Below are 86,129 nucleotides of genomic sequence, written 5' to 3' on the forward strand. Positions count from 1 at the left end.
ACCGTCTGGGTCGAGGCGGGCCGCCCCTGCACCGCCGAGGTCCGCTGCGCGGACGGCGCGGGCGGCTCGGCCCGTACGTTCCAGATCGAGGGCCATCACTACGCGCTGGTCACGGTCGGGGGCCTGACCCCCGGCACCCGCACCGCCTACGAGGTCCTGCTCGACGGCGCACGGGTGTGGCCCGCGGCCGATCCGGCCCTCGCCGCGTTCCCGCCCTCCACGATCACCACCCCGGGGGCCCCGGGTTCCGGTACGGATGCCGGGGCCGGCACGGGCACGGGCGCGGGGGCCGGCGCTGAGGAGGTTCCGGGCGCGGGGGTCGGTAGGGACGCCGGCGACGGTACGGACGCGGAGACGGGTACCGTCCGGGTGGCGTTCGGCTCCTGCCGCTGGGCGGCGCCGCCCGACGGGGAGAAGGACCCGGTCGGCCCGGACGCCCTGGACACTCTGGCCGCCCGGCTCGCCGCCGACCCGGACGGGCCCCGCCCCGACGTGCTGCTCCTGCTCGGTGACCAGGTGTACGCGGACGAGACCTCCCCCGCGACCCGCCGCTGGCTCGCCGCCCGCCGCGATCTGACCGAGCCGCCGGGCGAGCAGGTCGCGGACTACGAGGAGTACACCCGGCTGTACTACGAGTCCTGGCTCGACCCGGAGGTCCGCTGGCTGCTCTCGACCGTACCGAGCCTGATGATCTTCGACGACCATGACGTCATCGACGACTGGAACACCAGCGAGTCCTGGCTCGCCGAGATGCGGGCCACCCCCTGGTGGAACGAGCGCATCCTCAGCGGCCTCATGTCGTACTGGGTCCATCAGCACCTGGGCAATCTGGCCCCGGCCGAACTCGCCGCGGACCCGTTGTACGCCCAGGTGCGCGAGGCCTCCGACGGCAGCGACGCGCTGCGGGCCTTCGCCGCCCGCGCCGACGCCGACCCGGCCGCCGTCCGCTGGAGCTACCGCCGGGACTTCGGCCGGACGCGGCTGCTGATGATCGACACCCGCGCGGCCCGGGTGCTGGACGAGCAGAACCGGGCGATGGTCGACCCGGACGAGGCCGACTGGCTGCGCGCCCAGGCCCTCGACACCCCCGGCTCGTACGACCATCTGCTGATCGGCACCTCGCTGCCGTGGCTGCTGCCGCCGCTGGTGCATGACGCGGAGGAGTGGGACGCCTCGCTGTGCCGGGGCACCCGGGGGGCGCGCTGGGCACGGTTCGGCGAGTGGCTGCGCCGCCGCGCCGACCTGGAGCACTGGGCGGCCTTCCCGAACTCGTTCGCCTGGCTGACGGACCTGATCGCGGAGGCGGGCTCGGGCCCGTCGGCGCCCGCCTCGGTGTACGTCCTGTCGGGCGACGTCCACCACGCGTACCTCGCGGAACCCACCCACTGGCCCGCGGATTCCGCGCCCGCCGCCCGCGTCCTGCAACTGACCTGTTCCCCGGTGCACAACTCCGTTCCCGCGTCGATCACCTGGGGATTCCGCTTCGGCTGGAGCAGACCGGCCCAGGCCCTCGGCCGGGCCTTCGCGGGCCACGCCCGGTCCGGCACCCGGGGCCTCAGGTGGCGCAAGCGGGGCGGCCCGTGGTTCGGCAACCAGCTGATGACACTCACCCTGCGGGGCCGCACCTCGGTCCTGAGACTGGACCAGGCACGCGAACACGCGCGGGGCGGGGCCCGGCTGGAGACGGTACGGGAGACGGAACTCACCTCGTAGCGGCCTCGGTACGGGCGGGTGCGGGTACGGGTGAGCGCGGGCGCGGGAGGGCGCGCGTACGGGGGAGGTGACGGGAGAGGTACGCGTACGGGGAGCGCTCGGGGGCATCGGGAGTACTGGGGACGCCCGGCGTGCCGGGCGCCCTGGGGGTGCCTGGTGCACCTGGGGATGATCGCGCGGGCAGCAGCACCCACCCCTCACTCCGCGTGATCGGACGGCCACCGGGGCGGACCGTCGGAGGAAGTGCGCACCGCGCGTGCGGCGGCCGACGGAAGGGCTGTCCAACGCGCGGAAACCCGTACGAGAAGGCCGATCTATGGCCGAATGTTGAACTTGCAAGCACTCTTCCGGCACTCCTAGCGTATGACTCCGTTCGGTTACGTCCCCCACCACACCGAAGGAGTCCCCCCACATGACTGGTCGTCTCGATCGCGCCCAGCCCTACGCCATCGGAATGTTCCGGATCGTCGTCGGTCTGCTCTTCGCCTGCCACGGCGCCGCCTCCCTGTTCGGCGTTCTCGGCGGCGCCCACGGCGGCGGAACCATCCCCGCCGGAACCTGGCCCGGCTGGTACGCCGCTGTCATCCAGCTCGTCGGCGGCGGCCTGGTGATGATCGGCCTCGGCACCCGCGCCGCGGCGTTCGTCTCCTCGGGCTCGATGGCGTACGCGTACTTCAAGGTCCACCAGCCGGAGGCCCTGTGGCCGCTCCAGAACAGCGGGGAGGCGTCGGCGATGTTCTGCTGGGCGTTCCTGCTGCTGGTGTTCACCGGCTCCGGCGCCCTCGGGCTGGACCGGCTCCTGGCCTCACGCTCGCGTGACACGGGGACCCGGCAGCGGACCCGGAAGACCGCGACGGCCTCGGCCTGATCTGACCGCCCCTGGTCCGGACCATCCCGGCCGGCGGTACGACCCCCAGGGCGACACCGGCTCGCCGCCCCCAGACGGCGAGCTCCCCACACGGCGTCGCGCCTGTCACCACCACGAGGCCCGTCGGCACCCGCCGACGGGCCTCGCCCGTTGGCCCGGTACGAACGACGGTCCGCCAGGTCGCCCCGCCGCCCGCAGCGCCCGCGGAGGGGCGGTGCGAAGGCGCGGCCCAGGACGCCCGCGCGGGACCGGCCCCGCCCGAAGACGTACCGGCACGGCGTTCCGGTCCGACCGGTCCGTACGTCCGGCCGCCGTCCGTGTACAGCTCGACCCCCTGCTGCGCAACGGCGAGTTCCAGCCATACGCACGGCTACGAGGTGAACACGGTGTGGAGAACACTTGAGCCCCCGATGGATCACGCACGTCACCTGCCGCGTACGCTGTATGGCTGTCACCAAGCGCCGACACTGCCGCACCTCGCGGACACTGCGGCATCGCGATGCCGACCGGGGGAGTATCGGTGCTGGAGAGTGTGGGGCCGCTGACCGGCAGCCCATGGATCTACGCCCTGGTAGGGGTGTCGGTCCTCTTCGACGTGTTCCTCCCGGTGCTGCCCAGCGGGGTGCTCGTGATCACCGCCGCCACGGCCGCGGCGGCGGGTACCGGCGCGGCGACCGGACAGGTCCCGCACGACGTCCCCGACATCCTGGTCCTGATCCTGTGCGCCGCCACCGCCTCGGTGCTCGGCGACCTCTGCGCGTTCCGGCTGGCGCGACGCGGCGGCCCCCGTTTCGACCGGGCCATCGCCCGCTCCCGGCGGCTGACCTCCGCCCAGGCGCGGCTCGGCTCGGCACTGGCCCGGGGCGGCGGCGCGCTCGTGGTGATCGCACGGTTCGCCCCGGCGGGCCGTTCGATCGTCTCGCTCGGCGCGGGGGCGGCCCAGCGCAGGATCCGCGAGTTCCTGCCGTGGTCGGCACTCGCGGGTGTCGCGTGGGCCGCGTACAGCGTGGGCCTCGGCTACATGGGCGCGCAGTGGCTCGGCGCGACCTGGCTCGGAGCCGGGTTCTCCCTGCTGGCGCTGTTCGCGGCGGGCGCGGGCGCCGCCTACGTCGTACGCCGCCCCGCCCCGGCGGCAAGCACCCCGGCGGCGAGCTGACCCACCGGGCGCGGCTGATCACTTACGCGCGACCGCCCCGCACCCATGGCCGCCCCGCACGCACGGGTGACCCGGACGCACGGGTGACCCGCACGGGGCCGGGTGACGCCGGAGGCGAAGAACTCACACCCGCGAGGAAGCGCGCGGAGCGATCCCGCTCCCCCGGACCTCCAGCCCGGCGAGCAGATCGGCGGTGGCCGCCGCCACCGCGTCCACAGCCGCGTCGAACACCTCACGGTTATGGGCGGCCGGGGCCCGGAAGCCGGAGACCTTCCGCACATACTGCAAGGCGGCAGCCCGGACCTCGTCCTCGGTGGCCTCTTCGGGGATGGCGGGCGGACGGAGAGTCTTGATGCTGCGGCACATACGTCCAGTGTCCCTCTCCAACCCATCTCCTGTCCCGCCCCTCACTCCCCCCGCACCCGGCAACCACCGGCGGCCCGCCGGCCCACCGCCCCAGCGACCCGCCACCCCACCCCCGGCCCACCGATCGCGGAAGTCGCCCCACCAAATCGAACAGGCGTACCATTACCGCGTGGCTGCGACCTACGACTTCCCGAGCGATCTCCTCGCAGGTCAGGAGGAGCTGCATCAGGTGCGCGCGGAACTCCTCGACCTGCTGAAGCGCCTGCCCTGGTCGGTGGAGCCCCTCGACGGCTTCAGCGACGACACCAGCTGGCGCAGGATCGAACGCCCCGCGTCCCCCGGCTGGTCACCCGACGAGCAGGCCGAGGTCGAGAAGCTCCGCGCCCGTGAACGCGAGCTCGCCGTCTTCGTCACGTGTCATCGCTTCTGGACCGAGGTCACCGCCCCCCAGAAGGTCGACGCCCGCATGACCCTCAAACAGAGCGCTGCTCCCCCGCCCCAGCCGCCCCCGTGACACCGGCCCGGCGACACGGCACGCGAAAAGCCCCGGCACCCTGCTGAACAGGGAGTACCGGGGCTTTCGTACTGCTACATCCGGTGGGCGCGGACGGTTTCGAACCGCCGACATCTGCCTTGTAAGGGCAGCGCTCTACCACTGAGCTACGCGCCCGGAATGAGTCGACAGCCTACCTTGCCGCCGCCCCTGCCCCGCAAACACCTTTCCCGGGGACCGTCCTGACGTCCCCGCCCCCGTCCCCGCCCGATCCGCTGCCGGGCCCGCGCCTGTGTCCGGGGACGGGATGCCGGGGAGGGCGGGATGGCGGGGGACAGCGCGCCGGGGTCCCGAGGCCGGGGGTTCGGGGGCCGGGGGTCCGGGGGCCGGGAGCCGAGGTCCCGGGAGTCCGAGTCCCGGGGTCCCGAGGGCGGGGGTTATCCCCACCCCCGTTCCGGTAGCGGCCCGGATGCCCCTGCGGCGCCCCGCTCCCTACGGTCGGAGTACCCCGGTGGCGGCGGTGTCCGACGACCGTGACCGGCCAGGCACCGGGGTACCGCCGCAGCCATGTCCCAGGGGGGATTCCCATGACCGTTCGTACCAGCCACCCACGCCGGAGCCGCGCGTCACTGCTCGCCGTCGCCGCCGGAACCATGGCGTTCGGCCTGGTCGCCATGGGCTGCACCTCCGATCCCGAGGACGACACCTCGCCCGAGCACCGCTCGTTCGCGCTGGCCGGCCGGACCCTGACCGTCGACTCCGACGACTCCGAACTCGAACTCGTCCCCGCCGACATCGACAAGGTGGAGGTCACCCGCTGGTTCAAAGGCAAGGTCGCGGTCGGCTCCGAACCGTCGGTCAGCTGGTCCATGCGGGACGACCGGCTCAAGCTCCGTCTCGACTGCTCCGGCATCGTCGCCGACTGCGCGCTGAAGCACCGCATCGAGATCCCCCGGGACGTGACCGTCAAGGTCAAGAACGACGACGGGTCCGTCCGCGCCTCCGGCTTCCGCACCCCGCTCAGCATCGACACGGACGACGGCTCCGTCCGCGTCGCGGACACCACCGGGCCGCTCACCCTGCACAGCGGCGACGGCAGCATCCACACCGACGGACTGCGTTCCCGGCAGGTCAAGGCCGACACCAACGACGGCTCCGTGCGGCTCCGGCTCGCCGTCGTCCCGGACCGGGTGACCGCCGACAGCAACGACGGCTCCGTCGAGGTCACCCTCCCGCGCCCCGGCGGCGACGGCGGCGGAACCGCCTACGCGGTTTCCGCCAAGAGCGACGACGGCAGCGTCAAGGTCTCCGTCCCCCGCGACGGGCGCAGCGCCCATGTCGTGTCCGCCCGGAGCAACGACGGAAGTGTCACGGTACGGAACGCGGACTGAACGCCCCGTGTGTTCGCGCCGGTCCGGTGGGACAATGACACCGGGCACGGCGGACCACAGCACGGGAGAGGGAAGTGACGGCGACACCATCGCAGCCGTACACACCGACAGCACGGCAGATGCTGCACACCCCCCACTTCGTTGATCCCCCACGCCCACCGACCCCCACGGACCCGCACGCCGGGCCCGACTCCCCGGCACCCGGCCCGGTGCCGCCCGCCGGACCCTCCGACCCCGGCGCGTCGCATACCCCGGCGCCGGTTCCCCGGACCGCCCGCCCCGCCACACCCGGCGACACAAGCAGCGCCCGTCCGCACCCCACCGCACCCGTGAAGAGCCACGCGTCCGGTCACGGGTCCGGGACGGGCGGTTCCGCCGTCCGTCGGTTCCTGTCACTGGCCCTGCTGCCCCTTCCCCTGCTCGCGCTCGCCGCCGTGACCCTCCCGGCGGCCTTCTCGGGCGGCGGGAACCGCCGCTGGTTCGGCGGGCGCGGCGAGGGCCAGCGCGCCGAGGCCCAGGCGGCCAAGGACGCCGCCGCCGCCGCGTTCTACGAACTGGACTCCGCGCAACGCGATCTGCGGATCTCCATAGAGACCATCACCGCCGTCGACGACTCGCCCCCGGCCCGCGGCGCCGTCTCCGGTTTCACGGATCTGAGCGCCCGTATCGACGAGGTCAGCCACCAGTACATCGCCGCCGTCGACGCGCATGACCTCGACCGGGACGATCTGGAGGCGTCCACCGCCTCCCGTGCCCGCGCCGAGCTCACGCAGGCCCGGGACGCCCTGAACAAGGTCAAGGACGACCTCGACCGCTTCACCCAGGGTCTCGGCCCGCTCCTCGACAAGGCCGAGACCCAGCTCGCCCGGCTCGCACCCGCCGTGGAGCGCGCCCGGCAGTCCCTGCTCGCCGCGAGCAACGCCCTCGACGCCACCCGGGCCGCCGGACTGCGGGCCGACGACCTCGCCGCCCGCCTCGCCGCACTGGCCCCCGAGCTGACCAGGCTGAACCAGGGGGCCGGCCGCCACGGCGTCCCCGAGACCCTCCAGCGTGCCGAGCACGTCGCCCGCGACGCCGAGGCGGTACGGGCCGAGGCCGAGCGGCTCCCGGAGCGCGCCGCCGAGACCGACCGCCGCCTGGTGTCGCTGCGCACCCGCGCCCAGGCCCTCACCACCCGCGCCGAGCAGGTGGAACCGATCCTCAGCGAGCTGCGCCGCCGCTTCACCATCGCCTGCTGGCAGGACCTCCAGCAGGTGCCGGAACAGGCCGCCGCCACCGTCCGGCAGGCCGAGGCCAAGCTCGCCGAGGCCCAGGCCGCCCGCGACGCCCAGCGCTGGCCGGACGCCACCTCCCTCCTCTCCACCGTCCGTGCCCTCCTCAACTCCACCGACGAGGCCGTCTCCGCCGCCGGGAACCGCCTTCAGCGGCTCAACGCCGTCGCCAAGGACCCCCAGGACGAGATCGACCGCACCCGCTTCGCCATCCGGGACGCCCAGCGCCTCGCCATGGCCGACCGGCACACACCCGACCCCCGGCACGCCCGCCCCCTGGACGAGTCGGTACGGCGGCTGGAGCTCGCCATCGCCACCCTGGAAGGCCGCCACCCGGACTACTGGCACTTCCTGTCCGAGTTGGAGGCCGTCCGGCAGGCGGTGGCCACCGTGGTGTCCCGTATCCGCGAGGAACGCGGCACCACCGCCTGAACCGGCCCCTACCGCGCCCGCACCGCCCCGGATGGCCCGAAGCACCCGCGCGGCACCGGCCGTCCGCCCGCTAGCCTGTCCCCATGCCCCGCTACGAGTACCGCTGCCGCACCTGCGGCGACACCTTCGAACTCAGCCGTCCCATGGCCGAGTCCGCCGCCCCCGCCGCCTGTCCGGTGGGTCACGACGACACCGTGAAGCTCCTGTCGACCGTGGCCGTCGGCGGCTCGTCCGCCGCCGCTCCCGCGCCCGGTCCCGCCTCGGGCGGCGGCGGAGGATGCTGCGGGGGCGGCTGCTGCGGCTGAACCCCACGGCGGGGGGCGTGCCGGGTCCTCATGTCCCCAAATAGCGGAGGACCGCGAGCACCCGGCGCGAGTAGCCGGACTCCCCCGACAGCTCCAGCTTGTCGAAGATCGCGTTGATGTGTTTCTCGACCGCGCTCTGCGAGATGTGCAGCCGCCCGGCGATCGCCGCGTTCGTGTGCCCCTGCGCCATCTCCGCCAGTACCTCCTTCTCCCGCGCGGTCAGCCGGCCCAGCAGATCGGCGTGCGGGCTGCCGCCGAGGAGCTGGCGGACCACCTCCGGGTCGAAGGCCGCCCGGCCCTTGGCCAGCAGCGCCACCGCGTCGCCCACGGCCGCCAGCACCTCGTGGCCCTCCTCCGCGAGCAGCCGCACCAGACCCTCCCGCAGCAGCGTCGAGTCCTCGGCGAGGATCAGCCGCACGGCAGCTTCACGGTGATCACGGTCGGTCCGCCGACCGGGCTGTCGACGTCGAAGGTCCCGTCCAGCGCGGCGGCTCTGCGGGCCAGACCCGTGAGCAGCACGAATATCAGCTCGGCGACCGCGGTGCAGGCGCCGAGCACGAGTCCGGTGGCGAGTCTGAGCCCGCCGCGTACGGCTGTGTCCACGTCGATCACGGTAGCCAGCCGGCGGGTCCCGGCACATTGTGGAAAACCGCAGTTCTTCCCTGTGGCGCGTACCACCGTAACGATGTGGTCCGCTTCAGTGTGCCTTCAGCTCAGATTTCCTACCGTGGAGACATGATCGAAAGCAGCGCTCCACAATGGATCAACGGCTTGATGGACCAGCTCGGCGCCCCAGGTGCCGGACTGGCCATCGCGCTGGAGAACCTCTTCCCTCCCCTGCCCAGTGAAGTGATCCTGCCGCTGGCCGGATTCGCCGCGAGTACCGGCCAGATGAATCTGGTGGCGGCCTTGTTGTGGACCACGGCCGGTTCGGTCGTGGGTGCGCTGGCCCTCTACGGCGTGGGGGCGATGCTCGGCCGCGAGCGCATGATCGCGATAGCGTCCAAGCTGCCGCTGGTGAAGGTCGCGGACATCGAGAAGACCGAGGCGTGGTTCACCCGCCATGGCACGAAGGCCGTGTTCTTCGGGCGGATGATCCCGATCTTCCGGAGCCTGATCTCCATACCCGCGGGTATCGAGCGGATGTCGATCCCGGTGTTCCTGGGGCTGACGACGCTCGGGAGCGCGATCTGGAACACCATCTTCGTCATGGCCGGGTATCTGCTCGGCGAGAACTGGACGGAGGTGACGGGCTATGTCTCGGCGTACTCGAAGGTCGTCCTGGTGCTGGCGGTCCTCGCGGTGATCCTCTTCGTGGTGGTGCGGATGTTCAAGCCCGGTCCGGGGCAGCGGCGCGGGTCAGGCTCCTCAGGATCGTCTCGCCGGCAGCGACGCCCCTCTCAGGAAGAGCTGTGAGGTTCGGCGCCTGCCAGCCTTCGTCCGCGAGTTCGCCGTGGCCCGGTCGCCAGGACCGGTCCGCGGCGAGCAGCAGATCGGCGTCGAGGAGGGAGTCCCCGGCGGCGAGGACGCGGGTGGCTCCGGTGCGCCGGGTGACCTCGCGCAGCGCGGCGCTCTTGGTGAGGGGCTTCGGGACGGCGTAGATCTTGCGGCCCTGGAGGGAGACGGTCCAGCCCCGGGGCCCCGCCCATGCGCTGAGATCCTTGACCCAGGTCCCGGGGAGCAGGGCGCGGTCGACGACGAGGTAGGCGAAGAGGTTCTCGGCCACGCGGTCCTTGAGCAGCCACGCCGGGTCGGCGGTGTGTCGCAGATGCGCGCGGACCTCTTCGAGGGGGGCGCATTCGTCCGCGATGCGTCCCGTGACCTGCCGCCGCCATTCCTCGTCGGGCTCCCCGTTTACGAGGATCTGGCCGCCGTTGGAGCAGATCGCGTGCCGGGCGGCGGGCCCGGGGAGATGGATGCGGCGGTACTGCTCGACGGTGCGGGTGGTGGTGGGGACGAAGTGCGTGGTGCGGGCGAGTCCGTCCAGGAGCGCGGCGGCGGTCTCGGTGAGGTAGGACAGGGGCTTGCCCTGGTAGACCTCGACGCAGAGCAGCCGGGGTGCCTCGGCGTCGGGGACGTCCAGGGCGAGTGCGGCGGCGGAGTAGATGAGGGTGCGGTCGAGGTCGCTGGCGACGAGGACGGAGCGGGGGTCGCTGTCCTGTGTGCGGTGGGGTGCGGTGTTCATCGCGCGGCCACCGACTTGCCGTCGGAGCCGGTGGCGCCGCGGGTGAAGCGGGGGTGGATGAGGCCGACGCAGGTGTACGGCAGACCGGGGACCTCTTCGACGGGGACGCCGCGTTGCTCGGCGAGGAGCCGTACGTGGTCGAGATCCCTCCCGGCGTCGGCGCGGGCCAGGATCTTCCAGGGGACGCGCCGCAGCAGGACACGGGTGGTCTCGCCGACGCCGGGCTTGACGAGGTTGACGTCGTGGATGCCGTACTCCTCGCTGATGCGTTCGACGGCGGCCCAGCCCTCCCAGGTGGGTGACCGGTCGGCCGCGAGCAGTTCCTTGACCCGCCCGGCGACGGCCTCGGCGACCTCGTCGAAGCGGGCGGCGATCCGGTCGATGAAGTCGGTGGAGACATCGGCGCCGGTGAGTTCGCGGTAGTACTTCGCGCCGTGGTAGTCGTCCGGTCCGACGAGGTCGGCGCGCAGGACGGTGCGGGATATCAGCCCGGAGACGGTGGAGTTGAGGCAGGCGGAGGGGATCAGGTAGTCGTCACGGGTGCCGTAGGTGCGTACACATGATCCGGGGTCCGCGAGGACGGCGATCCCGGGGTCGAAGCCGCGGATGCCGGTGCTCTCCTGGAAGTCTTCGAGGGCCTGGGCGAGTTCGCGGGTGATGGCGCCCTTGCCGGTCCAGCCGTCGACGAAGACGATGTCGGCGGGGTCGTGGTGGGCGGCGAGCCAGCGCAGCGCGTTGGTGTCGATGCCCCGGCCCCGGACGATGGACACGGAGTAGTGCGGCAGGTCGAGTCCGTGGTGGTGCCGGGCCCAGCGCCGCATCAGTACGCCGACGGGCGTTCCGGCGCGGGCGAGGGAGACCAGGACGGGCCGGGGTGAGCGCTCCGCGAGGACGATGTCGGTGACGGTGCCGACGGCCCCGGCGATCCGCTGGGCCGCGTCGGTGAGGGCGCTGTGGAACAGCTCCTGGTACTGGGGGCTCGGCTGGTACTCGACGGGCAGCGACTCGGCGTAGTGGGCGCCGCCCGCCTGGATCGCCTCCTCGCGTTCCTCGGTGGGGGCCTCCAGCCGCACCGAGGAGAGGTCCTGGAGCAGCCAGCCCACGTCCTCGGAGGCGTAGGAGGAGAAGTCGGGGCCGCGGAGGGGCTCGGGGAGCATGGAGGGCCTTTCGGGGGCGCGCGTCGCGGCGGGCGGTATGTACGAGGGGACGACGGCCAGCACGACACGGGAGGTGTGCCGGGCGAGCTGGGCGAGGAGCCCGTCGGGGGCGTGCAGGGCGGGGGTGTCCGCGGTGGAGTCGACGACGGCGACGACGGTGTCGAAGCCCGCACCGGCCACGTTGTAGGCGTAGCGGGTGCCGGGTCCGTCGCCCGGGTCGTCATGGGCGGGGAAGACCAGTCGGCTGCGGATGGCGTAGCCGGGGTCGTCCACGGCGAGGACGGGTGAGCGGGTGGTGGTGGAGAAGAAGAGGTCCGCGTCGAGCAGGTTCTCCAGCGCGGTGGCGAGCCGGAGCGGGGCGTACATGAGTTCCTCGAAGCCGAGGACGAGGACCCGCGGGCGGGTCGTGCCGGGCGCGGGGCGGAGGTGGGGGGCGAGCTGTGCGGCCATCGCCGGGAGCGCGGATTCGAGCCGGGCCTGGTGCTCGGGGGTGAACCCGTGCCGTCCGCCGTCGGGGATCCCGACGGGCCAGTCGAGGGCGGCGCGGACGACGGGCGCGGTCGTGGGGCGCCCGGGCGTGGGATGGGTGGCCGCGTTCCGCCCGCTCGCGGGGACTGCCCCTGGCGTCGTCGGCGTCGGCATCGGCATCGGCATCGGCGTCGGCGTCGGCGTCGGTACGGCTTCGTCGGGTGCCGGGGGCACGGTCTCGTACCGGGCGACCAGGGCTTGGCCCTTCGCCAGGACGTCGTCGGGCAGCCGCACCGTGCCCGCCGCGGTGGCCACGAGATCCACCCGCGCGCCGATCTCCCGGGCGAACGCGTCGAGCCGTCCGCGGTCCTCGGCCGACCGCATGTCGATCAGCGCGACGATGACGTACCGCTCACGGGGATGACGGGCGTGCAGGGCGCGGATCGTGTTGAGGACGGTGTTGCCCGTGGAGAACTCGTCGTCCACCAGCACCAGGGGTCCGTCCCCGGCGAGCAGCGCGGGGTCCTCGGGGAGCAGCAGATGGCTGCTGGCGTGGGAGTGGGCCTCCTCGAACCCGGCGGCGGTGGCGACGCCGGGCACGGGGCGCCGGGTGGAGTGGAGGTAGGGGGCGAGGCCGATCCCGTCGGCGACACAGTGACCGAGACCCGTCGCGGTCTCCGCGTACCCGAGGACCACGGCCCGGCGGGCCTCCTCGGGGCCGAGGAGGGCGAGCACCCGGCGGCCGAGCTCATGGCCGTGTCCGTGGACGACGGCGGGTGACCGGGGGACGTGCTTGCCGAGCACGTTCGACACGAGCAGGTGGGCGCGCTTGGGATTGCGGCGCAGCGCGAGCCCGAGAAGCTGCCTCAGCTCGTGACCGTCCGAAAGCCCCTGACCGTCCGAAAGCCCCTGACCGGCAGAGAGCCCCTGACCGGCAGAGAGGTCGTGGCCGCCGGACAGCTCGTCATCACCCGGGAGCTCATGGCCGCCGGAGAGCTCCTGACCGCCCGGGGGCTCGTGGGCTGCTGAAGGCTCACGGTCTCCTGAGGTCCCTTGACCACCGGTAGGGCCCGATCCGCCGCCGGTAGGGCCTGATCCGCGATCGCCAGGCCCCGATCCGTCGCTGACAGGCCCCGATCCGTCGCTGACAGGCCCCGATCGGCCGCTGGTAGGCCCCGATCCACCGTCCGAGGGGCCCGATCCGCCTCCGGCGGGGCCAGGCCGGCCACCCGGGCGCCCAGGGGTGCCCGCGTCGGCGCCCGCCTCGGCACCCACCAGTTCGATCCCGAGCCGCCGCGCGACCCACGTCCCCGTCCACACCACGTCGTCCATCGTCCCTTGTGTTCAGCCGGAGAGCCCGGCGGCGAGAAGTTCCACGAAGCCGACGTCCTCGCGTGCGACGCCGAACACCTCGGCGCGCAGCAGGATGCGCTCGGCCCACGCGCGGTGGGGTTTCACCTCGTTCATCTTGTTCGTGTAGGCGGAACGCATCACGCCGCCGCCGTCCCGCTCCGGTCGCAGGATGTCCCGCGCGTCGCCGTACTCCTCGTGACTGACCACGGACAGCGCGTGCACGGGCTGGACGTGCGACGGATGGATACAGGTCTTGCCGAGCAGACCGTTGGCGCGGTCGAGCTCGATCTCGCGGAGCAGTCCGTCGAGGTCGTGCTCGATGAGCGTCTGGCGCAGCTCGTCCGCGCGGCCCTCCAGGAAGGGGCTGCGGCGCAGCTGGGGCTTGAACATGCGCTCCTGGAGCCGGAAGTACTCCCAGACCGGCCCCGTGACGGTGTAGCCGGTGCCGTCGGCGCGGCCGAGGAGGTTCACCACGTCACCGATGACGGAGGCGACGACCTGGACGTCGTAGGCGGTCAGGTCGGGCGGCCTGCGCAGCCCGTACACCGAGCAGAAGTCGGTCACGCCCAGTCGCAGGGCGAGAACGCGGTCGCGGTACTTGTCGACGGTACGGGCGATCCCGGTGAGGGTCTCGCGGCGGGTCTCCAGGTACAGCAGCTCCGGGGACTCCAGCACCGGCATCGCGAACAGTCTGCGGCCGTGGAGGGACTCGGCGGCGGTGAGGGCCTCCAGGAAGGGGATGCCCCGCTCCTCGGTGAACTTGGGCAGTACGAATCCGGACAGCAGCGCGCCGGCCGCGCCCAGGCGCCGCACCAGGTCGGGGATCTGCCCCGGCGTACGGACCCGGATGAAGAGAAGCGGCAGGTCACCGCCGGGGTGCGCGGCGAGGTCGGTGAGCTGGCGGACGATGTTCCGCTCGGCGTCGGGGACCTCGGTGTCCTCGATGGAGTCCTCCAGGCACAGCACCATGGACATCACGCCACGAGCGGCCTGTTTGCGGACGGCGTCGGCCAGCGCCGGCCTGGTGGCGGGGGTGTAGAGGGTCGCTCCCAGGGCGACCGCGAGCACCCGGGCGGGAGAGTCGGCGGTGAAGTCGCACGGCTCCCGGTGGAAGAGGCGCTGACGCACCTCAGGGGCGATGTGCCCGAAATGACGCATGACTCTCCCCGTGAAGCCGGAATGTTCCGACGCAATGTGGCCGGTAATAGTACGTAGGAACGTATGTCAGGGGTTCCCATGGGGCGTGAATTTCTGGTAATCAGCTGCGGTCCGTGTCGGCCCGCGGGGCCCGTTTTCCTTGTCGCGGCACGTCCCCCGCGTTGTCCTGGCGACCGCCGGGAAGGCAGGATGGCCGTATGACGCACGCGATGCTGAAGGGGTCGAACGTCCCGCTCGAAGCGACGGCGGTACGCGCGGTGCTGCGCTGGTCCCCGGGGCAGGACGTCCCGGACGTCGATGTCTCGGCGCTGCTCCTCGGGTCCGGGGGGCGGGTGCGGTCCGACGAGGACTTCGTCTTCTACAACCAGCCGCGGCATCCGTCGGGCAAGGTGTGGCGGCTGGGCAAGAAGCGCGGGTCCCAGGGGCTCACCGACACCATTCAGGCGGATCTCGCGGGGCTGCCCGCCGAGGTCGACCGGGTGCTGTTGGTGGCGTCGGCCGACGATGTGCCGTTCGAGCGGGTGCACACGCTGTGCATCCAGCTGCATGACGCGGACGCGGCGGACGACGAGCCGCTGGCCTATTTCGACATCAGGCCGGAGACGGGCGCGGAGACGGCGCTGATCTGCGGTGAGATGTACCGGCGTGGCGACGGCTGGAAGTTCCGCGCGGTGGGTGACGGGTACTCGAACGGCCTGGTCGGTCTCGCGACGGACTTCGGGATCTCGGTGGACGAGTCCGAGCAGGACCCGGAGCCGGACGCCGCGGAGCAGGTGCGGGACGCCGCGGTCCCGCCGCCCGCGCAGCCGTCCGCGGCGGCCCCGTCCGGCCCGGCGCACACCGTGCCCCGGCAGACCGCGCCCCATCCGGCGTATCCGCCCGCCCCGCGGGAACCGGCCGCCGGGCCCGCGTACGGCTATCCCCCGGCCGCGACGACGGCCGGCCCGTCGCCGCAGCCCACGTACGGCTACCCTCAGCCGCCGTCCGGGCAGCCGGGGGCCCCGCAGCCTTCGTACGGCTATCCGCAGCCGGTCGCCGCGGTCGTTCCCGACCCGGACTTCCGGCTGCCGCCGCAGGGCCCGCAGTTCCAGCCCCGCTGAGGTTCCCGGCCGGCCGGCCGTCGCCCGGTGGCCGGTTCGGGTGCCCCGGAGGCGAGGGTTCAGCGGTCGGCCTTGGACTTGTAGCCCCGGCCCCACTGGAGGCCCCACCCGTACAGGCGGTCCAGCTCGGCCTGGAAGCCGTAGACGAACTTCACCTCGCGGCGGACGATCAGCTCGTCCTTGACGTTCTCCAGTGAGAACACCGCGCAGGAACGGGCCTGCGGGGCGCGCTCGTCCAGCCCGATCTCGATCCGGGGACCGCTGCTGGGGTAGAGGGTGACGATGGCGTGGGTGCGGTCGAAGGCGGGGGTCTGGTCGTAGATGTAGACGAAGATCAGCAGGCGCTTGATCTCCTCCCGCTGGTCGAGGTTGACGAAGAGCGTCTCGCCGGTGCCCGAGCCGAAGCGGTCGTCCCCGCTGAGCTTGACGTAGGGCGCGCCGTTCAGGTCCCCGAAGAAGCCGCCGAGGGGCTGGACGACGCCCTTCGTCCCGTCCGTCAGCTCGTAGAGGCAGCCCAGGTCGAGGTCGACATTGACCATGCTCATGGTGTGGGCCTGGACGACATCGGGTTTGAACATCTTGAGCGGGCTGCTGAACAGTCCGCCGCGGTCCGGGCCGCCGATGTCCGAGTTGCGCATCCGCCAGGAGAGGTTGACGCGCAGATTCCCGGTGGCGGCGCCCTGCTTGGTCAGCGAGACCATGGGGCGCCGCTTGGTCAGTTCGATGGCGTTGCTCGCCGAGGCCCCTGACTCGAAGTCCGCCGAGCGCCCCGGCCACAATCCGTCCCAGAAGGACATACCGCCCCCCAATGCCCTGGTGTCCCGATGCCCGGCCGTCGGCCGGGTTTCTCCTGATCGTTGCAGCGGGGCGGCCGTGAGGACCATGCCTCACGACCGCCCCGTTGAGAGCGTTCCTCGTGGCGGGCGCCGTCACACTCCGGAACCGGCCACGGTCGGGCGATGCTCAGGCCCCGGACGTCACCTTCGACGCGTCGTCCGAGCCGTCGCCCTTGTGGCCACTCGCCACCAGGGCGCGGTTGCGCCGCACGGACGACCAGAACGACCAGCCGATCAGGACCACGCCGACGAGTCCGGTGACGAACTCGTTGACCTCGAAGCGGATGGTGATCAGCAGGATCGCGGCGAGCGCGCCGATCGCGTAGTGCGCCCCGTGCTCCAGATAGACGTAGTCCTCCAGGGTGCCCTGGCGGACCAGATAGACGGTGATGGACCGGACGTACATCGCGCCGATACCCAGGCCGAGGGCCATGAGAACGATGTCGTTGGTGATCGCGAAGGCGCCGATGACCCCGTCGAACGAGAACGACGCGTCCAGGACCTCCAGGTAGAGGAACATGAAGAAGGCCGCTTTGCCCGCGAGGAGGATCACGGGCTTCCCGCTGCGCTTGGCTGCTTCCTCCGCCTCGTGCTCGCGTTCCTCCTCCTCGTCGAGCTTGCCCTCGAAGAAGCCGGACAGACCGCCGACGACCAGATAGGTGATGAGACCGGCGATCCCGGACAGCAGCACCGTCTCCGTCTTGTCGGCGTGGGTACCGCCGTGCTGGTGCGCTTGCGGCGCCAGATAGAGGGCGCTGATCATGAGCACGATCAGGGCGATGCACACGGAGAGCATCTCGACCTTGCCGAGCCTGGCCAGCGGGCGCTCGATCCAGCGCAGCCACTTGATGTCACGGTCCTCGAAGATGAAGTCGAGGAAGATCATGAGGAGGAACATGCCTCCGAAGGAGGCGATCGACGCGTGGGCGTCGGTGACCAGTTCCTGATAACGGTCCTTGTCGTTGAGCGCGAGATCGACCGCTTCGATCGGACCGAGTCCGGCGCTGACCGCGACGATGACCACGGGGAAGACCAGCCGCATACCGAAGACGGCGATCAGGATGCCGATGGTGAGGAAGATCTTCTGCCAGAAGGCATTCATCTTCTTCAGAATCCCGGCGTTGACCACCGCGTTGTCGAACGACAGCGAGATCTCCAGGACGGACAGGATCGCCACGATCCCGAACCCGACCCACCCCCCGTAGAGCAAGGCTGCGACGAGGCCGAGCGCGGTGACCGCGAACGACCAGCCGAAGGTTCTCAGAATCACTGGCTACCCATTCCTGTCACGGGGATTTCCCCGGTAGGAGTCCGGCAGGGGTCACCCCGCACCGGGCCCAGCTTTACGAAACATTGACTCCGAAGTCTAGGGCGATGCCACGCAAGCCCGACGCGTACCCCTGGCCCACTGCACGGAACTTCCATTCATTTCCGTAACGGTAGACCTCACCGAAGATCATCGCAGTCTCGGTGGACGCGTCCTCCGAGAGGTCGTAGCGCGCGAGTTCCTGGCCGTCCGCCTGGTTGACGACCCGGATGAAAGCGTTGCTGACCTGGCCGAAGCTCTGACCGCGGTTGTCCGCGTCATGGATGGAGACCGGGAAGACGATCTTGTCGCAGCCGAGCGGGACCTTGGACAGATCGATCAGGACCGACTCGTCGTCCCCGTCGCCCTCACCGGTGAGATTGTCACCCGTGTGCTCGACGGAGCCGTCGGGGCTCTTGAGGTTGTTGTAGAACACGAACCATTCGTCACCGAGAACCCGGCCCGCGGTGCACAGCAGAGCGCTGGCGTCGAGGTCGAAGGGGGCTCCCGTGGTGGAGCGTGCGTCCCAGCCGAGGCCGACCAGTACCTGTGTGAGATTCGGCGCGGCCTTGGACAGGGAGACATTGCCTCCCTTGGCAAGCGTGACACCCATGATCGTCTTCCTCCCCGAGGTGATACTGCGTCTTCCCGGGGACCGCCAGACCCACGGACTGCGCCGTGGCCCCCCGGGCCCCCTGGCCGGGGGCGTTCGTACGACCGCCGACCGCCTGGCGCGGCGCGCGGATCGGGCGCCGCGCCGGGCGGTGGTGCGGTGTGCGGTACCGCGGTGATGCGGCGGGCAGTACCGCGATGGTGCGGTGTGCGGTGTGCGGTGTGCGGCGGCTCAGACGTTGACGCCGAAGTCCTGCGCGATACCGCGCAGACCCGAGGCGTAGCCCTGGCCGATGGCACGGAACTTCCACTCGGCGCCGTTGCGGTACAGCTCGCCGAAGACCATCGCGGTCTCGGTGGAGGCGTCCTCGGAGAGGTCGTAGCGCGCGATCTCCTGGTTGTTCGCCTGGTTGACCACGCGGATGAACGCGTTCCGCACCTGGCCGAAGGACTGCTGGCGGTTCTCGGCGTCGTAGATGGAGACCGGGAAGACGACCCGGGTGACGTCCGCCGGGACCCCGACCAGGCTCACCTTGATCTGCTCGTCGTCACCCTCGCCCTCACCGGTGAGGTTGTCACCGGTGTGCTCGACGGAGCCTTCCGGGCTCTTGAGGTTGTTGAAGAAGACGAAGTTCTGGTCGTTGGTGACCTTGCCCTCCGCGTTGGTCAGGATGGCACTGGCGTCGAGGTCGAAGTCCGTACCCGTGGTGGTCCGGACGTCCCAGCCGAGACCGATCACGACCGCGGTCAGGCCGGGGGCCTCCTTGGTCAGCGATACATTGCCGCCCTTGCTGAGGCTGACTCCCACAAATCCTCCCGATGTTGTCCAGGGGCGCGGAGCCCCCGTCGTGCTGTGGTATCGGATCAACGTTTCGATCCTAGTGACGGGTTCCCGCACTCCGCAGTGCTTGGTCCCGAAGAATCACAGGATGTCGAGGGCCTTGATGTAGTCGCCGAGATCCCGGGCGTCCGGCAGGCCGTTCACGACGGTCCAGCGCACGACGCCCTCCTTGTCGATGATGAAGGTGCCCCGGACCGCGCAGCCCTTGTCCTCGTCGAAGACGCCGTAGGCACGCGAGGCCTCGCCGTGCGGCCAGAAGTCGGACAGCAGCGGGTACTCCAGGCCCTCCTGCTCGGCGAAGACCCGCAGGGTGAACGGGGAGTCGTTGGAGACGGCCAGGAGCTGCACATCGTCGTTGACGAACTTCGGCAGTTCGTCACGCAGTGCGCACAGCTCGCCGGTGCACACCCCGGTGAACGCGAACGGGTAGAAGAGCAGCACGACGTTCTTCTCACCGCGGAAGTCGGACAGACGCACGGTCTCGCCGTGCTGGTTCTTGAGCTCGAAATCCGGGGCCTTGGTACCGATCTCGATCGCCATGGTGACGGTGTTCCTTCCACGCGGCTGTTCAGGTGACGACCAGCCTACGCAGCGGCCCCGCAAGCCCGACGGGGGGCTGCGGGCCCCCGTCCACGGCCCTGGACGGGGTGCTGGGGCCGACGCGGGGGCGCGGGGGGCAGGAGGGGCTGCTGGGGGCGGAGGGGGCAGCAGGGCGCCGTGACGGGCCTCGGCGGACCGGGCGGGGGCCTGGGCGGGGGCCCGGACGGCGGGCGGCCTCGGCGGACCAGGCGGCGCGGTCGGCGGCTCGCGGCGGGCGGCACGGCCGGCTCGCGGCGGGCGGCACGGGCCGACTCGCGGCGGGCGGCACGGGCCGACTCGCGGCTCGCGGCTCGCGGCTCGCGGCTCGCGGCTCGCGGCTCGCGGCTCGCGGCTCGCGGCAAGGAAAACGCCGCCCGTGGGGGTGCCACAGGCGGCGGGTGTATTCGTCGGCAGAGCCCCGCCGACGCCGGTCGGCGGGGGCCCGCACGGAGATCACGGACGCGGGAGCCGTTGGGGATGTCCCGCGCGAGGAGGTGGTGTCAGCGCTTCTTGGCGGCCGCCTTCGGGGTGACCAGACGGCTGCCGGTCCAGTCCTTGCCCGCGCTGATGCTCTTGGTCTGGGACAGACCCGCGGTCTGTGCGGACTCGTTGATATCGCTGGGTTCGACATAGCCGTCACGCCCGGTCTTGGGCGTCAGCAGCCAGACCGGGGAACCGTCGTCGATCAGCCCGAGGGCGTCGACCAGCGCGTCCGTCAGATCGCCGTCGTCCTCACGGAACCACAGCACTACGGCATCGGCTACGTCGTCGAAATCCTCATCGACGATGTCGCTGCCGATGATCTCCTCAATGGCCTCGCGGAGTTCCTGATCGGCGTCGTCGTCGTAGCCGATCTCCTGGACCACCTGCCCGGGCTGGAACCCCAGCCTGGCGGCAGGGTTCGTCCGCTCCTCCGCGTGGTCCGCGGTCGCGCTCACCGTTTGCCTCCTGATCATGTTCGGATGTTGTCTTGCGGGCCTCGCGCCTGCGCGAGGTATTGGCCGTAGTCCACACGGGCGGGACGGATCGCGCAAGTACCCGGCCGTCGAGACCGCCGAAACGGTGACGTTCCCGGCCGTCTCGACGCAACTCCAGGCACGAAATCACGGCAATCAGTGACACACACCACGACAGTCTGCCCTATTCGCCCGTTTCGCGAACCGAAGTAGGGGCAGCGGAAAAACCGGTACGCATCCGAGACGGACACGGGGGCAAAAGATCGACGAGGCGCCGGGCGAGGTGAACACAAGGGGACATTCCGGCGCGCGGGGGACACATGGAGCGGGTGGCGGCGATCACCCGGCCGCCCGTTCGGCCGGTACGGGATGGGCGTATCGTTGCGATTTGGCCGAACCGCCCCACCCTGCCGGACCGAGGTCCCGGTTACCTCCCGGTACAGATGACGTTTCCTGTCCTGCGGTACACGATGGGGAACGCCGCACCCACCAGCAGTGGCATGTCCCACGGCCGTGCCACCGGACAGTGAAGGAACAGCGTGGCTTCCGGATTCGATCGCAACCCGATCATCATTGGCGGCCTTCCGAGCCAGGTCCCCGATTTCGATCCCGAGGAGACCCAGGAATGGCTCGACTCGCTCGACGCCGCCATCGACGAGCGTGGCCGTGAGCGGGCCCGCTATCTGATGCTCCGACTGATCGAGCGCGCCCGCGAGAAGCGTGTGGCCGTGCCCGAGATGCGCAGCACGGACTACGTCAACACCATCGCCACCCGGGACGAGCCGTTCTTCCCCGGGAACGAGGAGATCGAGCGCAGGGTCCTCAACGCGACCCGGTGGAACGCCGCCGTGATGGTCTCGCGTGCGCAGCGTCCCGGGATCGGGGTCGGTGGCCACATCGCGACGTTCGCCTCGTCCGCGTCGCTGTACGACGTGGGTTTCAACCACTTCTTCCGCGGCAAGGACGAGGGCCACGGCGGTGACCAGATCTTCTTCCAGGGGCATGCCTCCCCGGGGATCTACGCCCGCGCCTTCCTGCTGGACCGCCTCGACGAGCGGCAGCTGGACGCCTTCCGGCAGGAGAAGTCGAAGGCTCCGGACGGACTCTCCAGCTACCCGCATCCCCGGCTGATGCCGGACTTCTGGGAGTTCCCCACCGTCTCGATGGGCCTCGGCCCGCTGGGGGCGATCTTCCAGGCGCGGATGAACCGCTATATGCAGGCGCGGGACATCGCGGACACCTCTCAGTCGCATGTGTGGGCCTTCCTCGGTGACGGGGAGATGGACGAGCCCGAGTCGCTCGGCCAGCTGTCCATCGCCGCCCGTGAGGGGCTGGACAATCTCACCTTCGTCGTCAACTGCAACCTGCAGCGGCTCGACGGACCGGTACGGGGCAACGGCAAGATCGTCCAGGAGCTGGAATCCCAGTTCCGGGGCGCCGGCTGGAATGTGATCAAGCTGGTGTGGGACCGCTCCTGGGACCCGCTGCTCGCCCGGGACCGGGACGGCATCCTGGTGAACCGGCTGAACACGACGCCGGACGGGCAGTTCCAGACGTATGCCACGGAGACCGGCGCGTACATCCGGGACCACTTCTTCGGTGACGACCAGCGGCTGCGCGCGATGGTCGAGAACATGACGGACGACCAGATCCTGCATCTGGGGCGCGGCGGGCACGACCACAAGAAGATCTTCGCCGCGTTCGCGGCGGCCAAGGCGCACAAGGGTCAGCCGACGGTGATCCTCGCGCAGACGGTCAAGGGCTGGACGCTCGGCCCCAACTTCGAGGGCCGTAACGCGACCCATCAGATGAAGAAGCTGACCGTCGACGATCTGAAGGGCTTCCGTGACCGGCTGCATCTGCCGATCACCGACCAGCAGCTCGAAAGCGGTCTGCCGCCGTACTACCACCCGGGCCGGGACTCGGAGGAGATCCAGTACATGCACGACCGCCGCAAGGCGCTCGGCGGATACGTCCCGACACGTGTCGTGCGGGCGAAGCCTCTGGAACTGCCCGGCGACAAGGCCTACGCGGCCGTCAGGAAGGGCTCGGGACAGCAGTCGATCGCCACGACGATGGCGTTCGTACGGCTGCTGAAGGACCTGATGCGGGACAAGGAGATCGGCAAGCGTTTCGTGCTGATCGCGCCGGACGAGTACCGCACGTTCGGCATGGACTCGTTCTTCCCGAGCGCCAAGATCTACAACCCGCTGGGCCAGCAGTACGAATCGGTGGACCGGGACCTCCTCCTCGCGTACAAGGAGTCCCCGACGGGGCAGATGCTGCATGACGGTATCTCCGAGGCTGGTTGTACGGCGTCGCTGATCGCGGCGGGCTCGGCGTACGCCACTCACGGCGAACCGCTGATCCCGGTGTACGTCTTCTATTCGATGTTCGGCTTCCAGCGCACCGGTGATCAGTTCTGGCAGATGGCGGACCAGCTGGCGCGTGGCTTCGTGCTGGGGGCGACCGCCGGGCGGACGACGCTGACCGGTGAGGGCCTTCAGCACGCCGACGGTCATTCGCAGTTGCTCGCCTCGACCAACCCGGGCTGTGTCGCGTACGACCCGGCCTACGGTTACGAGATCGCCCATATCGTCCGGGACGGGCTGCGCCGGATGTACGGCGAGACCGCCGACGGCGCGCCGGGTGAGGACGTCTTCTACTACCTGACCGTGTACAACGAGCCGATGCAGCATCCCGCCGAGCCGGAGGACGTGGATGTCGAGGGCATCCTCAAGGGTGTCCACCGGCTGAAGGCGGGCGAGCGGGGTGAGTTCGGGGCGCAGATCCTGGCGTCGGGTGTCGCGGTGCCGTGGGCACTGGAGGCGCAGCGTCTCCTGGCCGAGGAGTGGAACGTCCGGGCGGATGTGTGGTCGGCGACCTCCTGGAACGAGCTGCGCCGGGAGGCCGTGGAGGTGGAGCGGCACAACCTGCTGCACCCCGAGGAGGAGCAGCGGGTGCCGTATGTGACGCGGAAGCTGTCGGGGGCCGAGGGTCCTTTCGTGGCGGTGTCGGACTGGATGCGTTCGGTGCCCGACCAGATCGCGCGCTGGGTGCCGGGGGCGTACCAGTCGCTGGGTGCGGACGGGTTCGGTTTCGCGGACACCCGGGGTGCCGCTCGGCGTTACTTCCATATCGACGCGCAGTCCATCGTGCTGGGTGTGCTCACCGAGCTGGCGAAGGAGGGCAAGGTAGACCGCGCGGCGCTGAAGCAGGCGATCGACCGGTATCAGCTGCTGGATGTGGCGGCGGCCGATCCGGGGCCGGCGGGCGGCGACGCGTAGTCGCCGGGGCTGTTCCTCGGGGGTGGTGGGGCTTCGGTCCCGCCGCCCCCGTCGGCGTTTCGCGGCCGGTCAGTTCTCCCAGACCTTGAACGCCCTGATCCGGTGGGGTGATTGCGGGGTCCAGGTGCCGTCGCCGGGGTAGGTGTCGAACTCCCCGGTCTCGTCGCAGGTGCCGGACTGGTAGGTGGTGACGGGGCGTCCGAGTCGGTTGGCGAGGGATTGCGCGCTGGTCCCCTGCGGGAGGGGTACGCAGCTCTCGATGTCGATCTCGGACAGGTCATGGGCGGTCCGGGTGCCCTTGAAGTCCGGCTTGGACCACAGACACAGTTCCCCGGGCCCGCAGGCGCCGAGCGTGGTGCGGGTCATGGCGGCCGGGGTGGTGGCGTTGCGGGCGGCGGGTGCGCCGGCGGTCCGGTGCGGGGTCGTGGTGCCGCGGGAGTGCGGTGCGTCGGCGGGCCGGGCCGAGGGCGAGGCGGCGACTCCCGTGTGGACGGGACCGGCGAGGGCCAGGGCCGTGGCGGTCGCGGCGGTGGCGAGGAGCAGGTTGGTGCGCATGTGGTCGAACCCCCGTGTCGTACTGATCACTTGGTGCCACTGTCGCCTGCGGGGCGGAGCGGAAGGAAGGGTTCCGAGGCGGTGCCACCCGGACAGGCGAAAACCCCACCGGTCGGGAACTGGTGGGGTTTCGCGAGCGTTGGCGGCCGTCCGCGGTGTTGCCGTGGCGGTCGGGCCGGTGCTGGTCGGCGACGTGGCGCCGACCAGCTAGATGTGGGCCGCCGAGGCGCCCGCCTGGGCGTTGTCGCCCCGCTTGGTGAGCAGGGCGACGAAGATCGCCACGAAGCCGACGGCGGCGGCGACGAGGCAGGCGAGGCTCATCCCGGAGATGAACGTGTCGTGGGTGACACCGGTGATCGTCGCGGCGATGTCGGCCGGGGTGCCCGGGGCTATGGGTGGGGCGCCGACCTGGACGGCCTCGGCCGCCTGGTCGAGCTGGTCGGGGGTGAGCGGCGGCAGGTCGGCGTCCGTCCAGTTGCCGGGGAGGTCGCTGTGGACCTTGGAGGCCATGACGGCGCCGAGCACGGCGGTGCCGAGGCTGCCGCCGATCTGCATGGCGGCCTGCTGGAGTCCGCCCGCGACCCCGGACAGTTCCATGGGCGCGTTGCCGACGATGACCTCGGTGGCGCCGACCATGACCGGTGCGAGACCGAGGCCGAGCAGGGCGAACCAGATGGACATGGTGAAGCTGCCGGTCCCGGCGTCGAGGGTCGACATGCCGTACATGGCGAGCGAGGTGACGGCCATGCCGCCCGCCAGCGGGATACGCGGGCCGACCTTGGTGATCATCAATCCGGCGAGCGGGGAGCCGACGATCATCATGCCCGTCAGCGGCAGCAGATGGACGCCCGACTGCACCGGGCTCATCCCGTGCACCCGCTGGAGGTAGAAGGTGACGAAGAACAGTCCGCCCATGAAGGCGATGGCCATGAGAACCATCAGGACCACACCGGCCGACAGCGGCACGGAGCGGAAGAGCCCGAGCGGGACGAGCGGCTCCTCGACCTTCGTCTCCCAGAAGGCGAACAGGATGAAGGAGGCCACCGCGATACTCATGAAGGTCCAGGTCAGTCCATCGCCCCAGCCCCACTCGGGGGCCTTGATGATGGCCCAGACCAGGCAGAACATGGCCGCGGACAGCAGCACGATGCCGATGATGTCGAAGGAGCGCGGCGCGTTCTTGGCACGGTGGTCCGTGAGGATCAGCACACCCAGGACGAGGGCGACGACGCCGACCGGCACGTTGATGAAGAACACGGACTGCCAGCTCACGTGCTCGACGAGCAGACCGCCCACGATCGGGCCGCCCGCGGTGGAGGCGCCGATCACCATGCCCCAGATGCCGATGGCCATGTTGAGCTTCTCGGCGGGGAAGGTGGCGCGCAGCAGGCCGAGCGCCGCCGGCATGAGCAGCGCGCCGAACAGACCCTGGAGGACCCGGAAGAAGATCACGTAGGCGATGCCGTCGGACAGGCCGATGGCGGCCGAGGCGAGGGCGAAGCCGACGATGCCGATGAGGAACGTCTGGCGGTGTCCGAACCGGTCACCGAGCTTGCCCGCGGTGATGAGGGAGACGGCGAGCGCGAGGAAGTACCCGTTGGTGATCCATTGGACGTCCGCGAAGGTCGCGCCGAGGTCCCGCTGGATCTCGGGGTTGGCGATCGCCACGATGGTGCCGTCGAGGGCCACCATCATCACGCCGATCGCGACGGCGAAGAGCGTCAGCCAAGGGTGGCCGCGCAGCCCTTGGGCCTTGGTGGGGCCCGGGACGAGCGGGGTCGGCACCTCGTCCGCCGGACCGGTCTTGTCGACGGTGGTCTGACTAGTCATACGGCGGACAGTAATGTCAGCCTCTGACAGTTGACAAACAAATTCACTAGCCGGTAGCTGTCACCTTACTCACAGATAGAGTGACCTGCGGAAACAGAGGAAATGGGGCGCGGCGTGACATCACCCCGACCGGGACTGCGTGAGCGGAAGAAGGCGCGCACACGGGACGCACTGCTGCGGGCGGCGCTCGAACTGTTCACCACCCAGGGGTTCGAGGAAACCACCGTCGACGAGATCACCGAGGCCGTCGACGTCTCCCAGCGCACGTTCTTCCGCTACTTCCGCAACAAGGAAGAAGTCGTCTTCGCGGTCCAGGACATGATCGAGTCCCACTTCGTGGCGGCGCTGCGCGAGCGCCCCCGGACCGAGGGGCCGCTGGAGGCGCTGCGCAACGCGGTGCTCCAGACCTGGGACACGGTCGACGACACCATCGACACGACCGTGCCCATGCCGCTGCACATGCGCACCTATCAGATGATCGAATCCACCCCCTCCCTGCTCGCCAGCCATGTCCGCCGCTCCTCGGAGGTCGAGGAGCAGATGGCGCGGCTCGTCGCGGAACGCGAGGGCCTGGACGTCGACGAGGACCCCCGGCCACGCGTCGCGGTGGCGGTGTTCACCGGCGTGATGCGGGTCACGGGCCGCCTGTGGGGCGCGGGCGAGGACACCAGCATCGAGTCCATCCGCGACCTCACCGCGCGCTATCTGGACCATCTGGGCCCCGCCCTGGCCGGGGACTGGCGCACCGGCCCGTCGCGATCGCCCCGATAACGCCCCGCGCGGGCACCGATCAGGCGCGCCGCCGACCCGACCCGACCCGACCCGACCGGAGCGCACCGCCGACCGCACGCCGGACGGCGCACTCCCGCGCGCGAGACACACACAGCGGCTACGGAACGTGACAATCCCCCTGCCTTCGCGCCCCCTTTGACACACTTGCACCGGTGAAATCGTGATGCGTGTCACCCAGCGCACGCAGTCGTGCGGGCTTCTCCTAGGGTGTGCCGCAGTGACTTCCTTCGACTCATCCCCTCAACTCGGCGCCTGGCGGGCAGTGCTCGCCCTGGTCGTCGTCCTCGTGATGCTGGCGACCACCGGCTGGACGACCCTGCACGGCCGCGGCGAGCGCGGTTCCGCCCTGAGGGCAGCGCTCTCCGCGTGGGAGCGCGGTCACCTCGACGGCCGCCCCCTCCCGGACCCCCAGGTCCCTCCGGCGCGGCTGTCGCAGTTCTTCGCCTCGCTCACGGCCCAGCAGCAACGCCTGCTCGTCCACCGCCATCCCCTGGCCGTCGGCAACATGAACGGCGCTCCCGTCTCCCTGCGTTATCTCGCCAACCGCACGGCACTCGGCATCGCCCGCGAGCAGGAGTCGCAGCGCGCGCGGGACAGCAGACTCTCCGCGGCGGGCCAACGGGACGCCGAACGCCGTATGCAGCGCTACGACGCCCTCAGCCGGCCGGGCCGCCAGGTCCTCGCCTTCGACCCGACCGGACCCGGACGGGTGGCAGAGGTCCTCGGCGACCTGGAACGCGCCCAACGGGTCTCCGTCGTCGTACCCGGCGTCGACACGACCCTGATCACCTTCCAGCGGGACGACCGCGCGTACTCCACGCCCCTCGGTATGGCCCGTGCCCTCCATGACGCCGAACGCGAGGCGAGCCCGCGGACCCGCACCTCGGTGATCGCCTGGGCCGACTACCGGGCGCCCGACGGGCTCGGCGTCGAGGCCGCGACGGCGATACGGGCCGAGAGCGGCGCGGTCCGCCTCAACGCGATGCTGCGGGGCCTGCCGGGCCGCGGCGGGATCGCCCTCTACTGCCACAGCTACGGTTCCGTCCTGTGCGGGGTCGCCGCCCCGGGGCTGCCGTCCCGTGTCAGCGACATCGCCGTCGCCGGAAGCCCCGGTATGCGCGCCGACAGGGTGTCCCAACTGCGCACCCACGCGCGCGTATGGGCCACCCGGGACGGTGACGACTGGATCGAGGACGTACCGCATCTCGAACTCGGCTCCCTCGGCCACGGCGCCGACCCCGTCTCCCCCGCGTTCGGCGCCCGGCTGCTGTCCGCGCGCGGAGCGGACGGACACACGGGCTACTTCGAGCCCGGCACCGAGAGCCTCACCAACTTCGCCGAGATCGGCGTCGGGGCCTACCAGGGGTTGCGTTGTGCCGACCGGGACGACAGTTGCAGGAGTGGTCTGTCCACGGGCGCCGCGGCCTGACGCGCGTAGAAGACGTAAGAAGTGCGGCCCCCTACGGGAGGGACGGAGACGCCCGTGCCGCATACGATGACCAGCATGGGTGATGTACTGGCCGGATTTCACGCCGCTTGGGAGTTCGAGTCCGATTCCGTGCTCATCCGCTTCGAACGGGGGATACGCACGCCCAAGCTGTTCCAGGCACTCGGGGAACGCCGGGTCCCCCACGAGGCGGTCGCCGCCGTCACAGTGACCCCCGGCAGACGCGGAACGGTCGTCCTGCACGCCGTACCGAGACCCGGCGCCGACCCGCTCATGGACGCGGCGGCGGGACAGCTCAAGGAAGGCGCCGACCCCTACCGCCTGGTCCTCCCGGCGGAACGCGCGACACTCGCCGAGTACTACGCCGACGAACTGCGGCCCCTCATCGGCGAAAGCGGCACCGGCGAACCCCCGGACCGCTACCTCGTGACCGCGCCGGAAGCCCCCCTGCACTTCAAGGCGTACGACGGCAAGGCGGCCTTCGACGGCAAAGCCGTCTCCTACCGCTGGTCATGGACCGGCGCCTCCTCCGCGAAATGGAAGGCCGGCGACCAGAAGTTCCCCGTCGCCGACCTCAACGGGGTCGAATGGCGCTCCCCCGAACTCTTCGAAGGACATCTGCGGCTGCTGCTCCGTGACAACACCCAGCAGCCCGCCCAGGCCGACCAGGACCCGGCGGCGGTGGTGTTCGGCCTCGGTTACGGGCCCGTGCACGAGTCCCTGCCCTTCGCCGCCTCGGTGCTCGCCGCCGTACGGTCGTGCGGACCGGTCGGAGCCGTCCCCGCCCTCCACGCCCCGCCAGGCCGGCGCGACCCCGCGGACATCGCGGACCGCATCCGGCACCTCGGCGAACTCCACCAGGCGGGACTGGTGACCGACGAGGAGTTCCTGTCGAAGAAGGCGGAACTGCTCGCCGAGCTGTGACCCCCAGGGGCGACCAGGGTTCCCTCATACCCCGGTATGAGATGCGGTCCAGCACCTCGGTATGACGGCAGAACGGCACACCGGTGCCTACCCTGATCAGGCTATGAGCACCGCACCCCCACCCCCAGGCCCGCCAGGGCGGACCTCACCGCGCACCTTCGCACACCGCGCCCGGACCACGGCCCGGGACGCACTGCGCGACGTCGGCGTCGCCCTCGTCACCCCGACCGGATCCACCGAGGCCCTGCTGTCCCAGGCGTCCAGGTCCTGGATGCGGATGATCCCCTACGTGGTCGCCCTGGCCCTCGTGTCGAGCCTGCTCCCCACCACCATCGGCCTCCTCATCCGCGACTACGAGGTCGCCGGAGCGCTCGCCGGTGCCCTCGCGGTCGCGCAGACGGCGCCGTTGCTCCTCGCCGTGACCAGACCGCTGCCCGCCTGGTGGATCATCGGCAGCGCGAACGTCCTCTGCGCCGTGACCACCCTCGACGCGACGGCCGACCGACCGGCTCCCTGGCTCCCCCCGGCCATCGTCGGGTACGCGGCGCTCAGCCTCGCGCTCGCCCTGCGGGAGAAACGCCGCACCCTGGTCGCCGTCTGGCTGACGACCACGGTCGCCAGTCTGCTGCTCGCCGCGCTGAGTGCCCCGGGCAGCCAGGACACCAGCGTCCTGATGATCGTCCTCAGCGGGGCGATGCTGCTGGTCGGCACGCTGATAAAGGACCGCCGCGAAGCACAGCACAAGCTCGCCGAACAGGAGGACATCAACGAAGCGGAGCGTTCCCACCGGGCCCTTCTGGAGGAACGCGCGCGTATCGCCCGCGAGTTGCACGATGTCGTGGCGCACCATATGTCGGTGATCACCGTGCAGGCCGACTCCGCCCCCTACCGGCTGGGGAACCTTCCCCCCGGCGTGGTCAAGGAATTCGAGTCCATAGCCACCGGGGCGCGGGAGTCCCTGGGCGAGATGCGCCGTCTGCTGTCGGTGCTGCGCAGCGAGGACACCGCGGGCGAGCGGGCTCCCCAGCCGGGTCTCGACCGGCTGAGACATCTGGCCGACGCCACCGTGCGCGCGGGGGTGCCGGTCGTACTGTCGTCCCCCGAGATCGCCCTCGTCAGGGAACTGGCTCAGCTGTCGCCCGCCGTGGACCTGTCGGCGTACCGCATCGTCCAGGAGGCCCTGGCCAATGTGGTGCGCCACGCCCCGGGCGCCCTCACCGAGGTACTCGTCTCCACCGACCGGAAACATCTCACCGTGGCGGTCGTCAACCGGCCCTCCAAACGACCCTCCTCCGCTCCCTTGGAACATGGATCGACGGGGCACGGGCTGATCGGCATGGCGGAACGTGTCCGGCTGGTCGGCGGCACACTCGATGTCGGGCCGCTGCCCGACGGAGGGTTCCGTGTCGCGGCCAGGATGCCCGTCGTCGAACCGGGCGGTACCGCGCCCGCCCCCGACCGACCGCCGACCGCCGGTCCCACCAGCACCAAGGAGCAGCCTCGCCCATGACCATCCGCGTGATCATCGTCGACGACCAGGCCATGGTCCGGGCGGGGTTCGCCGCGCTCCTCGCCGCGCAGAGCGACATCGACGTCGTGGGCGAGGCGCCGAACGGCAAGGAGGGGGTCGTCCTCAGTCGCACCGCTCACCCCGACATCGTGCTGATGGATGTACGTATGCCGGAGATGGACGGACTGGCGGCCACCCGTGTCCTGCTCGACCCGCCGCCCGGAGTGGTGCACCGGCCCAAGGTCCTCATGCTCACCACGTTCGACGCGGACGACTACATCTTCGAGGCGCTGCGCGCCGGCGCCTCGGGCTTCCTCCTCAAGGACGCGCCGCCCGCGGACCTGATCTCGGCGGTGCGGGTCGTCGCGGGCGGGGACGCCCTCCTCGCGCCCTCGGTGACCCGCCGGTTGATCGCGGAGTTCGCGGAGCGCAAGACCAGCTCGCGGCGTGAGCGGTCCCTCGCGCTGAACGGACTCACTCCACGGGAGACCGAGGTACTGGGGCTGATCGCCCGGGGCCTGTCCAATCAGGAGATCGCCGACCGGCTCGTCCTCGCGGAGCAGACGGTCAAGACGCACATCGGACGGGTCCTGGCCAAGCTGGGGCTCCGGGACAGGGCCCAAGCGGTGATCTTCGCGTACGAGTCGGGGCTCGTCACGCCCGGAGAGCGGTAGGGCCACGCACCGCTAGCGGTCCGGGTCCCGCACGGAACCCGGACGCCCGCCCGAGGTGGCGGTCCCCGACAGTTCGCGCACGCGCCCCTCGACCGTCCCACGGTCGGGGGGCGCGGCCGTACGCCCCTCCCCTCCCGCCCTCTCCCGTTCCCTCCCACTGTGCCCTCCCGCTGTGCCCGGCCGGGGGCCCGGCCGGGGCTGCTTGGGTGCCCGTTCGCCCGCGTCAGCCCTGTCGTAGGCGCCCAGGGAAGAGCCACGCAGCGCCGGATCGCGAAGGTTCGGGCCGTCAGGAGGCGGCCGGTCTTCGGCTCCCTGGGACCAGCCGGTACCGGGGTATGACGACCCCATACCCCGGTACTACCCGCGACTTGGCTCCGCAGTGTGACGTGCGGCGTGCGTTCAGCTCCGTACCTTCCCCTCGTCAGACGAACGGACCGACGGGGAGGGCGAGCGATGGACCACAACTCGCTTGTACGGCAAGGCAGTTACAGTGCCACCACGACGATGGCGCGGGTGCGGGATCACAAGGCCCGAGGGACGACCACTCCTGTCGAACCATCGGCCTCCACGGCCAGGGTCCGAGCACGCGGCCGACTCCGTTCCCGGGTCCCCGCTCAGGGCCGGCGGGCCGGGCGGGGCAGGCGGACCTTGATCGCGATGGCCCTGGTCACGGCGGCCTTCGCGGGGACCACCGGCCTGGCCGTCGGGAACGCCCAAGTCCCGCTCACCGGGCCACCACCCGGCACCGCCGCATGGCGGGCGGACCGTTCCCTCGGGGTCCACCTGCCTGACCCGGCCGCCACGACTCCCACCGGGACAGCCCGGTTCTTCGGCACGCTGGACGACTCGGAGCGCGAGAAGCTGGCCGAACGACACCCCGGGGTCGTCGGCAACCTCGACGGCGCCCCGCTGGACCTCCGGTACCAGGCGAACAGGCGCGCTCTGCTGGACAGCCGGGCACAGCAGCAGAAGCAGGCGGCGAGCCGGGAGCTTCCGGTCCGGGACCGCCAGCGGGCCCGGGAACGGATCACCCGGTACTCCGAACTGCTCGCACCAGGCCGACGGATACTGGCCTTCGATCCCCGGGGGCGAGGGCAGATCGCCGAGGTGCACGGCGACCTCGGGACCGCGCGCCATGTCTCGGTGATCGTTCCGGGCTCCGACATCGACGTGAGCACCTTCGACCGGACCACCGACACCTACGGCACACCGTCCGGGATGGCCAAGTCGCTGCGACAGGCAGCAGGGGGCGGCACGGCGGTCGTGGCCTGGGCGGGCTACACGACACCGGTGGGCATCGGTCCCGACGCGGCCACCGGTGGGCTCGCGGAGGCCGGGGCGCCACGGCTCAGCCGGTTCGTCGCGGGACTGCGCGCGGTGGGTCGGCCGGCGCCGACCGTGTTCTGCCACAGCTACGGCTCGGTCGTCTGCGGCCTGGCGGCGCCCTCGCTCATGACCTCCGACCTGGTGGTGCTCGGCTCACCGGGAATGCGCGCGGACAGCGTCTCCGATCTGGGCACGGACGCCCGGGTGTGGGCGGCCAAGGACGACAGCGACTGGATCGGCAAAGTTCCGAACGTCCGGTTCCTCGGTCTCGGACACGGCGAGGACCCCGCAGGACCCGCGTTCGGCGCCCGCCCGGTCCCGGCCCACGACGCCCACGGCCACACCGGCTATTTCGCACCGGGCACCGCTTCGCTGGCCGCCTTCGCGGACATCGCCACCGGCACCGGGACGGCCGACAGCGGCCTCCAGACCGACACGGACCAGGGTCACACCCGCGCACGGCAGGAGGTCGCGTCATGAACAGCGTCATGAACCGCCGGAAGACCAGGTCGGCACCGCCGATCAGCAGGACGGCACCGCTCATCGCTGATCGCCGGGGAGCTGACTCCTCGCAAGGGGCGAAGCGGCCCGTCTCGCGGGGGGCGAAGCCGCCCATGGCGAGGGCCCCGGGCTCATCGACGCTCAGCCGGGCGATCGGCCGGGCTGGAGCCGCCGTCGGCGCGATAGACGCGAAGACCCCGCCGAGTCGGGACCGGGCGATCGACGGATTGCGGGCCATGGCTCTGCTGGCCGTCCCCACCGGGCACTGGCTGCTGGGCGGCTTCACGCTCGGCGCGGACGGAGCCCTGCGCAACGCGAGCCCCTTGTCCGCCTTCGGTTCGCTCGCGCCCATCAGTTGGCTGCTCCAGATGCTCGGAGTCTTCTTCCTGGTCGGCGGCTACGCCTCGGCGCTGTCCTACCGGCGGACCCGGCAGCGGGGCGGGTCGGCGGCGGACTGGCTCCGGCAGCGGTTGGCGCGGCTGGGACGGCCGGTGCTGGGTGTGACGGCGGTGTGGGCGGTGCTGATACCGGTGCTGACCGCCGCGGGGATACCGGAGACGACGCTGCGGACAGGTTCCACGCTGGTGGTCCAGCCCTTGTGGTTCGTCGGCGTCTACGCCGTGATCACGGCCCTGACACCGCTGTGCATACGGGCGGCGGAGCGGCTGGGGGCCTGGGCGGCGGCTCCCCTGATCGGTTCCGTGGCGGTGGTGGATTTCCTGCGGTACGGCCCCTACGCGGAGGCGATGCCTTCTTCGCTGAGCCTGTTGAATCTCTTGCCGGGCTGGATGTTCGCCTATCAGCTCGGGGTGTGCTGGTCGCAGGCGCGGCTGGGGCGGCGCGGGGCCTGGGTGCTGCTCGGCGGGGGTGTGGCGCTGTTCGTGGCGCTGTTGGCGGTCTTCCACTACCCGGCGTCGATGGTGGGGGTGCCAGGAGCGGAGCGGACGAACTCCCATCCGCCGTCGCTGCTGGTGCTGGCACTGGCCGCGGCGCAGTGCGGGGCGGCGATGCTGCTGCGGGACCGGATCGGCCGGGCGTTGCGGAGGCCGGGGCTGTGGGCTCCGGTCGTGGTGATCAATCTGTCGGCGATGACGATCCTGTGCTGGCATCAGACGGCGATGCTGGCGGCGGCCGTGCCGGCGTCACTGTTCGGCACGGTGACTGGCCTGGTCGGGGCGCCGGAGAGCGTGGGGTGGATCGGAGCGCGGTTGGCGTGGATACCCGTGTTCGCGTTGCTCTTGGTCGTGGTCGGCAGATGGACGCGCGGCTTCGAGTCCCCGTGGGCGGGGACGGGTCGGACCAGAAGGGCGGTGGCCGGGCTGCTGGCGGCGGGTTTCGCGGCATTCGCCCTGGGGTTGGCGTGACAAGCGGGCGCCGGGCCGCCCACGAGTGTGGACGCCCCGGCGGGGCCGGCGGTGGAGTGGGTGGGCGAGGTGAGTGGTCAGGGTGAGTGGTCGAGGTCGGGCGCCAGGGTCGGGGCAGGTGTCAGGGCCGGGGCGAGGGCCGGGTGTTGCTCTCGCGGCTGCCGGCAGCGGGTCGTGACGTCTGCGGACAGGGAGGCACGGGCGCCTGGGGTGTTACTCGCGGCCCGCCGAGGTGAAGGTCATGTCGGCGTAGCGCTCGCCGGAGACCTGAGCGGCGAGGGGGTCGAGGAGGGACAGTTCCTCGTCGCTGAGCGAGATACGGATGGCGGCGGTGTTCTCCTCGACACGGCTGCGGCTGCGGGTGCCGGGGATGGGGATCACGGACAGGCCGTGGATGTCGGCCTGCTGGTGCACCCAGGCGAGGGCGACCTGGCCGAGGGTGGCGTGGTGAGCGGCGGCGACCGTACGGATGGGGGTGAGGAGGGAGGCGTTGGCGGTGGCGTTGGTGCCGGTGAAGCGGGGCAGTTCACGGCGGAAGTCGTCGGCGGTGAGTTCCTTGTCGGCGCTGACGAAGGACCCGGTGAGGAAGCCGCGGCCGAGCGGGGAGTAGGGCACGAGGGCGATGCCGAGTTCGGCGGCGGTGGGGACGACGCCCCGTTCGATGTCCCGGCTGAAGAGGGACCACTCGGACTGGACGGCGGCGATCGGGTGGACGGCGTGAGCGGTGCGCAGTTCCTGGCCGGTGACCTCGCTGAGGCCCAGATGCTTGACCTTGCCGGCCTGGACCAGCTCGGCCATGGCGCCGACGGTCTCCTCGATGGGCGCGTCGGGTGCGCGACGGTGCATGTAGTACAGGTCGATGGTGTCGATGCCGAGGCGCTGGAGGCTGGCGTCGACGCTGGAGCGTATGTAGGAGGGGTCGTTGTTGATGGAGCGGTTGGTCGGGTCGTCGGGGTCGATCGACAGGGCGAACTTCGTGGCGAGGACGATCTCGTCGCGATGGGCCCGGAGGAAGGGGGCGAGGAAGCGTTCGTTGTCGCCGGCGCCGTAGACGTCGGCGGTGTCGTACAGGGTGACGCCGAGTTCGAGGGCGCGTTCCAGGGTGGCTCGGGCCTCGTCGGTGTCGGTGGGGCCGTAGGCGAAGGTCATGCCCATGCAGCCGAGTCCTTGGAGTCCGACCTGGGGTCCGTCGGCGCCGAGGCGGGTGGTCGTGAGACGCGTCATTGGGTGAGGTTCCTCTCGGAGGGGGAAGCGGCTGTGGAATAGAAGTCGATCTTGTGGTCCAGGACGGCGAGCGTGTCGCGGAGCTCGGCGATCCGGGTCAGCACATCGCGGCGGGTGGCTTCCAGGAGCCGTTGCCGCTCGGGGAAGTTGTGGTCACCGTCGCGGACGAGTTCGGCGAAGCGGACCATGCCGGCGACCGGCATCCCGGTGAGCCGGAGCTTGCCTACGAGGTCGAGCCAGTCGAGGTCGCGGTTGCGGTAGCGGCGCTGACCGGTGTGGGAGCGGTCGATGTGCGGCATCAGGCCGATCCGCTCGTACCAGCGCAGGGTGTGGGCGGTGAGACCGGTGTGGGCCGCGACCTCGCTGATCGTGTAGCGGTCCTGCCCTTCGGGGCGCGGATACGGGGAGGGCTCGGCGGCACAAGCCGGCTCCCCTGGGTCCGGGCCCGGGACGGAGGTGGTGACGCCGTCCCGGGGAGTCAGGTACGTCGCTTCGGCGGGGCCGTGCGCGTCGGCCGGACGCGGGCCGGTGTGGCTTGTGGGGTGGGCGAGACCGGAGCGAGTGTCCGGACCGGCCCCCGGGGTCGGCGTGGTGGGGGTCAGCGGGGTGGGGGCGGGCGTGGTCTGGGTCACCGTTTCCATCACCGTCATGACCGCCACGCTAGGACCTTGGAGTGCACTCCAGGCAAGCGTGTTTAGGCGGGGCGGGAGGCGGGGTGGGTGGGAGGGGAGGGGGAGGGCCCCCTCCCTGGCGGGTGGATAGGGTCGGGAGCATGCAGAGCCTCGGGTTGATGGAAGGGTGGCCGGTTCCGGCTGCCGCTGGTGCGGTGGTACGGGCCGACGGGGAGTTGGTGGGGGCGTTCGGGCCCACCGGGCAACGGTTCGCGTTGGCCTCGGTGACCAAACCCCTGGCGGCGTACGCGGTACTGGTGGCGTACGAGGAGGGCGCGGTCGAGCTGGACGAGGCGGCGGGGCCGGAGGGGGCGACCGTACGGCATCTGCTGGCGCACACCAGTGGGCTGGCGTTCGACGAGCACAGGGTGATGGCGGAGCCCGGGGGGCGGCGGCTGTACTCGAACGCCGGGTTCGAGGTGCTCGCCGATCATGTGGCGAAGGCGACGGAGATCCCGTTCGGGGAGTATCTGCGGCAGGCGGTGCTTGAGCCGTTGGGGATGGTGGACACGTCCTTGGAGGGGAACGCCTCCCCGGCCAAGGACGGGGTGTCGACGGTCGACGACCTGGTGCGCTTCGCCGCGGAGGTGCAGGCTCCCCGGTTGCTCGACCCGCGGACGGTGGCGGAGGCGATGACGGTGCAGTTCCCGGGCACCAAGGGTGTGCTGCCGGGGTACGGTCACCAGAACCCGAACGACTGGGGGCTGGGGTTCGAGATCAGGGACGCCAAGTCGCCGCACTGGACGGGGAGTTCGTCGTCACCGAGGACGTTCGGGCACTTCGGGCAGACGGGTACGTTCCTGTGGATCGACCCGGACGCGCGGTGGTCGGACGGCCGGGGTGCCGGAGCGGCGTGCGTCGCGCTCACGGACCGGGCGTTCGGCCCGTGGGCGGTCGAGGTGTGGCCGAAGCTGACCGACGCGGTGCTCGCCGAGTTGTGAGGGCGGCCGGTGCGCGGGCCGTCCGCCGCTGAGGGCCTACGGGCGGGGTGACGCATTCCCGGAGTCGCCGCGATACAGAAGTCCTCACGACAGCAAGAGTCGTCGTGACACAGGAGTCGGTTGGGTGTCGCGTCGGCGTGGCGAGCATGGCCTGGTCGTGCGTTGGCGTGGCATGCGCGGCCGGAGTTCGCCTTGGTCTGGTCATGCGCGGCCTGTACCGCGCGGGTCCGTGGGCCGTGCGGTCGGGGTCACCGGGGGCGGGCCGTCGGAACGGTGAGGGTGTCGTCGCTCGGGGCCGGGCCGGGGGCTGGTGGGGGTCAGCGGGGTGGGCGGGGGCTCATTTCCCAGAGGAGGATCTCGGCCGCGGAGGTCGCGGTGAGTTCCAGGCCCTTCGGGTCGGTGAGGCGGGCCGCGTCACCGGGGGCGAGGTGGGCGTCGGGTCCGGGGGTGTCGGGTTCCCCGTTGCGTGACGTGTCGGACTCCCCGCCATGTGGGGGGTCGTGGGGGATGCCGCCGGGTGCGGGGCGGTCCGTCGGGTGCAGCCGGAGGTCTCCGCGGACGACGTGGATGTACACCTGGGCGGCGTCCGGGACGGCGGTGCGTTGGGCCGGGGCGAGACGGCGCACATGGAGTACGGCCCCGGCCTCGGGGACGGCGTACGGGGTGGAGTCGGCGATACCGCGGACGACCTCGTAGCGGGGCTCGCCGCCCGGGTTCAGCGGGGCCAGCCACATCTGGACGAAGGTCAGCGGGGTGGGGCCGTCGTTGCGTTCGACGTGATGGACACCGGTCGCGGCGCTGAGGCGCTGGACGTCGCCGGGGCGCACCACGCTGGTGTGGCCGGCGGAGTCGCGGTGGGTGAGCTCGCCCTCGACGACCCACGTGATGATCTCGGTATGGCTGTGCGGGTGCTCGTCGAAACCGGCGCCCGGGGCGAGGCGTTCCTCGTTGCAGGCGATGACCGCGCCGAACCGGAGGTTGTCGGGGTCGTAGTGGGAGCCGAAGGAGAAGGCGTGCCGGGTGGTGATCCCGGCCTCGGGGTCGCCTCCGGGGTAGCGCTCAGCGGCGCGGCGCACATCCGTCACGGCCCCACGGTAACCGTCGGTGGATCACGGCGGGCGGACGGCCCGGGTCCATGGGCCGAAGCAGCGGGCGGGTCAACGGCCCGAGGCTGAGGGGGGCGGGCGCCTCGGGCGGGCCGGGCGGTGCGAGCTTTGCGGGTACCTCAGGCGGGCCGGGCGGTCCGGGCGCCCCAGGCCCTGCGGGCGGTCCAGACGGGTCGGGCTGTGCGGGCGGTCCGGGCTGGTCCGGGCGGTCCGACTACGCGAGCTGTGCGGGCGCCCCAGGCCGTGCGGGCGGTCCAGGCGGCGCCGGGCTGTGCGTGAATTCGATGGGGCGGGCGGGTGTTGCCCGTGCGGGGGCGGGAATGGCGGTGACTGGAGCGGCGGGGCCGGGCTCGTGCTTGGGGAGGGACGTGTGTTCGGGGCGGCGGGTCCGCCGGCTGTGCCGTTCCCGGGCCGTCGTCGCCCCCGGGGATACGTTTGGCCGTCCCGATAAGGCAGTCTTGTCATCGTGCCCGAACCCGACGTCGGCAAGACCGATCCCGCAGCCCACGGCGCATCGCGCGGCCCCGCCTCCGGTTCATCACGGGCCGCGGACCCAGGCGGACCACGTGTGCCGGACCCCGGTACGTCCGTCGTGAGGCGTTCCGCAGGGCCGCCGCGCTCCGGGGGGACCCCGCGCGGTGTGCACCCCGATTCCTGCGAGTACGGGGACCCGCCCAGGTCCGGTGGGCGTCCGGCGGGCTCCCGGGCCACCGTGGGTCCGCCGCCCCACGAGCCGTCCCCCACCCGGGCCGAACGGGGCTGGCGAGCCCAGCACGTCCAGCGATCCCAGCACGTCGAGCGGCCCCAAGGTTCCCAGGGGTCCCGGTCGCCCCGGCTACCTCAGGCACTTCGGCTGTCGCGGCCCGTCCCCGTCCCCGCCGCCGTCGCCACGGCGGTCGGTGCGGTCGGTGCGCCTGGTGCGCGTGGTGCATCTGACGCATCCGGTGCGCCGAGCGCGTCCGGCGCGTCCACGACCACCGGCCCGGTCCGCACCGCCGACCCTGCCCCGATCCCCGCCGGAGCCACCCGCCCCACGGAACCCACCGGACGTACCGGACCTGCCGGACCCACACAACCCGCCGACCTCACCGACCTCACCGACCTCACCGACCTCACCGACCTCACCGACCTCACCGACCTCACCGGTATGAGTGTTCCGGACAGTGGGGCCTCGGACGACGGTGCCGCCTCGGATGCCGCTGACCGGCGGGCCGCCGAGCGCCATGAGGACGCCGAGTCCGCGCAGCACCCGGCCCGCCGGTCCGCCCCGTCCCGTACCGCCGGCGGCTCAGGCCAGGGCGGCAGCGGCAGTGGCGGCGGCAGGGCCGGTGGTGGCCGGGGTGGGGACGGGAACGGTGGGGGCGACGACGGGGACGACGGTCATCGTGGGGCCGGCCCCGGGGACCCTCCCCCGCCGCACCCCCACCCCGCGACGCTGCGCAGGCTGGAGAAGTCGTCCGGCAGTCTCGCCGCGCAGGCGATCGCGCGGATGGACGAGACGCTGTCCTGGTACCGGGCGATGCCGCCGGAGAACCGTTCCTGGATCGGGCTGGTGGCGCAGGCCGGTATCGCCGCGTTCACCGAGTGGTTCCGGCGGCCGAACGCGCCGCAGGCGATCTCGACGGATGTGTTCGGGACGGCGCCGCGCGAGCTGACGCGGGCGATCACGCTGCGCCAGACCGTGGAGATGGTGCGGACGACGATCGAGGTGATGGAGTCCGCGATCGACGAGGTCGCGGCGCCGGGCGACGAGTCGGTGCTGCGGGAGGCGCTGCTGGTCTACGCGCGGGAGATCGCGTTCGCGACGGCGCAGGTGTACGCGCAGGCGGCGGAGGCGCGGGGCGCGTGGGACGCGCGGCTGGAGTCCCTGGTCGTCAACGCGGTGCTGTCGGGCGAGGCGGACGAGGGCGCGGTGAGCCGGGCCGCCGCGCTGGGCTGGAACTCCCCCGAGCATGTGTGCGTGGTCCTGGGGACCGCGCCGGACGGGGACAGCGAGCTGACGGTGGAGGCGATCCGCCGGGCCGCGCGGCACGCGAAGCTCCAGGTGCTGACGGGGGTCCTCGGTGACCGGCTCGTGGTGATCGCGGGCGGCAGCGACAATCCGTTGCAGGTGGCGAAGGCCCTGATCGGGCCGTACGCGCAGGGACCGGTGGTGGCGGGGCCGATCGTCCCGGACCTGCTGGCGGCGACGCGGTCGGCGCAGGCGGCGGCCGCGGGTCTGAAGGCGTGCGGGGCGTGGCAGGACGCGCCGCGCCCGGTGCTGGCGGACGATCTGCTGCCGGAGCGCGCGATCGCGTCGGACCCTGCGGCACGCGAGCAGTTGGTGGAGGAGATCTACAGACCGCTGGAGGAGGCGGGCTCGGCGCTGCTGGAGACGCTGAGTGTCTATCTGGAGCAGGCGAGCAGTCTGGAGGGGGCGGCGCGGATGCTGTTCGTGCATCCCAACACCGTGCGCTACCGGCTTCGACGTGTGACTGATGTCACCGGATGGTCACCCTCCGACGTACGGTCGGCGTTCACTCTGCGGATCGCCCTGATCCTCGGCCGGCTGGCCGACGGTGACGTTCCGACGTAGGCGCCTTGTAGGGGGCCTACAATTCCCCCCTCGGTTCTTCGTCCCTGTCCCCACGGGCGGCTTCCGCCGTCGACAAGAGAGAGTGTGAGTGTGCTCGTACTCGTCGCTCCCGGCCAAGGCGCGCAGACGCCCGGCTTCCTGACTCCTTGGCTCGATCTGCCCGGTGCCGCCGACCGGGTGGCGTCCTGGTCGTCCGCCATCGGCCTCGACCTCGTCCACTACGGGACGCGGGCCGACGCGGACGAGATCCGTGACACCGCGGTGGCGCAGCCGCTGCTGGTGGCGGCCGGAATCCTGTCCGCGGCGGCGCTGACCGGCGCGGACCCGGTGGATGCCGTCGACCGTACGGCCGCCACGCCGCTCGCGGGGCTGTCGGCGGATGTCGTCGCGGGTCACTCGGTCGGGGAGATCACCGCCGCCGCGTTCGCCGGGGTGCTGTCCCCGACGGAGGCGCTGCGGCTGGTGCGTACCCGTGGGCTGGGGATGGCGGAGGCCGCCGCGGCCACCGAGACGGGTATGGCGGCGCTGCTGGGCGGTGACCCGGAGGTCGTGCTGCCGTATCTGGAGAAGCTGGGGCTGACCGCGGCGAACGTGAACGGCGCGGGTCAGATAGTGGCGGCGGGTACCGCCGCGGAGCTGGCCGCGCTGGCGGAGGACAAGCCGGAGGGGGTGCGCAGGGTGGTGCCGCTGAAGGTGGCGGGCGCGTTCCACACCAGGCACATGGCCCCGGCGGTGGACGTGCTGCGGGAGGCGGCCGGGAAGCTGGCTCCGCTGGATCCCGCGGTGGCGTACGTGTCGAACAAGGACGGCCGTGCGGTCGCGTCGGGCGGCGAGGTGCTGGACCGGCTGGTCGGGCAGGTCGCGAACCCGGTGCGCTGGGACCTGTGCATGGAGACGTTCAAGGAGCTGGGGGCGACGGCGCTGGTGGAGGTGTGCCCGGGTGGGACCCTGACGGGTCTCGCCAAGCGCGCGCTGCCGGGTGTGCCGACCCTGGCCCTGAAGACCCCTGACGACCTCGACGCCGCTCGGGCGCTGATCGCCGAGCACGCCGGGCAGACGGCCTGAGCCTGAGAAGGAGAGTCCGGAGAGCATGGCGAAGATCAAGACCGGTAGGGGTGCGCAGTACGCGCGCATCCTGGGTGTCGGCGGTTACCGTCCGACACGGGTCGTCCCGAACGAGGTGATCCTGGAGACGATCGACTCGTCCGACGAGTGGATTCGTTCGCGGTCCGGGATCGCCACCCGGCACTGGGCGAACGACCAGGAGACCGTGACGGAGATGTCGCTGGAGGCGTCGGGGAAGGCGATCGCCGACGCGGGGATCACCCCGGAGCAGATCGGCGCGGTCGTCGTGTCGACGGTGTCGCACTTCAAGCAGACCCCGGCGGTGGCGACGGAGATCGCGGACCGGATCGGTACCCGTAAGGCCGCCGCGTTCGACATCTCGGCGGGCTGCGCGGGTTTCGGCTACGGGCTGACGCTGGCGCGTGGCATGGTCGTCGACGGCAGCGCGGAGTACGTGCTGGTGATCGGTGTGGAGCGGCTGAGCGATCTGACGGACCTCACGGACCGTGCGACGGCGTTCCTGTTCGGGGACGGCGCGGGCGCGGTGGTCGTGGGTCCGTCGGCGGAGCCGGCGATCGGGCCGACCGTGTGGGGCTCCGAGGGCGACAAGTCGGAGACCATCAAGCAGACGGTGCCGTGGACGGACTACCGGGACGGCACGGTCGAGAAGTTTCCCGCGATCACGCAGGAGGGCCAAGCGGTGTTCCGCTGGGCCGTGTTCGAGATGGCGAAGGTCGCCCAGCAGGCGCTGGACGCGGCCGGGATCAGCGCGGACGACCTGGACGTCTTCATTCCGCACCAGGCCAATATGCGGATCATCGATTCGATGGTGAAGACACTGAAGCTGCCGGAGCATGTGACGGTCGCCCGTGATGTGGAAACCACCGGCAACACGTCGGCCGCCTCGATCCCGCTCGCTATGGAGCGGCTTCTGGCGACCGGTGAGGCGAAGAGCGGCGACACCGCGCTCGTGATCGGATTCGGGGCGGGTCTCGTGTACGCCGCCACGGTCGTTACCCTCCCCTAGGCAGTCGTGCGGATCTACGGTCCGTACGGAAACTGCTGAGCACACCCTCTGGACAGGACAAGAAGGAGCGCCGAAATGGCCGCCACTCAGGAAGAGATCGTCGCGGGTCTCGCAGAGATCGTGAACGAGATCGCCGGCATCCCCGCCGAGGACGTCCAGTTGGACAAGTCCTTCACCGATGACCTGGACGTCGACTCGCTGTCGATGGTCGAGGTCGTCGTCGCGGCCGAGGAGCGTTTCGAGGTGAAGATCCCGGACGAGGACGTCAAGAACCTCAAGACGGTCGGTGACGCGACCGCGTACATCCTGAAGAACCAGGCCTGATCGCAGGCCTGGCAAGCCTGCCGCCACCCGGCGGTGGCGCCGCTGAATCCCTCGTAACCGTGGAGAAAGAATTCCTGTGAACTCGACCAATCGCACCGTGGTCGTCACCGGTATCGGCGCAACCACACCGCTGGGTGGCGACGTGGCCTCGACCTGGGAGGGTCTGGTGGCCGGGCGTTCCGGTGTCCGTCTCCTCCAGGAGGAGTGGGCGGCGGACCTGCCGGTCCGTATCGCCGCCCGGGTCGCCGTGGAACCGGGCGAGGTGCTGCCTCGCCCGCAGGCCCGCAAGCTGGACCGTTCGGCGCAGTTCGCGCTGGTCGCGGCCCAGGAGGCGTGGCGGGACGCGGGCTTCACCGCGAAGGCCGGTGAGGACGTGTCCGTCGATCCCGACCGGCTGGGCGCGGTGATCGCGTCGGGTATCGGCGGGGTGACGACGCTTCTCGACCAGTACGACGTGCTGAAGGAGAAGGGTGTCCGCCGGGTGTCGCCGCACACGGTGCCGATGCTGATGCCGAACTCCCCGGCGGCGAACGTGGGGATCGAGCTGGGCGCGCGGGCCGGGGTGCACACCCCGGTGTCGGCGTGCGCGTCGGGCGCGGAGGCCATCGGGTACGCCATCGAGATGATCCGCACGGGCCGTGCGGACGTCGTGGTGGCCGGTGGTACGGAGGCGTCGATCCATCCGCTGCCGATCGTCGCGTTCGGCAACATGATGGCGATGTCGAAGAGCAACGACAACCCGGAAGGGGCCTCGCGTCCGTACGACGCGGACCGCAACGGGTTCGTGATGGGCGAGGGCGCGGGCGTCGTCGTCCTGGAGTCCGAGGAGCACGCGAAGGCCCGGGGTGCCCGGATCTACGCGGAGGCCGTCGGCCAGGGCATCTCGTCGGACGCGCACCACATCACGCAGCCGGAGCCCTCCGGCAGCGGGATCGCGCGCGCGCTGCACCATCTGATGGACGCGTCGGATCTGAAGCCGGCGGAGATCGTGCATGTGAACGCGCACGCGACGTCCACCCCGCAGGGTGATGTCGCGGAGGTCAAGGCGCTGCGGAAGGTGTTCGGCGACGATGTCGACCACATGGCGATCTCGGCGACGAAGTCGATGACGGGGCATCTGCTGGGGGGCGCGGGCGGGGTCGAGACCGTGGCGTCGGTCCTGGCGCTGTACCACCGGACGGCTCCGCCGACGATCAACATCGACAATCTTGATCCCGAGGTCGAGGCGGATGTGGTGCGGGGGGAGGCCCGGGCGTTGCCGCCGGGGCGGATCGCCGCGTTGAACGACTCGTTCGGGTTCGGTGGGCACAACGTCGTGCTGGCGTTTCGATCGGTCTAGCCGGCGCTTCGCGCCTGCTGCCCGTGGTGCAGGGGCCTCCGCCTGGTGGTGGGGGTCCCTTTCGCCGTCCTCGGGGGGCCTGGCGGGGGCCGGGGTTTCCTCGGCTGGGCGCGGTTGGCCCGGTGCGGGGGCCTGGCGGGGCCCTGGGTTTCCTCGGCTGAGCGCGGTTGGCCCTGTGCGGGTCGTTCGTGGGTGCGCAGTTCCCCGCGCCCCTGGATGCTGCCCCACTCGGGGGTTCTACGGGTGCGGGTGCGCTCTCGCGTTTTGCGCAGTTCCCCGCGCCCCTGGGAGGTGCCCCACTCGGAGGTTATTCGGGTGCGGGTGCGTCCTCGCGTTTTTGCGCAGTTCCCCGCGCCCCTGGGGGCTGCCCCACTCGGTAGTCCTACGGGTGCGGGTGCGCCCTCGTGATCTGCGCGGTTGGCCGCGCGACCGGTCCGTGGTGCTCAGACGACCTGGTGGAGCCAGCGGACGGGGGCGCCTTCGCCCGCGTAGCGGAAGGGTTCGAGTTCGTCATCCCAGGGTTTGCCGAGGAGTTTGGCGATCTCGGCCTCCAGGTCGGTCTCGTCGCGCTGGGAGCGGGCGAGGGCGGCGCGCAGGCGGTCCTCGGGGATGAGGATGTCGCCGTGGATGCCGGTGACGGCGTGGAAGATGCCGAGGTCGGGGGTGGAGCTGTAGCGCTCGCCCTCGGCGCTGGCGCAGGGTTCCGAGGTGACCTCGAAGCGCAGCAGGTCCCAGCCGCGCAGCGCGGAGGCGAGTTTGGAGGCGGTGCCGACCTCGCCCCGCCAGGAGAACTCGGACCGCCAGGTGCCCGGTGCGGCGGGCTGCCTGATCCAGTCGAGGTTGACGCGCGCTCCGAGTACGCCCGCTACCGCCCATTCGACGTGCGGGCACAGCGCGCGCGGTGCGGAGTGCACGTACAGGACTCCACGTGTCGTCACCGGGACCTCCAGGGTGGGGCGAGGGTCGCCTGGTCCGGCGGCCTCGCGCCCGTGCCGAGCGATTTTTCCTCAGAACCAGCGGAAAGCCAATGAAAACAGACAGATGTGACGTGATGTAATTTACCGGAACCTCAGCTGCTCGGTGCCACGGGGACGGCAAGCCCGCCCTGTCACGGCCTGGAGGGGCAGTGACGGGCACCTCGGGGCCGAGGCTACCGTGCGGCGGGGCGCGGAGGGTGACGTACCGTCGGTCCCGCCCGTCGCGAGCCCCGGGCTTTCACTCTCGGGGACGTGCCCCGGACACCCGGTCGGAGGTGCCGGCCACGGCTTCCGCGGGGTGTCGCGGGTCATGGTTTTCCTGGCGGCTCAACCCTGGGGGCCGTCAGCACGTCGTGCAAGGCGACAGAGGGGAGCCGGAGATGCGCAGGCGTAGACACCGTCCAGGCCCGGCCGGCCGGGGTTCGCGGAAGGCCGTGGTGACGGCCGCGGCGGTGCTGGCGGGGGTCGTGGGACTGAGCGGTTGCGACGCGGTGGGCGGTGACGAGCCCGCTCCGTTCAGCGCGTCGGACAAGGCGAAACCGAAGCGGCTGTGGGACCGCAGTCCCCGGTCGATGGCGGCGATCGGGGACTCGATCACCCGGGCGTTCGACGCCTGCTCGGTGCTGTCGGACTGTCCGGAGGCGTCCTGGGCGACCGGTTCCGACGCGACGGTCCGCAGTCTGGCGGTCCGGCTGCTGGGCCGGACGGGTGCGGAGCGGCGGAGCTGGAACTACGCGCGGACCGGGGCCCGGATGGTGGATCTGCCGGAGCAGATGCGGCAGGCGGCGGCGCACAAGCCGGGGCTGGTGACGGTGCTGGCGGGGGCCAATGACGCGTGCCGGTCGTCGGTGGCGGCGATGACCCCGGTGGAGGACTTCCGCGCGGACTTCGAGCAGGCGATGCGCACGCTCCGGCGGACGTCGCCCACGTCCCAGGTGTACGTGGCGAGCGTGCCGGACCTGAAGCGGCTGTGGGAGGCGGGCCGGGGGAACGCGCTGGGCAAGGAGGTGTGGAAGCTGGGGATCTGCCCGTCGATGCTGAAGGACTCGGACGCGCTGGACAGCAAGTCGCAGGCGCGGCGGGACCGGGTGCGGGAGCAGGTGGTGCGGTACAACACGGCCCTCAAGGAGGTCTGTGCGAAGGATCTGCGGTGCCGTTACGACGGGGGCGCGGTGTTCGGGTACCGGTTCGACGACACGCAGCTGAGCACCTGGGACTGGTTCCACCCCAGCAAGGACGGTCAGTCGCGGCTGGCGGAGATCGCCTACCGGAAGGTGACCTCCCGTACGCCGCCCGCGTCCTGACAGTGTCCGAGTCCTGACGGGCGCGGGGCATGTGCGGTGTGCCGGGGGTGGGCCGCGCGGGGCCCGGTGCGGGCGCCGCGCGGTCCCGTTCTCAGACCTTGAGGTCCGCCCGCAGCCGCAGGTCGGCGACGGAGCGGCCCGCTTCGACGGTGTACGGGCCGTCCGCGAGGTACCAGCCCACGGTCTGCTCGTCCCAGACCTCGAACGCGCGGCGGGCCACGGTGATCACGGCTTCGGCCGTCCCGCCGGGCGCCGCCTCGACCCCGGCGAATCCCGCGAGGCGGCGGGCGGGCCGTCCGTGGCGGGCCGGGTCGGCGGGGGCGAGGTACACCTGGACGACCTCGCGTCCGGCGCGGAGCCCGGTGTTGCGGACCCGTACCCGTACGGTGAGCGCGTCGGGCGCCTCGCCCTCGACGGTGAGCGACTCGTAGGTCCAGTCGGTGTAGCCGAGGCCGTGTCCGAAGGGGTGGACGGGCCGGGCTCCGGCGCGTTCCCAGGCGGTGTACCCGATGAACACGTCCTCCGTGTAGTCGAGGACGCCGTTCTCGGGGACCACCCGGGTGACCGGGGTGTCGGCGAGGGTGCCCCAGGTGGTGGGCAGGCGTCCGCCGGGCTCCTCGGCGCCGAGGAGGACGTCGGCGAGTGCGGCGCCGCCCTCCTGGCCGGGGAACCAGGTCAGCAGGACGGCCGGTACGTCGCTCTGCCAGGGGAGTTCCACGGGGGCCCCGGAGTTGACGACGACCACGGTCCGGGGGTTGGCGGCGGCGACGGCGCGGACGAGTTCGTCCTGGTGGCCGGGCAGGGCGAGGCCGGTGCGGTCGAAGCCCTCGGACTCGACGCGTTCGGTGGTGGCGACGACCACGACGGCGGTGTCGGCGGCGCGGGCCGCGCGGACGGCCTCCGCGACGAGGTCGGCGGGGTCGCGGCGGGGTCCGAGGTGCAGCAGGGAGAACACCACCCCGGCCAGTGGGGCGGAGGTGTTCGCCTTGGGGGTGAACCGCAGGGACACCGGGACGTCCACGCCTTCGGTGAGGGTGACGTGGCCGCGTTCCCTCGCCTCGCCGAAGAACGCGGCGAAGGGGTCGTCTCCGGCGCCGGTGGAGTCGTCGCCGGAGTGCAGTTCGCGGCCGTCGACGGTGAGGGTGAGGGCGCCGTGGCCGCGGGTGCCGAAGGTGTGCTCGCCGGACTCGCGGGGGGTGAACGTCCCGGTGATCTCGACGCTGTGCAGGGCGTCGTGGGTGACACCGTCGGGCAGGTCGTCACCGAGCCACTGGACGTGTCCGCCCGGCAGACCGGCGGTGGCGAGGACGGTGCCGTCGGCGGCGCGGCAGATCGCCTGGAGCGCGAAGCCCGCCGCGGCGGGGTCGAGTTCGTCGTTGGGGTCGGCGCCGACGGAGTAGCTGAGGTTCCCTTCGGGGAGGGCCGCGGTGAGGCCGTCGAGGGGGGAGACGATCCGGTCGGGGAAGACGGTGGCGGAGCCGCCGCCGAGGACCCGGGCGTCGCGGGCGGCGGCGCCGATCAGGGCGATCCGCCCCCCGGCGGCGATCGGCAGGACCGGGGCGGCAGCGGCCGTGCCGGTACCGGGTGCGGTCCCGGTCGGGGTGCCGGGGACCGGCTCGTTGCGGACGAGGACGAAGCCGCGGCGGGCGATCTCCCTGGCCAGGGCGCGGCCGTCGACGGTCGCGGGCGGCTCGGTGACGACGGGTTCGGCGCCGTCCAGCGCGCCGGTGCGGGCGGCGAGCAGCAGGACCCGCCGGACGGCCCGGTCGACATGGGCCACGTCGATGTCCCCCGCGCGGACCGCGGCGGCCAGCGTGTCCCCGTAGACGGTCCGGGGGCCGGGCATCGCGACGTCGAGGCCGCCTTCGAGGGCGGCCTTGGTGTCGCGGGCGGCGAGCCAGTCGGAGACGTTGTACCCGTCGAAGCCCCATTCGCCGCGCAGGACCTCGTTCACGAGGTAGCGGTGCTCGGTCATGGTGGTGCCGTTGACGGAGTTGTAGGCGGTCATGATGCCCCACGGGTGGGCGTTCGCCACCACCGTCTCGAAGGGGGCCAGGTACAGCTCGCGCAGGGCGCGGGCGGAGACCCGGTTGTCGACGGTGAAGCGGTCGGTCTCGGCGTCGTTGGCGACGAAGTGCTTGACGGTGGTGCCGACCCCGCCGGACTGCACGCCCCGCACATATCCGGCGGCGACGGCGCCGGTCAGCAGCGGGTCCTCGCTGTACGCCTCGAAGTGGCGTCCCCCGAGCGGTGAGCGGTGCAGGTTGACGGTCGGCGCGAGCAGGACGTGGACGCCCTTGCGGCGTGCCTCCTGGGCGAGGAGGACTCCGGCGCGGTGGGCGAGGTCCGGGTCCCAGGCGGCGGCGAGCGCGGTCGGTGACGGCAGGGCGATGGACGGGTCGTCGGCGCTCCAGCGCACTCCGCGGACGCCGACCGGGCCGTCCGACATGACCAGGGACCGCAGGCCGATCCCGGGGACGGCGGGCAGCGACCACATGTCCTGTCCGGCGAGGAGTCGCGCCTTGGTGTCCAGGTCGAGCCGGGCGAGCGCGGCGTCGGCGGCGGCCTCCCTGGCCCGGTCGGCCGGGGTGCGGCTGGTGCGGTCCGTCATGGCGTTCCTCCTGGGGGTGGGCGCGGGTCCGGCCCGTTCCGGTCCTTCCATCCTGCACCCGTACCTGTGAATCGGTAGGTTTCGTTATCTTCTCGTTATCAAACGATGTCGTACGGTCCTGGGGACGGCAACGGGCAGCGGAGAGGGGACCGGCGGATGGCGCCCAGGACCAGGAAGGACGCGCGGCGGGCCGAGATCGTCCGGGCCGCGCTGGAGGCGATCGCGGAGCGCGGCTACCGCGGCGCGAGCCTCGCCTCGGTCGCCGAGCGGGTCGGGCTCACCCAGCAGGGGCTGCTGCACTACTTCCCCACCAAGGACGACCTGCTCGTGGCGGTCCTCGCGGAGCGCGACCAGTGGGACTCGGCCCCAGGGTCCGGCTGGCGCGCCGATCTGCTCGCCGCGCTCGTCGAGTACAACGTGATGCGGCCCGGGGTGGTGCAGACGTTCTCCGCGCTGCTCGGGGAGAGCGTCACCGAGGACCATCCGGCGCGCCCGTACTTCACCCTGCGGTACACGAGGGTCCGCGCGGAGATGGCGCGGTCGCTGCGCGGCGAGTACGGGGAGCGGCTGCCGTCCGGGCTCACCCCCGAGCAGGCGGCGCCCCTGCTGGTCGCGGTCATGGACGGTCTCCAGTACCAGTGGCTGCTCGATCCGGAGGCGGTGGACATGGCGGAGGCGTTCCGCGCGTTCCTGACCCTCCTGGGTACGGAGCCCCGTACGGGGAGTTGACCGGGGCGGGGACGGTGCGCGGGGCGGGACCCGGCTGCCGTCCCGGGGGACCTGGGAGCTGGTGCGGGAACTTGTGGGGCTGGTGCGGGGAACTCCCGTACCGCGATACTCACTCCACCCCACAGGCAACGGAGGTCTCACGTGCACGGTTCGACACGGACGGCGACACGTACGGTGGCGCTCGCGGCAGCACTCCTGCTCGGCCTCACCGGCTCCCCCGCGACGGCCGCCCCGGCGGCCGGCGCGGACATCGGCACCCCGACGGCCGAGGAACGGCGGCTCGACCGGGCCGTGCCGCAGGAGATCCTGCGGCGCTCCGGATTCGCCGCGCTCACCCCCGCGTTCGGCCGTGCGCTGGCCTCCGCGGACTCCTACGGCGAGGCGCGGCGGGCCGTCGACCGGCACGGCTCGGCGCTGTGGGACCGCGCGGTGGACCGGGCGCAGGGCCGGGGCCCGGTACGGGGGGACCTGAGCCGGGACGACGACCGGCCGCTGTACTGGGCGCGGCTGGCGATGAGCCGGGAACTGCGCTCCTGGCAGCCTGGGTTCGAGCTGGGCGGGGAGCGGCGGGCGCGGCTCGTCGAGCTGCTGGAGACGGTGTCCCGGGGGCAGGACTCCCTCCGTTTCCCCGAGCGGGACGGTGACCGGCGCGGGGCGGGGGCGCCGCTGCGGATACTGGTGACCGGGTTCGACCCGTTCACCCTCGACCGCGACATCCGGATCAGCAATCCTTCGGGCGCCGCCGCGCTCGCCCTGGACGGCACGGTGATCCGGACCGCGCGGGGGCCCGCGCGGATCGAGACCGCGGTGTTCCCGGTGCGCTGGCAGGACTTCGCGGACGGTGAGGTCGAGCGGACGCTCGGGCCCCATCTCGACGACATCGATCTGCTGACCACCATCAGCCAGGGCCGGGTGGGCCGCTTCGACGTGGAGCGGACCAACGGGGCGTGGCGCGGGGGCTTCCCCGACAACGACAACGTCTCCCGTACGGAGACCGTGCCGGTCGCCGGGCTGACCGGCGTCCAGCCGCAGTGGTCGTCCAGCAGCCTGCCGTACGCGGCGATCGTGGCCGCGCCGACCGGGCGGTTCCCGGTACGGGACAACACGGCCGTGACGGAGATCCCGCTCGGGGGTACGGCGGCGGTGGACCGGGCGGACGGGCCGACGGCGGGGTCCACGGCGCGGGCCGGGGGCGGGGGCAACTATCTGTCCAACGAGATCGCGTACCGGGCGACGCTGCTGCGGGACCGGTTCGGTCCGGCGGGGCTGCCGGTGGGGCATCTGCACACGCCCGTGCTGGAGTTCGGGGCGGGTAACACGGATCCCGTGACCGGGGTGGTGAGCGATCCCGGGCATGTGCGCAACCGCGTCGACATCGTGGCCCAGATCCGCACGGTCCTGACGGTCGCGGTCCGCAGTTCCCCGCGCCCCTAGGTTCCTTCGGCTGGGCGCACCTGTCCCTTTGCGGGTACTGACGGGGGTGCGCAGTTCCTCGCGCCCCTGGATGCTGCCCCTTCGGGCTGTTCGTCGGGTGCGGGTGCGCCCTCGTCTTTTGCGCAGTTCCCCGCGCCCCTTTGGGGGCGCCCGCCTGGGGCTGTCGTCAGTCTGCGGGCTGTCAGCAAGCTGGGCCGGGGTTCAAGCCATCCTCCTCGCGCAGTCGCTCGGCTGCGGGAGGGGGTGGGCGGGAATCTCTGCCCGCAGACTCCGATGCTCTTCAGCAGAGCTAGGGGAACGTCCGACCGAGCGCGTTGGAGCGAGGACGGAGAATCCCGACCGGCCCCGACCCGAAGAACAAACAGAACGCGCCCCAAAGGGGCGCGGGGAACTGCGCAAACCCACCGAGCGACGGCACAGGAACAATCGCGCCCAGCCGGACAGACCTCAGAAGCGAGAACTACGCCGCGTCCGCCACCGAGCCGGACGGCTTCTGGTCCTCGCCCATCAGGTCCCGTGCCATCATCGTCGCCCCCGCGACCGCCCCGGGCATCAGGAACACCGCGACGAACGGCACGAGGAAGGCCAGCGCCAGCGGCGTACCGAAGCCCCAGACCATCATGCGGCGGTCCCGCAGCATCTGAAGACGCGTACGGACATTGATGCGGCGCCGCTGAAGGGCGACCGCGGTCAGCTCCTCCGTGAGGAAGAAGCCGGTGACGAGGAACCCGATCACGGGGATCAGCGTCTGCCCGACGACCGGGATGAACCCGAGGCCGAACAGCAGCACGCCCCACACCGCCGCGCGGGCCACGATCCGCAGACTGTCCCGCGCGGAGATCCACAGTTCCTTCCACAGCGGCAGGTCGGACACGGGAGCCGTCCCGTCGGGGGACACGTCCCGGTCGACCTGCTCGGACAGCTCCTCGTAGAAGGGCTGGCCGATGAGCAGCGTCACGGCGGTGAAGGTGACGACGGCCAGCAGCAGCGACAGCCCGAAGAGCAGGGCCGTCAGGAAGCCGCGGAACAGGCCGAGCCAGGGCGAGCCCCAGTCGTCGGCGAACGGGGTCGCCCAGCCCACGAAGTCGTCGCCCCACAGGAACAGGCCCACCAGGGCACCCGCGTAGAGGACGAGCGTCACGAGTCCCGGTATCAGTCCGAGGCCGAACGCCTTGCCGTGGGCGGCGACCCAGCGCTGCCCGCTCACCAAATACTTGAACCCCACCCCAAGATCACGCATAGGCGCACGATACCCGGGGCGGGGCGGGGGTCCTGACGGCCGGGACGCGGCCGTCAGAACACTGTGACGGTCGTGTCGATGCTGTGACGGGCGGGCCCGGTCAGCTGTCGAGGGTGACGATCATCTTGCCCGTGTTGTCGCCGCGCAGCACCCCGAGGAACGCCTCCAGCGTGTTCTCGATGCCGTGGACGACGGTCTCGCGGTACTTCAGCTCCCCGGACCGCACCCAGCCGCCGACCTCCTGGACGAACTCCGGCTGGAGGTCGTAGTGGTCGCCGACGAGGAAGCCCTGGATACGGCCCCGGGTCTGGATCAGCCGGGCGAGGTTGCGGGGGCCGGGGGACGCCTCGGTGTCGTTGTAGACGGAGATCGCTCCGCAGATCGCGATGCGGCCGTCCCGGTTGAGGCTGCCGATCGCCGCTTCGAGGTGGTCGCCGCCGACATTGTCGAAGTAGACGTCGACGCCGTCGGGCGCCGCGGCCTTCAGCTGTTCGTGGACGGGGCCGTTCTTGTAGTTGAACGCGGCGTCGAACCCGTACTCCTCGGTGAGGAGGCGTACCTTCTCGTCGGAGCCCGCGGAGCCGATGACCCGGCCCGCGCCCTTGAGCCGGGCGATCTGGCCGACCTGGGAGCCGACGGCCCCGGCCGCGCCGGAGACGAAGACGGTGTCGCCCTCCTGGAGCGCGGCGACGCGGAGCAGTCCCGCGTACGCGGTGAGACCGGTCATGCCGAGCACACCGAGGTAGGTGCTGAGCGGGGCGAGGCCGGGGTCGACCTTGACGGCGTGGCTCGCGTCGAACACCGCGTACTCCCGCCAGCCGAGGAAGTGCAGGACGTGGTCACCGACCTCGACGCCCTCGTCCCGGGAGGCGACGACCTCGCCGACCGCGCCGCCCAGCATCGGCCGGTCCAGCTCGTACGGGTCGACGTAGGTCTTCACGGCGTTCATCCGGCCCCGCATATAGGGGTCGACCGAGAGATGGAGGTTGCGCACCACGACCTGTCCGGGGCCGGGCTCGGGGATCTCCGTCTCGCGCAGGGCGAAGTCGGAGGGCTGCGGCCAGCCGTGCGGGCGGCTGAGCAGCAGCCATTCACGGGAGGTGGTGGGGGTGGCGGTCATGGGGGGACTCTCCTCCTGGGTCGGGCGGTCGGACGCGCGCTGCCGGGCGAACACACACCGCGCTCCACGCGGTACGTCGTGCGCGGTACCGCACGGGCCGTACTTCACATGGTGAAACTTCACAATCTGAAACAAATACTTGTCTTAATATTTCATGATGTCAAGTATCGGGGTAACCTGATCCGTATGGCCACCGAGCACCGCACCCCGCCCGTCGATCCGCTGACCCTGGAGGTCGTCGAACTGATCGGCGCCGTCGTCGCGCGGTACCACGAGGAGTACGAGGAGGTCGCCGGGCGGCACGCGCTGACCGGGGTGCAGGCCAGGACGCTCGCGCTGCTGTCGCTCGGGCCGCTGCCGATGCGCCGGGTCGCGGAGAGCCTCAAGTGCGAACCGTCGAACATCACCGGCATCGTGGACCGGCTGGAGGTCCGCGGGCTGGTGGAACGCCGCGCGGACCCCGACGACCGGCGGGTGAAGCTGGCGGCTGCCACCCCCGAGGGGCAGCGGCTCGCCCGCGTCCTGCGCGACTCCCTGGACTTCGCCCGGGAACCCCTCGCCGCGCTCTCCGACGCCGAACGGCTCGCCCTGCGCGACCTGCTGCGCCGGATGCTCCCGGTCTGACCGGTCTGACCGGTCCGCCGGGTCCGACTGCTCCGAACGGTCTGACCGGTCCGACCGGCCTGATCGGTCAGGCCGGCGGGAGCGGTCTCGTCTGGGCGGCCCGTGCCGGGGGGTCACGGGCCGCCCCCTGATACGCGCGCCGGGCGCCCGGCGTTCACCGGAGCCCGGAGCCGGGGTCGGAGCACAGGCCGACCCCCGTACCGGCGCCCGGCCGGAACCCAGGCCCGGGCACGGGCCGGAACACGGGCCGGGCGTCAGGTCCAGGTGCCGAGTTCGCCGCGCAACCGCTGCGCGCGCAGGACGAGTTCGAGTTCGAACCGGCGGTCCGGGTCGTCGATCTCGTCGCCCCACAGCTCCCTGATCTGCCGCAGCCGGTAGCGCACGGTCTGCGGATGGACGCCGAGCCGGCCGGCGACCTCGGGGGCGCCGCCCCGGGTCTCCAGCCAGGCGAGCAGGGTCTCCGCGAGCCGCCGCCCATGGGTGCGTCCGCAGTCGGCGAGCGGGGCGAGGGCCCGGCGGGCGAGGTCGTCGATCAGTTCCTCGGGCTGGAGCAGCACCAGGGCCTGGGTGTGCTCCGTGCACAGCAGCACCTCCCCGGTGGGCAGCAGTCCGCGTTCCATCAGCCGGACGGCCGCCTCGGCCCAGCGCAGCGACTTCGCCGCGTCGACCAGCGGCACCGGCGGACCGATCGCGCCGGACCAGCCGGTCATCGCCCGGCGCAGCAGTTCCGGGCGGCCCGCCGCGTCCGGTTCGGGCACGACCACCCGGGGCAGTTCCGCCTCCATGTCCAGCAGCACGCCCTGGCCGACGGCCGGCGCCACCGCTTCCCGCGCGGGCCGCAGCAGCACACCCGCGGCGACCGTCGTGGGCAGCGGCCAGCCGATCCGCGCGGCGCGCTCCGCGAGGGCGGCGGCGAACTCGGGCGGTCCGTGCGGGCCGTGCGCGGCCTCGGGACCGGCCGGGGAACGGACGCGTTCGGCGAGCAGGAGTTCCATCAGCTTGCGCTGGAGCCGCAGCCGCTCCCCCGCCTGCCGGGCGGCGGCCTCCGCGTAGCCCCGCACCGACTGGTCGACGAGTCCGTCGAGGTACTCGTAGCCCGCGTCGGCGAGTTCGTACATGGCGGGCGGCGGGATGTCGACGCGCTGGCCGATCTCCGCGAGGCGGCGCCACGCGAGCCGGACGCCCATCCGGTAGATCGCCTGGAGCGAGTCGAGGGTGCGCCCGCCGAGTCCCTCGCCGCGGCCGAAGTCCTGGAAGACCTCGGGATGGACCCGGGGCCGGTCCTCGGGGGAATCCAGATGCTGGACGAAGACCTCGATGGCGCGGCGGATGCCGACGAGGGACTTGGGCTCGCCGGAGTCGTCGAGGATGACGGGCAGATGGGGGTACTCACGGCGGATCTCGCCGAGGATCTCCTCGGCGAGGACGGGCACCTCGGCCATGGCGAGCGCGGCGAACTGCCGCACCTGGGTCCGGGGCACGTCGTGCCAGGCCGACAGCGGTCCCCCGGGGTGCGGGCCGGGGCCGGGCGGCACGGGGCCGGCCGGTGCGCCCGGTGGTCCGGGGGTGCCCCGGCGAGCCGGGGACGGGGAGGGGACGACGGCCACGGGTCAGCGCTCCTGCGGGGCCGTCTCGTACGTCACGAGCGGGGTGTTGGGCTGTTCGGGGGTGGCGTCGAGCAGTGCCACGACACCGACGGCGGTGCCCGCGGCTAGGGCGGCGGCGACCACGACGGTGATCGTGGCGGCGAGCAGTCTGGGCATGTGCTGGGTCCAGCCTCTCCGGTCGAAAGGTCGTCCCCACCCTGGAAGATCCACACGATCCATGATCCGTACGCTGTGCGCCGCTGGTCACAGGCTTGAGGGCCATCGGCCGTCCTGTGGCGACGCGTGCCGGTCCCGTCCGGCTGGGGTCAGTCTCGACAAGCATTGACACCTAGTCAAGGGTGCGCCTACGGTTCCCGGCCCATAACGCGCCCTCGCTTTTCCTCGCCGCGCGCTCACGCTCCGTCACCTCGTGACGGCGTCCTCCTTCGATCCACCTCACCGTGTCGAGCTGTCCCGACCCCTCCCCTGGAGTGCCCGGATGCGACGTACCGCCTCACCCCTGTCCCTCGTCCTGCTCGGCGCAGGCACCTTCCTGCTGGTGCTCGCCGCGATGCTCGCCTGGTACGTGGAACCGCGTGCCCAGCGCACCCCCATAGACACCGACGTCACCACTGTCTTCGCAGGTCAGGGCAGCTACTTCGATACGAAGAAGGTCAAGACCGTCAAGGGCACACCGCTCACCATCACCCGTAAGGTGCGCGGCGACGTGGCCGACAGCGAGAAGAGCGGCCGGGCCATCTGGGACGTCGCGACGAGCGTCGACACGGACGCCTCGCTGCCGGCCGCCGATCCGCACGACGCGCTCCAGTGGACGCTGGAACGCTGGGTGACCGACCGGAAGACCAACCGTCCGGTCCACTGCTGCGAGGAGAGCCCCTATTTCGAGGGCGAGGCGTATCTGAAGTTCCCGTTCGGCGTGGAGAAGCGCTCGTACAGCTGGTGGGACAACACGCTCGGCGGGACCGTGCAGCTCGCCTACCAGGGCACGAAGAAGATCCAGGGCCATGAGGGATACCGGTTCACGGCGAAGGTCGACGCGGTGAAGACCGGCACACGGCAGGTGCCCGGAATGCTCGTCGGGCAGCCCGCGCGGGGCCAGGTGCTGGCCGAGGAGTGGTACGCCAACCACGGCATCGAACTGGTCGCCGACCAGCGCACGGGCCGCATCCTGTTCGCGGCGATCGGCCCCCGCAAGACGCTGCGGGCGCCCGGCGGGGACACCGACGAGGTGGTGCTGCTGGAGAGCGAGCGCATCGCGTTCACGAAGGACACCCAGAAGAAGCAGGTCGAGCTGGCCGCCGCGGACGGACGCAGGCTGGTCCTGGTGGGGCTGACGGTGCCGGTGGGGGCGGGGGTGCTGGGCCTGCTGCTCGCCGCCGCGGGCACGGTGCTCGTCGTCCGGGGGCGCCGGAAGGACGACGAGGCGGCTCCGGCGGCCGAACTGTCACCCAGCTGAGGGGGTACGGGGGGTAACAGGTGCCGAACTTGTCACCTCGGTGAGTAGCCGCAGCGAACGGCTGGGCGAAAACTGTCCATCCCACCCAACACCATCCGTGCAGCACCCCAGCACATTCGAGCACGACCCCGTCCCGTACCGGGGTCCGCTCGCCCCGTTCCGAACCGTTCCGAACCGTTCCGTGACCTCGGTGCGACCCGTACCGACCGCCCTCGCCGTTTCCCGTACGGCGTCCGGCGTTCCGTACCGCGCCGCACCGCCCGCCCCTCTCCACCCGTACCGCCCATCCCCACCCGTACCGCTCGGAGTACCCGACCGGTGCCGGGACCGCGCCGCACCCTCTTCCCCCCGGGGCGCGGTCCCGGCACCGCGGTGTCATGCACCGCACAGAAACGGCGAACCCGCCGGACCGCGAACCACCGCCCGTCACCGCACCGCACCGCACCGCTCAGCACGGCACGGCACGGCACCACCGCACCACCCGCACCGCTCACGACCGCACCGCACCGCACCACCACCGCACCGCACCGCACCGCACCGCACCGACCCCGTTCGTCGACCGTCCCCACGGTTGCTCACCCCGAGACGAGTTGGAGCACCACATGCCCCAGCACGTGCCCGCTTCGCCGCGCACGGCCGCACCGCGGTCCGCGCAGCCACCGGCGGCGCCGCCCGCAACGCCCCGCCGCATCGTGTTCCTCACCCGTCGTGACCTCGGCAACCCGGCCGCCGGGGGCTCCGAACTGCTCGTCGACAAACTCGCCGACGGCCTCACCCGGCTCGGGCACCAGGTGACCCTGGTGTGCGGCGGGCCGGCCGCCCGCCGCGACTACCGGGTCGTGTCGGCGGGCGGCGACCTCGGTCACTATCTGCGGGCCCGCCGGACCCTGGCCCGCCAGGTCGGTGACTGCGATCTGCTGGTCGAGGTGTGCAACGGCATGCCCTACCTGGCGCCGCTCTGGCACCGGGGTCCCACCCTCTGTCTGGTCAACCACGTCCACACCGATCTGTGGGACATGCGCTTCGGCGGGGGTCCCCTCGCCCCCGCCGGACGGCTCGGCCGCAAGCTGGAGCACTGGGCGCTGCGGGAGGGCCAGCGGCGCAATCTGATGGTCGCCGTGTCGTCCTCCACCGCCGACGCGCTGGGCGACATCGGCGTGGAACGCGACCGCGTCCGGGTCGTCCACAACGGGGTCGAGGAACCGGGACCCCAACTCCCCCGCTCCGGCGAGCCGCTGTTCCTCGCGATGGGACGGCTCGTCGAGTACAAGCGGATCGATCTGCTGCTGCGGCTGTGGGAGCGGGTCCGGCCGGTGACCGGCGGCCGGCTCGTCATCGTCGGGGACGGCCCCGAACGCGCCCGGCTGGAACGGATGGCCGGTCCCGGGGTCGAGTTCGCCGGACATGTCACGGAGGCGGAGAAGCACCGTCTGCTGTGCGCGGCCTGGCTGTTGCTGCATCCCTCGGCCGTCGAGGGCTGGGGGCTGGTGGTCACCGAGGCGGCGATGTGCTCGACCCCGACCGTCGGCTTCGACGTACCCGGGCTGCGGGACTCCGTCGACGACGGGGTGACCGGAGTGCTCGCCCGGGGCGAGAGCTCGTTCGCCGCCGCCTGGTGCTCGCTGGCCCTCAGCGAGCGGCGGCGGGCGTCGATGGGCGCCGCCGCGCGTGAGCGGGCCGCCGGTTACACGTGGGCGAACACGGTGCGCGCGTTCCGGGACGTGGCCGTGGAGGCCGCGACCGGACAGCGCCCCGCCCCCGTGACGGCGTCCGCGCCGATCCCCGCGCCCGTACCGGTGGCGACCGTACCCGCCGCACGAATCCCGTCCGGCGGGCCGGTCCCGAGCGGCGGGCCGGTTCCGAGCGGTGGGCCCGTCCGGTCCCGGTCCGGTGGGTCCGCCCCGTCCGGCGGCACGGTCCTGACCGCCGCACCCGCACCCACACCCGTGCCCGCCGCACCCGCGCCCGTATCCGCCGCACCCGTCCCCGTCCCCACCGTGCCCGCCGCGCGGACACCCCTGTCCGCGGCGTCCGCGGCCCCCGTCCCCGCGGCCCCCGTCCCCGCTCCCCTGTCCGTCCCTGCGTCCGCCCGGGTCCCGGGTGCCGACGAGGGCGGCGCACCGCCGTCCCGGCGGAAGTGAGGTCCGATGCAAGCCCCTGGTCCAAGAGTCGGCCGTACCGGTGCGGGCCGCCCCCCGGCGCGCCCCGCGGACGGTCCGCGGCGGCCGTGGCGGAAGGACCCCTCCTTCCGGCGGTCGGCCGCGCTGTTCCGCGCGTTCCTGCGGGAACAGGACGACCCCGAGGCGTGCTACACCCTGCTCGCCCAGGACGCCGCCGACCAGGTCGAGGCGTACGGCGGGCCGCTCGACGGGCGGACCGTCGTCGACATCGGCGGTGGCGGCGGGTACTTCACCCGGGAGTTCCGGCGGCGCGGCGCGTGTGCGGCGCTGTTCGAGCCGGACCCCCGGGAACTGGGCGGCTCCCCGCCCGAGGGCGCGGTCGTCGCGGACGGCTATCTGCTGCCGCTCGCGGACGGCACCGCCGATGTGTGTTTCTCCTCGAACGTCCTGGAGCACGTGGACGATCCGCAGACCTTCCTCAGTGAGATGGTCCGCGTCACCCGCCCCGGCGGGCTGATCTATGTCTCGTTCACCAACTGGCTCTCCCCGTGGGGCGGTCACGAGGGGGCGCCCTGGCACTATCTGGGCGCCCGCCGGGCGCGGGACCGCTACGAGCGGCGCTCCGGCCGCCCCGCCAAGCACATCCTCGGCGAGAACCTCTTCGCCGTGCACGTAGGTCCGACGCTGCGCCAGGTGAGGGCGCGGACCGATGTCACCGTGGTGTCCGCCCGGTCCCGCTACTGGCCGTTCCTGGCCGGTGCGGTGACCCGGGTGCCGGGCCTGCGGGAATTCGCCACCTGGAACCTTCTCCTCATCCTCAGGCGGTGTCCATGACCAGTACGGCCCCGGCGGCCCAGGCTCCCCCTCCGGCCGCCCCGCGCACCACCAGCACCACCGAAGGCCCTCCCGGGGTGCCCCGGTCGCGCCGGTGGCTCGCCGGTTTCTGGGCCGTGGTGTTCACGCTGTTCCTGGTGGTGTCACCAGGACGGATGACGTTCGACACCAAGCTCGGGGTCACGGTCGACCCCTGGCAGTTCCTCGGCGACCTCGGCCAGTTGTGGCAGGACCGGGCGGGCTTCGGCACGCTCACCGACCAGTACATCGGCTACGCGTTCCCGATGCTCCCCTACTACGGGCTCGCCGATCTGGCGCAGCTCCCGGTGTGGCTCGCGGAGCGGCTGTGGCTGTCGATCGTGGTGACGGCCGCGTTCTGGGGCGCGCTGCGGCTCATGGAACGCCTCGCCGTGGGCAACCGCTCGACGCGGCTGCTGGGCGCGGCGGTGTACGCGCTGTGGCCGACGTACACGATCGTCGTCGGTTCCACGTCGGCGGCGGCGCTGCCCGGCGCGCTGCTGCCGTGGGTGCTGCTGCCGCTGGTCGACGACCGGTACAGCGCGCGGGTCGCGGCCTTGCGTTCCGCGCTGCTCGTGGTGTGCATGGGCGGGGTGAACGCGGCGTCGACGCTGGCGTCGCTGCTGCCGGTGGCGCTGTATCTGCTGACCCGGCCGCGCGGTCCGCGGCGGCGGGCGCTGATCCTGTGGTGGGTGCCGGGGGTGCTGCTGGCGACCCTGTGGTGGGTGGTCCCGCTGCTGCTGCTCGGGGTGTACGGCGAGAACTTCCTGCCGTACGTGGAGACCTCCCGGGTCACCACCGACACGATGGCGGCGACGGAGGCGCTGCGCGGCGCCGGGAACTGGGTCGCGTATCTGAACTTCGGTGAGCCGTGGCTGCCCGCCGGGTGGAGTGTCGCGTCGTCGGTGCCGGTGATCGTGGCGTCGGCGGTCGCCGCCGCGCTGGGTCTCGCGGGGCTGGCCCGCCGGGACGTGCCGGAGCGGCGCTGGCTGACGCTGACGGTGCTGACGGTGGCGTTGCTGACCCTGGCCGGGTACGGCGGCACGTTCGGCGGTCCGTTCCACGGCTTCGTGCAGGATCTGCTGGACGGTGTGCTGGTGCCGTTCCGCAACATCTACAAGTTCCAGACGGGCCTCGCGCTCGCGCTGGTGCTGGGTCTGACGCATCTGCTGGCCGTCGCGGTGCGTGCGCACGGGGCGCGGCCGGTGCGGGGCCGCCGCTGGGCGCCCGCGGTCGCCGCGGTGCTCGTGGTGCCGGGTCTCGCGCTGCCGTACGTCAACGGCTCGATCCTCCAGCCGGGTTCGTTCCAGAAGCTGCCCGATTACTGGGAGACCACGGCCGGCTGGCTGGAGAAGAACACCCCGGACAGCCGGGCGCTGGTGGTGCCCGCGACCGCGCACGGCGTCTACACGTGGGGCTCCCCCATCGACCAGCCGCTGGACGTGCTCGCCAAGTCCCGCTGGGCGCAGCGCGACTACGTCCCGTTCGGGACGGCGGGCAACCGGCGGGCGATGGACGCCGTGGAGCAGGCGCTGCTGACCGGTGCCGAGGTGCCGGGGCTGCGGGACTTCCTGAGCCGGGCGGGGCTGCACCATGTCGTCGTCCGCAACGACCTGGACCCCGACCAGATCGGATACGTCCCGACGACCACGGTGAAGCGGACCCTGGAGCAGTCCGGGTACGAGCGCGTCGAGGGCTTCGGCCCGGTGATGACCGGCGGGCGGATCGCGGACGACACCCCCCTCCAGGTCGAGGGGCTGTTCGCCCGGCAGCGCGCGGTGGAGATCTACGAGCCGGCGGCCGGTACGAAGCGCCCCGGCCAGGCGGGGATCTACGCCGCCGCCGACACGGCCGTGGTGTCCGGCGGACCGGAGACGCTGCTGCCGCTGTCGGGCGACCCGTCGCTGCGCGACCGTCCGACGGTCCTGACCGGTGACGGGCACCCGGGCGTCGACAAGCCCGCGCTCCAGGTGGTCGGGGACGGGCTGCGGCGCGCCGACACCCGCTTCGGCCTGGTGAACACCAACACCTCGTACACGTACACCGAGGACGAGCGGAACCACTCCGGGAGTGTGCAGGACCCGGGTGACGAGCCGCACCAGATCCTGCCGAGGAGCGGTGTCCGGCATCAGACGGTCGCCGAACTGCGGGGCGCCCGCGCGGTGACCGCGTCGTCCAGCGGCAACTGGCTGTTCCATCTGCCGCAGTACGACCCGGTGAACGCGTTCGACGGGAACCCGGACACGGCGTGGGCCGTGGGCACCTCGGGGGACGCGGCCGGTGAGTGGCTGCGGATCGCGTTCGAGGGAACGACGGAGATGCCGTCCTCGCTGACGGTCACCCCGCTGCCGCAGAACGGGACCCGGGCCGCGCCGACGAAGGTGCGGGTGGAGACCGAGCGCGGCAGCGAGACGAGTCCGCTGCGCGCCAACGGGAAGCCCCAGGACATCAAGTCCCCGCCGGGTGGGACGGACTGGCTGAGGATCACGATCGTGGAGACCGAGTCGGGCGGCCCCGGGCTGACCGGTGCCGGGTTCTCGGAGATCGAGATCCCGGATGTGTCGGTGACCCGGATGCTGAAGCTGCCCACGGACGCCGAGGACGCCACCCGCGCGGGTGCCGAGACGGTGTCGCTGCACCGGACGGCCGACCCGGGCGGGCTGTCCCCCGCCGGTACGGAGTCGGGGCTGCACCGCTCCTTCACCACCTCCGACGGCGGGGCGCACCAGGTCAGGATGAGCGCGGTACCGGTCCCCGGCGAGGCGCTGGACAAGCTGCTGTACGGGGCGGGCACCGAGCGGCCCCGCAACCAGGTCGTCGCGACGGCCGCCTCCACCGCGCGCCTCGGCGCGCAGCTGTCGGCGCGCAATCTCACCGACGGGGATCTGACGACCGCGTGGATCGCCGGGGACGAGCCGGTGGTCCGGCTGGCCTGGCGGGACAAGCGGCCGGTGGACCGGCTGGTGCTGACCGGCGCGGGCGGCCTGTCGGCCCGCCCCACGAAGGTCGAGATCAGTTCGCCGGACGGCGCGGCGATCGCGAACGTGGACGACAACGGCTGGGTGCGTTTCGACCCGATCACCACCGATGAGCTGGAGATCAGGGTGACCGCCACCTCCGAGGTCACCCTGCACAACCCGGTCGCCGGTGACGATCTGCGGCTGCCGGTCGGCCTGACGGAGATCACCGTCCCCGCGCTGGAGCCCGACGGCTACCGCACCGAACGGCCGTCCGACGGGCGGAGCTTCACCCTGGAGTGCGGCGAGGGTCCGGCGGTCGCGATCGACGGGGTCCTCCACGCGACGAGCGCCAAGGGCGTCGTCCAGGACCTGGTGGAACGGCGGCCCGTCGATGTGACGCTGTGCCAGCGGGACGAGCCGGACGCGGAACTCACGCTCGGCACGGGCACGCACACACTGGAGGCGGGCGACGAGGGTCCGCTGGCCGTCACCGCGGCGACCCTCACCCGGGGCGAGGCCGCCGCACCCGCGACGGCCACGCGTGAGCTGAAGGTCGACGACTGGCTCGGCGACCGCCGTCAGCTCACCGTCGGCTCCGGCGCGGAGTCGTACCTGACGACGTACGAGAACGTCAACGAGGGCTGGAAGGCGACCCTCGACGGCAAGGAGCTGACCTCGGTCCGGCTCGACGGCTGGCAGCAGGGCTTCCGCGTCCCCGAGGGCGAGGGCGGCAAGGTCACCCTGAGTTACGAGCCCGCGCGGACGTACGAGATCGGGCTGGTCGTCGGGTTCGCCGCGCTGCTCGGTCTGGTCGGTCTGGTGCTGTGGCGCCGCCAGGAGGAGAACCCGCACGGCCCGTCGGCGGCGGTGAACGGTCCGGGGACCCTCCTCGGCACGGTCGCGCTGACCCTGGTGGCCGTGGTGATCGCGGGCTGGTTCGCCCTGCTCGTCCCGGTCCTGGCGGTGCTCGCGCTGCGCCGTCACACCCTGCTGGTGCCGATCGCGTTCGTGTCGATGACGGCCGCGGGTGTCGTGGCGGCGACCGGCGCGGGCGAGGCTCCGGCGGCGGGCGAGGGGTCGTTCGGCCCGCTGGCGCAGGTGCTGGCGCTGATCGCGCTGTTCGCGGCGCTGGTGACGGTCGGCGGGGGCGGCGGCGGACACCGCCGCCGGACCGCCGGTCCGGCGGCGGCCGGTCCCACGGGTACGGCGGTGCTTCCGGCGCAGCCGTACGGGGCGCCCGCGGCGCAGCCCGCGCCGGCGGCGACGCCCACCGCGCGTCCTTCGGGTCCGTCGGTTCCTGCCGGTCCTGCCGGTCCTGCCGGTCAGGGTTCCGCTTCGGCCGTCGCAGGTTCGGACACGGCTCCGACCGCACCTGCCGCACCTGCCGCACCTGCCGCACCTGCCGCACCTGCGGGAACGTCCGGGGCGGGTCGAGCGGACGGGCCGGACGAGGCGAAGCGTACGGCTGGGCAGGACGGCCGGGACGGGCGGACCGTCACCGCGCGGGGGCCCGGCTCCGGGGCACGGGACGCGGGCGGGGGCGCTCGGTGACCGCTGTGGACGGTCCGGCCCGGCCCGCCGCACCGGCGGGCCCGGTCCGGGTGCCCTTCCCCGTCGTCGACGAGGTGTCGCGGCACTGCGTCCACGAGACGGAGCCGGACACCGTCCATATCGAGGTGCGGCTGCCGGGGCGGCCCGACCCGGAACGGCTGCGGCGGGCGTTCGGCGAGGCCCTGCGGCGCCACCCGCGCGCCTTGATGCGGGAGGCGCCGGGCCCCTGGTACCGGCGGCGCTACAGCTGGGAGCTGACGAACGGTCCCGACACGGAGGTGGTGACGTTCCCCGCGCCGGGACCCGGCGCGCTGGAGCGGGCGAGGGCCCGTGCCCTCGCGACGGCACCCCCGCTGTCGGCGTCCCCGCCGATCCGGCTGGAGGCGGTCGAGGACCCCGCGCGGCCCGGCGGGACGGTGCTCTTCCTGACGCTCAACCACACCGCGCTGGACGGTCCGGCCGGTATCCGTGTCCTCGCGACCGCCGCCGGGCTGTACGGCGGCGCCGGTGACGACGCGTCGTCCCCGCCCGCCCCGGCCCGGTGCGCCCCCGGGCCGGGCCCGGCCGACCCGGCGCCGGGCCCCTCCCCCTGGGCGCGGCCCGCCCGGCTGGCCCCCGGCACCCCGGCCCGGCCCGCCGGGGCGTCCGGCCCCGGCAACGGGATGCTCGTCCTCGACCTCGATGTCCCGCGCCGCCCGCCCGGCGCCCCGTACACCGTGAACGACCAGCTGATGGTGGCCACCGCGCTCACCGTGGCGCACTGGAACCGGACGCGGGGGGAACGGCCGCGCCCGGTGCGGATCACCATGCCGGTGGACGACCGGCCGCGCGGGCCCGGGATGCCGATCGGGAACGGCACCCGGCTGGTCGAGGTGCCGTTCACCGCCGCGGAACTGCGGCCCGCCGCCTGGGGCGGCGACGAGTGGCACCCGGCGGCGGTGCGCGGACTGCTGACGCGGACCGCGGACCGTACCCGCGCGCTGAAGGCGGCGGAGCGGCCGCAACTCGGGCGCGGGGCGACGCTGCTGACCGCGCCGGTGCTCCCGGTGCTCTGGCGGGCGGCCGTCACCCGGCTGCTGCGCCGCGCGCTGACGCCCTGGATGTCCACCACCCTGGTGAGCAACATCGGACGGGTGCCGTACCCGCTGGACTTCGGTGACGCGGGCCGGTCCGACGCGCTGTGGATCTCCGCGCCCGCGCGGATGCCCCGGGGGTTCACGGTGACCGTCGCCTCCACCGCCGGACGGCTGCATGTGGTGCTGCGCTGGTCGACGGCGCTGCTCGGGGACGCGGACGGCGCGCGGCTGCGGGAACTGTTCGAGCGGTATCTGGACCTGACCCGGCCCCCGGTGGCCGGGGACGGGGCGCGGGAGGGGACCCGATGACACGGACCACGCGGGACGGCACGGGGACCGGTGACCGGGCGGCGGACGACGGACGGGGCGGGGACGGCAGCGCGCCGCGCGGACTGCGGGACTTCTACGAGGACCCGGGGGTGCCCGTCGCGTCGGGGGACGCCCGCAGTCTGCGGCAGGCGCGGATGCTGGCCGCCGCCCTCGGCCCCGCCGCCGGACGCCCGGCCGTCGTCCTGGACGTGGGCTGCGGCGACGGCACCGCGGCGCGGACCGCGGCGCCGCTGCTGGCCGGGCACCGGGTCATCGGCGTCGACTGGTCGCAGGACGCGCTGCGCCGGGCCCGCGCCCACCTCACGGACGTGGTGCGCGGCGAACTCACCGACGGGGGGCTGCCGCTGCGCTCCGGCTCGGCGGACGCCGTGCTGTTCAGCGAGGTCATCGAGCACCTCGTCGACCCCGACAGCGCCCTGGACGAGCTGCGCCGGGTACTGCGGCCCGGCGGGCATCTGATGCTGTCCACCCCGAACCTGGCCGCCTGGTACAACCGGGCGCTGCTCCTCGCGGGGGTGCAGCCCGTGTTCTCCGAGGTCAGCCTGCGGGGCATCCATGGGCGGCCCGGCCGGGAGGTCGTCGGTCATCTGCGGCTCTACACGGCACGCGCGCTGCGGGAGTTCGTCGCGGCGTCCGGTTTCGAGGTGGTCCGGCTCGCGGGCGCCCCGTTCCACGGGGTGCCGCGTCCGCTGCGCGGCCTGGACCGGCTGGCCTGCGCGGCGCCGTCCCTCTCCTCGATCCTGCTGCTGCACGCGCGAAGGACATAGCCGTGGGGTGGGGGGTGGCCGCCGCGCTGCTCGCGAACGTGCTCTACAGCACCGGGTTCGTGCTGGAGAAACGGGCGCTCGCGCGGCTGCCCGCGGTGAGCGTGCGCGAACCGGTGCGGCTGCTGTGGCTGGTGCTGCGCAGTCCGCTGTGGATCGGCGGCGCGCTGGCGCTGGCCGCCGGGTTCGGCGCGCAGCTCGCCGTGTACCGGACGCTGCCGATCGCCGCCGCGCAGGGCATCTTCGTGTCGGGGCTCGTACTGCTCCTGCTGCTGTCGTCGCGGGTCCTCGGTGAGGAGACCTCGGGGCGTGAGCGGTACGCGATCGGGGCGATCCTGCTGGCGCTGCTGATGGTCGTGCTGTCGCTGCCGCACGGCGCCGGGTCCGCGGAGGCGGTGGGCGCGGGGGCCCCGGCCGGGGTGATCCTTCTGGTGTGCGTGCCCACGCTCGCGGCGGGCCTCGGGCTGTACGCGGTGACCGAGCGGCGGGCCGGGCGGCGGCACCGGATGCCGACGGCCGGTGTCGAGTACGGGGTCGCCGTCGGGCTGCTCTACGGGGTCAGCTCGCTGGCGATCAAAGGGGTCTCCGGGCATCTGCCGGACCTCGCGCGGGCACCGGGCGGGGCGCTGCTCGGGCTGCTCGGCTCGCCGTACCCCTATCTGCTGCTGTGCACCGGGGTGTTCGGGCTGATCATGTCGCAGGCGGCGCTCCAGCGCTGCCGGGCGTCCTTGATCGTGCCGGTGTGCACCACGGTGTCCTGTGTGTTCTCGGCCGTCCTCGGGACCCTCGCGTTCGGTGAGGCGCTGCCCGGTGATCCGGTGCGGCTCGCGCTGCGGGTCGCGGGGACGGTCCTCGCGGTGTCGGTCCTCCTCGCGATGCCGAAGCACGACTCCCCGCCCGGTCCCGCCGTACCCGACCGTCCCGCCGTCCCGTCCCCGACCCCGCCGTGCCCGACCGCAAGGAGCTGACCCCCATGAGTCCTGACGATCCGCTGCTCGACCTTCTCGTGTGCCCGCTGGACAAGGGCGCGCTGCGTCTGGTCGGTCCCGAGGGGGGTGCCCCCGGGACGGCCCTGTACAACCCGCGGCTGCGGCGGCTGTACCCGGTGGTGGACGGGGTGCCGCAGTTGCTGCCCGCGTCGGGGACGGCGGTGACGGACGCGGAGCACGAGCGGTTCACGGCCGGGGCCCCGGCGGACGGCTGAGCGGTTCCCCGGCGCCGGTGCGGCACGATGGGGGCATGCCCCGTACCCCGTCCGTGCCCGGTGCCCCGTTCGGTCCGCTGGAGTTCCAGCTGGTGCTGCTGCGGCGGATGGCCGACCACCAACCGGATCTGGTGGCGGACGCGCGACGGACGCTCGGGGTGTCCGTCACGGAGATGCGCGAGGCGAACCGGCGGTGGCAGGCGATGTCCCGGTCCCCGCGGGGGCGGGGGGCCGCCGGGCGTTACCGGTCGGTGCTGGGGCCGCCCGAGTCGCGGTCCGCCCGGCGGGTCGGGGACCTGGAGTGCGAGGCGCTGCTGTGGCCGGTGCCGTTGTGGCCGGACCTGCGGTTCGAGGTGCTGACGGGGCCCGGTGGGGCGGTGTGGAACGAGTGGCTCGTACGGGCGCCGGGGTGTGCGGGGCCCGTGCTGCGGGGGGTCGGTGACCTCGTGCCCTGGTCGGTGACCGTAGACGAGGTCGCCTCGGCGTTCCCGCCGGCGCGGCCTTTGCAGGGGTCGGCGCCCGGGCGGTGGGGACTGGCGTTCACCGCGAGCGGTGCGCCCTATGCGTACACAGCGGAGTTCACGTGGGGCCTCCTCCAGCGGATCTCCCCCGGGTGACCCTTCCCCTGGTACCCCTTGGGTTCCTGTGCTGGGCGCACTTGTTCCCGCACAGGTCGTTCGTGGGTGCGCAGTTCCCCGCGGGTCGCCTTCGCTTGCGCTTCTGAGGTCTGTCCGGGTGGGCGCACTCCGTTCCTGTGCCGTCGCCCGGTGGATTCGCGCAGTTCCCCGCGCCCCTGTCGGGGCGCTGCCTAGCTGGTCTTGTCCGTCGGGCGGGGGGTCCGTCCGGCTGGGCGCACTCCGTTCCCGTGCCGTCGCCCGGTGGATTCGCGCAGTTCCCCGCGCCCCTGTCGGGGCGCTGCCTGGCTGGTGTTGTCCGTCGAGTGCGGGCCGGTTCTCGTCTTTGCGCAGTTCCCCGCGCCCCTGAAGGGGCGCCTACCTGGGGCTGTTCTCAGTCTGCGGGTGTGGTCAGGCCCCGGGCCGGGCGGGGTCGAACCACCCTCCTCTCGCAGTCGCGCTGCTGCGGGAGGGGGTGGGCGGGAATCTCTGCCCGCAGACTCCGATGCTCTTCAGTCGGGCAAGGGGGATGTCGTACCGAGCGCGTTGGAGCGAGGACGGAGAATCCCGACCGGCACCGACCCCAAGAACCGGCCGGACGCGCCCCAAAGGGGCGCGGGGAACTGCGCGAAAACGAGGGCCGACCCGCACCCGACGAACAAACCCGAAGGGGCAGCATCCAGGGGCGCGGGGAACTGCGCACCCCACGAACGACGGCACACGAACGAAGTACGCCCAGCCGGACAGACCTAGGAAGCGCAAGCGAAGGCGACCCGCGGGAGCTCCCGTACAGGAACAAGTGGGCCGGCCACGGCGGACCTCAGGCGACGCACCCCGTGAGGGACTTCGCCAGGGCCGACGCCGTCTCGGGGTGGAGGCCGAGGAACAGGTTCGGCTCGATCAGCTCCAGCTCCATGACCCGGGGCACCCCATCGTCCCCGTCGACGAGATCCACCCGAGCGTAGACAGGCGCCCCCGAGAGGGGGACAGCCGCCAGCGCCCGCCGCGCCACCGCCAGCTCCGCCGGACCCGGCGTCCACCCCCGCACCCCGGGATGCGCGGTCTTGGCCGCGTCGAAGGCCGCCCCGGCCTCCAGGACGGCCCCCTTCCGTATCGCGTGGTGGAAGGTCCCCCCGATATGGACCAGGGCCCGCTCCCCGGTCGTCTCGATGGCCCGCATATAGGGCTGGACCATCGCGGTGAGCCCTTCCGCGTGCATCCGCGAGACCTGCTCCCGGGCCCGCCGCACGGCCCCCGCGCCGCCGTCCTCGTACCGCGCCGCGTACCGCGCGCCCGCGCCCCAGGTGGGCTTGACGACGAACGGACCGTCGGGGAAGCCGGGTTCCGCGCCGGGCGGGACGAAGCGGGTGGGGACCACGGGCACGTCCGCGCGGGCGAGGTCGTCCAGGTAGCGCTTGTCGCTGTTCCAGCGGAGTACCGGCGCGGGGTTGACCAGCCGGGTCAGCGTGGCGCAGCGGTCGGCCCAGGCGAGGAACTCGGTGACCCGCTGGGTGTAGTCCCAGGTGGAGCGGACCACGGCGAGGTCGAAGGAGGCCCAGTCGGCCCCGGGGTCGTCCCACGCCACCGCCTGTCCGGCCGCGCCCGCCGCGGTCAGCGCGTCGAGCATCGCCGGGAGGTCGGGATCGGTCACCCCGCCGGGGCGGGGACGGTAGGTGACCAGGGCGATCCTGGGGGTGCGGGACACGGCGGAGCTCCTGGTGGAAGGCGGGCGGACGGACCGGACGCAGGGTAACTCTCCGGATGTCCGGGACACCACGCTTTACCTTGCCCCTCGGTCAAGCCCCAGGATCGGGGACAGGACGAGGAGCGGGGTGGGCGGTCATGAACGGCGGGTTCCCGGACGGCGAGGGCACGGGCGGCGAGGGCACGGGCGGCGGGGACGGCGGCGGGGACGGCCCGGGGGCCGGTGCCTCGCTGACCATCGGCGCGTTCGCGCGGGCCGCCCGGCTGTCGCCGAAGGCCCTGCGGCTGTACGACGAGCTGGACCTGCTGCGTCCGGCCCGGGTGGACCCCCGGTCGGGCTACCGCTTCTACTCGCCGGACCAGTTGGAGCGGGCCCGTCTGGTGGCGTGGCTGCGCAGGCTGGGGATGCCGCTGGCCCGTATCCGTGAGGTGACGGCCCTGGCGCCGCCACGCGCGGCACAGGCGGTGCGGCGGTACTGGGCCGAGGTGGAGGCGGAGACCTCGGCCCGTCGTGACCTCGCGGAGTTCCTCGTCGACCAGCTCTCCGCACCCTTACGACCGAAGGAGCCTGTCATGACCCTGGAACTGCGCTGCGCGGCCCTGTCGGACGGGGGCCTGGTGCGTCCCGGCAACCAGGACGCCGTCCACGCGGGCACCCGGCTGCTGGCCGTCGCGGACGGCTTCGGGCCGGGCGGGGCGCCCGCGAGCGCCGCGGCCGTCGAGGCGCTGAAGGCCCTGGACGGCGGGACACTGGACCCGGGCGACGTGCTGAACGCCCTGGAGGACGCGGTCGCGCGGGCGGCCCGCGCGGTACGCGAGGTCGCCGTGCGGACGGCCGGGGCGGCGGGCCGGGCGGAGGTGGGGACGACGCTGACCGCGCTGCTGTGGACCGCCTCGCGGCTGGCGCTCGTCCATATCGGGGACTCCCGGGCGCATGTCCTGCGCGACGGTGAGCTGTTCCTCGTCACGGAGGACCACACCGTGACGGGTTCGCTGGTCGAGGAGGGACGGCTCACCGAGGAGGAGGCGCGGTCGCATCCGGGGCGGTCGCTGCTGCTGCGGGCGCTGACGGGCTCCGGCGGGCACGGTGTACCGGACATCCGGCTGCACGACACCCGGCCGGGCGACCGCTATCTGCTGTGCTCGGACGGACTGTCGGCGGTGGTCCCCGGGGAGCGGCTGCGGAGCGTGCTCGTGGCGGCCCCGGACCCGGCCGCGGCGGTGCGCGAGCTGCGTGCGCGGGCGTACGAGGCGGGGGCGCCGGACCATCTGAGCTGTGTCGTCGCGGAGGTCGCGGAGCGGGCCCCCGGCGGCTGAGGAGGGTGCAAGCTTGCGGGTGCGGCGTCCGGCCGCGCGGGGCGGTGACCGTCCCGGACCTCCCAGACGAGGAGCAGCACGCGTGACCGTTCTCTTCCCGGCCCTGACGGACCCCCGCGCGGCGGACCGGCCCGCGCTCCGCTTCGGTGACCGCTCGCTGACGTACGGGGCGCTGGCGTCCGCGGCGGGGCGGGTGGGGCGGCTGGTCGCCGGGGAGGGGCGGGTCGCGGTGTGGGCGGTCCCGTCGCCGGAGACCGCGGTCGGGGTGGTGGGCGCGCTGCTCGCGGGGGTGGCGGTGGTGCCGCTGAATCCCGCCTCGGGTGCGGCGGAGCTGGCGCATGTGGTCGCCGACAGCGCGCCGCGGCGGGTGCTGGTGGCACCGGGTACGGAGCTCCCGGCGGCGTTGCGGGGCGTGCCCCGGCTGGAGGTGTCGGCGGAGCCGGACGGCGGTCCGGGCGCGGAGCCGGCAGGGGAGCCCGTACGGGAAGAAGGGTGGGGCGGGGAGGTGCCCGCGCTCGTCGTCTACACCTCGGGGACGACCGGTGCGCCGAAAGGCGCGGTGCTCCCCCGGCGGGCGCTCGCGGCGAGTCTCGACGCGCTGGCGCGGGTGTGGGCGTGGACGGGTGACGACGTGCTGGTGCACGGGCTGCCGCTGTTCCATGTGCACGGGCTGGTCCTGGGGACGCTGGGGCCGTTGCGGCTCGGGGGTGAGGTGCGGCATCTGGGGCGGTTCAGCACGGAGGGGGTGGCCCGGGAGCTGGGCGCCGGGGCGACGATGCTGTTCGGGGTGCCGACGATGTACCACCGGATCGCGGAGGCGCTGCCCGGTGATCCGGCGCTGACGCGGGCGCTGGCGGGGGCGCGGCTGCTGGTGTCCGGTTCGGCGGCGCTGCCCCTGCGGGACCACGAGCGGATCGCGGCGGCGACCGGGCGGCGGGTGGTGGAGCGGTACGGGATGACGGAGACGCTGATGAACACGGCCGTCCACGCGGACGGTGAGGCGCGGGCGGGGACGGTCGGGCCGCCGCTGCCGGGGGTGGGGCTGCGGCTGGTGGACGAGTCGGGGGCGGCGCTGACCGCGCCGGGTCCCGGGGAGGTCGGGGAGATCCAGGTGCGGGGGGCGAATCTCTTCACGGGGTATCTGAACCGGCCGGAGGCGACGGCCTCGGCGTTCACGGCGGACGGCTGGTTCCGTACCGGGGACATGGGGGTGCTGGACCCGGACGGGTATGTGCGGATCGTCGGGCGCAAGGCCACGGACCTGATCAAGAGCGGTGGTTACAAGATCGGGGCGGGGGAGGTCGAGAACGCGCTGCTGGACCATCCGGGGGTGCGGGAGGCGGCGGTGACCGGCGAGCCCGACCCGGATCTCGGGGAGCGGGTGGTGGCCTGGGTGGTCGCCGCCGACCCGGCGGACCCGCCCGGGGCGCGGGAGCTGGCGGAGCATGTGGCGGCGGCGCTGGCCCCGCACAAGCGGCCGCGGGTGGTGCGGTACGTGGCGGAGCTGCCGCGCAACGACATGGGCAAGGTCCTGAAGCGGGCCCTGACACAGGGCGGTTGAGCCGGGGCGTGTCGAACGGGGTTCGAACGGTGGGGCAGTTGTTCCCTGGAACAGGTGATCGTCGCTCTGATGATTGCCCCGGGCACCGACGGTCAGGGATGATCACGGTGTGCGAACGACGGGATGCATACCGTCACTTCGCCTCTCCTGTTCCTCCCGGTCGTCCCCGTATGTCCCCCGTGAGCCCTCCTGGTTCGCGGAAGACGGGTGGCGGCGGAGCGGGCGGGAGCGAGTCCCACACCGGCATCCCAGCAAGGAGAACCACAGCATGAACTTCCTCACCGACGTCCTCGCCGGCCTCCTCCACATCGTCGGCCGCCTCGTCTGACGTCACGGCGAAGGCGCGCGGGCGCCGTCTCCCCCGGTCCCACGGGGAGGCGGCGCCCCCGCGCGTGTTGCGGCGTTTCCCCTGACAGCGGCAACTCCCTTCGGGGACAATGTGCTTCGCCGGGACCGCCTGGGCTCCCGCCCCCCGCGCGGCCGGTACGGATCTGTACGGTGCGGGCTGGCACGGGGGTCGTGTGGACGAGCTGGTGGAGTTCAGGACCGAGGGCGGCGCGGCAGTCCTCGTCGGCACGGACGACGCGGACCGGGGCGGCTCCCGGCCGGTGTCGCGGGGCGGCGGCCCCGCGCAGGCCGCCCGGACCTTCGAGTCGTCCCTGGACGGGGCGCGGGCGGCGGCCGAGGCCGCGCTGCGGGTGTTCCGGGACGGGACACTCGGTCCGGACTCCGTGGAGATCGAGTTCGGCGTGAAGCTCACCGCCGAGAGCGGCGCGGTGATCGTGAAGGGTTCCGCCGAGGGCCATCTGACGGTCCGGCTGACCTGGTCGCCCGGCGGCGCGGACCCGGCGGCCGGGGCCGTCCCGTCCCCGGAGCCGACCGCCGGATCATGACGGCGGACGGTCCCGGCGCGGGCACCGGGGTCCGGGTCCCGCCGGCCGGGCTCCCGGCCGCGGCCTCCTGGCACGCCCGGGTGGACTGCGGCGGCGAGGTCGGCGCGGGCTTCCTCGTCTCCGAGCGGGAGGTGCTGACCTGCGCCCATGTCGTCCGCGAGCGGCACACCGGCGCGGACGTCACGGTGACGTTCCCGCACGCGCGCCCGCTCGGCGGCGTCGCGGCCCGGGTGGTGGCGCACGGCGGCTGGGGCGGCGGCGATCTGGACACCGGGGACGTCGCGGTACTGGAACTGGAGCGGACGGTGTCCCTGGCCCCGGTCGAGTTCGCGGCGCCCGGCGACGGCTACGGCGACCCGCCGCGCAGACTCCTCGTGTACGGCTTCCCGGCCCGCTTCGACGAGGGCGTGCTCGCCGAGTACCGGGCCACCGCCACCCAGCGGATCAGCGACGAATGGGTGCAGCTGGAGCCGTGGACCGGGCACGGCCGGCCGATCGCCCCCGGGTTCAGCGGGGCCGCGGCGGTCCTCGCCGACACCGGCCGGGCCGTGGGGATGGTGACCTCGGCGGACCGGGGCGGCCCGGCGCGCGGCGGCCGGATGCTGCCCGTGGCGGTGCTGGCGCGCTACTGGGCCCGGCTCACCGAGCTGATCCCGACCCGGGGGTTCGGGCGGGCCGACAAGGAGACCCTGCGGCGGCTGGTGACGGCCGCCGGGGCGGACGGCCCCGAGTGCGTGCCGGACCGGCTCTACGCCGAGTCCGTCGACCCGGTGGGCGGACCGCCGCTGCCGCCGGGCGGGTTCCCCGCGCTGTGGGACGTCGTCTGGTACCTGCTGTCGGAGGTCGACGACCCGGCGGCGCCCGCCCGGTTCGCGGACCGGCTCGCCGACTTCGTGTCCGACCCGGAGGTGCGGTACGGGCTGCGCAGATGGGCCGCCCGCGGCGGCCCCCCGCCCCCCGCCGCACCCCCCACGGCCCCCGTCACGCCCCCCGCACCCACGGCGTACCCGCCACCCCCGCACCCGGCCGTCCCGGCACCCTCCGGCGGTGCGTACCGGGAGCGTCCCTCCGGCGGCGTTCCCGGGGAGCGGCCCGCGCCCGCCTGGTCGCCCATCGTCGTGGAGCTGGAGCGCTCCGGCTCCGGCGGCGGCCAGTACCTGGCGCAGGTGTCCGCGTACCGGGACGGGCACCGCCGGGTGGTCGGCGCCCGCACCCTCGCCAAACGCGCGCTGCCCCGGTACGTCGCCGAGCGCGTGGACGAGGCGTTCCACGAACTGCCGCACGGCGCGCCGGTCCTGATCGCGTTCGTCGTACCGCGCGCCCTGCTCAACGAGCCGGTGGACCGCTGGCCCCGGGGCGCCGGTGACCCGAGCCCGCTGGGCTGTCTGTACCCGCTGGTGGTGCTGGACCGGGAACGGCGCAGGCAGGGCGGGCGCCGGCATGAGCTGCTGCGCAAGTGGGAGCGGCTGGACGCCCGGGAGCGCGCCGAGCTGTACCGGGTGGAGTGCGGCAGCGCGGAGGACCAGGGCAGGCTCACCGTCCGGCTCTGGGAGGACGGCCAGATGATGGGGTTCACCGCGCCGCCCACGTCCCCCCGGATGAAACGGCTGTTCGCGGCCGGGCTGAACGGCTCCGTACCGGTGCTGCTGTGGCCGCGCACCGGCTGCGACGGCCGGCACGGCGACGGGGAGCCCTGCGCGGGGAGGGAGTTCCTGGACGAGCTGACCGCCTATGTGGCCCGGCTGCCACCGGCGGAGCTGCCGTCGCACATCCGTGCGCTGCGCAGCGTCGTGTATCTGTCCGACGACCCGGGAAGCCACTGGGCCAGGGATCTGACCCTGTTGTGGGAGGACCCGCGCTGCTTCCCCGAACCCCCCGGCCATGCCGCGTCACCCGTCGGCTGACCCCGCCGATCCGCCCCGTCCGCAGACCCGAGGAGTCCGGCTCATGTCCCTGTGGCCCGTCTACACCGGTACGAACGAGCCGCACGACGGTATCGACGCGCTGCCCGCGCCGCCGCCGTGGCGGGCCTTCGACGGCGGTCCCCCGCTGGAGACACCCGCCCCGGACGAGGACACGGCCGCCGCGTCCCCGGACCGCGCCCACCGGGCCCGGACGTACCAGGCGCCGCCGCGGAGCGTGGACCTGGTCAACGCGGCGCTGTATCTGCGGCGTCCGCTGCTGGTGACCGGTCCGCCCGGCAGCGGCAAGTCGTCGCTCGCGTACGCGGTCGCCCGGGAGCTGCGGCTGGGGCCGGTGCTGCGCTGGAACATCACCAGCCGTTCCACCCTGCACGACGGGCTGTACCAGTACGACGCGCTGTCCCGGCTGTACGCGGCCCGGGAGTCGGCGGCGCGGGCGGGCGGCGAACCGGCGACCGGCGCGCAGGACGACGGCGAGGAGCTCCAGGACCATCTGCGGCTCGGTCCGCTCGGTACCGCCCTGCTGCCCTACCGGCGGCCCCGGGTGCTGCTGATCGACGAGATCGACAAGAGCGACCTGGATCTGCCGAACGACCTGCTCAATGTGCTGGAGGAGGGCCAGTACCAGATCCCCGAGCTGGTCCGGGCGGCCCGACGCACCCCCCGGGCGGAGGTGATGGTGGACGGCGGCCGGGACCGGGTGGCCGTCACGGGCGGCGCGGTGCGCTGCCGGGCGTTCCCGTTCGTGGTGCTGACCAGCAACGGGGAGCGGGAGTTCCCGCCCGCGTTCCTGCGGCGCTGTCTGTCGCTGCGGCTGCGGCGGCCGGACGGCGCCCAGCTGGACCGGATCGTCACCGCGCACCTGGGGGAACCGGACGCCTACGCGCGGACCCTGATCTCCCGGTTCCTGGAGCGGGCGGACAGCGGGGGCCTCGCGACGGACCAGTTGCTCAACGCGATCTATCTGACCGGGACGGCGGGGCTGACCGGGGTGTCCCGGGACGCGCTCGCCGAACAGCTGATGCCGTATCTGAGCCGCACCCCGGACAGCGACGACGATGCCTACTGAGTCCGGTCCCCTCCCGTCGCCCGTCGCCCGGCTGGCGGCCGTCCTCACCGACGCCGCGCGGGGCACCGCGCCGACGCCCACCGAACTCGCCGAACTCCTGTGGCTGGCGGGCCGGTGCGCTCCCGGCGGCCGGCCCGGGACTCCCGTCGTCCCGCAGCTCCCCGGCCCGGACCCCGGCCCCGACGACGGCGACAGCGACGGCCCCGACGGCGACGAGCGGACCGGCGGCCCCGGGACCGGCCGGGACGGGCCGCCACCGCCGGAGCCGGGCACCGGACGGGAGCGGGCCGTCGTCCATCTCCCCGGGCCCGCGCCGCGGCCCCCCGTGGCGGACCGCCCCGATCCGGTCGGGCGGGCCGCGCTGCTGGTGCCCGCGCCGCCGATGCTGGCCCGGCCGCTCGCCCTCCAGCGGGCGCTTCGTCCGCTGGCCCGCAAGGTGCCCGCCCCGCACGGCCGGGAGCTGGACGAGGAGGCGACCGCCGACCGGATCGCGCGCCTCGGACCGGGTCCACGCTCCTGGCTGCCGGTGCTGCGCCCGGCGCGTGAGCGCTGGCTGCGGCTCCATCTCGTCCATGACACCGGGCCGACGATGCCGCTGTGGCGTCCGCTGGTACGGGAGCTGCGGACCGTGCTGGAACGGTCAGGGGTGTTCCGCACGGTGGAGGTGTACCGCGCGGACGCCGACGGAACGGTACGCGGGCCGCGCGGCGGACCGGTGCCCGCGCTCGCCGACGGACGGACCGTGACCCTGCTGTTCAGCGACTGTGTGGGCCCCCAGTGGTGGGACGGCCCCGCCGGGGTCCGCTGGTACGGCACCCTGCGCCGGTGGGCCGACCGGATGCCCGTCGCCGTGCTCCAGCCGCTGCCCGAGCGGCTGTGGCGGGCCACCGCGCTCCCGGCGGCCCCGGGCCGGCTGTCGTCGCCCGCGCCCGCCGCCCCCAACTCGGCGCTGGTGTTCACCCCGTACGACCCCGTCGCGCCCGACGGGGTGCCCCGGCCGGGCCCCGCCCCGGTCGCGCTGCCCGTGCTCGAAGTGGGGCCCGGCTGGCTGGGCCACTGGTCGGCGCTGATCGCCGGGCCCGGCGGCACCCGGGAGCCGGGGGCCGCGGCCCGGCTCCACCACCGGCCGGTGCCCGTCGCCACGGACGATCCCGCGCGGGACGACGCGCGGAACCTGTCCGCCACCGATCTCGTCGCCCGGTTCCGCGCGACGGCTTCGCCGGAGGCGTTCCGGCTCGCCGGGCACCTCGCGCTCGGCACCCCGAGGCTGCCGGTGATGCGGCTCGTCCAGGCGGCGACCGAGGCGCGTCCCAGCCCGCAGCATCTGGCGGAGGTGGTCCTCAGCGGGATGCTCACCGGCGGGGCCCGGCCCTCCGGCTGGTACGCCTTCCGGCCCGGGGTACGTGAGGTGCTGCTGCGCTCGCTGCCCCGCTCCACCCGCAGCCGTACCGAGGCGCTGCTGGCCCGGGTCGGCGCCCTGATCGACGCGGGCGCGGGCACGGTGCCCGGCGGCTTCCCGATGGAGGTCGCGGTACCGGACGCCGCCGCCGGGGGCGCGCCCGGCGGCCCACCGGTCGCCACGGTCGGCGCGGACAGCCTGCGGTACGCAGGACGCCCCCCGGCCCCGCGCCCGGCCCCGGACGAGGGGTCACCGCGGCCCTCGGACCTCCTGTCCTGGGAGGCCGTGGAGACGGCGGGACCGGCGGAACCGGCAGCGGTGACGGACCCGGGGCCGGACCCGGAAGAGGACGGCCCGCCCGCGCACGCCCCGTACTTCGACACCGGTGTGGTGGTCGGTGGCCGATACCGGCTGGAGCACCCGATCCGGCCGGGCGGCGGGCTGTGGCTGGCCGGGGACCCGGTGGCGGACCGGACCGTGGTGATACAGGCGTTCTCCGTCGGCGAGCCGGAGGACGCCGCCCATTTCGAGCGTACGGTCCGGCTGCTGCGGGAACTGCGCGACCCGAACATCGTCCGTGTCCTCGGCTCGGGACGGCACGGCGCCGCGCGGTTCATCGCCATGGAGCACCTGGACGGCATCCCGCTGAACGCGCTCGCCGCGCCGCAGGGGTTCGTGCTCCCCGCCCGGCTGTTCGTCTCCGTGGCGGCGGGGCTCGCCGCCGCGCTGGACGCGCTGGGCCGCCATGGGGTGGTGCACGGTTCCGTCGGCACGCACAGCGTGGTCGTCCTCCCCGACGGGACGCCGCGGCTGACCCTCTTCGAGCTCGACCGCGCACCGGGCCCCGACCGGCGGCGGGAGGATCTGCGGCGGCTGGGGTCGGCGCTGGCGTTCCTCGCGTCGTCCTCGTCCACCGCGGAGGCGCACCCGACGCCACGGAACCTGAACCGGCTGCCCCAGCCGCTGCGCGCCCCGGTGTCCGAGGCGCTCACGGCCCTGCTGCACGGCTCCGCCGACGACGCCGCCCAGGCCCTGAACGGGCTGCGGAACCCCGAACTGCGCGGCCACGCCCGCAGATCGGCGCCGTATCTGCGCTACCGGCTGCTCGGCCCGGTCCAGGTGTGGCGCACCGGCGCCCCTCCGCCGGACCCCGCGGGCGGACCCCGTCCCGTCCGGCTGACCAGGAACTCCGAGCAGGTGCTGGTGGACTCGGCCACGGGCGGTGAACGGCTGGCCGTGCTCGTCCAGTTGCTGCTGCGGCACGGCCGTACCGTGACGCACGACCGGCTCGTCGAGAAGGTGTGGGACCCCGCGGAGCGGCCCGCGCATGCCAGCGCGGTCCTGAGCGAGCATGTGTCCCGGCTGCGGCGGGCCCTGGGCCCCTGCACGGTCGCCCGGCTGCCCGACGGCTACGCCCTGCACATCAGCCCGGACCAGGTGGACCTGCTGGACCTGGACTCCCTGGCGGCCGAGGCGCGGAACCTGCGCGGCGACGGCGACCCGGCGCGGGCGTCCCGGGCGATCCGCACGGCCCTCCAGCTCTGGCAGGGCACCCCGCTGGACGGGGTCCCCGGGCCGGGCGCGGCGGCCCACCGCGAGCGGCTGACCGCGCTGCGGCTGGAACTCCTCACCACCCTCGCCGAACTGGACCTGGAGCAGCGCCGGTTCGCCGATGTGGCCGACGACCTCGCCGCCCGGGTCCGCGAACACCCGGAGCATGTGGGACTGCGGGCCCTGCGGATGCGGGCCCTGTACGAACTGGGGCGCCACGACGAGGCGTTGGAGGTGTACGACGGGCTGCGGGCGGCCGGCGGGCGGCCGGGTCCGGCGATGGACGCGCTGCACCGGGAGGTGGCGGACGCCCGGGAGGCCGCGGCGGACGGCCCGGGGACGGACTCCGGCCCGTGGGCCCCGGGGACCCGGACGCGGGAGGGGAACGGGGGCCCGGCCCGGCATCCGGTGTCGTCCGTGGCGTTCGACGTCTCCTTCGACATCGCGCCCCGCGCCCCGCTGGCCCCGGCGGTGCGGGAGTCCCTGCACCGGGTCCTCGCCGGGCTGACCCGGCGCCCCGGCGGGCTGCGGTCCACGCCGACCGGGTACGTGATGGCGGTCCCGCCGGGCGGCCCCGCGCTGGCGCTGCTGCCCGCGGTCGTCCTGGAGCTGCCCGGCGCGCTGGCGGCGGCGGAGCTGCCGCCGCTCCTGGTGAGTTTCCTGCACGAGGACTCCCTGGCCGACTCCCCCGCGCGCTCCGAGTCGGCCCTGCGGTCCGTCCTCGGGGACCGGCTGCGGGACGCGGGCGCCCGCGTCCTCGTCGCCGTGTCCCGCTTCCACGAGGAGTCCCTGGCCACCGCCCCGGTACCGCCCCAGGCGGTGTTCCGCCCCCTGTACCGCAGAGGCGTACGCGGCCCGGTCTGCTCCTACGCCCTGCTCACCGGCCCGCCCCCGGCCCGTTCCCGCTGACCGGGCCGGGTCACACGGACCGGTCACGGGGCCCCGGGGCGGACGCCCGCACGCCCCATGTCCGCCCCGGGGTTCACCCCGCCCTCACCCGGTGTGCCGCCGCCCGGGGCGCGGTACGGCCCGCACGTCGTCGTCAGGCACCCCCGCGGCCGACGCTTCGGCGGTCCGTGCGGTCCGTCAGCAGTTCACCGTACGGTCGTAGTTTCCGAGGACCCCGGTGTAGATGTACAGGTCGCTCGCGCCGCGCGCCAGCTTGTAGCAGCGGCTGTCCGGGGCCAGGGACACCACGACCCGCACCGAACGGGTGCCGGAGCAGTTGTTGCTGAGCAGGACGTCGAAGCCGTTGGTGGTCTCCGTGACCATGCGGCCTATGCAGGACGGGGCCGTGGTCGCCGCCGCCGCGGGCGGCGCCGAGACCGCCAGCGAACCGACGAGAGCGACCGCGGTCACGGCGGCCTGGGCGGCCTTCCGGGAGGTAAGCATCAAGTACTCCTTGCCTGGAGGTTGTTCACAACAGCCCGGAGGTTAGGCTGACGCGCGCACAATGTGCGCACGACGTCCGCACAACTCGGCTTCGGACGGCCCGTGTCACGGGCCCCGCTTCTCGCGACATGGTTGGTGACGGTGCGCTTCGCTCTCCTCGGCCCCCTGGAGGTCACCCTCGACGGCCGGCACCTCGCCCTGGGCTCCATCAAGCAGCGCCTGCTGCTGGCCACCCTGCTCAGCCGCCCCTCGCGGACGGTGCCGACCGGTGTGCTGGTGGCCGCCCTGTGGGGCGAGGACCCGCCAGCGTCCGCCGCCGCCAATCTGCGGACCTACGCGCGGGGGCTGCGCGGCGCCCTGGGCGGCGACGGCTCCTGGGACGGTATGCCGCACACCCGGGGCGGCTACCTGCTCCGTGTCCCACCGGGCGGGACGGACGTGGAACGCTTCGACGAGGCCGCGTTCCGGGGCCGCCGCGCCCTGGCCGCCGATGACCCCTCCCTGGCCCGCGAGGAGCTGTCGAGGGCGCTCGCCGTCTGGCGCGGCCGGGTCCTCGAAGGGCTCGTGCTGCCGGACGTCCTGGAGTCCTGGGCGACCGGTCTGGAGGAACGCCGGTGCCACACCGAGGAGGACCACGCCCAGGCGCTGCTCGCGGAGGGCGATCTGTCGCAGGCGGTCCTGCGGATGCGGAAACTGGTGGCGTCCCATCCGTCACGGCAGCGGGCCTGGGGCCATCTGATGCTCGGTCTGTACCGGGTGGGCGATGTGGGGGGCGCCCTGGAGGCGTACCGCGAGGTGCGTGACACGCTGGTACGGGAGACCGGTCTGGAACCCGGCCCCGAGCTGACGCGCTTGCACGCGGACATCCTCAAGCAGCGGTCGACCGCCACCGTCGGCGACTCCCCGCCACCCCCGCCCCGGCCCCGCCAGCTCCCCCTCATCACACCCGACTTCGTCGGCCGGGAGGAGGCCCTCGCCGCGCTCGACGCCGGTCTCCACCGCGCGGACGGCGAGACGCCGGGTGTCGTGATCACCGCCGTCTCGGGGATGGCCGGCGTCGGCAAGACGACACTCGCGCTGCACTGGGCCCACCGGGTCGCCGACCGGTTCCCCGACGGGCAGCTCCATGTGGATCTGCGGGGGTACGACGAGAGCGGGGTGGTGTCCGCGTCCGACGCCCTCCAGGGCTTCGTCCAGGCGCTCGGCGTACCGCAGGCCCGGATACCCTCCGGCACACAGGCCCGCGCGGGCCTGTTCCGCAGTCTGCTGGCCACCCGCCGGATGCTGGTGGTGCTGGACAACGCCCGGGACTCCGCCCATGTCCGGCCGCTGCTCCCCGGCGCCGGGAACAGCGTGGTGGTCGTCACCAGCCGGAACCGGCTGGCGGGGCTGGTGACGTCCGAGGGGGCCCGGTCACTGACCCTCGATGTGCTGAGCGCGACGGAGTCGGCCCGGATGCTGGCCCGCCGGGTGGGCCCGCGGGTGGAGGCCGAACCGGACGCCGCCGCCGACATCGTGACCCTGACCGGACGGCTGCCCCTCGCCCTCGCCGTCGTCGCCGCCCGCGTGGCGAACCACCCGGCGTTCCCCCTGCACGCCTTCGCCGCCGAACTCCGCCCCAGCGGGGCCCTGCTGGACGTACTGGAGGACGGTGACGCGCAGCGGGTGCTGTCCTGGTCGTATCTGGCCCTGACCGAGGAGGCGGCCCGGCTGTTCCGGCTGCTCGGACTGCACCCGGGACCCGATCTGACCCTGGACGCCGCCGCCGCGCTGGCCGGTGCCCCGGCGCACTCCGTCAGGCCCCTGCTGCGGGAGCTGACCCGGCTGCATCTGCTGACCGAACACCGGCCCGGCCGCTATCTGTTCCACGATCTGCTGCGGACATACGCGTCCGCGCTGGTCCGCACCACCGAACCGTCCGCCGGTGTGCTCCAGGCGCGGGAACGGTTCTACGACCACTGTCTGCACCGCGCGCACGCCGCCGCGGTGCTCGTGCAGCCGCAGTGGCCCGCCGTCGTGCCCGTGCCCCCGCTGCCGTCGAACAGCGGCGACCGCGCCCGCGACGCCGAGGCCGCCCTGGGGTGGTTCGCCGACGAGCGCCAGGTACTGCTGCGGACGGTGGCGCAGGCCGCGGCGCGCGGCTTCGAGACCTACAGCTGGCAGCTGGCCTGGGCGCTCACCGCCTATCTGGCGCCCCTCGGCCTGTGGCAGGACCAGCGCGCGGTCCAGGAGACCGCGCTGGCCACCGCCGAGCGGTCCGGCGAGGAGGTGGGCGAGGCCATGGCCTGCCGGCTGCTCGCCCGCGCCGAGGCCAGGCTCGGCGCCCTGGACACCGCCGAGCGGCTGCTGCGCCGGGCCCTCGGGCTGTACGAGCGGCTGGGCGAGCACAACGGGCAGGCCCAGACCCTGCACAACTACGTCGAGCTCTGCTACATGGGCGGCCGGCTGGCGGAGGCGCTGGAGCACGGGCGCGAGGCGCTGCGGCTGTACGGGCTCTCCGGCAACCGGGACGGCGAGGCCCGCACCCTCAACGCGATGGGCTGGCTCCACGCCGCCGAGGGCGACCACCCGGCCGCCATCGACCACTGCACCCGCGCGCTCGACCGCCAGCGGCAGGCGGGCGACCGCAACGGCCAGGCCGCCACCCTGGACAGCCTGGGATTCGCCTATCACCATCTGGCGCGCTACGACCGGGCGGTGGCCTGCTACGAGGAGGCCATCGCGCTGTTCCGGTCCTCGGCCGACCGCTACCACGAGGCCGAGACCCTGGTCAGACTGGGCGACACCCACCTGGTGACCGGCCGTCCGGCGGCTGCCGAGGAGGTCTGGGGGCGGGCCGCCGCGATGTTCGACGCCCTGTGGGACCCGGAGGCCGAAACGGTACGGAAGCGCTTGGCCGAACTGAGGAACCCCCGTCAGCAGGACTGACCCCGCGCATGGGTCCGCGCGCCCGCGCTGACGGGCGCGTCCAGCGGACACGGTGACCGGGTACACGACGCGTACCCGCGGACACCTTCCCCGAGAACACGACGCGTAACGCGCCGCACACCCCCGGGACACCCCGGTCCCCGCCGGTGGTCCCAGGGGTGTGCGGCGCGTTACGCGCGGCGGGTTCAGACCCCGTGTGTCCTTCCCGCCTCCGACGGACCGGACCGGGTCACGCCTTGACGCCGTAGACCGTGCCGCACGCGGAATAGCTGCCCTTCACGACGCAGACCTGCATGTCGTGCCTGCTGCCCTCCGGGAGATTCCCGCTGGCCCTGTCGGTGTAGGGGGCGTTGTGCCCTCGGGTCGTCGCCACCCGGGAACCGTCCAGGGTCACCTGGATGCCGTAGCCGTCGGAGGCCGAGTCGCGGGCGATGATGGTGTCTCCCGTGGAGGAGCCGAAGTCGCCCGGGTCACCCGCCCACTGCCCGGTCCCCGCGCGATCTCCGTTGATGTACATCACGATCTCCGCCCAACCCATGTCCAGCGGGTCGGCCCTGCTCGTGAAGGTGACGTTGGGCGCCGCGCTGGCCGGAGGGGCCGCCACCGCGACGAGCGCTCCCGCAGCGAACACCGAAGCGGCGAGCGCCCGTACCGTGGCCGTCCTGAACTTCATCTTCATGTCCCCTTCGAGATGAGGGCATACGAATGGAGCACGCCCTGCTTTCCCGGCGCCGGCTTCTCCGCGCATGCTTCACGGAGAACCCTGAGCCATCGTGACGAGCGCGTCTTCCG

General features: G+C 72.9%; 69 protein-coding genes, 1 tRNA gene and 1 pseudogene (1 of these 71 only partly in view). 44 read left to right on the forward strand and 27 right to left on the reverse strand.

Features of this window, described 5'->3' with window-relative positions:
* The 3 genes from AB852_RS30805 to AB852_RS30815 all read left to right on the forward strand — a co-directional run.
* Positions 1-1,713: the 3' portion of an alkaline phosphatase D family protein gene (locus AB852_RS30805; protein ID WP_073794188.1), read on the forward strand. 54 nt of this gene lie to the left of the window's left edge; the window shows 1,713 of its 1,767 coding nt (coding positions 55-1,767); its start codon lies beyond the left edge, outside the window; its stop codon occupies positions 1,711-1,713.
* 412 nt (positions 1,714-2,125) lie between these two features.
* Entirely contained in the window at positions 2,126-2,581 is a 456-nt protein-coding gene (locus AB852_RS30810; protein ID WP_073793515.1) for a DoxX family protein, read from the forward strand.
* 520 nt (positions 2,582-3,101) lie between these two features.
* Positions 3,102-3,737: a DedA family protein gene (locus AB852_RS30815; RefSeq protein WP_073793516.1), complete on the forward strand. Its 636-nt coding sequence runs from the start codon at positions 3,102-3,104 to the stop codon at positions 3,735-3,737.
* A 123-nt stretch (positions 3,738-3,860) separates the two neighbouring features.
* On the opposite strand, the gene AB852_RS30820 is transcribed toward AB852_RS30815, so the two are convergent.
* Positions 3,861-4,103, reverse strand: coding sequence for a DUF2277 family protein (locus AB852_RS30820; RefSeq protein ID WP_073793517.1), 243 nt, complete (start codon positions 4,101-4,103; stop codon positions 3,861-3,863).
* A 169-nt stretch (positions 4,104-4,272) separates the two neighbouring features.
* Between AB852_RS30820 and AB852_RS30825 the strand changes: the two genes are divergently transcribed.
* Positions 4,273-4,617, forward strand: coding sequence for a hypothetical protein (locus AB852_RS30825; RefSeq protein ID WP_073793518.1), 345 nt, complete (start codon positions 4,273-4,275; stop codon positions 4,615-4,617).
* Positions 4,618-4,701: 84 nt separating this feature from the next.
* Here the strand turns inward: AB852_RS30825 and AB852_RS30830 are convergent.
* Positions 4,702-4,773, reverse strand: a tRNA-Val gene (locus AB852_RS30830).
* 410 nt (positions 4,774-5,183) lie between these two features.
* On the opposite strand from AB852_RS30830, the gene AB852_RS30835 reads away from it, so the two are divergent.
* The 3 genes from AB852_RS30835 to AB852_RS30845 all read left to right on the forward strand — a co-directional run bounded on the left by AB852_RS30835 (position 5,184) and on the right by AB852_RS30845 (position 7,995).
* The gene (locus AB852_RS30835; RefSeq protein ID WP_073793519.1) at positions 5,184-5,987 is read left to right on the forward strand and encodes a DUF4097 family beta strand repeat-containing protein; all 804 of its coding nucleotides are present in this window, start codon (positions 5,184-5,186) and stop codon (positions 5,985-5,987) included.
* 119 nt (positions 5,988-6,106) lie between these two features.
* Positions 6,107-7,690: a coiled-coil domain-containing protein gene (locus AB852_RS30840; RefSeq protein WP_425444201.1), complete on the forward strand. Its 1,584-nt coding sequence runs from the start codon at positions 6,107-6,109 to the stop codon at positions 7,688-7,690.
* 83 nt (positions 7,691-7,773) lie between these two features.
* Positions 7,774-7,995 carry an FmdB family zinc ribbon protein gene (locus AB852_RS30845; RefSeq protein ID WP_073793521.1) on the forward strand — a complete coding sequence of 74 codons (222 nt, stop codon included), beginning with the start codon at positions 7,774-7,776 and terminating at the stop codon, positions 7,993-7,995.
* Between the two features lie 28 nt (positions 7,996-8,023).
* Here AB852_RS30845 and AB852_RS30850 read toward each other — a convergent pair whose 3' ends face one another.
* A complete protein-coding gene (locus tag AB852_RS30850) occupies positions 8,024-8,413 on the reverse strand; it encodes a response regulator transcription factor (RefSeq protein ID WP_178391162.1) in 390 nt (129 codons plus the stop codon).
* Entirely contained in the window at positions 8,404-8,598 is a 195-nt protein-coding gene (locus AB852_RS30855; RefSeq protein ID WP_143201306.1) for a hypothetical protein, read from the reverse strand. Before AB852_RS30855 ends, AB852_RS30850 begins: the two co-directional genes overlap by 10 nt.
* A gap of 132 nt (positions 8,599-8,730) precedes the next feature.
* On the opposite strand from AB852_RS30855, the gene AB852_RS30860 reads away from it, so the two are divergent.
* Positions 8,731-9,411, forward strand: a complete 681-nt coding sequence (locus AB852_RS30860; RefSeq protein WP_073793523.1) for a DedA family protein — start codon at positions 8,731-8,733, stop codon at positions 9,409-9,411.
* Here the strand turns inward: AB852_RS30860 and AB852_RS30865 are convergent.
* Positions 9,326-10,180 carry an HAD family hydrolase gene (locus tag AB852_RS30865; RefSeq protein ID WP_073793524.1) on the reverse strand — a complete coding sequence of 285 codons (855 nt, stop codon included), beginning with the start codon at positions 10,178-10,180 and terminating at the stop codon, positions 9,326-9,328. The two genes, AB852_RS30860 and AB852_RS30865, sit on opposite strands and share 86 nt — an antisense overlap.
* Positions 10,177-12,675 (reverse strand): phosphoribosyltransferase, encoded by a 2,499-nt coding sequence (locus tag AB852_RS30870; RefSeq protein WP_245877020.1) that lies wholly within the window; start codon positions 12,673-12,675, stop codon positions 10,177-10,179. Before AB852_RS30870 ends, AB852_RS30865 begins: the two co-directional genes overlap by 4 nt.
* On the opposite strand from AB852_RS30870, the gene AB852_RS41075 reads away from it, so the two are divergent.
* Positions 12,595-12,834, forward strand: a complete 240-nt coding sequence (locus tag AB852_RS41075; protein WP_245877030.1) for a hypothetical protein — start codon at positions 12,595-12,597, stop codon at positions 12,832-12,834. The two genes, AB852_RS30870 and AB852_RS41075, sit on opposite strands and share 81 nt — an antisense overlap.
* Before the next feature lie 315 nt (positions 12,835-13,149).
* On the opposite strand, the gene AB852_RS30875 is transcribed toward AB852_RS41075, so the two are convergent.
* Entirely contained in the window at positions 13,150-14,316 is a 1,167-nt protein-coding gene (locus AB852_RS30875) for an HpcH/HpaI aldolase/citrate lyase family protein (RefSeq protein ID WP_073793525.1), read from the reverse strand.
* Between the two features lie 197 nt (positions 14,317-14,513).
* Here AB852_RS30875 and AB852_RS30880 point away from each other — a divergent pair, with 197 nt between their 5' ends.
* Positions 14,514-15,416: a TerD family protein gene (locus AB852_RS30880; RefSeq protein WP_073793526.1), complete on the forward strand. Its 903-nt coding sequence runs from the start codon at positions 14,514-14,516 to the stop codon at positions 15,414-15,416.
* Positions 15,417-15,475: 59 nt separating this feature from the next.
* Here AB852_RS30880 and AB852_RS30885 read toward each other — a convergent pair whose 3' ends face one another.
* The 6 genes from AB852_RS30885 to AB852_RS30910 form a co-directional block, all read right to left on the reverse strand.
* On the reverse strand, positions 15,476-16,213 hold the full coding sequence (locus AB852_RS30885; RefSeq protein WP_073793527.1) for a TerD family protein: 738 nt from the start codon (positions 16,211-16,213) through the stop codon (positions 15,476-15,478).
* Between the two features lie 166 nt (positions 16,214-16,379).
* Positions 16,380-17,522 (reverse strand): DUF475 domain-containing protein, encoded by a 1,143-nt coding sequence (locus AB852_RS30890; RefSeq protein ID WP_073793528.1) that lies wholly within the window; start codon positions 17,520-17,522, stop codon positions 16,380-16,382.
* Between the two features lie 73 nt (positions 17,523-17,595).
* Positions 17,596-18,171 carry a TerD family protein gene (locus AB852_RS30895; RefSeq protein ID WP_073793529.1) on the reverse strand — a complete coding sequence of 192 codons (576 nt, stop codon included), beginning with the start codon at positions 18,169-18,171 and terminating at the stop codon, positions 17,596-17,598.
* Positions 18,172-18,402: 231 nt separating this feature from the next.
* On the reverse strand, positions 18,403-18,978 hold the full coding sequence (locus AB852_RS30900; RefSeq protein WP_073793530.1) for a TerD family protein: 576 nt from the start codon (positions 18,976-18,978) through the stop codon (positions 18,403-18,405).
* A gap of 114 nt (positions 18,979-19,092) precedes the next feature.
* The gene (locus AB852_RS30905; protein WP_073793531.1) at positions 19,093-19,551 is read right to left on the reverse strand and encodes a peroxiredoxin; all 459 of its coding nucleotides are present in this window, start codon (positions 19,549-19,551) and stop codon (positions 19,093-19,095) included.
* Positions 19,552-20,090: 539 nt separating this feature from the next.
* Positions 20,091-20,528, reverse strand: a complete 438-nt coding sequence (locus tag AB852_RS30910) for a DUF3052 domain-containing protein (RefSeq protein WP_073793532.1) — start codon at positions 20,526-20,528, stop codon at positions 20,091-20,093.
* 557 nt (positions 20,529-21,085) lie between these two features.
* Between AB852_RS30910 and aceE the strand changes: the two genes are divergently transcribed.
* Positions 21,086-23,833: a pyruvate dehydrogenase (acetyl-transferring), homodimeric type gene (aceE, locus tag AB852_RS30915; protein WP_073793533.1), complete on the forward strand. Its 2,748-nt coding sequence runs from the start codon at positions 21,086-21,088 to the stop codon at positions 23,831-23,833.
* A gap of 69 nt (positions 23,834-23,902) precedes the next feature.
* On the opposite strand, the gene AB852_RS30920 is transcribed toward aceE, so the two are convergent.
* Both AB852_RS30920 and AB852_RS30925 read right to left on the reverse strand, forming a co-directional pair.
* Positions 23,903-24,388 carry a peptidase inhibitor family I36 protein gene (locus AB852_RS30920; RefSeq protein ID WP_073793534.1) on the reverse strand — a complete coding sequence of 162 codons (486 nt, stop codon included), beginning with the start codon at positions 24,386-24,388 and terminating at the stop codon, positions 23,903-23,905.
* 207 nt (positions 24,389-24,595) lie between these two features.
* Positions 24,596-26,218 (reverse strand): MFS transporter, encoded by a 1,623-nt coding sequence (locus AB852_RS30925; protein ID WP_073793535.1) that lies wholly within the window; start codon positions 26,216-26,218, stop codon positions 24,596-24,598.
* A 102-nt stretch (positions 26,219-26,320) separates the two neighbouring features.
* On the opposite strand from AB852_RS30925, the gene AB852_RS30930 reads away from it, so the two are divergent.
* The 7 genes from AB852_RS30930 (at position 26,321) to AB852_RS30960 (ending at position 34,756) form a co-directional block, all read left to right on the forward strand.
* Positions 26,321-26,989 carry a TetR family transcriptional regulator gene (locus AB852_RS30930; protein WP_073793536.1) on the forward strand — a complete coding sequence of 223 codons (669 nt, stop codon included), beginning with the start codon at positions 26,321-26,323 and terminating at the stop codon, positions 26,987-26,989.
* A 238-nt stretch (positions 26,990-27,227) separates the two neighbouring features.
* Entirely contained in the window at positions 27,228-28,439 is a 1,212-nt protein-coding gene (locus tag AB852_RS30935) for an alpha/beta hydrolase (protein ID WP_073793537.1), read from the forward strand.
* Positions 28,440-28,514: 75 nt separating this feature from the next.
* On the forward strand, positions 28,515-29,381 hold the full coding sequence (locus AB852_RS30940) for a DUF4429 domain-containing protein (RefSeq protein ID WP_073794196.1): 867 nt from the start codon (positions 28,515-28,517) through the stop codon (positions 29,379-29,381).
* Between the two features lie 103 nt (positions 29,382-29,484).
* Positions 29,485-30,891, forward strand: a complete 1,407-nt coding sequence (locus AB852_RS30945; RefSeq protein ID WP_073793538.1) for a sensor histidine kinase — start codon at positions 29,485-29,487, stop codon at positions 30,889-30,891.
* Positions 30,888-31,565: a response regulator gene (locus AB852_RS30950; RefSeq protein WP_073793539.1), complete on the forward strand. Its 678-nt coding sequence runs from the start codon at positions 30,888-30,890 to the stop codon at positions 31,563-31,565. The genes AB852_RS30945 and AB852_RS30950 overlap by 4 nt, the downstream gene beginning before the upstream one ends.
* A 648-nt stretch (positions 31,566-32,213) precedes the next feature.
* Positions 32,214-33,371, forward strand: coding sequence for an alpha/beta hydrolase (locus AB852_RS30955; protein ID WP_425444195.1), 1,158 nt, complete (start codon positions 32,214-32,216; stop codon positions 33,369-33,371).
* A 134-nt stretch (positions 33,372-33,505) separates the two neighbouring features.
* On the forward strand, positions 33,506-34,756 hold the full coding sequence (locus AB852_RS30960; RefSeq protein ID WP_073793541.1) for an acyltransferase family protein: 1,251 nt from the start codon (positions 33,506-33,508) through the stop codon (positions 34,754-34,756).
* A gap of 213 nt (positions 34,757-34,969) precedes the next feature.
* On the opposite strand, the gene AB852_RS30965 is transcribed toward AB852_RS30960, so the two are convergent.
* Both AB852_RS30965 and AB852_RS30970 read right to left on the reverse strand, forming a co-directional pair.
* A complete protein-coding gene (locus AB852_RS30965; protein ID WP_073793542.1) occupies positions 34,970-35,980 on the reverse strand; it encodes an aldo/keto reductase in 1,011 nt (336 codons plus the stop codon).
* Positions 35,977-36,462, reverse strand: a complete 486-nt coding sequence (locus tag AB852_RS30970; protein WP_073794199.1) for a MerR family transcriptional regulator — start codon at positions 36,460-36,462, stop codon at positions 35,977-35,979. Before AB852_RS30970 ends, AB852_RS30965 begins: the two co-directional genes overlap by 4 nt.
* 290 nt (positions 36,463-36,752) lie before the next feature.
* Here AB852_RS30970 and AB852_RS30975 point away from each other — a divergent pair, with 290 nt between their 5' ends.
* Entirely contained in the window at positions 36,753-37,592 is an 840-nt protein-coding gene (locus AB852_RS30975) for a serine hydrolase domain-containing protein (protein ID WP_073794201.1), read from the forward strand.
* Positions 37,593-37,909: 317 nt separating this feature from the next.
* Here the strand turns inward: AB852_RS30975 and AB852_RS30980 are convergent, their stop codons facing one another.
* The gene (locus AB852_RS30980; RefSeq protein WP_073793543.1) at positions 37,910-38,677 is read right to left on the reverse strand and encodes a pirin family protein; all 768 of its coding nucleotides are present in this window, start codon (positions 38,675-38,677) and stop codon (positions 37,910-37,912) included.
* 1,456 nt (positions 38,678-40,133) lie between these two features.
* On the opposite strand from AB852_RS30980, the gene fasR reads away from it, so the two are divergent.
* The 5 genes from fasR (at position 40,134) to fabF (ending at position 45,028) form a co-directional block, all read left to right on the forward strand.
* The gene (fasR, locus tag AB852_RS30985; RefSeq protein WP_073794204.1) at positions 40,134-41,273 is read left to right on the forward strand and encodes a fatty acid biosynthesis transcriptional regulator FasR; all 1,140 of its coding nucleotides are present in this window, start codon (positions 40,134-40,136) and stop codon (positions 41,271-41,273) included.
* 90 nt (positions 41,274-41,363) lie between these two features.
* On the forward strand, positions 41,364-42,338 hold the full coding sequence (locus AB852_RS30990) for an ACP S-malonyltransferase (protein WP_073794207.1): 975 nt from the start codon (positions 41,364-41,366) through the stop codon (positions 42,336-42,338).
* A gap of 25 nt (positions 42,339-42,363) precedes the next feature.
* Positions 42,364-43,365, forward strand: a complete 1,002-nt coding sequence (locus tag AB852_RS30995; protein ID WP_073793544.1) for a ketoacyl-ACP synthase III — start codon at positions 42,364-42,366, stop codon at positions 43,363-43,365.
* Positions 43,366-43,440: 75 nt separating this feature from the next.
* Positions 43,441-43,689, forward strand: coding sequence for an acyl carrier protein (locus tag AB852_RS31000; RefSeq protein ID WP_073793545.1), 249 nt, complete (start codon positions 43,441-43,443; stop codon positions 43,687-43,689).
* A 76-nt stretch (positions 43,690-43,765) separates the two neighbouring features.
* Complete coding sequence (gene fabF, locus AB852_RS31005) at positions 43,766-45,028, forward strand: beta-ketoacyl-ACP synthase II (RefSeq protein WP_073793546.1); 1,263 nt, start codon at positions 43,766-43,768, stop codon at positions 45,026-45,028.
* Between the two features lie 443 nt (positions 45,029-45,471).
* Here fabF and AB852_RS31010 read toward each other — a convergent pair whose 3' ends face one another.
* Positions 45,472-45,966, reverse strand: coding sequence for a DUF3145 domain-containing protein (locus AB852_RS31010; protein WP_073793547.1), 495 nt, complete (start codon positions 45,964-45,966; stop codon positions 45,472-45,474).
* A 419-nt stretch (positions 45,967-46,385) separates the two neighbouring features.
* Between AB852_RS31010 and AB852_RS31015 the strand changes: the two genes are divergently transcribed.
* Complete coding sequence (locus AB852_RS31015; protein WP_073793548.1) at positions 46,386-47,309, forward strand: SGNH/GDSL hydrolase family protein; 924 nt, start codon at positions 46,386-46,388, stop codon at positions 47,307-47,309.
* A 91-nt stretch (positions 47,310-47,400) separates the two neighbouring features.
* On the opposite strand, the gene AB852_RS31020 is transcribed toward AB852_RS31015, so the two are convergent.
* A complete protein-coding gene (locus AB852_RS31020; RefSeq protein ID WP_073793549.1) occupies positions 47,401-49,920 on the reverse strand; it encodes a glycoside hydrolase family 3 protein in 2,520 nt (839 codons plus the stop codon).
* A gap of 156 nt (positions 49,921-50,076) precedes the next feature.
* On the opposite strand from AB852_RS31020, the gene AB852_RS31025 reads away from it, so the two are divergent.
* Both AB852_RS31025 and AB852_RS31030 read left to right on the forward strand, forming a co-directional pair.
* Complete coding sequence (locus AB852_RS31025) at positions 50,077-50,649, forward strand: TetR/AcrR family transcriptional regulator (protein WP_073793550.1); 573 nt, start codon at positions 50,077-50,079, stop codon at positions 50,647-50,649.
* Positions 50,650-50,790: 141 nt separating this feature from the next.
* Positions 50,791-52,083: a pyroglutamyl-peptidase I gene (locus AB852_RS31030; RefSeq protein ID WP_073793551.1), complete on the forward strand. Its 1,293-nt coding sequence runs from the start codon at positions 50,791-50,793 to the stop codon at positions 52,081-52,083.
* Between the two features lie 460 nt (positions 52,084-52,543).
* On the opposite strand, the gene AB852_RS31035 is transcribed toward AB852_RS31030, so the two are convergent.
* Positions 52,544-53,323: an EI24 domain-containing protein gene (locus AB852_RS31035; protein ID WP_073793552.1), complete on the reverse strand. Its 780-nt coding sequence runs from the start codon at positions 53,321-53,323 to the stop codon at positions 52,544-52,546.
* A gap of 100 nt (positions 53,324-53,423) precedes the next feature.
* Positions 53,424-54,443 (reverse strand): NADP-dependent oxidoreductase, encoded by a 1,020-nt coding sequence (locus tag AB852_RS31040; protein ID WP_073794210.1) that lies wholly within the window; start codon positions 54,441-54,443, stop codon positions 53,424-53,426.
* 186 nt (positions 54,444-54,629) lie between these two features.
* Here AB852_RS31040 and AB852_RS31045 point away from each other — a divergent pair, with 186 nt between their 5' ends.
* On the forward strand, positions 54,630-55,067 hold the full coding sequence (locus AB852_RS31045) for a MarR family winged helix-turn-helix transcriptional regulator (RefSeq protein ID WP_073793553.1): 438 nt from the start codon (positions 54,630-54,632) through the stop codon (positions 55,065-55,067).
* 254 nt (positions 55,068-55,321) lie between these two features.
* Here AB852_RS31045 and AB852_RS31050 read toward each other — a convergent pair whose 3' ends face one another.
* On the reverse strand, positions 55,322-56,602 hold the full coding sequence (locus tag AB852_RS31050) for a PucR-like N-terminal domain-containing protein (protein WP_073794213.1): 1,281 nt from the start codon (positions 56,600-56,602) through the stop codon (positions 55,322-55,324).
* Positions 56,603-56,677: 75 nt separating this feature from the next.
* Positions 56,678-56,830, reverse strand: coding sequence for a hypothetical protein (locus AB852_RS40055; protein ID WP_178391163.1), 153 nt, complete (start codon positions 56,828-56,830; stop codon positions 56,678-56,680).
* Between the two features lie 322 nt (positions 56,831-57,152).
* Here AB852_RS40055 and pgfA point away from each other — a divergent pair, with 322 nt between their 5' ends.
* From pgfA to AB852_RS31095, 9 genes and pseudogenes are all read left to right on the forward strand, one after another.
* Entirely contained in the window at positions 57,153-58,130 is a 978-nt protein-coding gene (gene pgfA, locus AB852_RS31055) for a cell envelope lipid trafficking protein PgfA (protein WP_073793554.1), read from the forward strand.
* A 602-nt stretch (positions 58,131-58,732) separates the two neighbouring features.
* Positions 58,733-59,884: pseudogene (locus AB852_RS31060) on the forward strand (glycosyltransferase family 4 protein); the annotation flags it as partial.
* 393 nt (positions 59,885-60,277) lie between these two features.
* The gene (locus AB852_RS31065) at positions 60,278-61,084 is read left to right on the forward strand and encodes a class I SAM-dependent methyltransferase (protein ID WP_073793555.1); all 807 of its coding nucleotides are present in this window, start codon (positions 60,278-60,280) and stop codon (positions 61,082-61,084) included.
* A complete protein-coding gene (locus AB852_RS31070) occupies positions 61,081-65,613 on the forward strand; it encodes an alpha-(1->3)-arabinofuranosyltransferase domain-containing protein (RefSeq protein ID WP_079185050.1) in 4,533 nt (1,510 codons plus the stop codon). Before AB852_RS31065 ends, AB852_RS31070 begins: the two co-directional genes overlap by 4 nt.
* Complete coding sequence (locus AB852_RS31075) at positions 65,610-66,998, forward strand: condensation protein (RefSeq protein WP_073793556.1); 1,389 nt, start codon at positions 65,610-65,612, stop codon at positions 66,996-66,998. The genes AB852_RS31070 and AB852_RS31075 overlap by 4 nt, the downstream gene beginning before the upstream one ends.
* Complete coding sequence (locus AB852_RS31080) at positions 66,995-67,786, forward strand: class I SAM-dependent methyltransferase (RefSeq protein WP_245876988.1); 792 nt, start codon at positions 66,995-66,997, stop codon at positions 67,784-67,786. The genes AB852_RS31075 and AB852_RS31080 overlap by 4 nt, the downstream gene beginning before the upstream one ends.
* Before the next feature lie 14 nt (positions 67,787-67,800).
* Positions 67,801-68,751 carry a hypothetical protein gene (locus tag AB852_RS31085; RefSeq protein ID WP_073794219.1) on the forward strand — a complete coding sequence of 317 codons (951 nt, stop codon included), beginning with the start codon at positions 67,801-67,803 and terminating at the stop codon, positions 68,749-68,751.
* A gap of 5 nt (positions 68,752-68,756) precedes the next feature.
* Positions 68,757-68,987, forward strand: coding sequence for a Trm112 family protein (locus AB852_RS31090; RefSeq protein ID WP_073793557.1), 231 nt, complete (start codon positions 68,757-68,759; stop codon positions 68,985-68,987).
* Positions 68,988-69,022: 35 nt separating this feature from the next.
* Positions 69,023-69,604: a hypothetical protein gene (locus AB852_RS31095; protein WP_073793558.1), complete on the forward strand. Its 582-nt coding sequence runs from the start codon at positions 69,023-69,025 to the stop codon at positions 69,602-69,604.
* Between the two features lie 817 nt (positions 69,605-70,421).
* Here AB852_RS31095 and AB852_RS31100 read toward each other — a convergent pair.
* Positions 70,422-71,306 carry an ATP-grasp domain-containing protein gene (locus tag AB852_RS31100; protein WP_073793559.1) on the reverse strand — a complete coding sequence of 295 codons (885 nt, stop codon included), beginning with the start codon at positions 71,304-71,306 and terminating at the stop codon, positions 70,422-70,424.
* A 137-nt stretch (positions 71,307-71,443) separates the two neighbouring features.
* On the opposite strand from AB852_RS31100, the gene AB852_RS31105 reads away from it, so the two are divergent.
* The 6 genes from AB852_RS31105 to AB852_RS41435 all read left to right on the forward strand — a co-directional run bounded on the left by AB852_RS31105 (position 71,444) and on the right by AB852_RS41435 (position 81,926).
* Positions 71,444-72,622 carry a MerR family transcriptional regulator gene (locus AB852_RS31105; protein ID WP_079185051.1) on the forward strand — a complete coding sequence of 393 codons (1,179 nt, stop codon included), beginning with the start codon at positions 71,444-71,446 and terminating at the stop codon, positions 72,620-72,622.
* Positions 72,623-72,704: 82 nt separating this feature from the next.
* Complete coding sequence (locus tag AB852_RS31110; RefSeq protein ID WP_073793560.1) at positions 72,705-74,183, forward strand: acyl-CoA synthetase; 1,479 nt, start codon at positions 72,705-72,707, stop codon at positions 74,181-74,183.
* Positions 74,184-74,704: 521 nt separating this feature from the next.
* Entirely contained in the window at positions 74,705-75,076 is a 372-nt protein-coding gene (locus tag AB852_RS31115; RefSeq protein WP_073794225.1) for a CU044_2847 family protein, read from the forward strand.
* Complete coding sequence (locus tag AB852_RS31120; RefSeq protein WP_143201307.1) at positions 75,073-76,980, forward strand: VMAP-C domain-containing protein; 1,908 nt, start codon at positions 75,073-75,075, stop codon at positions 76,978-76,980. The genes AB852_RS31115 and AB852_RS31120 overlap by 4 nt, the downstream gene beginning before the upstream one ends.
* A 43-nt stretch (positions 76,981-77,023) precedes the next feature.
* Positions 77,024-78,067, forward strand: coding sequence for an AAA family ATPase (locus AB852_RS31125; protein ID WP_073793561.1), 1,044 nt, complete (start codon positions 77,024-77,026; stop codon positions 78,065-78,067).
* Positions 78,057-81,926, forward strand: a complete 3,870-nt coding sequence (locus AB852_RS41435; protein ID WP_073793562.1) for an SAV_2336 N-terminal domain-related protein — start codon at positions 78,057-78,059, stop codon at positions 81,924-81,926. Before AB852_RS31125 ends, AB852_RS41435 begins: the two co-directional genes overlap by 11 nt.
* A gap of 177 nt (positions 81,927-82,103) precedes the next feature.
* Here AB852_RS41435 and AB852_RS31135 read toward each other — a convergent pair whose 3' ends face one another.
* Entirely contained in the window at positions 82,104-82,409 is a 306-nt protein-coding gene (locus tag AB852_RS31135; protein ID WP_073793563.1) for a beta-Ig-H3/fasciclin, read from the reverse strand.
* Positions 82,410-82,550: 141 nt separating this feature from the next.
* Here AB852_RS31135 and AB852_RS31140 point away from each other — a divergent pair, with 141 nt between their 5' ends.
* Positions 82,551-85,337, forward strand: a complete 2,787-nt coding sequence (locus tag AB852_RS31140; protein ID WP_073794231.1) for an AfsR/SARP family transcriptional regulator — start codon at positions 82,551-82,553, stop codon at positions 85,335-85,337.
* Between the two features lie 229 nt (positions 85,338-85,566).
* On the opposite strand, the gene AB852_RS31145 is transcribed toward AB852_RS31140, so the two are convergent.
* A complete protein-coding gene (locus tag AB852_RS31145) occupies positions 85,567-86,010 on the reverse strand; it encodes a hypothetical protein (protein ID WP_143201308.1) in 444 nt (147 codons plus the stop codon).
* Positions 86,011-86,129 lie beyond the last annotated feature (119 nt).

Source organism: Streptomyces uncialis (assembly GCF_001905345.1).
GTDB classification, from domain to species: Bacteria; Actinomycetota; Actinomycetes; order Streptomycetales; family Streptomycetaceae; genus Streptomyces; species Streptomyces uncialis.

What these genes read in the sequence shown, in the direction of transcription:
- AB852_RS30965 (WP_073793542.1), bottom strand. Translation starts at nt 35,980, where the DNA reads ATGACGCGTCTCACGACCACCCGCCTCGGCGCCGACGGACCCCAGGTC.
- AB852_RS31015 (WP_073793548.1), top strand. Translation starts at nt 46,386, where the DNA reads ATGCGCAGGCGTAGACACCGTCCAGGCCCGGCCGGCCGGGGTTCGCGG.
- AB852_RS30840 (WP_425444201.1), top strand. Translation starts at nt 6,107, where the DNA reads ATGCTGCACACCCCCCACTTCGTTGATCCCCCACGCCCACCGACCCCC.
- AB852_RS30940 (WP_073794196.1), top strand. Translation starts at nt 28,515, where the DNA reads ATGGGTGATGTACTGGCCGGATTTCACGCCGCTTGGGAGTTCGAGTCC.
- AB852_RS31070 (WP_079185050.1), top strand. Translation starts at nt 61,081, where the DNA reads ATGACCAGTACGGCCCCGGCGGCCCAGGCTCCCCCTCCGGCCGCCCCG.
- AB852_RS30975 (WP_073794201.1), top strand. Translation starts at nt 36,753, where the DNA reads ATGCAGAGCCTCGGGTTGATGGAAGGGTGGCCGGTTCCGGCTGCCGCT.
- AB852_RS31025 (WP_073793550.1), top strand. Translation starts at nt 50,077, where the DNA reads ATGGCGCCCAGGACCAGGAAGGACGCGCGGCGGGCCGAGATCGTCCGG.
- AB852_RS30885 (WP_073793527.1), bottom strand. Translation starts at nt 16,213, where the DNA reads ATGTCCTTCTGGGACGGATTGTGGCCGGGGCGCTCGGCGGACTTCGAG.
- AB852_RS30905 (WP_073793531.1), bottom strand. Translation starts at nt 19,551, where the DNA reads ATGGCGATCGAGATCGGTACCAAGGCCCCGGATTTCGAGCTCAAGAAC.
- AB852_RS31105 (WP_079185051.1), top strand. Translation starts at nt 71,444, where the DNA reads ATGAACGGCGGGTTCCCGGACGGCGAGGGCACGGGCGGCGAGGGCACG.
- AB852_RS30875 (WP_073793525.1), bottom strand. Translation starts at nt 14,316, where the DNA reads ATGCGTCATTTCGGGCACATCGCCCCTGAGGTGCGTCAGCGCCTCTTC.
- AB852_RS31000 (WP_073793545.1), top strand. Translation starts at nt 43,441, where the DNA reads ATGGCCGCCACTCAGGAAGAGATCGTCGCGGGTCTCGCAGAGATCGTG.
- AB852_RS31120 (WP_143201307.1), top strand. Translation starts at nt 75,073, where the DNA reads ATGACGGCGGACGGTCCCGGCGCGGGCACCGGGGTCCGGGTCCCGCCG.
- AB852_RS41435 (WP_073793562.1), top strand. Translation starts at nt 78,057, where the DNA reads ATGCCTACTGAGTCCGGTCCCCTCCCGTCGCCCGTCGCCCGGCTGGCG.
- AB852_RS30880 (WP_073793526.1), top strand. Translation starts at nt 14,514, where the DNA reads ATGACGCACGCGATGCTGAAGGGGTCGAACGTCCCGCTCGAAGCGACG.
- AB852_RS31145 (WP_143201308.1), bottom strand. Translation starts at nt 86,010, where the DNA reads ATGAAGTTCAGGACGGCCACGGTACGGGCGCTCGCCGCTTCGGTGTTC.
- AB852_RS31035 (WP_073793552.1), bottom strand. Translation starts at nt 53,323, where the DNA reads ATGCGTGATCTTGGGGTGGGGTTCAAGTATTTGGTGAGCGGGCAGCGC.
- AB852_RS30835 (WP_073793519.1), top strand. Translation starts at nt 5,184, where the DNA reads ATGACCGTTCGTACCAGCCACCCACGCCGGAGCCGCGCGTCACTGCTC.
- AB852_RS31045 (WP_073793553.1), top strand. Translation starts at nt 54,630, where the DNA reads ATGGCCACCGAGCACCGCACCCCGCCCGTCGATCCGCTGACCCTGGAG.
- AB852_RS30950 (WP_073793539.1), top strand. Translation starts at nt 30,888, where the DNA reads ATGACCATCCGCGTGATCATCGTCGACGACCAGGCCATGGTCCGGGCG.
- AB852_RS31090 (WP_073793557.1), top strand. Translation starts at nt 68,757, where the DNA reads ATGAGTCCTGACGATCCGCTGCTCGACCTTCTCGTGTGCCCGCTGGAC.
- AB852_RS30925 (WP_073793535.1), bottom strand. Translation starts at nt 26,218, where the DNA reads ATGACTAGTCAGACCACCGTCGACAAGACCGGTCCGGCGGACGAGGTG.
- AB852_RS30895 (WP_073793529.1), bottom strand. Translation starts at nt 18,171, where the DNA reads ATGGGTGTCACGCTTGCCAAGGGAGGCAATGTCTCCCTGTCCAAGGCC.
- AB852_RS30820 (WP_073793517.1), bottom strand. Translation starts at nt 4,103, where the DNA reads ATGTGCCGCAGCATCAAGACTCTCCGTCCGCCCGCCATCCCCGAAGAG.
- AB852_RS31020 (WP_073793549.1), bottom strand. Translation starts at nt 49,920, where the DNA reads ATGACGGACCGCACCAGCCGCACCCCGGCCGACCGGGCCAGGGAGGCC.
- AB852_RS30810 (WP_073793515.1), top strand. Translation starts at nt 2,126, where the DNA reads ATGACTGGTCGTCTCGATCGCGCCCAGCCCTACGCCATCGGAATGTTC.
- AB852_RS30995 (WP_073793544.1), top strand. Translation starts at nt 42,364, where the DNA reads ATGGCGAAGATCAAGACCGGTAGGGGTGCGCAGTACGCGCGCATCCTG.
- AB852_RS30920 (WP_073793534.1), bottom strand. Translation starts at nt 24,388, where the DNA reads ATGCGCACCAACCTGCTCCTCGCCACCGCCGCGACCGCCACGGCCCTG.
- AB852_RS30845 (WP_073793521.1), top strand. Translation starts at nt 7,774, where the DNA reads ATGCCCCGCTACGAGTACCGCTGCCGCACCTGCGGCGACACCTTCGAA.
- AB852_RS30960 (WP_073793541.1), top strand. Translation starts at nt 33,506, where the DNA reads ATGGCGAGGGCCCCGGGCTCATCGACGCTCAGCCGGGCGATCGGCCGG.
- AB852_RS30865 (WP_073793524.1), bottom strand. Translation starts at nt 10,180, where the DNA reads ATGAACACCGCACCCCACCGCACACAGGACAGCGACCCCCGCTCCGTC.
- pgfA (WP_073793554.1), top strand. Translation starts at nt 57,153, where the DNA reads ATGCGACGTACCGCCTCACCCCTGTCCCTCGTCCTGCTCGGCGCAGGC.
- AB852_RS30945 (WP_073793538.1), top strand. Translation starts at nt 29,485, where the DNA reads ATGAGCACCGCACCCCCACCCCCAGGCCCGCCAGGGCGGACCTCACCG.
- AB852_RS31040 (WP_073794210.1), bottom strand. Translation starts at nt 54,443, where the DNA reads ATGACCGCCACCCCCACCACCTCCCGTGAATGGCTGCTGCTCAGCCGC.
- AB852_RS31095 (WP_073793558.1), top strand. Translation starts at nt 69,023, where the DNA reads ATGCCCCGTACCCCGTCCGTGCCCGGTGCCCCGTTCGGTCCGCTGGAG.
- AB852_RS31135 (WP_073793563.1), bottom strand. Translation starts at nt 82,409, where the DNA reads ATGCTTACCTCCCGGAAGGCCGCCCAGGCCGCCGTGACCGCGGTCGCT.
- AB852_RS30860 (WP_073793523.1), top strand. Translation starts at nt 8,731, where the DNA reads ATGATCGAAAGCAGCGCTCCACAATGGATCAACGGCTTGATGGACCAG.
- AB852_RS31080 (WP_245876988.1), top strand. Translation starts at nt 66,995, where the DNA reads ATGACACGGACCACGCGGGACGGCACGGGGACCGGTGACCGGGCGGCG.
- AB852_RS40055 (WP_178391163.1), bottom strand. Translation starts at nt 56,830, where the DNA reads ATGCCCAGACTGCTCGCCGCCACGATCACCGTCGTGGTCGCCGCCGCC.
- AB852_RS30930 (WP_073793536.1), top strand. Translation starts at nt 26,321, where the DNA reads ATGGGGCGCGGCGTGACATCACCCCGACCGGGACTGCGTGAGCGGAAG.
- AB852_RS31065 (WP_073793555.1), top strand. Translation starts at nt 60,278, where the DNA reads ATGCAAGCCCCTGGTCCAAGAGTCGGCCGTACCGGTGCGGGCCGCCCC.
- AB852_RS31125 (WP_073793561.1), top strand. Translation starts at nt 77,024, where the DNA reads ATGTCCCTGTGGCCCGTCTACACCGGTACGAACGAGCCGCACGACGGT.